The sequence below is a fragment of the Shewanella sp. 10B genome (assembly GCF_023475885.1).
Lineage (GTDB): Bacteria > Pseudomonadota > Gammaproteobacteria > Enterobacterales > Shewanellaceae > Shewanella > Shewanella mangrovisoli.
This window is the reverse complement of record NZ_JAMDJO010000001.1, coordinates 1441785-1557127: the sequence shown is the minus strand read 5'-3', so window position 1 is coordinate 1557127 and position 115343 is coordinate 1441785. Positions and strand designations below refer to the sequence as shown.

Annotated in this window: 100 protein-coding genes, 3 tRNA genes and 1 pseudogene (2 of these 104 cut by a window edge); 50 read left to right on the top strand and 54 right to left on the bottom strand. The window is 47.6% G+C overall.

Features of this window, described 5'->3' with window-relative positions; genetic code table 11:
- Positions 1–601, top strand: the end of a protein-coding gene (locus M0415_RS06635; protein ID WP_249554840.1) for an inosine/guanosine kinase. It extends 704 nt beyond the left edge of the window; the window shows 601 of its 1305 coding nt (coding positions 705–1305); its start codon lies off the left edge, out of view; it ends in the stop codon at positions 599–601.
- 210 nt (positions 602–811) lie between these two features.
- Positions 812–1642: an NAD(+) synthase gene (gene nadE / locus M0415_RS06630; RefSeq protein WP_249554842.1), complete on the top strand. Its 831-nt coding sequence runs from the start codon at positions 812–814 to the stop codon at positions 1640–1642.
- A gap of 126 nt (positions 1643–1768) precedes the next feature.
- Here the strand turns inward: nadE and M0415_RS06625 are convergent, their stop codons facing one another.
- Positions 1769–2290, bottom strand: coding sequence for a DUF6942 family protein (locus M0415_RS06625; protein WP_249554844.1), 522 nt, complete (start codon positions 2288–2290; stop codon positions 1769–1771).
- 164 nt (positions 2291–2454) lie between these two features.
- On the opposite strand from M0415_RS06625, the gene M0415_RS06620 reads away from it, so the two are divergent.
- Positions 2455–3921 carry an alpha/beta hydrolase gene (locus tag M0415_RS06620; RefSeq protein WP_249554846.1) on the top strand — a complete coding sequence of 489 codons (1467 nt, stop codon included), beginning with the start codon at positions 2455–2457 and terminating at the stop codon, positions 3919–3921.
- Here M0415_RS06620 and M0415_RS06615 read toward each other — a convergent pair.
- A complete protein-coding gene (locus tag M0415_RS06615) occupies positions 3918–6098 on the bottom strand; it encodes a sensor domain-containing diguanylate cyclase (protein WP_249554848.1) in 2181 nt (726 codons plus the stop codon). The genes M0415_RS06620 and M0415_RS06615 overlap by 4 nt on opposite strands.
- A 361-nt stretch (positions 6099–6459) precedes the next feature.
- On the opposite strand from M0415_RS06615, the gene M0415_RS06610 reads away from it, so the two are divergent.
- Positions 6460–6536: transfer RNA gene (locus M0415_RS06610), tRNA-Pro, on the top strand.
- 536 nt (positions 6537–7072) lie between these two features.
- Here the strand turns inward: M0415_RS06610 and M0415_RS06605 are convergent.
- From M0415_RS06605 to M0415_RS06570, 8 genes are all read right to left on the bottom strand, one after another.
- A complete protein-coding gene (locus M0415_RS06605; protein WP_249554850.1) occupies positions 7073–8137 on the bottom strand; it encodes a sulfate/molybdate ABC transporter ATP-binding protein in 1065 nt (354 codons plus the stop codon).
- 27 nt (positions 8138–8164) lie between these two features.
- Complete coding sequence (gene cysW / locus M0415_RS06600) at positions 8165–9016, bottom strand: sulfate ABC transporter permease subunit CysW (RefSeq protein WP_249554852.1); 852 nt, start codon at positions 9014–9016, stop codon at positions 8165–8167.
- Positions 9017–9020: 4 nt separating this feature from the next.
- Entirely contained in the window at positions 9021–9845 is an 825-nt protein-coding gene (cysT, locus tag M0415_RS06595; RefSeq protein WP_249554854.1) for a sulfate ABC transporter permease subunit CysT, read from the bottom strand.
- Positions 9846–9912: 67 nt separating this feature from the next.
- Positions 9913–10926 (bottom strand): sulfate ABC transporter substrate-binding protein, encoded by a 1014-nt coding sequence (locus M0415_RS06590; protein ID WP_249554856.1) that lies wholly within the window; start codon positions 10924–10926, stop codon positions 9913–9915.
- Positions 10927–11015: 89 nt separating this feature from the next.
- Positions 11016–11189 (bottom strand): YezD family protein, encoded by a 174-nt coding sequence (locus M0415_RS06585; RefSeq protein WP_249554857.1) that lies wholly within the window; start codon positions 11187–11189, stop codon positions 11016–11018.
- 84 nt (positions 11190–11273) lie between these two features.
- Positions 11274–11909, bottom strand: a complete 636-nt coding sequence (locus tag M0415_RS06580) for an alpha/beta hydrolase (RefSeq protein WP_249554859.1) — start codon at positions 11907–11909, stop codon at positions 11274–11276.
- A 501-nt stretch (positions 11910–12410) separates the two neighbouring features.
- A complete protein-coding gene (locus tag M0415_RS06575; RefSeq protein ID WP_041412662.1) occupies positions 12411–13361 on the bottom strand; it encodes a GGDEF domain-containing protein in 951 nt (316 codons plus the stop codon).
- A 196-nt stretch (positions 13362–13557) separates the two neighbouring features.
- The gene (locus M0415_RS06570) at positions 13558–14424 is read right to left on the bottom strand and encodes a LysR family transcriptional regulator (RefSeq protein WP_011717358.1); all 867 of its coding nucleotides are present in this window, start codon (positions 14422–14424) and stop codon (positions 13558–13560) included.
- Between the two features lie 100 nt (positions 14425–14524).
- On the opposite strand from M0415_RS06570, the gene M0415_RS06565 reads away from it, so the two are divergent.
- The gene (locus M0415_RS06565) at positions 14525–15637 is read left to right on the top strand and encodes an NADH:flavin oxidoreductase/NADH oxidase (RefSeq protein ID WP_011717357.1); all 1113 of its coding nucleotides are present in this window, start codon (positions 14525–14527) and stop codon (positions 15635–15637) included.
- Positions 15638–15775: 138 nt separating this feature from the next.
- Here M0415_RS06565 and M0415_RS06560 read toward each other — a convergent pair whose 3' ends face one another.
- The gene (locus M0415_RS06560) at positions 15776–17566 is read right to left on the bottom strand and encodes a DUF3413 domain-containing protein (protein WP_011717356.1); all 1791 of its coding nucleotides are present in this window, start codon (positions 17564–17566) and stop codon (positions 15776–15778) included.
- A gap of 66 nt (positions 17567–17632) precedes the next feature.
- Positions 17633–17851 carry a YejL family protein gene (locus M0415_RS06555; protein WP_011622981.1) on the bottom strand — a complete coding sequence of 73 codons (219 nt, stop codon included), beginning with the start codon at positions 17849–17851 and terminating at the stop codon, positions 17633–17635.
- A gap of 77 nt (positions 17852–17928) precedes the next feature.
- Between M0415_RS06555 and yejK the strand changes: the two genes are divergently transcribed.
- Positions 17929–18957, top strand: coding sequence for a nucleoid-associated protein YejK (gene yejK / locus M0415_RS06550; RefSeq protein WP_011622980.1), 1029 nt, complete (start codon positions 17929–17931; stop codon positions 18955–18957).
- Between the two features lie 138 nt (positions 18958–19095).
- Here yejK and M0415_RS06545 read toward each other — a convergent pair whose 3' ends face one another.
- Positions 19096–20097 carry a cytochrome-c peroxidase gene (locus M0415_RS06545; RefSeq protein ID WP_249554861.1) on the bottom strand — a complete coding sequence of 334 codons (1002 nt, stop codon included), beginning with the start codon at positions 20095–20097 and terminating at the stop codon, positions 19096–19098.
- Positions 20098–20679: 582 nt separating this feature from the next.
- On the opposite strand from M0415_RS06545, the gene M0415_RS06540 reads away from it, so the two are divergent.
- Together M0415_RS06540 and M0415_RS06535 are read left to right on the top strand one after the other, a co-directional pair.
- Positions 20680–21555 carry a 6-pyruvoyl trahydropterin synthase family protein gene (locus M0415_RS06540; protein ID WP_086904215.1) on the top strand — a complete coding sequence of 292 codons (876 nt, stop codon included), beginning with the start codon at positions 20680–20682 and terminating at the stop codon, positions 21553–21555.
- A gap of 68 nt (positions 21556–21623) precedes the next feature.
- The gene (locus tag M0415_RS06535) at positions 21624–22535 is read left to right on the top strand and encodes a M23 family metallopeptidase (RefSeq protein ID WP_249554863.1); all 912 of its coding nucleotides are present in this window, start codon (positions 21624–21626) and stop codon (positions 22533–22535) included.
- A gap of 70 nt (positions 22536–22605) precedes the next feature.
- Here M0415_RS06535 and M0415_RS06530 read toward each other — a convergent pair whose 3' ends face one another.
- From M0415_RS06530 to M0415_RS06520, 3 genes are all read right to left on the bottom strand, one after another.
- Positions 22606–22866: a DUF5062 family protein gene (locus M0415_RS06530; protein WP_011626406.1), complete on the bottom strand. Its 261-nt coding sequence runs from the start codon at positions 22864–22866 to the stop codon at positions 22606–22608.
- Positions 22867–23101: 235 nt separating this feature from the next.
- Entirely contained in the window at positions 23102–23710 is a 609-nt protein-coding gene (locus M0415_RS06525) for a VOC family protein (RefSeq protein WP_249554864.1), read from the bottom strand.
- A gap of 83 nt (positions 23711–23793) precedes the next feature.
- Complete coding sequence (locus M0415_RS06520; protein ID WP_086904218.1) at positions 23794–24309, bottom strand: L,D-transpeptidase family protein; 516 nt, start codon at positions 24307–24309, stop codon at positions 23794–23796.
- A 157-nt stretch (positions 24310–24466) separates the two neighbouring features.
- Here M0415_RS06520 and M0415_RS06515 point away from each other — a divergent pair, with 157 nt between their 5' ends.
- The gene (locus tag M0415_RS06515) at positions 24467–25336 is read left to right on the top strand and encodes an ion transporter (RefSeq protein ID WP_249554866.1); all 870 of its coding nucleotides are present in this window, start codon (positions 24467–24469) and stop codon (positions 25334–25336) included.
- A gap of 78 nt (positions 25337–25414) precedes the next feature.
- Here M0415_RS06515 and ppx read toward each other — a convergent pair whose 3' ends face one another.
- Positions 25415–26971: an exopolyphosphatase gene (gene ppx / locus M0415_RS06510; protein ID WP_249554868.1), complete on the bottom strand. Its 1557-nt coding sequence runs from the start codon at positions 26969–26971 to the stop codon at positions 25415–25417.
- Between the two features lie 42 nt (positions 26972–27013).
- The gene (ppk1, locus tag M0415_RS06505) at positions 27014–29176 is read right to left on the bottom strand and encodes a polyphosphate kinase 1 (protein WP_249554870.1); all 2163 of its coding nucleotides are present in this window, start codon (positions 29174–29176) and stop codon (positions 27014–27016) included.
- Between the two features lie 324 nt (positions 29177–29500).
- Between ppk1 and yegD the strand changes: the two genes are divergently transcribed.
- Together yegD and M0415_RS06495 are read left to right on the top strand one after the other, a co-directional pair.
- Entirely contained in the window at positions 29501–30955 is a 1455-nt protein-coding gene (gene yegD / locus M0415_RS06500) for a molecular chaperone (protein WP_249554872.1), read from the top strand.
- 27 nt (positions 30956–30982) lie between these two features.
- The gene (locus M0415_RS06495) at positions 30983–31480 is read left to right on the top strand and encodes a CreA family protein (RefSeq protein WP_083757983.1); all 498 of its coding nucleotides are present in this window, start codon (positions 30983–30985) and stop codon (positions 31478–31480) included.
- Between the two features lie 96 nt (positions 31481–31576).
- On the opposite strand, the gene M0415_RS06490 is transcribed toward M0415_RS06495, so the two are convergent.
- The 3 genes from M0415_RS06490 to pdsR all read right to left on the bottom strand — a co-directional run bounded on the left by M0415_RS06490 (position 31577) and on the right by pdsR (position 35780).
- Positions 31577–32776, bottom strand: a complete 1200-nt coding sequence (locus tag M0415_RS06490; RefSeq protein ID WP_249554874.1) for a cystathionine beta-lyase — start codon at positions 32774–32776, stop codon at positions 31577–31579.
- A 124-nt stretch (positions 32777–32900) separates the two neighbouring features.
- On the bottom strand, positions 32901–35060 hold the full coding sequence (pdsS, locus tag M0415_RS06485; protein WP_011717342.1) for a proteobacterial dedicated sortase system histidine kinase: 2160 nt from the start codon (positions 35058–35060) through the stop codon (positions 32901–32903).
- Positions 35061–35087: 27 nt separating this feature from the next.
- Positions 35088–35780, bottom strand: coding sequence for a proteobacterial dedicated sortase system response regulator (gene pdsR / locus M0415_RS06480; protein WP_011622965.1), 693 nt, complete (start codon positions 35778–35780; stop codon positions 35088–35090).
- 245 nt (positions 35781–36025) lie between these two features.
- Here pdsR and pdsO point away from each other — a divergent pair, with 245 nt between their 5' ends.
- From pdsO to M0415_RS06465, 3 genes are read left to right on the top strand one after another with little or no spacing between them, the layout of a single operon-like run.
- On the top strand, positions 36026–36820 hold the full coding sequence (gene pdsO, locus M0415_RS06475) for a sortase-associated OmpA-like protein PdsO (protein ID WP_249560451.1): 795 nt from the start codon (positions 36026–36028) through the stop codon (positions 36818–36820).
- Positions 36821–36865: 45 nt separating this feature from the next.
- Positions 36866–39133: a marine proteobacterial sortase target protein gene (locus tag M0415_RS06470; RefSeq protein WP_249554878.1), complete on the top strand. Its 2268-nt coding sequence runs from the start codon at positions 36866–36868 to the stop codon at positions 39131–39133.
- Between the two features lie 9 nt (positions 39134–39142).
- Positions 39143–39826 carry a class GN sortase gene (locus tag M0415_RS06465; protein WP_249554880.1) on the top strand — a complete coding sequence of 228 codons (684 nt, stop codon included), beginning with the start codon at positions 39143–39145 and terminating at the stop codon, positions 39824–39826.
- A gap of 67 nt (positions 39827–39893) precedes the next feature.
- Here the strand turns inward: M0415_RS06465 and M0415_RS06460 are convergent, their stop codons facing one another.
- Positions 39894–40919, bottom strand: coding sequence for a diguanylate cyclase domain-containing protein (locus M0415_RS06460; RefSeq protein WP_220055837.1), 1026 nt, complete (start codon positions 40917–40919; stop codon positions 39894–39896).
- Positions 40920–41079: 160 nt separating this feature from the next.
- Here M0415_RS06460 and M0415_RS06455 point away from each other — a divergent pair, with 160 nt between their 5' ends.
- The gene (locus M0415_RS06455; RefSeq protein WP_249554882.1) at positions 41080–42705 is read left to right on the top strand and encodes a M28 family metallopeptidase; all 1626 of its coding nucleotides are present in this window, start codon (positions 41080–41082) and stop codon (positions 42703–42705) included.
- A gap of 60 nt (positions 42706–42765) precedes the next feature.
- Here M0415_RS06455 and M0415_RS06450 read toward each other — a convergent pair whose 3' ends face one another.
- The 3 genes from M0415_RS06450 to M0415_RS06440 all read right to left on the bottom strand — a co-directional run bounded on the left by M0415_RS06450 (position 42766) and on the right by M0415_RS06440 (position 45418).
- Positions 42766–43629, bottom strand: coding sequence for a hypothetical protein (locus M0415_RS06450; protein ID WP_249556591.1), 864 nt, complete (start codon positions 43627–43629; stop codon positions 42766–42768).
- A 305-nt stretch (positions 43630–43934) separates the two neighbouring features.
- Positions 43935–44945, bottom strand: a complete 1011-nt coding sequence (locus M0415_RS06445; RefSeq protein WP_249554884.1) for an ATP-grasp domain-containing protein — start codon at positions 44943–44945, stop codon at positions 43935–43937.
- Positions 44946–44965: 20 nt separating this feature from the next.
- Positions 44966–45418: a MaoP family protein gene (locus M0415_RS06440; RefSeq protein WP_011717333.1), complete on the bottom strand. Its 453-nt coding sequence runs from the start codon at positions 45416–45418 to the stop codon at positions 44966–44968.
- A gap of 108 nt (positions 45419–45526) precedes the next feature.
- Between M0415_RS06440 and hdfR the strand changes: the two genes are divergently transcribed.
- Positions 45527–46384 carry an HTH-type transcriptional regulator HdfR gene (gene hdfR / locus M0415_RS06435; protein ID WP_220055834.1) on the top strand — a complete coding sequence of 286 codons (858 nt, stop codon included), beginning with the start codon at positions 45527–45529 and terminating at the stop codon, positions 46382–46384.
- 152 nt (positions 46385–46536) lie between these two features.
- Here hdfR and M0415_RS06430 read toward each other — a convergent pair whose 3' ends face one another.
- The gene (locus tag M0415_RS06430; protein WP_086904199.1) at positions 46537–46908 is read right to left on the bottom strand and encodes a diacylglycerol kinase; all 372 of its coding nucleotides are present in this window, start codon (positions 46906–46908) and stop codon (positions 46537–46539) included.
- Between the two features lie 252 nt (positions 46909–47160).
- On the opposite strand from M0415_RS06430, the gene M0415_RS06425 reads away from it, so the two are divergent.
- From M0415_RS06425 to M0415_RS06410, 4 genes are all read left to right on the top strand, one after another.
- Positions 47161–48075: a DNA ligase gene (locus tag M0415_RS06425; RefSeq protein ID WP_249554886.1), complete on the top strand. Its 915-nt coding sequence runs from the start codon at positions 47161–47163 to the stop codon at positions 48073–48075.
- 101 nt (positions 48076–48176) lie between these two features.
- On the top strand, positions 48177–49199 hold the full coding sequence (locus tag M0415_RS06420; protein WP_249554887.1) for a hypothetical protein: 1023 nt from the start codon (positions 48177–48179) through the stop codon (positions 49197–49199).
- A 71-nt stretch (positions 49200–49270) separates the two neighbouring features.
- A complete protein-coding gene (locus tag M0415_RS06415) occupies positions 49271–49735 on the top strand; it encodes a low molecular weight protein-tyrosine-phosphatase (protein ID WP_283771627.1) in 465 nt (154 codons plus the stop codon).
- 859 nt (positions 49736–50594) lie between these two features.
- Positions 50595–52613: a cation:proton antiporter gene (locus M0415_RS06410; RefSeq protein WP_249554889.1), complete on the top strand. Its 2019-nt coding sequence runs from the start codon at positions 50595–50597 to the stop codon at positions 52611–52613.
- A gap of 141 nt (positions 52614–52754) precedes the next feature.
- On the opposite strand, the gene fadE is transcribed toward M0415_RS06410, so the two are convergent.
- Positions 52755–55202, bottom strand: coding sequence for an acyl-CoA dehydrogenase FadE (gene fadE / locus M0415_RS06405; RefSeq protein ID WP_249554891.1), 2448 nt, complete (start codon positions 55200–55202; stop codon positions 52755–52757).
- 243 nt (positions 55203–55445) lie between these two features.
- On the opposite strand from fadE, the gene M0415_RS06400 reads away from it, so the two are divergent.
- Complete coding sequence (locus tag M0415_RS06400; RefSeq protein WP_249554893.1) at positions 55446–56225, top strand: class II glutamine amidotransferase; 780 nt, start codon at positions 55446–55448, stop codon at positions 56223–56225.
- 163 nt (positions 56226–56388) lie between these two features.
- Here M0415_RS06400 and M0415_RS06395 read toward each other — a convergent pair whose 3' ends face one another.
- Positions 56389–57186 carry a DUF3108 domain-containing protein gene (locus M0415_RS06395; RefSeq protein WP_249554895.1) on the bottom strand — a complete coding sequence of 266 codons (798 nt, stop codon included), beginning with the start codon at positions 57184–57186 and terminating at the stop codon, positions 56389–56391.
- Between the two features lie 129 nt (positions 57187–57315).
- Positions 57316–57756: an MGMT family protein gene (locus M0415_RS06390; RefSeq protein ID WP_249556593.1), complete on the bottom strand. Its 441-nt coding sequence runs from the start codon at positions 57754–57756 to the stop codon at positions 57316–57318.
- A 210-nt stretch (positions 57757–57966) separates the two neighbouring features.
- Between M0415_RS06390 and def the strand changes: the two genes are divergently transcribed.
- Positions 57967–58458 carry a peptide deformylase gene (def, locus tag M0415_RS06385; protein WP_249554897.1) on the top strand — a complete coding sequence of 164 codons (492 nt, stop codon included), beginning with the start codon at positions 57967–57969 and terminating at the stop codon, positions 58456–58458.
- A gap of 210 nt (positions 58459–58668) precedes the next feature.
- Entirely contained in the window at positions 58669–59517 is an 849-nt protein-coding gene (gene rhlP, locus M0415_RS06380) for a rhombotarget lipoprotein (RefSeq protein WP_249554899.1), read from the top strand.
- Between the two features lie 465 nt (positions 59518–59982).
- On the opposite strand, the gene M0415_RS06375 is transcribed toward rhlP, so the two are convergent.
- From M0415_RS06375 to M0415_RS06365, 3 genes are all read right to left on the bottom strand, one after another.
- Positions 59983–60624 (bottom strand): DMT family transporter, encoded by a 642-nt coding sequence (locus tag M0415_RS06375; RefSeq protein WP_249554901.1) that lies wholly within the window; start codon positions 60622–60624, stop codon positions 59983–59985.
- Between the two features lie 255 nt (positions 60625–60879).
- Positions 60880–61332, bottom strand: coding sequence for a GNAT family N-acetyltransferase (locus M0415_RS06370; protein WP_249554903.1), 453 nt, complete (start codon positions 61330–61332; stop codon positions 60880–60882).
- 114 nt (positions 61333–61446) lie between these two features.
- On the bottom strand, positions 61447–61860 hold the full coding sequence (locus M0415_RS06365) for a Crp/Fnr family transcriptional regulator (RefSeq protein ID WP_249554904.1): 414 nt from the start codon (positions 61858–61860) through the stop codon (positions 61447–61449).
- Between the two features lie 807 nt (positions 61861–62667).
- Between M0415_RS06365 and M0415_RS06360 the strand changes: the two genes are divergently transcribed.
- Positions 62668–63108: a hypothetical protein gene (locus M0415_RS06360; protein ID WP_249554906.1), complete on the top strand. Its 441-nt coding sequence runs from the start codon at positions 62668–62670 to the stop codon at positions 63106–63108.
- 293 nt (positions 63109–63401) lie between these two features.
- On the opposite strand, the gene ylqF is transcribed toward M0415_RS06360, so the two are convergent.
- Entirely contained in the window at positions 63402–64343 is a 942-nt protein-coding gene (gene ylqF / locus M0415_RS06355) for a ribosome biogenesis GTPase YlqF (protein ID WP_011622949.1), read from the bottom strand.
- A 147-nt stretch (positions 64344–64490) separates the two neighbouring features.
- The gene (locus tag M0415_RS06350) at positions 64491–65330 is read right to left on the bottom strand and encodes an isopenicillin N synthase family dioxygenase (RefSeq protein ID WP_089067651.1); all 840 of its coding nucleotides are present in this window, start codon (positions 65328–65330) and stop codon (positions 64491–64493) included.
- Between the two features lie 376 nt (positions 65331–65706).
- Between M0415_RS06350 and M0415_RS06345 the strand changes: the two genes are divergently transcribed.
- On the top strand, positions 65707–66612 hold the full coding sequence (locus tag M0415_RS06345; protein ID WP_249554908.1) for a bifunctional methionine sulfoxide reductase B/A protein: 906 nt from the start codon (positions 65707–65709) through the stop codon (positions 66610–66612).
- A 94-nt stretch (positions 66613–66706) separates the two neighbouring features.
- Here M0415_RS06345 and hemB read toward each other — a convergent pair whose 3' ends face one another.
- Positions 66707–67705, bottom strand: coding sequence for a porphobilinogen synthase (gene hemB, locus M0415_RS06340; RefSeq protein WP_249554910.1), 999 nt, complete (start codon positions 67703–67705; stop codon positions 66707–66709).
- A 389-nt stretch (positions 67706–68094) separates the two neighbouring features.
- Between hemB and tsaB the strand changes: the two genes are divergently transcribed.
- From tsaB to rnd, 7 genes are all read left to right on the top strand, one after another.
- Entirely contained in the window at positions 68095–68805 is a 711-nt protein-coding gene (gene tsaB, locus M0415_RS06335) for a tRNA (adenosine(37)-N6)-threonylcarbamoyltransferase complex dimerization subunit type 1 TsaB (RefSeq protein ID WP_249554912.1), read from the top strand.
- A gap of 143 nt (positions 68806–68948) precedes the next feature.
- Complete coding sequence (locus tag M0415_RS06330) at positions 68949–69257, top strand: hypothetical protein (protein ID WP_086904111.1); 309 nt, start codon at positions 68949–68951, stop codon at positions 69255–69257.
- Positions 69250–69957, top strand: coding sequence for a M50 family metallopeptidase (locus tag M0415_RS06325; protein ID WP_249554915.1), 708 nt, complete (start codon positions 69250–69252; stop codon positions 69955–69957). Before M0415_RS06330 ends, M0415_RS06325 begins: the two co-directional genes overlap by 8 nt.
- A gap of 130 nt (positions 69958–70087) precedes the next feature.
- Positions 70088–70900, top strand: a complete 813-nt coding sequence (locus tag M0415_RS06320) for a class I SAM-dependent methyltransferase (RefSeq protein ID WP_249554917.1) — start codon at positions 70088–70090, stop codon at positions 70898–70900.
- Positions 70901–70921: 21 nt separating this feature from the next.
- Positions 70922–71788 carry an alpha/beta hydrolase gene (locus tag M0415_RS06315; RefSeq protein WP_249554919.1) on the top strand — a complete coding sequence of 289 codons (867 nt, stop codon included), beginning with the start codon at positions 70922–70924 and terminating at the stop codon, positions 71786–71788.
- Between the two features lie 199 nt (positions 71789–71987).
- Positions 71988–73661, top strand: a complete 1674-nt coding sequence (fadD, locus tag M0415_RS06310) for a long-chain-fatty-acid--CoA ligase FadD (protein ID WP_249554921.1) — start codon at positions 71988–71990, stop codon at positions 73659–73661.
- 71 nt (positions 73662–73732) lie between these two features.
- Positions 73733–74842 (top strand): ribonuclease D, encoded by a 1110-nt coding sequence (gene rnd / locus M0415_RS06305; protein ID WP_249556594.1) that lies wholly within the window; start codon positions 73733–73735, stop codon positions 74840–74842.
- A 162-nt stretch (positions 74843–75004) separates the two neighbouring features.
- Here the strand turns inward: rnd and minE are convergent, their stop codons facing one another.
- From minE to minC, 3 genes are read right to left on the bottom strand one after another with little or no spacing between them, the layout of a single operon-like run.
- Complete coding sequence (gene minE / locus M0415_RS06300) at positions 75005–75262, bottom strand: cell division topological specificity factor MinE (protein ID WP_011622938.1); 258 nt, start codon at positions 75260–75262, stop codon at positions 75005–75007.
- Between the two features lie 2 nt (positions 75263–75264).
- Positions 75265–76074, bottom strand: a complete 810-nt coding sequence (gene minD, locus M0415_RS06295) for a septum site-determining protein MinD (protein ID WP_011717313.1) — start codon at positions 76072–76074, stop codon at positions 75265–75267.
- A gap of 27 nt (positions 76075–76101) precedes the next feature.
- Positions 76102–76767: a septum site-determining protein MinC gene (gene minC / locus M0415_RS06290; protein WP_011717312.1), complete on the bottom strand. Its 666-nt coding sequence runs from the start codon at positions 76765–76767 to the stop codon at positions 76102–76104.
- A gap of 123 nt (positions 76768–76890) precedes the next feature.
- Here minC and M0415_RS06285 point away from each other — a divergent pair, with 123 nt between their 5' ends.
- Genes M0415_RS06285 through M0415_RS06275 form a run of 3 tightly spaced genes read left to right on the top strand, consistent with a single transcriptional unit; the run spans position 76891 to position 78692 of the window.
- Positions 76891–77169 carry a YcgL domain-containing protein gene (locus M0415_RS06285; RefSeq protein WP_011717311.1) on the top strand — a complete coding sequence of 93 codons (279 nt, stop codon included), beginning with the start codon at positions 76891–76893 and terminating at the stop codon, positions 77167–77169.
- 24 nt (positions 77170–77193) lie between these two features.
- Positions 77194–78195, top strand: a complete 1002-nt coding sequence (locus M0415_RS06280; protein ID WP_249554923.1) for a lytic murein transglycosylase — start codon at positions 77194–77196, stop codon at positions 78193–78195.
- Positions 78196–78251: 56 nt separating this feature from the next.
- The gene (locus tag M0415_RS06275) at positions 78252–78692 is read left to right on the top strand and encodes a YcgN family cysteine cluster protein (protein WP_249556595.1); all 441 of its coding nucleotides are present in this window, start codon (positions 78252–78254) and stop codon (positions 78690–78692) included.
- Between the two features lie 245 nt (positions 78693–78937).
- Here M0415_RS06275 and M0415_RS06270 read toward each other — a convergent pair whose 3' ends face one another.
- Together M0415_RS06270 and M0415_RS06265 are read right to left on the bottom strand one after the other, a co-directional pair.
- Positions 78938–79438 (bottom strand): peptidylprolyl isomerase, encoded by a 501-nt coding sequence (locus tag M0415_RS06270; RefSeq protein WP_249554925.1) that lies wholly within the window; start codon positions 79436–79438, stop codon positions 78938–78940.
- Positions 79439–79483: 45 nt separating this feature from the next.
- Positions 79484–80959 carry a DEAD/DEAH box helicase gene (locus M0415_RS06265; RefSeq protein WP_249554927.1) on the bottom strand — a complete coding sequence of 492 codons (1476 nt, stop codon included), beginning with the start codon at positions 80957–80959 and terminating at the stop codon, positions 79484–79486.
- Positions 80960–81270: 311 nt separating this feature from the next.
- Between M0415_RS06265 and M0415_RS06260 the strand changes: the two genes are divergently transcribed.
- Positions 81271–83061, top strand: coding sequence for a DUF885 domain-containing protein (locus M0415_RS06260; RefSeq protein WP_249554929.1), 1791 nt, complete (start codon positions 81271–81273; stop codon positions 83059–83061).
- 205 nt (positions 83062–83266) lie between these two features.
- Here the strand turns inward: M0415_RS06260 and M0415_RS06255 are convergent, their stop codons facing one another.
- On the bottom strand, positions 83267–83587 hold the full coding sequence (locus M0415_RS06255; protein ID WP_011717305.1) for a hypothetical protein: 321 nt from the start codon (positions 83585–83587) through the stop codon (positions 83267–83269).
- 219 nt (positions 83588–83806) lie between these two features.
- Between M0415_RS06255 and M0415_RS06250 the strand changes: the two genes are divergently transcribed.
- Genes M0415_RS06250 through M0415_RS06240 form a run of 3 tightly spaced genes read left to right on the top strand, consistent with a single transcriptional unit; the run spans position 83807 to position 86824 of the window.
- Entirely contained in the window at positions 83807–84301 is a 495-nt protein-coding gene (locus tag M0415_RS06250) for a putative 4-hydroxy-4-methyl-2-oxoglutarate aldolase (RefSeq protein ID WP_086904121.1), read from the top strand.
- 40 nt (positions 84302–84341) lie between these two features.
- Positions 84342–86162 carry an AsmA family protein gene (locus M0415_RS06245; RefSeq protein WP_249554931.1) on the top strand — a complete coding sequence of 607 codons (1821 nt, stop codon included), beginning with the start codon at positions 84342–84344 and terminating at the stop codon, positions 86160–86162.
- A gap of 2 nt (positions 86163–86164) precedes the next feature.
- The gene (locus M0415_RS06240) at positions 86165–86824 is read left to right on the top strand and encodes a BsuPI-related putative proteinase inhibitor (protein ID WP_249554933.1); all 660 of its coding nucleotides are present in this window, start codon (positions 86165–86167) and stop codon (positions 86822–86824) included.
- 234 nt (positions 86825–87058) lie between these two features.
- On the opposite strand, the gene M0415_RS06235 is transcribed toward M0415_RS06240, so the two are convergent.
- On the bottom strand, positions 87059–88606 hold the full coding sequence (locus M0415_RS06235; RefSeq protein WP_249554935.1) for a lytic transglycosylase: 1548 nt from the start codon (positions 88604–88606) through the stop codon (positions 87059–87061).
- Positions 88607–88858: 252 nt separating this feature from the next.
- Positions 88859–89662: a hydroxyacylglutathione hydrolase gene (gene gloB / locus M0415_RS06230; protein WP_249554937.1), complete on the bottom strand. Its 804-nt coding sequence runs from the start codon at positions 89660–89662 to the stop codon at positions 88859–88861.
- 194 nt (positions 89663–89856) lie between these two features.
- Between gloB and M0415_RS06225 the strand changes: the two genes are divergently transcribed.
- Both M0415_RS06225 and M0415_RS06220 read left to right on the top strand, forming a co-directional pair.
- Positions 89857–90591 (top strand): class I SAM-dependent methyltransferase, encoded by a 735-nt coding sequence (locus M0415_RS06225; protein ID WP_249554939.1) that lies wholly within the window; start codon positions 89857–89859, stop codon positions 90589–90591.
- Positions 90592–90614: 23 nt separating this feature from the next.
- Complete coding sequence (locus tag M0415_RS06220) at positions 90615–91514, top strand: LysR substrate-binding domain-containing protein (protein WP_011717298.1); 900 nt, start codon at positions 90615–90617, stop codon at positions 91512–91514.
- A gap of 48 nt (positions 91515–91562) precedes the next feature.
- On the opposite strand, the gene rnhA is transcribed toward M0415_RS06220, so the two are convergent.
- A complete protein-coding gene (gene rnhA / locus M0415_RS06215; protein WP_249554941.1) occupies positions 91563–92039 on the bottom strand; it encodes a ribonuclease HI in 477 nt (158 codons plus the stop codon).
- A 70-nt stretch (positions 92040–92109) separates the two neighbouring features.
- Between rnhA and dnaQ the strand changes: the two genes are divergently transcribed.
- From dnaQ to M0415_RS06195, 4 genes are all read left to right on the top strand, one after another.
- On the top strand, positions 92110–92838 hold the full coding sequence (dnaQ, locus tag M0415_RS06210) for a DNA polymerase III subunit epsilon (protein WP_249554943.1): 729 nt from the start codon (positions 92110–92112) through the stop codon (positions 92836–92838).
- Positions 92839–92848: 10 nt separating this feature from the next.
- On the top strand, positions 92849–94381 hold the full coding sequence (locus M0415_RS06205; RefSeq protein ID WP_249556596.1) for a TIGR03503 family protein: 1533 nt from the start codon (positions 92849–92851) through the stop codon (positions 94379–94381).
- Between the two features lie 165 nt (positions 94382–94546).
- Positions 94547–94623: transfer RNA gene (locus M0415_RS06200), tRNA-Asp, on the top strand.
- A gap of 56 nt (positions 94624–94679) precedes the next feature.
- Positions 94680–94756, top strand: a tRNA-Asp gene (locus tag M0415_RS06195).
- 258 nt (positions 94757–95014) lie between these two features.
- Here M0415_RS06195 and M0415_RS06190 read toward each other — a convergent pair.
- From M0415_RS06190 to M0415_RS06165, 6 genes and pseudogenes are all read right to left on the bottom strand, one after another.
- Positions 95015–95427, bottom strand: a pseudogene (locus tag M0415_RS06190) (hypothetical protein); the annotation flags it as partial.
- Between the two features lie 161 nt (positions 95428–95588).
- Positions 95589–95798, bottom strand: coding sequence for a hypothetical protein (locus M0415_RS06185; RefSeq protein ID WP_088211287.1), 210 nt, complete (start codon positions 95796–95798; stop codon positions 95589–95591).
- A gap of 209 nt (positions 95799–96007) precedes the next feature.
- Entirely contained in the window at positions 96008–96391 is a 384-nt protein-coding gene (gene gloA2, locus M0415_RS06180; protein ID WP_055647128.1) for an SMU1112c/YaeR family gloxylase I-like metalloprotein, read from the bottom strand.
- Between the two features lie 114 nt (positions 96392–96505).
- On the bottom strand, positions 96506–98608 hold the full coding sequence (locus M0415_RS06175) for an alpha-amylase family protein (protein WP_249554945.1): 2103 nt from the start codon (positions 98606–98608) through the stop codon (positions 96506–96508).
- 87 nt (positions 98609–98695) lie between these two features.
- On the bottom strand, positions 98696–100693 hold the full coding sequence (locus M0415_RS06170) for a glycoside hydrolase family 13 protein (protein WP_249554947.1): 1998 nt from the start codon (positions 100691–100693) through the stop codon (positions 98696–98698).
- 129 nt (positions 100694–100822) lie between these two features.
- Positions 100823–103642 (bottom strand): TonB-dependent receptor, encoded by a 2820-nt coding sequence (locus M0415_RS06165; protein WP_011626344.1) that lies wholly within the window; start codon positions 103640–103642, stop codon positions 100823–100825.
- Between the two features lie 496 nt (positions 103643–104138).
- Here M0415_RS06165 and M0415_RS06160 point away from each other — a divergent pair, with 496 nt between their 5' ends.
- The 4 genes from M0415_RS06160 to M0415_RS06145 all read left to right on the top strand — a co-directional run bounded on the left by M0415_RS06160 (position 104139) and on the right by M0415_RS06145 (position 110936).
- Positions 104139–105761 carry an alpha-glucosidase gene (locus M0415_RS06160; RefSeq protein WP_249554949.1) on the top strand — a complete coding sequence of 541 codons (1623 nt, stop codon included), beginning with the start codon at positions 104139–104141 and terminating at the stop codon, positions 105759–105761.
- 125 nt (positions 105762–105886) lie between these two features.
- The gene (locus M0415_RS06155; protein ID WP_249554951.1) at positions 105887–107158 is read left to right on the top strand and encodes a sugar MFS transporter; all 1272 of its coding nucleotides are present in this window, start codon (positions 105887–105889) and stop codon (positions 107156–107158) included.
- Positions 107159–107310: 152 nt separating this feature from the next.
- Entirely contained in the window at positions 107311–108525 is a 1215-nt protein-coding gene (locus M0415_RS06150) for an RsmB/NOP family class I SAM-dependent RNA methyltransferase (RefSeq protein ID WP_249554953.1), read from the top strand.
- A 152-nt stretch (positions 108526–108677) separates the two neighbouring features.
- Entirely contained in the window at positions 108678–110936 is a 2259-nt protein-coding gene (locus tag M0415_RS06145) for a sensor domain-containing phosphodiesterase (protein ID WP_249554955.1), read from the top strand.
- 66 nt (positions 110937–111002) lie between these two features.
- Here the strand turns inward: M0415_RS06145 and M0415_RS06140 are convergent, their stop codons facing one another.
- Both M0415_RS06140 and asnS read right to left on the bottom strand, forming a co-directional pair.
- Positions 111003–112013: a D-alanine--D-alanine ligase gene (locus tag M0415_RS06140; protein WP_249554957.1), complete on the bottom strand. Its 1011-nt coding sequence runs from the start codon at positions 112011–112013 to the stop codon at positions 111003–111005.
- A gap of 263 nt (positions 112014–112276) precedes the next feature.
- Positions 112277–113677: an asparagine--tRNA ligase gene (gene asnS / locus M0415_RS06135; RefSeq protein WP_249554959.1), complete on the bottom strand. Its 1401-nt coding sequence runs from the start codon at positions 113675–113677 to the stop codon at positions 112277–112279.
- Between the two features lie 151 nt (positions 113678–113828).
- On the opposite strand from asnS, the gene M0415_RS06130 reads away from it, so the two are divergent.
- Entirely contained in the window at positions 113829–114164 is a 336-nt protein-coding gene (locus tag M0415_RS06130; RefSeq protein ID WP_088211276.1) for a hypothetical protein, read from the top strand.
- 24 nt (positions 114165–114188) lie between these two features.
- Here M0415_RS06130 and M0415_RS06125 read toward each other — a convergent pair whose 3' ends face one another.
- The gene (locus M0415_RS06125; RefSeq protein WP_089067674.1) at positions 114189–114776 is read right to left on the bottom strand and encodes a CoA pyrophosphatase; all 588 of its coding nucleotides are present in this window, start codon (positions 114774–114776) and stop codon (positions 114189–114191) included.
- A gap of 25 nt (positions 114777–114801) precedes the next feature.
- Positions 114802–115343: the final stretch of an aminodeoxychorismate synthase component I gene (gene pabB / locus M0415_RS06120; RefSeq protein ID WP_249554961.1), read on the bottom strand. The gene runs 862 nt beyond the window's last position; 542 of the gene's 1404 nt are visible here — the last part of the coding sequence; its start codon lies off the right edge, out of view — the gene reads right to left on this strand; it ends in the stop codon at positions 114802–114804.

The following is a 115343-nucleotide window of genomic DNA, read 5'->3' as shown; positions in this document are numbered from 1 at the left end:
AGATCCCGTTTGGTGGCAAAACTTTATCCAAGAGCATGTGACCATTTTGGCGATGAACGAAGATGAAGGTGAGGCCTTAACCGGATTTCGCGATCCGCTGCTTGCCAGTGAAAAAGCCCTCGAGTGGTGTGATATGGTGTTAACCACCGCAGGCCCCATCGGGCTTTATACTGCAGGTTATACCGATGATGCCGAAAAGCGTGAAACCAGCCATACACTGCTGCCCGGTGCTATCCCCGAATTTAACCGTTATGAGTTCTCGCGTCCGAAGCTGAAGCGTGACTGCGAAAACCCGATTAAAGTGTTTGCCCATATTTCGCCTTACATGGGCGGCCCAGAGAAAATCGGCAACACTAATGGTGCTGGTGATGGCGCGTTGTCGGCGTTGTTGCATGACTTGGCGGCCAATACCTTCCACAAGACCAATGTGCCAGGCTCAAGCAAGCACAAGCGTGATGGTCTGTGTTATTCGTCATTCTCGCAAATTTGTAAGTACGCAAACCGCGTGGCTTACGAGGTGTTGGCGCAGCATAGTCCGCGTCTCTCCCGCGGTTTACCTGAGCGTGAAGACAGCTTAGAAGAATCTTACTGGGAAAGATAAGTCAGTACTGGCTTGAGTAAATAAGGGCAATGGCGGCAAACCGTTATTGCCCTTGTTGTTTTTGGGGATAGACGAAAACTTGAGCCAATGACGTTTTCTCAACAATTAACCCTGTGGATGTTAATTTTTGCTACAGGCAGACCCGAATAAATGATAACGTTAGCCCAATCACTGCTCCCAATAACAGCGAATATTAAGGTGGAATTTTCGGTGAAAGCGCAGATCTTAACAGAAATGAAGGTACTCAAGACCATCGATCCTGAGTTCGAAGTGCAGCGCCGTGTGGCGTTTATTAAATCTAAACTGCAAGCTGCCCGCAGCAAAGCCTTGGTCCTTGGGATCAGCGGAGGTGTGGATTCTTCCACAGCGGGGCGTTTATGCCAGTTGGCCGTTGATAGCCTCAATAGCGAGCATCCTGACAGCGGTTATCAATTTATTGCGGTGCGCTTACCCTATCAAATTCAAAAAGATGAGCATGAAGCTCAGCAAGCTTGCCAGTTTATTCAGCCGACCAAATTAGTCACTATTAATGTGCACCAAGGAGTTGATGGCGTGCATCAGGCGACTTTAACTGCCTTTGTCGAAGCGGGATTGCATTCACCGGACGCGGCTAAAGTCGATTTTATTAAAGGTAACGTGAAAGCGCGCATGCGCATGATTGCCCAGTATGAGTTAGCCGGTTTAGTGGGCGGGCTTGTGGTGGGAACCGATCATAGCGCTGAGAATATCACTGGTTTTTATACCAAATGGGGCGATGGCGCCTGCGATCTTGCGCCTTTATTTGGCCTCAACAAACGCCAAGTGCGCCAGGTGGCGGCATATTTGGGCGCGCCAGAGTCATTAGTCTATAAAGCGCCAACCGCGGATTTGGAAGACAATCAACCGCTACTGGAAGATGAAGTCGCGCTTGGACTGACCTACGAGCAAATCGATGATTTCCTTGAAGGGAAAGAAGTCGGCAAGGATGTTGAAGAAAAACTTATCAATATCTACAAGGCCACGCAGCATAAGCGTCAACCTATCCCCACTATTTACGATTAATTAAGACGGTTATCGTTTGAACATTAACGAAAAGCACCCTAATGGGGTGCTTTTTTTTATGTGCGAAATTAATGCTATCTCGCCAAATTGAATTGAGCCTATTTGGATCAAGCTGAGTCCTATTCTTTAGCTTTGTTTCGCTTGGAGATGGTTACGCGTCAGGGCAATCAAAGCGTTTGAGTATTGGCGATAGTCTAAATAAGGCGTGAGCAGTACACAGCTTAAGTGTCGAGACTGCGACTGGAGCACTGCCGTGACGTCTTGCAGTTTAGCCTGTGAGTCTTGCATTAATTGCTGTTTGGTTGTTTGCAACGCGTCAGTAGCGATATGGCTCTCGGCTGCAATCCCCAATGCCGTGGCGGCAGCTTGCCCACAGACAATATGGATATTGGCATGTGGCGAGAGGGCATTGGCACCTATCAGCAGCATTTGCTGCTGTTTGAGTAATAAGTTGTCGCGATAATCGCGCCAATCCTCACTGGGAGCGCAAATTTTTGCCATAATTGTGAAGATCTTACGCCAGTGATTGCCATTTAAGGCAATGAGTTCTGCTATCGCGTTATCTTGCTCCCAATGCCAATCTTCAGGCATGAGTGGGGGATTGGGGAGATAAAACGCATAGGTCGCTGTGGCTGGGCCAATGTGCATAAGAGTCGAATATGGGAGTCAAAGTGGGGCGGATCTTACCCTAACTTAGGAATACGGCTGAAACTAAATTGTCGCGAGATCAAATCTTAAATATGAAAGTTGAGGTTTTTTTTTATCTAACCTTATAATCTGATTGCGCATTTTATGGGATCCAAGGGACGAGAATGAAAGCCATCATCATAGGCTCAACCAAGCATTTATTTTTCGCGGCATTTTATGCCTGTTTGGGGATTGCCGTCGCCCTGTTGGTGACAGGCATACATTTTCTCAATGCCAGACCCGATCTCTCCCTCTGGCACACCACTGAACTTAAAAACGAGTTTCGCTACAACACCAAATTAGACAAATTCAGTGATTACATCGCCTTAGAAGATAAGTTATTTGCCGAAGTGGAGAATAAAGTCCTTAAAAAAGTGTCGGCGACGGATGCTTCACCCGTGAATCGCTACGTTAAAAACAGTCTGTCGGATCCCGCCCGTTGGCCCCATAACTGGAATCGCACCTTCGAGTGGCCTAAGGCCGATGCGCCCTTTGGTGTACTGTTGCTCCATGGTATGTCCGATTCGCCCTATGCCATGTCCAATGTGGCGGCACATTTTAAGGGTAAAGCCCATGTACTTGGCTTAAGACTCCCTGGCCATGGCACCATTCCGAGTGGTTTGACGAGCCTCTACTGGCAGGACTTAGCCGCCGCGGTGAATTTAGCAACGGCACATATGAAACAAGAGCTTAAAGGTAAACCGCTGTTTGTGATTGGCTTTTCAACGGGCGCCGCAGTAGCGCTTAACCACGAGTTAGAGCTTATTAATCAGGAAAAAGATCCCGATTATGCGGGGATGATTTTTATGTCGCCCGCCATTGGGCTTGCACCGATTGCAGCGGCGGCCCGTTGGCAGAGTTGGATTGGCCGTTTACTCGATTTAGATAAATTGCAGTGGAACAGTATTCAGATGGAATACGATCCCTTTAAATACACCTCTTTTGCGGTAAACGCAGGCGATGTGGTTTATCAATTAGCGCTGCGTAATCAAAGTCTATTGAGTGGGCTAACGCCTGCACAACGTGAACATATTCCTGACATATTAACCTTTCAATCTGTCGCCGATGCGACGGTTTCAAGTGCCGCGGTAGTGAACCTGCTTTACCAAGTGCTACCCGAGAAAGGCCATGAGTTAGTGTTGTTTGATATGAACCGTACCGTGATCAACAGTAAATTGATGGCAAATGATCCGCTGCTCGCGTTATTACCAGCATCCTCCGATACTATCCATTACCGTGGCACCTTGATTGAAAATCAGGATAGCGAGACGACTCAGGTTCAAGCGCGAGAGTTTGGCATTATGCCTCAAGATAATAGTGTGCCAGCGCTGCAAAGCTTATCTTTGCATTGGCCTGCGGGGGTGTATTCTCTGTCCCATGTGGCCTTACCCTTTAATGAAGATGATGGATTATACGGCATTAAAACCAATGAGAAATTACACCGGATCCAAATTGGCGCTGCCTCATCCCGTGGCGAGCGTGGAGTGTATAGCGTGCCTGCCGCGGAAATGTTACGCCAAAAATGGAATCCGTTTTTCCCCTATATGCTGACGCGAATTGACCAATATCGCGCCGCGCATATGCCCGATTAAACTGTGACTAGGGTGCAAACCACGCAGTTGCGCCCTTGTTCCTTAGCCTTATACAGGTTCTCATCCGCCTGTTTTAACCAAACTTCAAGCGTTGAGCTGTAAGCGGCATCGGCAATGATGGCGCCTATGCTGACGGTGACACTAAAAGTGACATGATCGGCTGGGTTCGTAATGACCACGCTGGCGAGTTTTTCGCGGAAGGCATTAAGATGTTGCTCAACTTTCAAGGTATTACACATAGGTAATATCAAGACAAACTCTTCACCACCGTAACGGCAGAGCAAATCGACATCACGCTTAAAGTGACTCGTTAACACTTCTGCCATGACCCGTAGGCACTCATCACCCGCCAGATGGCCGTAGGTGTCATTCACTTTTTTAAAGAAGTCAAGGTCGAGTAATACTACGGCAATGGCATCTTGGCCCCGTTCACACAAGTCTTGAATTTTCAGGAATTGCTTCTCGGTATAACGTCGATTGTACAAATTGGTGAGGGAATCCCGCTCTGCCATATCTTTGAGTTTGCGGTTAGCGATTTCCAAATCCATAGTGCGCTGTGCCACTTTATCTTCTAACTCGAGTTGATGGCTAAGCAGCGCTTGCTGATTGGCTTCTAAGCTCTCGTACAGGCTATAGATTTCCTTTGGCGTACTGTTATCGAGTAGCTCGTGTTCAAACTTTTCCTCATTGATACTGCCGTCTTTCTTTTGGCTAAAATGTTGCGCCAGTAAGGCGAGGGGAGTAGTCGTTAAACGGCTGATTGCTTTGGCGATAATAATGGCGCCGACCATACTGAGTAACAGTAGCACTATGGTCTTAGTATATTGCTCTTGGGCTAAGGTAAGCAGAGGGATAAACGGCTCAACCACATACAAATACCAACCATTTTTGAGTTTATGGTGGGCGTAAATATATTCAGGCGTTTCGGTATCCTCCTGATTGATATTCATCAGCTGTAATCGCGTGCGATACTCAGTGCTGCCCGTGACATAGTTGAAAGGGGTTAAGGGTTGTAGACCGAGTCTTTCCGAGGCGTAAACAATATTTTTCTTCTCATCCAATAAGATAATGGATTGCGTCTCATGGTGTTGATTTTGCTTATCAATATTGGAGAAGTAACTTAAATCGAGACTGCCCTCAACAATGCCAATCGCAGTTTTAGACTCTTCTTTAAATATGGGGGCACTGATGGCGATGATGATGTCCTTGCCGAGCCCACGGCCAATAAATACCGGTGAGACAAAGGTGTTATGGTGAATAAAAGCTTGGATAAAGTAATCCCTATCCAGCACATTCACTTTTTGTGGTAACAGCTTAACTTGGTTAAGTTTCTCAAGCGGGCTGCCCGCCACTATGTCGCCATCTTCATTGGCGATAAACATAGTCGTAAAACTGGGGGTTAACCCTTGAACACTATCGAGGACGAGTTGCCATTGTTCGAATGGCAAACCCGATACGCTGATAAATTTACCTATGCTGGCAATAGTACGGGTGTTAGTGCTGATATAAGTTTCGGTGGCGTGGCCAAGGGAGATCCCTGTGTCATTGAGGTTTTGATTAATCAACACCTGTTGTTTATCCATAAAATAATGATTAAACACGAGGGATGAGGTCAGTAAGCTGATGGTGGTAATCAAAATAAACAGATAGCTAAGCTGCGCACTCATGGTTCGGCGAGTATGGTTTACCAGCTTATCTTTTAAGTGCCACAAACTGGGGAGTGCCACCACACAAAGCTCACCTAAGGTAGTGTAGAAAATGCCATTAAAAGCTTGTTTTACCGTGGTAAAGGGAATGTGGTAAGTCGGCATCCCCGTGATGAGCCACAGGTATAAGCCCATTAATGGCAAGCCTAATAACAGCCAATAACAAATGCTGGCGTAGAGTATGGGGAAGTCTCTGCGCCGCGCAAACCCTAACCACAGCGCCTCAAGCAAAAACACCAGATACACGTGGGCACTGGACCAAGCCAACATCAAACCCGTTGCCGTAAATAGGGCTGTAAACAGGGCATACCAAGGCCCGAGTAAGATGGCCACAATCACCACCGCCACGTTGCCTAAAATAAGCTGGACGTTGGCAAAAAGTGGAATAGGGTAGATGTTGAGCACTAAACCCAGTAGGCCGAGAAAGGTGGCTAACTTTAGATGGGCAATATTCAGAGCTGATACACGCAAAGATAAGTCCCTTTAGTCAAAATTATGCTTAAAAAGCAATCGATTGCACTGAAACTATAAATTATATCTAGCTTAGCAGAAGTTTCTTAATTTGATATTGAACAGGTGGCTTAAGTTTGGTCTTAGCTCACAGTCTGGCATTCATCATGGTTTTACCTGCTATAGGCTATATGGTTTCTGGCAAAAATTCGCCACACAGACCAGAAACTAAGCAGTTGATCAAACTCATCTCACTAAGCACTTGCACAGAGGCGAGGCAATTGCTAAAGTCTGGCTCACTTAAGGTGAACCCCACTCAATAGCATCTTAAGTAACAAGTGCTTAAGCTTATCTAAGATAATTTATTTAAGCACGACATTTTCGGTATGTAGCGCAGCCCGGTAGCGCACTGTCATGGGGTGTCAGGGGTCGGAGGTTCGAATCCTCTCATACCGACCAAATTCATAAACAATAAAGCCTGCAATCTTAATCAGTTGCGGGCTTTTTTGTGTCTGTGATTTGCATTGAAGTGGTGTATTTACGTTTTGTATATGGGGAATACAACCGAGTTATTAATAACTTAGGGAGTTTTCGTTGGTATGGCTTATGGCAATCAATGGTATGTCAAATAGCGAACGCTCGCCTCGCTAATCACCAAGGCTCACCTGTTTAGCATCGGTATACCCTGTAGGTTTAAAGAAATGCTAGGCAGTTTTGGGACAAACCTTGTTAGTCTTTTTACTCTAATTAATTGATTTCGGATTAATATTTTTAGAAAATAATTTAAAGTTAGTATCAAAACCTATAAAGAATCCATCTCTCTACTTTATAAGAATGATCTATTTGGTCAAAACTAGCAGCAGACTGAGCAGTTTAAAGCAGTAGAAGTACTCACCAATAAACAGCAGAAGCGCTCAATTGTACCTAGGTCACTAACTGGTGGTGCTGCACCTAATTTAGTGCCCAACTTTTCAATCGCATCCAAGTATTAATCGTTAAATGCCTTCGCCTAAAAAGACTTTGGTATAGCGTGGCTGGATCCAAGCGCTATCACCTTTGTTTATGCCAAGCTGTTTAAATTGCACTTTAGATAATTCAACATGGATCAATTGGTTATCTAGCTCAGTTAGAACTTCTAATCTCACTGCAGGGCCAACTATGGTCACTAAGTCTAAACTGACTTTAAGGGCGTTTTCAGTTGGTTGTGTCAGTACCTCGATTTCGTGTGGGCGTACATAGGCCAAGCCTTGTTGCTCTTCGCTAATTGTGTGCTCTGGTGAGGAAATGTTGATATTGCCTATAGTGCTATGCCCTTGTTTTACCCGGGCATGAAAGAGGTTCACATTACCAAGAAACTCATACACGAAAGGATTACTGGGATTGTCATAGACTTCTTCAGGCGTACCTTGCTGCTCAATACGACCTTGATTCATCACCACGATTTTGTCTGCGACTTCGAGTGCCTCTTCCTGATCATGGGTCACAAAAACAGTAGTGACATTAATTTCATCGTGTAAGCGTCTGAGCCAGCGGCGTAATTCGGCCCGAACTTTTGCATCGAGCGCGCCAAAGGGTTCGTCTAACAGTAGAACCTTAGGTTCGACCGCAAGCGCGCGGGCGAGAGCGATACGTTGTCTTTGACCGCCTGAAAGTTGTGATGGATAACGATTAGCGGTCCAATCTAATTGAACGAGTTTGAGTAATGAATGCACCTTATCTGCAATGTCTGCCTTAGTCGGACGTGTCTTTCGTGCTCTGACTGTGAGTCCATAGGCGACATTTTCGAATACAGTCATATGTTTAAATAGGGCGTAATGTTGGAATACAAAACCGACACCGCGTTCACTCACATGCTGTGTGGTGATGTCTTCGCCATTAAATCTGACTATGCCACTGTCGGCCTGTTCGAGTCCGGCAATAATCCTGAGTAAAGTTGTTTTGCCTGAGCCGGATGGACCTAAAAGGGCCGTCAGCTCTCCGGTTTTGATCTCTAAATTGACCGAGTCAACAGCAACAAAATCACTAAAACGCTTATTAACTTGTTGAATGTGTATACTCATAATGCTCTGTTCCCAAGGACGTTGCGTTTAGTTAATTTGATGTTTGCGCTCATCTTTCCACTCCACAAGGCTTTTCAGCACGATAGTGACCAGTGCTAAACCTGTGAGCAGGGATGACACGGCAAACGCGGCCGTAAACATGTATTCGTTATAAAGCACTTCTATGTGTAGCGGCATAGTATTGGTCTCACCGCGAATGCGCCCAGAGACCACAGCTACCGCACCAAACTCCCCCATAGCGCGTGCATTACACAGGATCACGCCGTAGAGTAAGCCCCACTTAATGTTCGGCAGTGTGACGAACCAAAAGGTCTTTAAACCACTGGCGCCTAAGGTGAGTGAGGCCTCTTCTTCATCTTTGCCCTGTTGCTGCATCAGTGGAATGAGTTCACGGGCAATAAAGGGTAAAGTGCCGAACATGATGACAATGACTATGCCCGGAACGGCAAAAATCACTTTTAAATCATGGGCAGCAAGCCAAGGCCCAAACCAACCTTGGGCACCGAAGAGGATCACAAAAATCAGCCCGACCACGACGGGTGAAATGGCGAAGGGCATATCGATTATCGAGATCAGTATGGTTTTGCCTCTAAACTCAAATTTAGCAATAGCCCAAGCAATGGCGACACCAAAAATAGCATTGGTCGGTACAACAATAATTAACACTAACAAGGTGAGGCGAATGGAAGCGAGCGCATCGGGATCGGTCACGGCTTGCCACCAGACCTGGAGACCTGCTTCGAAGGCGCCGTAGAGCACAACCGCTAATGGCAAAACCAGAAACAGTGCGAGAAAGCTTAATGCGATCCCGATTAAACTCCACTTAATCCAAGGTGCCTCAGTGGTAGCGTGATAATTTACAGTCGATATTTGGCCCATAGACCTAACCTCTTTTACTCGCCCACCACTGTAGGCTATTAATTAATAACAATAAGAGGAAAGCTGCTACGAGCATGACCACCCCGATAGCCGCTGCGCCGTTATAGTCATATTGCTCAGCTTTGGACACTATCAGTAGCGGAGTAATTTCAGTGCGATAGGGCAAATTGCCCGAGATAAAAATGACGGAACCATATTCGCCCACAGCACGTGCAAAGGCTAAGGCATAACCCGTTAATAATGCAGGTAATACCGCAGGTAGGATCACTCTTCTTATGGTGGTTAATCGATTAGCACCGAGGGATGCAGAGGCTTCTTCAAGTTCCTTTGAAAAGTCTGCTAAAACCGGTTGTACTGTTCGTACGACAAAGGGCAATCCAATGTAAGTTAAGGCAATCACAACGCCAATTTGACTGTAGGCGACTTTAATGCCCCATAAATGTAAATATTGACCTACCCACCCGGTAGTCGAATAAAGCGTTACGAGCGCGATACCTGCGACAGCCGTCGGTAAGGCAAAAGGCAGATCGACTAAAGCATCGACCACTTTTTTACCCAAAAATTGATAACGTACTAACACCCAAGCGACAAGAGTCCCAAAAATGGCATTAATGCTGGCGCCAATAAAAGACGCCGTAAATGACAGCTTGTATGAGGCTACAACCTGAGGATGACTAATTGCGACCCAAAAGTCAGCCCAACTCATTTGCAGCGTAAACAGAACTAATCCGGCTACAGGAATAAGAAACAGCAAACTTAAATATAAAACTGAGAAGCCTAAGGTAATACCAAATCCAGGTAGCACAGATTTTATGACAACCTTGCTCATATCATTATTCCGTAGCGAGATAAGTGAAACTCTGGGCGGTTTCGTATGAGTGAAACAGCGTAAAAGATTACTTGCTAATCTTGGTTAAAATAGAATCGAATTGACCACCATCATTAAAATGCGTTTTTTGTGCTTTGTTCCAGCCACCAAAAACCTCATCAATGGTAAAGAGCGTCAGTTGTGGAAACTTGTCTTTGTATTGCAACGCAATGTCTGGATTTGTCGGGCGATAAAAGTGTTTTGCGGCTAAGTGTTGTGCTTCATCAGTATAGAGATGTGCTAAGTAAGCTTCTGCTAACTTACGTGTCCCTTTGCGATCGACATTTTTATCTACCACTGTTACTGGTGGTTCAGCAAGAATGCTGACACTTGGAACAATAATTTCAAATTCACCTTTTCCTAACTGCTCAACTGATAATATGGCTTCATTTTCCCAAGCGATGAACACATCGCCAATGTTACGCTGTACAAAGGTATTGGTTGCGCCACGGGCGCCAGAGTCCAGCACTGGTACATTTTTATAAATCTGAGTGACAAACTCTAACGCTTTTTCTTCTGAGCCGTATTGCTTCAGTGCATAACCCCAAGCGGCTAGATAATTCCAGCGCGCCCCGCCTGAAGTCTTAGGATTTGGGGTAATGACTTCGACACCTTCACGAACTAAGTCATTCCAGTCATGGATATTTTTGGGATTCCCCTTGCGAACCAATAGCACAATGGTCGAGGTATAGGGCGAGCTATTGTGTGGCAGACGACTTTGCCAATTTTCTGGAATTAAATCCGCTTTTTGCCTTAATGCATCAACATCATAGGCCAGTGCAAGTGTGACAATATCTGCTTCTAATCCATCAATAACTGAGCGAGCTTGCGAGCCTGAACCACCGTGAGATTGACGTATGGTTGGGGCTTTATGGCCTTGTTTTTGCCAATATTGGCTGAAGATTTGGTTATATTCCCGATAAAATTCACGGGTTGGATCATAGGAAACATTCAATAGCGTATCTTCAGCGAGTGCGAGAAAACTAGCCGAGGCCAAAACTACGGTAAGTGTTGCTTTTTGTAGGTGAGATAAAATATTCATACCGAAATCCTCATATTACTTAATAAGGCTTCCGGTTGACCGGTCAGCGATGTGGTCTAACTGTGTTGATTGGGTGGTAAATTTCGTTTTTATTTCGACGGCGTAACTTGGTCTAAACGAATTTTTTCTTTCTTTTCTAATTGCACTAATTTCCCATGGTGAAAGGTTAATTCCACTGTCCCAAACTCAATTCTACCCAGTAGTTTTTCTAAACTATTGATGAGCGAGGGGATCACGGTTTGTAGATCTTCTTTGGTTGCCATATCAGTCCTTATGTAAGTAGTTTTTGACAACGTAATTGGAATTATAATCAAATATTGATAACTAAAAAGTTATATTTAGCGATTTTATATTCCTTTATGTGATAAGCATGCCTTTTGTGTGTTTGAGTTTGCGAGCTCGTTAGGTTGGATCTGAGCTGCGCTTTCTATTTGGTAGATAAGATTACCAATAAGTACATCAATGAGGGGCCACTGCCCATGTCCTGAATCGACATTAATGTGGCCACTCAAGCCTAAGTTGATTGTTGGAAATCCAAATTTTTTTGCCAGTTTTGCAGCTTGATTGAAGGGCATCCAAGGATCGTTTTCACTAGCAATGACAAGCCCTGTGACACCTAATGGCTGTGTTGGCAACAAGTGTTTGATTGTTTGAGTGCCATCGTGTTCAGGCAGAATGTGTCCATTCTCAGAAAATCGTGCTGGTGATGCTGGCGCGACTAAAATAGCTGCAGCTACCCGCTGCGGGTGGCGAGCAATTGCCAAGCTTGAGGCTAAGCAACCAAAGCTATGGGCAAGGATGAGAATTTCACCTTCGATTTGATCGATTGTGCAGCAAATTGCATTAGCCCAGATATGAATTTTAGGCTCCAATAGTGGTAAGTCATTGACCCATATCGTTGATTCATATTTCTGTGCAATCCAACTTTGCCAATGCAAGGGGCCGCTGCCACCAAACCCTGGCACAATTAATAAAGTTGCCATATTCCATCCTCCAAGATGTGAGTTTATTAAGGGAGCCAAATGACGACAGGGTGAAGCCAATGTGACTCGTACTCTGACTATAACTACAAATTTGGTTATTAAAATTTTTATATGTAGTTCATTTTGGAATATGAGATATATTTAGGATCTAAATTCAATGAAGGAAGGTCTCTAGTCAAATGGAAGGCCAAGAGCTAAATAACCACAAACTTGATTAGAGGCGCTAGCATGGTAGGACTTTGCCATGCTCAAGCACCTTGAGGTAGTAATGTGTATCCTTATGGGAGCCAATTAAAGAATATTTTTAACTTAACTCCGCATATTAGATAATCTAATGCTAAGTAGCTGTCTTGGTATGTATGAATTATCTTTATCTAACTCACTTAGGGGCAATAGGTATTTAGCTGCACGAATAGTTATACAGTCAGTTCGGATTGGCATTGTTGCTATCTCATCACAAGTCTTACACCAATCATAAATGGACTAACTTTATTTGTATTGTTAGACCGCATCACAGACTTGATTTCTACCTGCTCGCTTGGCTTGCATCATGGCCTGATCGGCATTATTGAATAGGGTTTCCAAGAGGGTTTGTGCCTCATCGGGATGATTGATTTGAGGCAAGACCAAGGATGATATGCCAAAGCTTGCTGTGCAGTGGATGCTGTGGCCGTTAAGCTGTAGTGGCTGCGTATCAAACCCGTGTCGAATTGACTCCGCCACTTGCCATGCTTGCTCATGGTGAGTGTTGGGTAAAATCAGCCCAAACTCTTCGCCGCCTAAACGAGCAAGAATATCATTTGTTCTCAGTTTGGTTTGCGTCAATCTTGCGATATGGATAAGCGCCGCATCACCCATCGCATGGCCCCAGCGGTCGTTAATCCGCTTAAAGTGATCAATATCGAACATGATAAAGGCCAGTGGTTGTGCTGTTTGTTGCGCAATTTGGCGACCGAGATTGAAAAAAGCCCGGCGATTATAGAGTTGGGTCAGTTCGTCAGTGTCGGCAAGGCGCTCGGCCGTGGATTTTGCCTCTATCAGCGCTTGCTCCATTTGTTTGCGTTCGGTGATATCGGTGGCGATTTCGATTCTAACTAATCGGCCATCGGTCCAATGAATGGCTTGATCGCGACATTGGTACCAACGGCCATTTTGGGTGTTTTGAAACTCCCACACATGAACGCCAGCAGGATTTCCCTTTTCATCCAATAGTTTAGGGTTAGTACAAAATTGACAAGGCGAGTGTTGTGCCGATTGCAGCACTTGATAGCACTTTTTACCTTTTGCCTCACCCCAAACCGATACACCGTAGTCATTGAGATAGAGTAAATCATAGGTATCTAAATCAGAGACATAAACCAGCGCATCGAGACTATTTAAAATAGTATCAATGGCTTGACTATGGTTGGTATCGGAACCCGTTTCGGCGTGTTGTGGGGCAATTTTTGTCATGGTTCGCAGCCGTGCAATTAAAGGGAGTACTAACAACATGGGGTACTATTTATAGATGCTAATATAACCTATAAATATAAATCTGTCCGATATTCAATTAATTATGTTGTTCTAAAATGGCTAGATTTCTATTACTAGGCATTCACTTTGCCTCTTTAACGCCTTTCGCCGTGACATTTCAACCTGTCGGTTTAAGTTAAATCTGACTTTTTAAGTAATCGATGGCCGTTTGTGCTCGGCGGGACAAAGGCCACTCGGCTCTGTGGATCAACCAAATGGTGTCCACGACTTGGCTGCCACACTCAACCACATAGATTTCCTCTTGCCGTTCAAAGGCCTTACGGGCATAACGTGGGATCACGGTAAAGCCGAGTCCCTTGGCGACGGGTTCCAAGATTAAGCTTATCTGATTGATAAAACCTTTACAGGGGATCTCTTGGATGCCAGGACTCCCTGGATATTTGCGGCTCAATAAACGGGTGGCCATGGCTTCGCCATCGGGGTGGGAGATAAATCCGAGGCGCTGCAAATCTTGCCAACTGGTAATTTTCTGCCCCGCAGGCACAACCAACTCGAGGGGCTCTTCGGTAAAATGGCTGCTGCAAATACTGGGATCCGACGGCTTAAACGTCACCATCCCCAGCTCATGTTGATTAGCGAGAATGGCGGAGAGGATTTCATTATCGGGGGCAAAACGATGATGAATTTTTAGCTGCGAAAACGCCGTTTGTAGCTGTAAAAGCAAGGGGTAGAGGGTTAAGCCAATACTGCCAGGGGTGATAAGGCTAATCTCGCCAATATGGGCATCGTCTTGAATGAGTTTTTGCTGTAATCGCTTCTTGGCGCAGTCTATATCGTTGACGTAACTCAACAAATGCTCACCAATGGGAGTGATTTCGAGTTGGCGGCTACGGCGCAAAAATAGGGTGCCGTACTCTTCCTCTAAGCGACTGATATGCTGGCTGACCGCGGCTTGGGTGATACCTATGGCTTCGGCCGTGCGGGTAAAGTTTCCCTTTTCCACTAACACTGCAAAGGTATTGAGCCATTGTGGATTTATCATAACGAAATCTTATAGAACCTATAATATGGTGATACTTTTAATTATGGCACGTTCGTTTTAGTCTGTCCTCATCTAGTTAACCCATGGTTAGGACTGTCAGATGACCCAGCTATTTTCTCCTTTCAGATTAAAAGATATCACGCTTAAAAACCGCATTGCCGTGGCACCTATGTGTCAGTATCAGGCTCACGACGGGCTGAGTAACGATTGGCATCAAGTACATTACACTAGTCTCGCTCGCGGCGGCGCAGGTTTAGTGGTGGTTGAGGCGACGGCCGTATCGCCTGAGGGACGGATCACCCCGCGCTGCTTAGGATTGTGGAACGAGGAACAAGCGGCAGGTTTGGCCAACATCGCCTCGGCGATTAAAGGTGCTGGCGCGGTGGCGGGGATCCAAATCGCCCATGCTGGTCGTAAAGCCAGTGCCAACATTCCTTGGGAAGGGGATGACCATATTGAAGGTGACGAAGGATGGCAAACGCTTTCGCCATCGGCCGTGGCATTTGGTGCTAACCTTGGCAAAGTACCAACAGCCATGACGATTGACGATATTCAACGTGTGAAAGCCGATTTCGTTGCAGCGGCCAAGCGGGCGCTCGAGGCAGGGTTTGAATGGTTAGAGTTGCACTTTGCCCACGGTTATTTAGCGCAAAGCTTCTTCTCGACCTATGCCAACCAACGTACCGATGAATACGGTGGTGATGCACAAGGGCGAGGCCGTTTTCTTATCGAGACGGTTGAGGCGGTGAGGGCGGTTTGGCCTGAACATTTACCGTTAACGGCGCGCTTTGGGGTGATTGAATTTGATGATAAAGACGAGCAAACCCTGAGTGAGTCCATCGCCTTGGTGAAGCAATTTAAGCGCGCTGGTCTCGATATGCTTAACGTCAGTATTTGTTTTTCAACACCTACGGCCAATATTCCATGGCGCCCGGCTTTTTTGGCGCCTATTGCCGAGCGAGTGCGTCGTGAAGTGGGTTTCCCGGTGGCAACGTCATGGGGCATGGATAATCCTCACCACGCAGAGCAAGCGATTCAAGATCAGCAAATGGATTTAGTCATGATAGGTAAAGCGTTCTTGGCTAACCCTCACTGGCCGTATCAAGCGGCACAAACCTTAAAGGTTTCGCGTCCATCTTGGGTGTTACCTTCATCCTACGCCCATTGGTTAGAGCGTTATTCCACCGTGAAGGCGGAATCATCCATAGATTGAGCTAGTTCTTAGCCAAATAAAAAGCCCCACGATGAAGTGGGGCTTTTTGTTTATTGTTTATTTTTTTCTCGTTTTAATCCAAGCTTTACTGGGAGCAATAACGACCTGTAACGATTGGCTCGCCTAGTAACTCTCTACTTAATGATTATAGAGGCGACGGCCTTCTCGCATCACTTGGATAAGCTCGGGCGCACTCATCTTCTTATGCAGTCTGTGCTCAAAGTTTTCATCGTAAATGCGGTATTTACCATGGCGGTCGATGACGGTGATTTCCGACTGTTGGTAAATGGCAAATATGCGACTGTCACCGATGTAAATCCAGGTCTCTTGGCTCGGTTGCAGTAGGCTACGGCCCGCGCTGTAGTCAGTGGTGTTATTGGTGCAACCTAAGATATGGGTCATCAAGGTTGGCACTACGCCATAGTGACTGGTGCGGTATTTAACCTTACTGGCGCCGACATTCGGCCAATGAATAACCATAGGCACTCTGACACTCTCGGGAGACAAATTGCGCTGGGCTTCATCGCTGTTGCTGGTGAATATCTTGCCGTTAACGCCAGTGATCACCACTAAGGTGTCGCTGGGCAACTCACTCACTATCGCTTGGATTTGTTTATCAATAAAATTCAACGATTGGCGATATTGGTTAAATAGCACCTTTTGTGCCGGTTTCAAATTCGCATCGGCCTTAACGGTTTCGATGCCAAGGAAGCCGACTGGGGTATCAAAATTCTCTGGCGCCTTCAGGTTAACGAGGGCGAACCATGGGCTCTGTTGCTCGCTTTGCCACTGCTTAAAATGGCCTACGCTGCGTAAATCCGCATCGGCACTGCCATTGGTTTCTTTGGCAATGACGGGGGTAAAGTCATTAAACATGGCCTGCGCCGAGCGCAAATTCAGATTGGTTTCGGGAATAAATAAGCCAAGTTGGTAACCCGCCTGTCTAAAGCTTTGGGTCATAATGGGGCTAGTGCTATTGAAGATACGCGCATCGCCATAGCTGCCTTGCAAGCCATAGAGCAGGGAGAACATGCCGGTTCTAAATTGATTGCCGCCACTGTAATGCTGAGTAAAGCTCTGATTCTGCTCAGTGTATTGATGCAAAAACGGCATGGTCTTAGCGTCCACCATGTCGGCACGTAAGCTGTCGATGGTCAGCATTAACACATTGGGTTTGCTGTCGGCCTGGCATTGTAGTGGCTGTGTGGGGTAGCTGAGCGTGCTGGTCGCATGATTGGCTTCATCATCCGATTGTGAAGAGCCATCAATCCCATGGCTTTCCATAAAGGAGCGCGCCGTGGCAGGGTACGACAGTGGATAAGTATCATCGAAACGGGTAATTTCGGTGATATCGGCCGCGTCGGCCCAAATGTGGATCAAATGGCTGCTGACAAAACACACCCCAATCAGGGTAATAACCTTATTGCCAAGATTTAGCTTTTGGATTTTCTCAATCCGTTTCCACAAGAAGTTGGCCGCCGTTAGCTCAATCACCAAAATGGCAATCGGCGTGACAATATAAGAGGTTCCGTGGAGCAGGGCATTTAAATCGGCCCAGGCTAAGTCGAAGGCGAAGGGGCTCAAGTGCATACCATAATCGGCATACACTATGGTGTCGTACAATAAGATACACAGGCTTAAGGTGGCGATAACTGCCGCTAAGCCCCTTAAAATCTTGGAATAAGGCAAGATTAAGGTCAGCGGGAATAGGCAGATCAAGTAGGCGATAAAAGCAAGAAAACTGAACTGGCCAATGGTACTGACGGCGAGGTAGCCCCAGCCAAACCAAGTTTCGGGATAACCCACACTGCTCAGATAGCGTGTGCCGACAATCATAGCCAACAGGCCATTAAAGAAGGCGAACCAATGTCCCCAGTTGATGAGTCGTGACACGCGATCGCGGCTCATTTGCTTTTTTCGCTCGACCATAGTGATCCGCTTATTCCTAAAAGACGTTGTATCTTATGTTGTTTTAACGATTGTTACTCGACTAACTTAATTGGATTTCACCGATTGTGCGAGTGCTTTCGCAAATTGTTCAGCTACCGCTTGGCGAGATTCGCTTGGCACTTTGCGCTCGAGCAGGTGAGTGACACAGTTGCCCAGCGCCATCAGGCTTAAGTCAGTAGGGGCTTTGTGCTTTTCGAGTACCGCTAAAATCTCGGCGATTAATGATTCAACTTGTGCGTTTGAGTATTTCGATTGGATTGCCATAATCAAAAAATGTTTCACTTTGGAATGGATTAGCGGCATATAATAGCGGATTTATTCCAGCATCACTATCAGGGTTTATGAGTATTAACATCGAACAAGCAATTATTCACGAGATTTCCCAGGACAGTCAGGGGCAATTACGCTGCCGTTTACGTCCTCAACCTCTGCTGAACAGTCAGGCTGTCGAGATGATGCTGGAAGAATTGCATCAGACTTATACCAGCAAATCCGGCAAAGGATTTGGTTATTTTGGTATCCATGGTGATGACGGTGAAGCCAATCCCGCCTTTTCCAATGCGTTGCAGGAATACCGTGCAGGGGATTTAGGCTTCGTCGAATTTACCGGCCAAGCCAGTAAGTTGTTGCAGGAAGAGTTGGCAAAATATGATTTTAGCCAAGGCGGATTCCTGTTAATGTCCTGCTATACCAGCATGGCGAGTGACTTTCTGTTTGTGGCGCTGCTGAGTGCCAAATCATCGATGACGGTTCTCGATGATATGGAACTGTCGCAAAACAACCACTTAGATTTAAGCAATATTCAATTAGCGGCGCGTATCGATCTTACCGAATGGCAGGCCGATAAGGACTCCCGCAAATACATCTCCTTTATCCGTGGTCGAGCAGGCCGTAAGGTGGCGGACTTTTTCCTCGACTTTATGGGCTGTGTCGAAGGCGTAAATACTAAGGCGCAAAATAAGACCCTAATGAACGCGGTGGAAGATTTTGTTGCCAGCAGCGATCTGACCAAAGAAGAGCGTCAGCAATGCCGTAACAAAGTGTTTGAGTATTGTTCCGAGCGTTTTGACGAAGGCGCTGACATTGAGATCAAAGATTTAGCCGATGAGCTCGCCGACCAAGGTATGGAGTCTTTCTATGATTTTGCCCGTGGCGGCAGTTATGAGCTGGATGAAGAATTTCCCGCCGATAAATCGACCTTAAGACAATTGAAGAAGTTTTCGGGTACCGGTGGCGGCGTCACCATTAGCTTCGATGGTGGCCATTTAGGTCAGCGAGTGATTTACGATCCGATTTCCGACACGCTCTTGATTAAAGGCGTGCCCGCTAACTTAAAAGATCAGCTAGACAGACGCCTTAAGGGCGAATAAGCCGCCTTGAATAATATCGCTTAAGCTTTAGGCGTCCGCTTTTTAAGCATCCAGCATTAAACACAAAGGCCGAGGATGAATCCTCGGCCTTTGTGTTTTGCGCGAAAGCGACTTATTTGAAGTGCCGTTTAGCTCGACCTATTTGGTCGCTGCCGCAAATGGCACAGGGCGCGGCGTCGCTTTATTCGATGGCGGCAGGATTGGCAGAGTGATCTGCGGCTGTTCACCTGAGAGTGAATTTAAAAACGACACCATTTCCTTGGTTTCTTTGTCGGTAAGCTTTTGTCCTAACTGAATATCCGCCATAGTATTGACCGCTTCTTCGAGCGTCCAAACACTGCCATCGTGGAAGTAGGGATAGGTGAGCTCGATATTGCGTAGCGTCGGTACTTTAAACACATATTTATCGGCTTCTTTGCCCGTCACGCCTTTACGCCCTTCGGCAGGATTATTGGTGTGGAACGGTTTGATTAAGCCCATCTTCATAAACATAGTGCCACCGACCGCAGGGCCGTTGTGGCAACTGACGCAGCCTTTGTCCTTAAACAGTTGGTAACCCGCTTTGGCTTCGCTGCTAATCGCATCCTGTTTACCTAATAGATATTGATCGAAGGGGCTGTTTGGCGTGACTAAGGTTTTTTCGAAGGCGGCAATGGCATCGGTTAAACGATCGATATCGACTTTTTCATCGCCATAAACCTTAGCGAAGCGGGCGCGGTATGCGGGCATTGAGGCAATGGTTTCGGTGGCGAGTTCATGGGTAAAGCCCATTTCCTTCGGATTGGCAATTGGGCCTGCGGCTTGTTCTTTTAAGTCGCTGGCACGGCCATCCCAGAATTGCGCCAGCATAAAGTCGGCGTTCAGCACTGTTGGGGAGTTAATCGGACCTTCTTGCCAATGGTGGCCAATCGATGTGGGCAAGGCATCCACGCCACCGGTAGAAAGATTGTGGCAAGAATTACAGGAGATAAAGCCTGATTTCGACAGTCTAGGCTCGAAAAACAGCATCTTACCCAGTTCGACTTTTTCTGGCTCAGTGATTTTAGCTGGCGTAATCACTTCAATCGGTTCGGCAGCAACGGCGTAGTGTCCGCCTAACATGGCCATAATACTGATCGCGATAGCGGTGAGTTTTATCATCTGGTCTCTCCCTTATTAACCTTGTTTTATGTATGGTTTATGGGGCGATACTAACGGCTTAATCGCCTTAGGGATAACGCCTTGTTTCGATTGGGTCTATCGCAGTTGTGGATTAGGTTTTTGTGAGCTAATTCGCTGTTTTTGTTTGATTATCTCGGTAGGGTGAATGGTGTTTCGTTTAGCAATTTATCTGCTAATCGCGAGTATCTATTAACCAGCTTGTATTTACGCTTGTCTATTCATCGCTATTAGCTCAGTGATGGCATCCTTGACGCCTTTATCGAGATTTTTCCGCGTTGTTGGGCGGGGCGAGTGACATAAGTGCATTTTGCGTTTTGCTCACTCAGTCATCGAATGAGCCTGCGAATTGGCTAACTCATGTGCGACGCTTGTGCATTTGTTGTGTCATCCAGATAAAAAGCGCCTAACAGCGGATTCATTTGTCGCGGGGCGAGGCAGAATTGATTAGAATCCTTATTTACTGTTTGGGTAAGCTTGGTTATGGCCAAGTGAGCGTGCTCGGCCATCGCTAAGTGGCGCAATCCCTATTAAGGCGGACTGTTTTTCTGCCGAGGAGAGTCAATGCAACTGTTTGTAAAAGATTTAACCGTGATCGATTTTTCCTATCTTTGCCCCAAGCGTGGCATGGTAGGGGAAAGCTGGATTGTCGATGTGGTATTAGAAGGCGGTTTAGACGAGCAAAATATGGTGCTCGATTTCGCTAAAGTGAAACGGACCATCAAGCAGACAATTGATGCGGTGGCCGATCATCGTTTATTGGTGCCGACCGCCTACAGTGGTGTACGTTGGCAGCAACAGGGCGATCGGGTATGGATGGATTTCGATAGCGCGCTCGGTGAGATCCACTTAGCTTGTCCTTCCCAAGCTTTTGCACTCGTTCCATCTGAGCAGATTGATATTCCAAGCGTTAACGCCTTTTTACAAAAAGCACTGCGGGAAACTCTGCCCGATAATGTTGAAGGTATTAGCCTCACTTTAAGGCATGAGATCCTCAATTCGCCTTACTATCATTACAGCCATGGTTTACGTAAACACGATGGCAATTGCCAGCGGATTGCCCATGGTCATCGCAGCCCGGTTCAAGTATTTGAAAACGGCATTCCGGCACCGAAATGGGATGAATATTGGGCCAAGCGTTGGCACGATATCTACCTCGGTAGCGAGGAGGATTTAGTGTCAGTGAAGACCCTTAACCTATCGCCACAAACGCGGATCAGTGATGACAGCCACTATGGCTTCCACTATCAAGCGCCGCAGGGGGATTTCCAACTGGCCATGCCCAAGGAATGTTGTGATTTGATCCCGCACGATACCACGGTCGAATTGCTGGCCGACTATATGGCGACCACTCTAGTGGCAAAAGTGCCATCGAGCCAATTTACTGTGATTGCCTACGAAGGTGTGGGTAAAGGTGCCATAGTGAGCAAAGGTAATTAAGCCAGTCGATTTTTTTATAACGCCCTAATCTTTAGGGCGTTATTGTTTGAATAAGGATTTTTGAGAAGATGCTAAACGCCGTACCCAATGCCCTGCCTAAGTTGTTTAAAACCTTGCCGAACACACCATCACTCAGTTGTAAGGCGGCAGTCGTGTCGCTCTTAACCCTGTTTAGCTTATCGACTCAGGCGCAGGTGAGTTTTGAAGGGCAATTTGAGCAGGGCGCGTTAATTCGTGGTAAAGCGCCGGCGGGCACGCAGATAAGTCTTAACGGTGAGGCATTAAAAGTGACGCCAGATGGCCATTTTGCCTTCGGTTTTGATAGGGATGCGCAGCTGAGTCAAGAACTACGCTTGGTCTATCCCGATGGCTTAACCGAAGTCAAACCGCTCAGTGTTACTAAGCGCGAATACAATATTCAAAGCGTTAAGGGCATCAGCAATAAGATCATGAAACCCGATCCTGTGGCACAGGAGCGAGCGGCCAAAGATACGGCGCAGGTGAAAGCGGCCCGTGGCACTTTTAGCGAGCAAACGGCATTTCTACAGTCGTTTATTTGGCCATTAACAGGCAGGATCTCGGGCGTCTATGGCAGTCAGCGTATTTACAACGATGTGCCTGGCAACCCACATTTTGGTGTGGATGTCGCTGCGAAAACCGGTACTGTGGTAGTGGCGCCAGCCGATGGCGTGATTAGTTTGTCGGTTCCCGATATGTTTTATTCGGGCGGCACTATGATCATCGACCATGGCTATGGCGTGAGTTCAAGCTTTTTGCACTTAAGCAAACTCTATGTCAATGCGGGCGAAACCGTTAAGCAGGGCCAAGCCGTAGCAGAAGTCGGCGCGACAGGGCGAGCGAATGGCCCGCATTTAGATTGGCGTGTGAACTGGTTTCAAATGCGCCTCGATCCGACAACCATAGTGCCATCTATGGCGACTGTGCTGGCGGCGGAAAAAGCGCAAAAAGTCGCGAAGTAACTCCCGCGACTATCTCTTATTTTCACACAGGGCGCCCAATTATTGGCGCCCTGTTTTTATGTTTGAGCGCTTATTGCAATAACGGGTGATCCGTCGGCAGATGGCGGATGATCCACAGTACCAGCTTATGCTTCATATTCGGGCCATCTTCCTTATCTTTGGCTAAGGGTTGGATCAAATTATCGGTCACTAAAAGCCGATAAATACATTCCACCTTATCCTTGGGCGACACACCTTTATCAAAGTCGTCAAAACCACGTTTTTTGGCGTAGCCGATACCAATCTCCAAAGCGAGTTTGAGTAGCTGTGCTTCATGCTTGTGGGGTTTCATGCGCTGCATCCTTATGGATATCACGGGAAGCCCGCTGGCATTCCCGTGGTCGATAACACAAAACTCGATAAAACCTAATGGTGAATCAAAGCGTTAATAGTCACAAACTAAACTATTTCCACCTTTATTGTTGCTGACTTTTTCTCAAACTGCCTGTTTTGTACAGGCGATTGTCAGTAATTGGTATGGGGCTCACACTCCCTGCGAGAAGGGCATAAATGGATTGCGGTTTCCTTTAGTCCTGTTCGCTGGCGATAACTGCTTTAATGCTGTGCGGATGGATTTTGATACAGACATCGGCTTGTTTAAAGGCAATGGTGGGGTTGGCTAAACGTTCTTTATCACCCTTGGGCGAGCTGAATTTCACTTTTATCGGCGCTGCGGTTAAGGATGCCGCTTGTCCTTGGAGTAAGTGCACAAGTGATGGGCTCAACTGAGCCAGCTCTTGGCTTAGGCCGTCGCAGTCCTGTGCCGTCGATGGCAGTACCAGTTCGATATGCTCCCAGCCTTCTTGTGGATAGAGGGTATCGCCTGGATAGGGCAGTTCGACGCAGTCAATGCTAAAGCTGCCTAATTTTAGGGGCTTATCCAGTTCGATGATAAGGATCGTACGGCCATTAATTTGATTATCCGAGATGATCCGCCCGCGTGCGCTAAAGGCCTGCTTGAGTGCATCGGCAGCTGCGATGCTGTTCACTCTCAGGGCAACATGATCGCAATGCAGCGCCTTGTCCGCTAAGCCTAATTTGCCAAGAAACGTGAGGATCTTCGCCTCAAACTCTGGCCATGTCTGTTCTAAGGTGGCGTAGCCGAATACCGTAGCCTCTGTCGTGATTGTTGACATAAAACATCCTTAAAGCGGGGAATACAAATAAAAACGCCCATTTGACTGGGCGTTGAGTCGCATAGGCTAATCAAGCTTAGCGCTTAGGGCCAAATCTCGATGGGCGTGCCTTCATCGACGGCTTTCCACACTTCATCCATCTCGGCGTTGGTAATGGCGATACAACCGTCGGTCCAGTTGTATTGCTGCGCCTGCTCGGGCGAGAGAGGTGAACGAGGGTTCTGGCCGTGGATCATGATCATGCCGCCCGGGCGGATCCCCAGCGCCTTGGCTCTTAACTTATCTTCTTCATTGGGATAAGAAATATGGATCGATTTGTAATAGGCGCTATCGGATTTTTTGTAGTCCAGAATATAACGGCCCTGCGGCGTACGTTGGTCGCCTTCAGTCAACTTGTGACCCGTTGGCAAGTCACCCATGGCAATACGATATTGCTTGAGGATTTTGCCGTCCCTTAACAGCGCCATATTGGACTCAGACTTAGTGATCACCACTAAATCGACTTTACCTATACCCGATGAGGCGAGCACTTGGGGTGAAATCAGTGCGGCGAGAGTCATGGCCACAGTAATTGTTTTAGTGAGTAGGGGTACGCGCATGTCTTCCTCTAAAAATGACGCAGATATAGGTTTTTCGCGCATCATACCGCAATTTTATGTCTATGTGAGTAGATAATTTTGAGCTAGTGGCAATTGCATGGCAGACTTTGGGGATTTGGAAAAGATAACGCTTTTTATCGCAAGGAAGTTTTCCCCTATGTCAGATCTGTCGCCTGAAAAACCAGACACCGAAAGTCCATTAAAACGCCAGCTACGCATCATTATTTTTGGCACTGATACGCCCGCAGGGCGCTACTTCGATATCGGCTTAATGGTCTGTATTGTGCTCAGTGTTGCGTTGGTGTTTCTTGACACAGTTGAAGCGTTTCATCGGGATTATGGGCACATTATTCGGGTGTTAGAGTGGGTGTTTACGCTAATTTTTACCGTTGAATACGGTTTGAGGCTTTATTGCGCGACCCATCCAGTACTGTATGCCCGCAGTTTTTATGGGTTAGTGGATTTATTGTCGGTACTGCCCAGTTATCTCGCGCTCTTTATTCCTGGAGCAAATTTTACCTTAGTGATTCGTGTGCTGCGACTTTTTCGGATTTTTAGGGTGCTTAAATTACTGCGCTACTTAAGCGAGGGTAATTTGCTGCTTAAGGCGATGATGCAATCTAGCCGTAAAGTGTTCCTATTTTTCTTTTCGGTGAGTTTAATCATCATGGTATTAAGTGCCGTGATGTATGTCGTTGAGGGGCCTGAGAATGGCTTTAGCTCTATTCCTAAGTCAGTATATTGGACTATTGTGACCATCACGACGGTAGGATACGGAGATATCACGCCGAAAACCGAACTAGGCCAAGCGATTGCCGCATTTACCATGTTGCTGGGTTACTCCATTATTGCGATCCCTACGGGCATTTTAACCGCGGAAATTTCCCAAGAAGCGGGACGGCATAGGGATCTGCGTACTTGTAATCAATGCCATAAAATGGGTCATGATTTAGATGCAACCTACTGTAATCGCTGTGGTTGTGAGCTTGATAAGCTCGAAGCGCCCCACGGGAAAGGGGATAAGTAATTGGAGAGTTTTGCATCCCTTAGTGCGTTAACGGCACTAAGGGATGAAGGGGCGGAGAGATGAGAAAGGACGAAGAGATTAGCTGGCGACGGCGTTCAGCGTGTCGTCTTTTACCTCGAGATTTTTATCCTGATTCAGCCCAAGGCTAGAGACTAAACGCAGCTGCATCCCTAAAGCCGCCATCTGTTTTTGTTCACGCTGCAAATCTTTCATAAACAAACTGATTTTACGTTTATGGCTGGGTAGCACTAGCATGAGCCCATCTGGAACCACTTGGATTTTCTCAAGCACTAGGGCTTTGGCTATTCGGCCTAAATGCACTAACACCGCCAAGCGCAGCAGACAGGCGAGACGAATGAGGGTGAGTTTGTGGCTAGGCTCTAATTCGGCCAGTAGCAATTCATTGGGTTTCTTACGATGGTTGGCAATCAGTCTGGCTAAATCCTGTTGCAGCGCCTCGCTAAAACCGGGTAAGTCGCTGTTGCTAATGATATAAGCGCCGTGTTTATGCAATGCCTTTGAGTTAATGTGCAGCCCTATCTCATGCAAGGTGGCGGCGTAGGACAGCAAACGTGCATGGGGTCTTAATCCCCATTCATCGGCGACTTGTTCAAACAGCGCCATGGCGGTGTCCCGCACTTTGGCCGCGTGGGGCATATCCACATGGTAAAGCTGGGCAATACTGTCGACCGTACGGTGGCGAATATCTTGATACTGACCGATTTTCGCTAATTCATAGAGTACGCCTTCGCGCAGGGCGCCAGGACTAAATTCCAATTGCTCAATGGGTAAGCGCCTAAAAAAGCTGATTAAAATGGCAAGGCCAGCGGGTACGAGCGGTGTGCGTTTATCATCGACATTAGCAAAGTGCACTTGGCTGATGTGTCCGCACTTAATCAGTTTCAGCTTTAATTGTTTGAGGCGGGCGAGGGTGACGATTTCATCGCCATGATCTTCCTGAATCGCTTCGCAAATGGCTTTGACTGTGCCTGAGCTGCCAAGCACTAAGTCCCAATCGCCGCTGAAATATTCTTTTGAGAGCGAGGCAAATTGTTTATCGGCGGCGCTTTGGGCTCCGCGAAATGAGGCTGGCGTGATTTGCCCATCGATAAAAAAGCGCTCGTTAAAACTCACGCAGCCACAGCGCAGGCTCGATAAATGGGTGGGGGTATTTTTTTGCCCGAGGACCACTTCGGTCGAGCCGCCACCAATGTCGATCACGATATTGCGTTTACCAAGCACTTGGCTTTGGGCAATGCCGTTATAGATGAGGCGCGCTTCCTCGTGGCCAGAAATCACCTCCACCGGATAGGGCATGATGCTGAGCGCCGCTTCAATAAACTGCTCACGGTTTTTGGCCACCCTTAGGGTGTGGGTAGCGACTAAACGCACCTGGGCTTGGTCAAGGTTGGAAAAACGCTGATTAAAGTCCCGCAGGCAATTGAGGCCGCGCTCGATAGCATCCACGCTGAGGATGTTCTGCGCATTGAGGCCCGTCGCTAACTGAACTTGTTGTTTTTCTTTGTGCAATATTTGCAAGCTGCCGTCTTGCTCACGGGCGATAACCAGATGAAAACTGTTTGAGCCCATGTCGATAGCGACAAAGTGTCGCGGTTGTGAATGTGTGGCAACCAATCGGATTATCCTTAGGCAATCGAGACGATGATAAAGCCAGCGTTAGCTGGCTTTGGCCTGTAATTCGGGATTGTGGGCAAGTTCCGCCGCGTGCTCTGCTTCAAGCTTTGCGGCTTCGCGCTGGGCGCTAAATTCTTGCTGCAACCGCTTCTCATAATTAATCAGATATTGATAAATGGCAATTTGAGAACGCACTTTACGTTTATTACCGCGGTTACGATAAGGATTGCTCTGTTCCTTATTGATGATGCGCGCCTTAGTGTTGTCATTGAACTGTAACGATAAAATATCCATCACCATTTGTTTTAGACGCAGATCATAAATAGGCACACTCACTTCGACGCGGTTATCTATGTTGCGGCTCATCCAATCGGCGGAGCTGATAAATAATTTATTCTCACCACCGGCATGGAACAGCATCACCCGTGAATGTTCTAAAAATCGGTCGACAATACTGTAAATCTCGATGTTGTCGCTGATCCCCGGAATTTGTGGAATCAGCGAGCACATACCGCGGATCAACAGTTTGATTTTGACCCCCGCAGCCGAGGCCTCGTAAAGTTTTTGGACTAAGGGCTCATCGAGCAGGTTATTCAATTTTAAGGTAATCGCTGCCTTAATATGGCTCTGGGCATTGACGATTTCGTTATCAATCAAATGGGTCAGTTTTTGTCTCGCATCATAGGGCGACACAATCAAATGCTGGAAGTTATCGCGGCGGTAAGGATGTTCAATCAGGTCAAACACTTGCTCCACTTCGCGGGCGATTTCCTGATTGGCGGTAAACAGCGATAAGTCGGTATAGACCCGCGCCGTGCCTTCGTTAAAGTTGCCTGAGCCTACGTGGCAATAGAGTTTCATCTCGCCTTGCTCTTCGCGGCCAATCAAACACAACTTTGAGTGTACTTTTAAGCTGGTGATCCCATGGTGGACTTTGACACCCGCCTCGGCGAGCACCCGTGTCCACTCAATATTAGATTGCTCGTCAAAGCGTGCCCGCAGCTCAATCACGGCGGTGACTTGTTTACCATTTTTCACCGCATCGATAAGCGATTGCATCACATGGGATTTTTTCGCAACACGGTAAAGGTTGATGCGAATAAAACGCACCGCAGGATCGTAGGCGGCCTGACGCACCATTTCGGTAAAGTGGGAAAACTTATGGTACGGGTAGTTGACCATAATATCGCCCATCTTGATCGCATCGAAACTGTTGGCGCTGCGGCCAAAGCCCGAGCTATTGAGCGCAGGCAATTTCTCATTTTCGAGGTAATCACGGCTAGGGTTAGGGAAGCCGATAAAGTCTTTGAAGCTGTGGTAGCGCCCGCCCGGGATCAAACACTCAGTCGAGCTGATGTTTAAATTTTCCTTCAGCATTTCAAGCATATGCTCGGGCATTTCTTTGTCGTACACCAAGCGCACGGGTTCGGCGGTCAGGCGTTTTTTCAAACCCTTGGTCATTTTTTCGAGCTGGGTCTGTTCAAGTTCGTCGGTAATATCGAACTCGGCGTCGCGGGTCAGCTTCATCGAATAGACTTCAATCGCATCGTACTCGAAGAAGGGACCAAAGAGATCGTCCACACAGTGGCGAATAATATTATCCAGCAGGATTAAGTATTTTTTCGCCTTCGATTTTTCGGCGGGTAACTCAATGAAACGTGGCACATTTTTGGTGGGCACTTCCACGAGGGCATATTGTCTGCGGGATTTAGTGAACAAACACACACACAGATAAGTGGCGTCGTCGTTGATATGCTTTACTAAATCGCGATTGTTGTTAACGATAAGCGGCGCGATATGGCGTTTAAAATGATCGCGAAAATGTTTTTTAAGCCAGTTACTGTGGAACTCGCTTAATTGTTTTTCGTTGATTAACAAAATATTGCGGCGGACTAACTCACGCATCAGCTCGACGTAAATGCTGTCGAAACGTTCCTGCAATGCCATCACTTTGGTCTGAATTTTGGCCATTAGATGGCGGCTATTGCTGCGACCTTCCTGCAGCGCAGAGAGCAGAATTGAGCGTCTGACCGCGGCAACCCGCACCCGAAAGAACTCATCCATATTATTGGAGAATATGCCTAAAAAGCGCACCCGCTCCACGATAGGCACATTGGGATCACAGGCCTCCTGCAGCACCCGCTCGTTGAATGACAACCAAGAGATTTCTTTATCGATCGACAGTTTATCGGTATTCGGGGACACTGCACAGCTCCTTTAAGCAAGCGTCATGGCGCAATATACAATAGCATTCATCCATCGGAGTGCAATCAGATTTGCTACTGAAAAATGAAGGGATTTACAGACTATTTCCCCTTCAGGCGAAAGTGATATGCGCTCAAAGATACGAGCTGAATATGTCAGATTGATGACAAGTGTGACAGAAATGTGACTTTAAAATGAACTTACATTTAGCCGCAAATTTACAAGGTAAAGCAAGGGAACTGTGCTGGGCTTCCTTTGGGATTGGGGCAAACTGTGTTACCTTGCTCGGCTTTTTGATTGTGGTTTGACTGTAGGGGTAAGCGGATGTTTGTCGGATTTGATTATGGCAGTGCCAACTGTGCCGTTGGGATCATGCAGGGAGATGACGTTTCACTGTTACCCTTATCGAGTGATTCAGCCTATTTACCTTCCACTGTGTATGCAATGGATAGGGAGCTTATCGCCGAAGCCGTTTACCGCGGCTTGCCGCAGGCATTGAAAGCGGATTATGCCAAGAAGCGCGCCGCGCAATTGAGCCGCGCCCGTATGGTGCGCCATGAATTAGATCTTGATGCCGAAACCCAAGCGGTGTTCGTGGGTGAGCAGGCCGTGGCCGCTTATCTTGAAATGCCGGAAGAAGGTTTTTATGTCCGTTCGCCAAAATCCTTTTTAGGGGCTACGGGCCTGAGACCCGAGCAAGTCGCCCTGTTTGAAGACATAGTCACCTTAATGATGCAGCATATTAAAGTACGTGCAGAAGCCGTACTCACTGAAAAGGGCGTCGCATCAGAGGGACAGACCAGCATTACCCATGCGGTGATTGGTCGCCCAGTGAACTTTCAAGGCATTGGTGGTGAAGAGAGCAACCGCCAAGCCGAGGCCATTTTAACCTTAGCCGCGAAACGAGCAGGGTTTATCGATGTGGCATTCCTATTCGAACCACTGGCTGCGGGGATGGACTATGAGGCGAGTCTCAGTGCAGACCAAACCGTGCTGGTGGTCGACGTGGGTGGCGGTACGACCGACTGCTCCGTGGTCAAAATGGGACCAAAGCATCAGGCGAGTTTCGACCGCAGTGCCGATTGCCTTGGCCACAGCGGCCAGCGGATTGGCGGGAATGATCTGGATATTGCGCTGGCGATGAATGCCTTTATGCCGCACTTTGGTTTAGGTTCGCTAATGAGCAACGGTAAGCCAATGCCGAGCAATCCCTTTTGGAATGCGGTCGCTGTCAACGATATTAGCGCGCAGCGCGAGTTTGCCACCCTAAGCACTCGCAAACTGATTGATGAACTCATTAAAGAGGCCGAGCAGCCGCAGCTGTTAAAAAGATTGCTCAAAGTGCAGCAACAACAGTTAAGCTACCAAATTGTACGACTCGCCGAACGCGCCAAAATTGCCCTGTCTGAGGCGCAAACGACGCAGAGTGCGCTGGACTTTATTGAAGCATCACTTCGAGCCGAAGTGAGCCGCACGGGCTTTGAAACGGCGATCGAGCCTTCGCTCACCAAGGTAGAGGCGCTGATGCACCAAGCGCTGACTCAGGCGGCAAAGAGTCTTGCGGGCAATGGTTTAGCGCCAGAGGAGCTGTCCGTGGATGCCGATAGTCTAGAGTGCAAACCCGATGTGATTTATGTGACGGGCGGCACCGCGCGCAGCCCAGCGATTTACGCTAAAATCACTAGCCTTTATCCCGAAACCCCAGTGGTCGTCGGTGACCACTTCGGTTCGGTGACGGCGGGATTAACGCGCTGGGCACAAAAGTGTTTTGCGCAATAGGGAAGGATGATGAATAAGGATAAACAGATGAAAAGAGTCAATAAGGCTTTGATGTCTTTGCTTGCCGTGACGCTGGCGGGGACGCTGCTCACGGGCTGCGGCGATGACGTTGGTAAAGTAAGCCTTGGATTATTTACCACAAAGGATGTGATTATCGATGCCAAGCAGGATCCAAAAATCCCAGGGGTCACTTGCCATATTAGCCGTATCGAAGCGAACCTCGATTTTGCCGATCCTTCGGATATGGGCATTAGTTGTCGTCAAACCGGGCCGATTTCCGCCGCCGATATCGCCAACATCGATAAGAGCAAACACGGCGAAGTGGTCTTTACCGAATCCTTAAGTATCTTATTTAAGAGCTTAAAAGTGCGCCGAATTTACGATGCGCCCAATCAAACCCTGCTGTATTTGTCCTATTCGACTAAAGAGACCAATGGTAGCCACAAACATGCCTTATCGACCGTGCCTTTATACGGTTCTCAGGCGTGGATTGACCCCGCAATAAGCGCAGCGCAGCCCAAATAGTAAAGGTGAATTGAAGCCGAAGTTATACGATGGTGGGGCAAAATGAAGGCGGGTAAGCTCCCGCCTTCGTTGTTTTACATATAATTTGTTTAAGCTTTATTTGGCCTTGGCGGCGAGTACGGCATTAAAGCGATCGAAGCCTGCGCTGAGATCGGCAATTAAATCATCGGGATCTTCTAGGCCAATATGTACACGGATCAACGGCTTGCTTGCATCCCATTGGGTAGCACTGCGGATTTTTTCAATCCCGAAAATTCCTAGGATCAGACTCTCATAACCGCCCCAAGAAAAGCCCATTTTAAAATGCTGCATATTTTCAACGAGGGCGGTGATCGCTTCTTGATCCCCTTGCTTTAACACGAAGGAGAACAGACCATTTGCGGCGCTAAAGTCGCGTTTAAAGAACTCATGTCCCGGGCAGGTATCAAAGGCGGGATGACGTAAATGGTCAACCTCGGGGCGCGTTTTCAACCAGTTAGCCACTTTAAGGGCATTTTTCTCATGCTGTGCCATGCGCACGCCTAGGGTGCGTAATCCGCGCGTAGCGAGATACACATCGTCGGGGGAGGTGGTTTGCCCCAATAAATAACTGCGCTCACGCAGCTGCGGCCAGTGCTTTTCGTTGGCGGTCGCGGTGCCTATCATCACATCAGAGTGACCGACGATATATTTAGTCGCGGCTTGAATCGACACATCGACACCCATCTCGAAGGGCTTGCTATTGATTGGCGAGGCCCAAGTGTTGTCGAGAATGGTCACTAATCCATGTTCATGGGCGATACGGCAGAGGGTCGGGACGTCCTGCACTTCCATGGTGATGGAGCCGGGAGACTCTAAAAACAGCACCTTAGTATTGGGGCGGATAAGCGCGCGAATACCTTCACCAATCAGCGGATCGTAATAGGTGGTCTCAATATTAAAGCCCGCCAGAATATGACTGCAAAGATCGCGGGTTGGCTCGTAAACACTGTCGACGATCAAGAGGTGATCGCCCGCCTGTAAAAACGATAACAAAGCCGCGCTAATTGCCGCCGCACCCGAGGGATAAAGCGCCGTACCTGCGCCACCTTCGAGCTCACTGATCGCCGCCTGAAACGCAAAATGGGTTGGGGTGCCGCGGCGACCATAAAACATTTCGCCATTGGTTTTGTTTTTGGCGGCGTGACGCATGTCTTCCATGGTGTCGAAGACGATAGTGGATGCGCGAAATACGGGCGGATTAATCACGCCCTTGGTCCATTTTTTATCTCGACCGACGCTGACGATTTGGGTGGCTAGCTGATGTTTATCTGTCATAGGGCTTACCTTGGCGAGTCAGTTTTTATGTTGTTATCCATTGTGATGGCCGTCATCTTAGCATCTGCCCGTGAAAATGGCAGGAGGCAAACAGATGAGTTTGCCTCAAGTTGCAGAGCGTGGGTTAGCTCAGCGGTAGGGTGACCAGTATATCGACCCCATCGTTTTCGCTGCGGTTGCGGGCCAAAATTTTACCCTGGTGGAACTCGGTCACAAGCCTCGCAATATACAAACCTAACCCGAGGTGAGGTTTGTCTTGGGCTTGATTGATCCGCACCGAAACCATGGAGTCGAAGATTTGCTCCGACATATCCACTGGCAATTGTGGTCCTAAGTTGCTGATAAGCAAAGTGGCTTGTTTGCCAACTTGGGTGAGGGTCACTTCGATCGCACTGCCTTGATGACAAAACTCGATGGCGTTGGCGATAAGTTTGTCCATCAATTGGGCGATGTATTCGGGCACGCCCTGCATCATTAAAGGTTGCTCGGGCACTTTGACGCTAAACTGCTGCTCAGGGTAGGTCATTTGATAGCCTTGCATACAGCCGCTCACCACTTGGGAAAGCGGAAACTTAGCCACATCGGCCTGAGTAAGGCTCTGCTCAAGGCGCGTCGCTTCACTCATATTGTTCAAAATCATGCTTAATCGGCTCACGCCTTCTTGGGCGCGGTCGACGTACTTTTGCGTGTCTTTATCTAATGTTTGCAGATTTAAGTGCTCTAACGAGGAGCGCACCACTGCCACCGGCGTGCGTAACTCATGGGACAGGCGCGACGACATATTCTCTAGATAATGGGTGTATTGGCCTAAACGGCCGACAATGCTGGCAAAACTGCGGGATAAGTCGCCAATCTCGTCCCGTGCTTTGGAGGGTTTTAAATGGTTACGCACACGACCTTGGCTGTCGATAGCATTTTCGGCTTCATCACGCAGTTTGCGGATACGATTCGAAATACTCGAGGCGAAGAAAAACAGCGCTAAGGTGCCCATGCTCATAATGGTCAGGATCACGTTAAACAGTTTTTCCAGCGCGCGGTTACGCAGGGTGCGAATACCGTGGGTGGTTTCTTCGGCCACCACGGCGCCCATCACATTGTTATCAATCCAAATGGGGCTGGCGGCCGCCAGCACCACAGCCTTATTGTCCGGAGTCAGTCGCCAGGTCGAGCTTTGTTGTCCTGCGAGCGCCTTTTGAATATGGCTGCCGTCGAGTTCGGTCGAGTCCTGCAGGGAATCGATAAAATCCTTCGGTGGTTTAGTAAGAATTTTATAGTAGAGCGGATGCAGGTAGTCACGCTGAAAACGTTGCCACATAGAGTTGCTGTTTTCATCATCGAGGGTGCGTGTCCAGACACTGTTGCTATCACGGATATCGCCGGACTTCGCGAGCACACGCCCGTGTTTATCGACCACCCAAATCCGTGAGCTGTAGTGGCTCATCCCTTTGATAATATTCTCAATTTCGGGTGATGGCACTAATACTGTGCCCAGTTTATCGACGGTATCTAAGGCGGAGGTGCCGACAACGGCAGTGATATCGCGGTATTTGCTGTCGTTGACATCGGAAATCGCAAATCCCAGTTTACTGCCCACCATGTCTAAGGGGATACGCAGCTCGATATTGTAGCCCACATCCGTGGTGGCCCATTGTCCTTGAATACGGACTTCGGGCGTCACAGGCACGGTTTGTTTAGGATTGGCGGGCAGCTCGAAGGCACTGATCCAGCCGGGCTGAGTCGTAGCAACGATATAGCGTTTAAATTTATTGTCGGGGGCAAGGGTCGCAATCGACAGGTGATCGTTTCTATCGACGCTTAAGGCATTTTTGCCACGAAACACCACATTGGGATCGACCACCTGAAAAAAGGCATACAGATAACCATCGTACTGACCCACCATATGGGTAAAACTCAAGGTGAGCGGCGTGCTGGGATCGGCACGCATGATAAGATTCGCCTCGCCGTACTGGATAAATCTGTGCTGATATTCCTGCCATTCATTGAGTTTACCATCGAGCAGGATCGCGCCTGCTAGGGGGTAAGCATAGAGATCGCGACTCTTTTCAACCTGCTTTAAAAAGCTGGCCTGACCGTCGAACAGTTTCGGCCGCTCGTGCAAGGCGGTCGCTAAGGCTTGGGTAGTGCCCTCTAAGGTGCGTTCCTGACCGTGGCGCAGGTATTTTTCCATCTCCCACACATATTGGTACCCCAGCCAAGGTAGGCAGAGTAAAAACAGGCTGAGGCCAATAACTTTAGTGCGAAGACCGAAGGGAAAACGTGTCATAGAATGCTGGCTAATCTGCTACATGGTTTAGGCTAGGCTGTCCCAGCGATAGCCCATGCCATAAACGGTATCGATACAATCAAATTCGGGCGCGGCAGCCATAAACTTCTTACGGATGCGCTTCACATGGGAGGTGATAGTGCTGTCATCGACAAAAATCTTTGCCTCCTGCATCAGCTCATGGCGACTACGGACGTGCCCCGGGTGCTTGGCTAGGGCGTGCACCATCCAAAATTCGGTTACGGTTAACTCAATTGGGATCTGATTCCAAGAAACCTGCATCCGATTGGCATCGATGGTGAGCGGTCCGCGCTCCAGTAAATTTTCCTGCGGTGTTTGACTGGTGGCTAACTCAGAGCGGCGAAACAGTGCGGCTAAGCGAGCGGTCAAATGGGGGAAACTCACTTCTTTGCTCAGGTAATCATCGGCGCCTAAACGCAGGCCGCACACAGTATCAAAGTCGCTATCCCGAGCGGTTAAGAAGATGATCGGCAGAGTGTTCGACATGGCGCGCAGGGACTGACACAGCATAAAACCGCCATCAATCTCATTGCCAAGGCCGATATCGATAATGGCTAAATCCGGCAGACGGGTATTAAACGCCAACATGGCCGATGGCCTGTCGGCATAGGTTTGCACACTGTAACCGTGTTGCTGCAACACATCCTTGTAATTTTCGCGAATGGCCGCTTCATCTTCCACAATGGCGATACGTTTCATTAGCCATCTTCCTATTGACTGCTGGGACTAAGTGTCTGGGGATAAGTTTTCGTGACTATACAGGAATTTATTTCTGAGAAAAGCTCCCAAATGCAATTGCCATTTTGTTGCCACAATTGATAGTCGCATTGCCATTTTCCATCCCCGCTTATGCCATGGCGCTTGTGTTTAATAAGCTCATTCCGTTTTACCCGCCGCGCTAATGACTTAGGCGGGTAAGCGCTGCACAAATCAAAAGGAATGAGATGATGAAAAAGACGCTGATTAATATCTTGGTACTGAGTGTATTCGCCGCGCCCATCGCTAGCGTATCGGCAAGGGTTTCCTTGCAAAATCAACCTGTGCTCTCAGAGCCACAGACTGAGATGCTTGAGCAAGATGAGGATGATGGTGAAGCGCTGATAGGTCTTGGCGGCGGAGCGTTACTTGGTGCCCTAGTGGGTGGCCCTGTTGGCGCCATTATCGGCGGATTTACCGGTACCTTAATCGGCCAATCGGTATCAGATACTGACACGGTTAAAATCCAGCAACAGCATATTGCGCTGCAGCGCCAGCAGTTGGCGAGCTTATCGGCTAAACAACAGGCCAGCGAGCAACGCGCCGCCGAATACGCCTTAACCCAAAAGCAACTCGATGAACTGCTCGCCGAGCAACAACAACTGTTAAGTGAGTTGGCGCTGGGCATGAATGTGCAGTTCCGTACGGGGTCGTCGGAGCTTGAAAGCCATTTTTTGCCCCAATTAGACAATGTCGCCAAGGTGATGAAGCGCTCGAGCGAGTCCAATCTCGAGCTGAAAGGTTATGCCGACCGTCGCGGTGATCTGGCCTACAACCAAGCGCTCTCGGAGCAACGTTTGTTAGAAGTGCGGGGATACTTAATTAAGCAAGGCGTAGCCCCCGAGCGGATCACCACCCAAGCCTTCGGCGCCAGAATGCCACTCAATGATCAGCAAGATAGTGAATCCGATGTGTTCGATCGCCGAGTCACTCTGACCATGCAGCCTAACCAAGGGCTGATGGCGAGCCGTGTGACCGAATAGTTCAACAATATCAATCGTATTCAACCAAGATCAGGAGCCTTTGTGATGATCACAGGGAAAAGGGTAAAAGAAGTTTGTCAAACACTGGCGATGCTAGTGATCGGCGCCTCCATTTGTTGGGGGCTACCATTTGCGGTGTTAGCCTCACCGAACAGTGTGGGCACCTTATCGGCGCCGCAAAATATTGCCGCGACCTTCGATGAACACACGGCGAGCACATTGCCCTCCTTCAGTTTCGACGATATCACCCAAGGGATGTTGGTGTATCAAACCGCCAGCGGTCGTTTAATGCCGTCCTTACCTGTGGACACGCAAGTGTCGATGCAGGTCTCGGGGCTAACCAATAGGGTGAGCGTAAAGCAGGTTTTCAGTAATCAAACGGGATTTGTCCTCAATGGCCGCTATCTGTTCCCTTTACCCAATGAGGCGGCGGTGGACTCACTGCGTTTACATATCGGTGAGCGGATCATCGAAGGTCAAATTCACCCAAAACAGCAAGCAAAACAGATTTTTGAGCAGGCTAAAGCCGAAGGTAGACGCGCCAGTCTAGTCAGCCAAGAACGGCCCAATATGTTCACGACCGAAGTCGCCAATCTGGCTCCCGATGAGCAGTTGGTGGTCGAAATCAGCTACCAAGAAACTGTTCATTATGAAGATGGTCTCTTTAGCCTACGTTTTCCGCTGGTGGTGGCACCGCGCTATATTCCAGGCCTAACACTCGGTGGGAACAATAGCGAGCGCGTGACCAGCAGCCAAGTCTTCGATGCCGACCGGATTATTGCCCCGATCCGCGACGCCAATAGTGAGGCAGACCCTGTGCTCAAGGCCGATATTAAGGTCAAGCTCGGTGAAGGTGTGGACAAATCAGCCGTCGTGAGTCCATATCATCCCATTACGATAGCGGAAAAACAGGGCCAACTGACGGCGGCCTTGGCCAATCGTGTGCCCGCCAACCGTGACTTTGTGCTGCAATGGCGTCTTAAGCAGGGCACGAGTCCCGTGGCTTGGGTATTCAACCAAGCGGGCAAAACCCATGCGACGCAGGACGACAATGCAAGTGCGGATACAGGTTCAGCTGGCAATAGTAGCAATACAGATAGCTACAGCTTAGTGATGGTCCTGCCGCCCAAAGTCGAGGCGAGTGAACAACTTAACTTGCCCCGTGAACTTATTTTAGTGATTGATACTTCGGGGTCGATGGCGGGGGATTCCATCATTCAGGCAAAAAATGCCCTGCGTTACGCGCTGCGCGGTTTAAGGCCACAGGACAGTTTTAACCTTATCGAATTTAACTACGATGTGTCTTTATTATCGTCAACACCACTGCCCGCGACCGCGACTAATCTGGCCATGGCTCGTCAGTTTGTGAATCGTTTACAGGCCGATGGCGGCACCGAAATGGCGCAGGCTTTAAATGCCGCACTGCCAAGACAGGCGTTTAACACGGCTTCGAGTGAGCAGAAGTCGTTAAGACAAGTGATCTTTATGACTGATGGTTCCGTCGGCAATGAGGCGGCGCTATTTGAGTTAATCCGCAATCAAATCGGCGACAACCGTCTTTTCACCGTAGGCATTGGCTCGGCGCCGAACTCGCATTTTATGCAGCGTGCGGCTGAACTTGGGCGTGGCACTTTTACTTACATTGGTGATGTGGATGAGGTGGAACAAAAGATCAGTCAATTGCTGGGCAAAATCCAGTATCCGGTACTCACCGATTTGCAGGTGCGCTTTGACGATGGCTCTGTGCCTGACTACTGGCCAGCACCTATTCCCGATCTTTACCGCGGTGAGCCGGTATTGATTAGCCTAAAGCGCCACCCTCGTGAGCCTCAGGAACTCGTGATCTCCGGTCGTCAGGGCCATAAAAACTGGCAACAGTCGTTATCTTTACAAGCCAATGACGCAAGCCATTCTGCAACTGATGTAGCGCAGCCAGCGGCCGGTCTCGATTTACTCTGGGCGCGCAAACAGATTGCGGCCTTAGAGCTGAGTAAAAACGGCGCTAACGATGACAAGGTCAAACAACAGGTCACGGCGCTGTCGATGAACTATCACTTAGTCAGCCCCTATACCAGCTTGGTTGCGGTGGATTTAACCCCCATCACCAGCAATGCCATAAGCCGCGATGCGGTGGTGCGCCAGCATTTACCTTTGGGTTGGCAGCCTATGGGCGTCCTGCCACAAACATCGACCTCGAGCCGTTTCGACATGCTCTTAGGTGGCGCAGTGTTGTTGCTTGCCTTGATGTTGGCGCTGTCGATTCGTCGCCAGCGGCGGCAGCAACGCGCGCTGGCATTAGCGCTGAATACTTGAGTCATGTCCATGAGCATGCGCATGACTCAACAGTTACAAATAGGGTTGCTGGTGGGATTGGTATTACTCGGCATCACGTTGTTTGGAAAAGGATTCTATATGCAAGCGAAAGCACACTTTGCCCAATATTTGATTGAACAAGCCTGGGCTAAAACCTTAATCGATGGTCAGTCCCATAAACCTTGGTCCTGGGCCGATACCTATCCCGTGGCTAAGCTCTCCATCGAGCAGGCTAAAAGACCGAATCACTTCGATGGTCCGGCATCCAACGACAGCTTATATGTGCTCGCGGGTGCTTCTGGCCGTAATTTGGCCTTCGGGCCAGCCTTAGTGCTGTCGAGTTCGCCCGCTGGCACGCAAGGCAACACTGTGATTGCAGGGCATAGGGATACGCATTTTGCGATGTTAAATGGCATCAGTGTTGGACGCCGTCTGGCGCTGCAAACCGCGACGGGCAAGGAGATTGTTTACCAAGTGGTGGCGACGGAGGTGGTGCATGAATCGCAAACTGAGTGGATGGCGCCAAGTGGGGATAATCGCTTAACCCTAATCACTTGCTATCCCTTCGATGCGTTGCAAGGGGGCGCCGAACTGCGTTTTGTGGTGCAGGCTATCCCGGTCGAGCCTGAGCCTGCTGGGGTGCAGTCCGCTGAAACGATAGTTACTCAGGCGAGGGTTCAAAAGGTTGCCTAGCGAGCAAGGATTTATTAAGGCGTGATAAACAAAAAGGCAGAACCTGAGTTCTGCCTTTTTATTCGGGCTAGTTGCTCATCGGCATCACCCGATTTCGACCTAAGCGTTTGGCTTCGTAAAGTAACATATCCGCTCTTTCAATCAGTTGGATCGCCACTTGTTTTTCCTGCCACTGGGCGACGCCGAAGGAGGCGGTAATATTTTCAATGCGTTGGTCTCTACGCCTATCCTTAAGACTGAGTTTTTCAAGCCCACGGCGCATGGCCTCGGCCAGTTGCCTTGTTATACGTAGTTGGCTCTTGGGCACCAAAATAGCAAACTCTTCACCGCCAAAACGGTACAGTTTACTGCCATCTCGGCAGGCTTCTTGTAGGCGCTTCGCAACAGCTTTTAATACTTGGTCGCCCAGCTGGTGGCCATAGTTGTCATTAAAGGCCTTAAAGTGATCGATATCGACCAAAATAAGACAGGTGCCCTCGGGGGCCTGCGCCAGCATGCCGGCGATATCGGCATCGAATGCGCGGCGATTTAAACAGCCAGTGAGTGCATCGTAAAGTACATCTTTTTCTGTTTTTTCAAGCTTTTGTTTTAACGCATCAATCTCTGTCTGCGCTTTTTGTAGCTGAGTAGTGAAATACTCAGTGCTCGAGCGAATATTTTCGGATTCCTTCACCAAATTACGCACTAAATCGAGCACTTGCTCAACACTGAGCGCACCTTCTTCGATGCCATTGAGTTTGGCAAAATTGTCGTTAATACAGGTTTGGAACTCTGTCGCATCGAGATTTGTATCCCGAATCGATTGCGACAGCTCGGTGGACATGGCCTCAAGGTTAAGTCGCATATCGCGCACATCCAACTCAATCGGATCGGCGACATACTGGCGGAACAACAACTCGCTGCTGACTGGCGGGCAAGTGTTGTAGTGGGCGATAACCGTATCGAGCTGGGCGTTTAACGCTGGGTTTTGTTCGCCCACGTAGGTATACCACAGGGCATAATTGATTGGCGTGGTGGGAATTTGATGCTTGAGCATTAAAGGCACCGCTTTTTTAAGATTCAAGGCTGCGGTTTGTAATAAATCTCGTGACATGGATACATCCCAATAAAAATAACTCGATAAACTTGGTATACCACATATGGGTAAACAGTTTTGCTCGTTAAATCCCGTTACAACTAATGCCCAAATGCAGGCTGAATTACCTGCCAAAAGCGTTGGGGGATATGATAGAGTTTATCGCTAAAATTAAATAATGATAATAACTTGGGAGAAAGTCTTGAAAAATTTCATCCTTGCCGGTGCCCTAGGTTCCTTACTGTCACTGCCTGCTATGGCCGAATCTTCCCTCAGTGACAGCCTGGATCTCGGCCAGTATCGCACCGACGTCAAAACCTTAGCCAGTGATGCCTTCGGCGGTCGCGCGCCCTTATCTGAAGGCGAGCAACTGACCATCGATTACCTTGAGAAAGCCTTTAAAGAGATGGGGCTTAAGCCGGGGTTTGGCGACAGCTACTTGCAGGCGGTACCGCTAGCAAAAATCACCGCCGATCAAAACATGCAACTCGATATCGGTGGACTTAAGTTTGCCAATGGCAGTGAATTTACCGCCAGAACCCAGAGAATTAGCGATAAAGTTAACCTAAATAATAGCGATGTGGTGTTTGTCGGTTATGGCATTAATGCGCCTGAATATGGTTGGAACGACTATCAAGGCCTCGATGTAAAAGGCAAAACTGTGATTGTGTTAGTCAATGATCCAGGTTTTGCAACTCAAGACCCCAAGGTCTTTAAAGGCAATGCCATGACCTACTATGGTCGCTGGACTTACAAATACGAAGAGGCCGCGCGTCAAGGCGCCGAAGCCGTATTTATTGTCCATGAGACGGCACCTGCCGCCTATGGCTGGGGAGTAGTGCAAAACTCCAATACAGGCACTAAATTCACCTTGGTCGATGCCAATAATAACCAAGGACAGGTGGGCGTGATGGGCTGGGTGCAACATGATGTCGCCAATAAGATTTTTGCTAAGGCAGGCATGGACTTCGATACCTTAAAGCAACAAGCCGCCAAGCCAAACTTTAAGGCCATTCCCTTAAAGCTAAAGGCCAATGTCAGTTTAAACAATACGATTGAACGCGCCGAATCCCACAATGTGGCGGCACTGTTGCCGGGCAAGAGCCGCCCCGAAGAAGTGGTGATGATGCACGCCCATTGGGATCATCTAGGTACAGTGATTGAAGATGGCAAGCCAGAGATCATCAATGGCGCCGTGGATAACGCCAGTGGTGTGGCGGGCGTGTTGGCGCTGGCGCGTTACTTTGCCAAACAAGCGCAAACCGCGCCGCTTGAGCGTTCAATTCTGTTTAGTGCCTTTACCGCGGAAGAAACTGGCTTGATTGGTGCCCAGCACTTTGCTCAGCATCCGAGTGTGCCGACTAAAAATATCGTCGCCTTTTTGAATATCGACGGCATGAATATGAACCAAAGTGTGGATTATATTCTGCGCTATGGTGAGGGCGTGTCTGAGTTAGAAACCTATTTGGATAAGGCCGCTAAGGCGCAGGGACGGGTGGTGAAGGGCGATCCAAGACCACAAAATGGTTTGATGTTTAGATCTGATCACTTCGCGCTGGCCCAACAAGGCGTGCCCGGCTTGTTATTTATGAGCCTTGGGGATACGGATCCTGACTATATTGCCCACAAATACCACAAGGGCGCCGATGATTATGATCCTAACTGGACCCTCGAAGGGGTGAAGCAGGATTTAGAGCTGATGGCCAGCATGCTAACCACCTTAGCCAATGGCACCGATTGGCCACATTGGTTAGAGGCATCAGACTTTAAGACCAAGCGTGAGCAAGACGGTCGTAAAAAGTAATCAAATTAAACAAAAGCAAAAAAGGACGCCTAGGCGTCCTTTTTTATGCGAATCAATCTGTTAGAAGGTATAACTGACCGAAAGCATCGGGCCGATAAAACTGTAGTAAATGTTGTAGTCGGCGATTTGGGTATCTTTATTCGGTGATTTTTGGGCGATATCCACATCGACCTTGTAGTAGTTATAGGCCACGCTCATGCGCCAGTTGTCGGTGATATTGGCATCGATGCCGAGTTTGACATCTACCAGCTCACCTTTTACATCATTGAGTTTAATGTAGAAATACTGGGCGTGAGTCGTCAGCTTCCAGCCAGGGATAAATTCATAGTTGGCATAAACGCCAAAATCCGGCAAAGGTGCGGTGACATTTTCATCGACGATGCGGGGAATGGCTTGGCTACCGCAGACATTGTTCAGTAGCTCAGAGGCATGACAGACACCGATAACGCCTTCAAACCCCGTTTTGATAAACATAGTGTGCAAACCGAGGGAGAAGCCCACATCGTAATCGCTACCCTGGATAGCATCGTAACCATAACCCATGCGCAGAATATCAATATTTAAGGTGGAGTTGAGTCGGCCACCGGCTTTGATATCGTAAATGGTGTCGTTGATTTCAATTTGAAAAGGTTTGGATAAGGCTTGCGTTTCGGCGTCGCGGTGCAGTTGTTTCCAGTCGAGGTAAATATTATGCCGCTCGTTAAAGTGATAATTGACTTCAATAAAGGGTAAAAACTCATTCTCGGCCAGTTGTAGATCGGATTCATAGTCTAAGGTGAAGTTATTGCCCGTGTTCGGGTTTGTCACCTCCATATTGGTATCAGACTGTGAATAAAATCCCCCTAGCTCAAGGCTCAATTCGCCCGCCAGCACAGGGCTGCTGCCGAGTAGGGCGATCACTAGGGGTGTTAGACGAGTGGAAATCAACGTTACTCCAGTATTCTTCTTATTATATCCAGCGATAACATCAGACTTTAGTGCCATAAGCTATGGACATTTGGAGTGTAACAGCAAATTTCAAAATGTGAATAAAATGTTTTAAAAATTGCGTTGTTTCGTGATTTAAAACAAAAGTAGTACGGCTATTTGGCTTGGTATGGCGAGCTTGTGGCAGGGATCACGGTAATTTGCATCTTGGTGATTTGTGAAGAAAATGTATAGTCCAGCCAAAAAAAGCGGCCCAGTAGAGACTAAGCCGCAGATAAGAGCTTAAGGATGGATATGCTGTACTAGTTAGTCGCAGATTTGGGCTCAGACGTACTGACGTTTGCCGCAGTGCTGACCTCGGATCCCAGCGCCTGAGCTGGCTGTGGCTCGCTAGCTTTATCGTCCTTGTTAAACATGCCTAAACGGATGCGGATAAAGTGCAGAATTTGCGCCGCAATATCCACGTTTAAGCAGGATTCCAAGCCTTCGAAACCGGGGGATGAGTTGGCTTCACAGATTTTGTAGTGGCCGTTATCGAATAACAAATCGATACCCGCCACATCTAAATCCAGAATATTGGCGGTTTGTGTCGCCAACCATTCGATTTCAGGTGTGATCTCGAAGGGGCGCGCCGAACCTCCCGCGCTAACATTGGCTTTAAAGCTGTCTTCTTGACCACGGCGCTCATAGCAGCCGGCCACGCGTCCACCAATGGTAAATACCCTTAGATCGCGGCCGTGACTGTTAGCGATAAACTCCTGCAGAATGATGTTGGCGTTTTTATTGGTCGCCTCGATTAATTGCATTAAGTCATCAAACTCACGGGCCTTATGGGACAAAAACACGCCGCTACCCTGTGAACCCGAGAGGGTTTTAATCACTACGGGAAAACCTAAATGGCGTTCAACCAGTTCGATATCGACGGGAAACTTCACCAGCATAGTTTTGGGCGTGGGCAAGTTCTTCTCGGCCAGTAATTGCTGGGAAAAGAGCTTATCTTTAACGATTTCAATGGCTTTAGATGGATTTAAGCAGTACACCCCTAAACGCTCTAAATGGCGAATGATCGCCAACGCAAAGTAAGTGGTGCCGGAGCCCATTCTCGGGATGATAAAATCTGGTAATTCAACGGGTTGACCGTTTAACAAAATACTCTTGTTGTCTTCTCTCGTCACGGTGAGATCGAACTCATCCGGAGCATACACTTCTAACTCAATATTGTCGGCCTTGGCAGCCGCCAATAGACGTTCAATTTCATACAATTCAGGTTTTAGCTGAGTCGCGGTTTCTTTATATAAAATCCACCCACGCATTTAATCGCAAACCTTCATTTTCATTCTTTATCCTCGGGTTCAGCTTCATCCTGAACATCATCGTCAATTTCGACATCCACATCGAATGCCGCTTCGGGCTCGGCCTCAGGCTTAGTGGGGGGCAAATGTACTGTGCCAACCACGGCATAAAAGGGTTTACCTAGGGCGAGTTTGCGGTACTTTAACCAGATCTGCTCTAACAAGCTACTGGGAGCGATGTTTCCTTTGATGACTTCGACAAATTGCGCTTCATCGGCGGTGACGGGGAGTGTCTTGCCTTCGTCGAGATTTTTCATGGCATGGCCATGTATTTCAAGCAGTTCGGCTTCTTTACTGGTGAAGTCGCCACTGCGCTTAAAACCTTTCGGGAAATTGGCATCGTCATAAAAACGTTTATGGGATACAAAGCTGGCAGCTGAGCCGTTCACCGTCTCAGAACCCTTGTTAGCGTTTGAAAAAGACTGTTCAGACATGGCTGTTACCTTCTAGTTTTTGATATACAAAGATTTGCAACTGGAGTATTGGCTAGTATTATTGATTTATAAATCAAAAAAATTTGCCAATGTTGGTCAAGAATTTTTATGGATACCGATTTACTTAAGACCTTTTTGGAAGTCTCCCGTACCCGTCATTTTGGTAAGGCCGCGGAAAATCTTTACCTTACCCGCAGCGCGGTAAGCTTTCGGGTAAAACAGCTTGAAAGCATTCTTGGTGTCGCCTTATTTGAGCGCCAACGCAACAATATTCAGCCCACTCCGGCGGGCGAACGTATGCTTGGACATGCTGAAGCGGTATTAACCGCTTGGGAGCGCGCCAAGCAGGATGTTTCCCTTAGTCAGTTACAATCTACTCAACTCGCCATTGGCGCGGGCCCCAATATTTGGGATGCCTATTTGCAAGGGCATTTACAGCATTTGCATGTGGGATTACCCGGTGTTGCCCTGCGGACCGAAGTGCTGCCATTAACTGTGATGACACGGCAATTGATGGACCGCACCCTCGATTTGGCGATTTCCTTCGACCCACCCAAACTGGACCAATTCGAACTGGTGCAATTAGGCCAAATTAATTTATTGCTGGTGTCCAAAACCATGGATGTGGCGGTGAATGCGGTGCAGGCAGGCCAATATGTCAAAGTGGATTGGGGCACGGCCTTTAATATCCTGCATGCCCAGGAATATGCTGCTTTACCCGTGCCGACCTTACACACTAGTTCGGCTCGTATCGCCTTGGATTTTATCTTGAATAACGGTGGCTGCGCGTTTTTACCCGAGCATTTGGTTCAGCCACTGCTGAACCGCGGCGAGCTGCATTTAGTTGCGGGAGCGAGCGCCATTTCGCGCAGTGTGTATGTTGCCTATTGGGCCGAGAATGACCGCTTAGAGCAAATCAAACAGGCGATTGGCTTTTTAGCCGATAAATCAGCTGATATACGCTAATCTGTAATTCCTACATATAAAAAAACGCCTTTGGGAGATATCTCAAAGGCGTTTTTTAGAGCAGAACAATCAGTTAAGAAGTAACACTTCGCTTTGCTAGATAAATGCGCTCGTTAAAGACGGCTAAATCAAGGCATTTAATCAATAGCGTATTAAATAAATAGCGGTAGCAGCACTACCAACCAGGTGATACCGCAGAGCGCTAGACTCATAAATACCGCGGCAGAGGCGATATCCTTTGCTTGACCACTGAGGTGATGGATTTCACTGCCAACACGGTCAACCACGGCTTCAATCGCCGAGTTCAATAACTCAACAATCAACACGATAAACAAGGTTAAGATCAACATCAGTCGTTCCATGGTGCTGATATCGACCAACAGGGCGATGGGTAGCATTACCACGGCTAGCATCAATTCCTGTCTAAAAGCGGCTTCGTGGATCCAAGCGGCTTTTAAGCCCTTCATCGAAAATCCCGTCGCTCTAAAGATGCGTTTAATACCGTGGTTGTTTGCTGGTTTCATAATAATTCCATCGACTTGGGCGATTGTTCGCGAAGCATTTACCCGTCCAAACCGCCTACGACTTGCGTGTTAACATTTGAACGAGCTTAAAAAAGAGGCCGCAGTATAGCCCGATAACTTAAGCGTATAAATAGCTAAACCGACAAATTCGCAGTCCTGCTAGGGTGTTACCGGACTGTGGTCGTATTCGCGGCGAATAAATCTTAAGACTAAGCTTGAAGCTCAATACCGCTTTAATGAAGAGGCAAAGGAATGACTCTTACAACTCGCTTACCTTTTTTAACATTTGCATTTGTGCTGCGTTTCGCTGTTTTCTTCAGTCTTTACTGCGTCATTTGCGGCTTATTCATGGCCGTGAGTGACGCCAATCCCCAAGCGCCGAATATTCAATTAGCGACTGAGTTCTCAAAGGAGAAGAGTGTCCACATCAAAGATTTTCTCGTCAGCGAAAAACTCGATGGTGTGCGCGGTTATTGGGATGGTAAACGCTTAGTGACTCGTCAGGGCAATCCCATCTTAGCGCCTAGTTGGTTTACTGCGGATTTTCCGACCACCCCGATGGACGGTGAATTATGGCTCGGGCGAGGGCGGTTTGAGGCGATATCGGGGCTGATTCGCCAAGCGTCAGCGAATGAGAGCGAGTGGCAGAATGTGCGTTTTATGGTGTTTGATTTACCCAAGGCGCAAGGGAGTTTTGCAGTGCGGTATCAGCAGATGCAAACCTTGCTTGCAGGTAAATCGGTTTACCTGCAAGTGATTGAGCAAGTGAGCGTAGAAAGTATCGAGGCGCTGTACCAGAAATTGGACACCTTAGTGGCTCAGGGCGGTGAAGGCTTAATCCTGCATCGACGCACGGCGTTATATACACCGGGTCGTAATCCCAACGTGATGAAGTTAAAGCCCTATTTAGATGCCGAGGCCAAAGTGATTGGGCATATAGCGGGTAAAGGACAGTTTGCTGGGCAACTGGGCGCATTGAGAGTACAAACAGCAGATGGCCGTGTCTTTAGTATTGGCACGGGTTTTAGCTTGGCCGAGCGTCAGCATCCGCCCGCGATTGGCACACTTATCACTTACAAATATCTTGGATTAACCGTCAATGGCTTACCGCGCTTTGCGAGCTTCTTGCGGGTAAGAAGTGACATGCCGCAAGAGGACAAAGAATAGGTTGCGAAATTGTTGAATTTTGATAAAGATCGAATGCTTAACAACAGTTTTGCCGAGTATCGTATTGATTATTAATGGGCAATCATATCAAGGAGTGAGATTTGGTCGACAGTCTGCATGGATTAACCCTTTGGAAGCAGCGTGTGCGGCAAGTCTTGACTGCGCCTCAATGGCTTAAACATCCATTCGTGACGCTTAAGCAATTTTGGCAGAGCTTAAATGTCGCCCAGCGTTGTTACCTGTTCGCGTTACTGGCGTTAATGGTATTCCAACCCGAAATTTGGATTGCCGCCATCATCACCGCTATTGCCTTGATTATTGAGTTTTGGCCCAAATTTGCCATGGCTTGGCATACGCTGGCGGGCAAAGCCATTTTCCTGCTGTTTTATGCGGTTATTGCTAACTTTGCCTTAGCTGCGAGCGGCAGTGTGGTGAACGAAATCACCGGTGTATCGGCCTCGCATTTGTCCTACACCCATAACTTTGCCATTCTGCTGTATCTGCCGATTTGGTTTGTGTGTATCTCCATCCTTGCCTTACTCCTGCTGCAATTGGTGATCCCTTGTTATTTGTTTTTCCATATCGGATTGCGGATTTTAGGACTTGAGGCAAATCCACTGGGCAGCAAAAAACGATTTGTGGTGACAACCGCGCTGGTGCGTATGATTCTGTCTGTGGTGTTGTTATTAAACTTGGTTGCGATTACCGATGGTGAAAACTGGGTTGGTGATTTAGCCAAGAAAACCCAAGCGTTAAAACATGATTCAATAGATAAAAGAGTGGTTAATGAAGGCGAAACCATTCTCAAAGCCGAGGATAGTATTGAACAAGCGGGAACTGAACTCACGCAGCAGCCTAATCAAACCGACACCACCGAAACACTTAAGGCCTTTGGCCATAGCTATTACAAAGGGATCCGCGATTTAATTGCCTTATTTGCCTATAAATTTGAAGCCGACGGTCGCAGTCGTTGTGATAAATTGGCCGATTCAGTGGTGATTGAGCTAAATGACTATGAAATATTGGAAATTACTGAGTCTGCTCATGAGCAGTATGGTTACCATTTTGAAGTCAAAAAATGTATTTCCCCCGCCTTTGGTCAGATGGCATCAACACCTAAGTAGCAACACGAGAGGATGTTAAGTTGTTAGAAGATAAAGCGTTAGCAAAAGAGCAGCATGTACGTCGCATTTTAATGGTCTGTATGGGTAATATTTGTCGTTCGCCCACTGCCGAGGCCGTTTGCCGCGCTAAAATTCGCGAGCGCCGTCTTAATATCGAAGTCGATTCGGCGGGCACTATTGGTTATCACCAAGGGGACAACCCCGACAGTCGCTCAATGGCGGCAGGCAAAAAACGCGGTTTGAATTTCGACGGCATGCGAGCGAGACAAGTGATTGATGCCGATTTTGAGCATTTCGATCTTATTTTAGCGGCAGATAATAGCAATCTCGCGGATTTGCGCCGCCGTTGTCCACCCGAATATCAATACAAATTAAAGTTGATGTTGTCCTATGGTGATTGCGACACAGATGAAGTGCCCGATCCCTATTACGGCGGCACGCAAGGATTCGAATTAGTCCTCGATCTACTCGAACAGAGTATGGACGCTTTATTAGAACAGTTGACCAGAAAAACAAATGGGAAGAATCACGATTAAGTGCGATTGGAATAAAGCGTTATTGCCCCAAAACGAGACACAATCTCTGCACTAAACAAACAGTATTGGGGGTTAAAAGTATCAAATTTTAGTTGACTGCTTGTTGCTTCCAGTTGAGCAATTTATCAGCAGGGTGTTAGTGCGGGTGATGGGTTATATAGAGGTGTTCTGTTCCTACAGCTTTATTTCAATGTTTCTATCGATTTCAGAGACAAAGTCATGAATACACTCCTCACTGCAGGATATGGAAAACTCATCCTTTTTTGCTGCTTTAAAACATTTTGGCTACAGAGTGTAATTTCGAGTGAGTACATATTTACTTTAAATATTGAAGTGAACACTATTTTTAGTTATAAAAATTGATCAAATGTTGATCGGTGAAAAGACCGGTTTTCGTGACCGTGACCACCACATTGTCGTTAATTGTCGTTAATGTTCAGTCCGATGGTCATGCAAATAATGCCAATTGAATCAATTGACAACAATTTAGACAAAATAGGTAACGCACTAAAATCCATATCTGCACGGCCTGTCACGCCGGGGGTCGCGGGTTCGAGTCCCGTCCGCTCCGCCAAATAGAATAAGCCTCATCGAAAGATGGGGCTTTTTCCTATCTATCTTTTCAGAGTATTTGCCTCTGTATTTCTGCTTAATACCTTACCTAATGCCTAAGGTATTGTTTCTTGTTACCCCTTTATTTCTACTGAAAGCTGAATATTCGCTGTCAATCGGCCTATTCGAGTTACAGGACTGCTTTTTTTGCTGCTATTGTTATCACCAATAGTTCATTTTTCTGTATGAAAAAAGCGTGTTAGGTTGGGGTAATTCTGACCACTCCATGCCAACTAAAGGAAGTTATATGGTTGAAAAAATCACTGGGATGTTAGCACTTATCGGGGTGCTGTCGTTATTTTGTCAATGGGTTGGTTGGAAGCTTAGGTTACCTGCAATTTTGCCCTTATTACTCTGTGGTTTGATGTTAGGCCCTGCATTTGGGGTGCTCAATCCCGATGAAATCTTTGGGGATTTACTGTTTCCTATCATTTCACTCGGTGTTGCCGTGATCCTGTTTGAGGGGGCATTGACCCTCAATTTTAAAGAGATTAAAGATCATGGCCGTATGGTGACTCACTTAGTGAGCATCGGCATGGTGATCACCTGGGGCTGTATCAGTGTTGCGACTTTTTACCTGCTCAATTTTAGCTGGGAGGTCGCACTGTTATTTGGCGCCCTCGTGGTGGTTACTGGCCCGACCGTGATAGTCCCTATGCTGCGCAGCGTACGGCCTAAGTCGCAACTGGCGAGTATTTTACGCTGGGAAGGGATTGTGATTGATCCAATTGGTGCGCTACTTGCTGTATTAGTGTTTGAATACATTACGGTATCTGGCGATCCCACTAGCCATATGCTCTATGCACTAGGCTCCATGCTCACGCTTGGCTTAGGCTTAGGTGCGGCGTCAGGTTACTTAATTGGCCAAGTGATCCGCCGTAATTTATTGCCGCATTATTTACGAAATACCGCAGTATTAACCCTTATGCTGGGGATTTTTGTCGGCTCCAACCTACTGCAGGAAGAGTCTGGATTACTCACTGTAACAGTGATGGGGATTTGGCTGGCGAATATGCGCGGTGTGGATATTGCTGAAATCCTCGAATTTAAAGAGACTCTGACGGTTCTCTTGATCTCGGCCTTATTTATCCTGTTAGCCGCCAGACTCGACTCGAATGCCATGATGGATTTAGGTTGGGGCGGTGTAGGCGTGCTCGCCGTGACTATGCTTGTTGCGCGGCCGCTCAGTATTTGGGTGTCAGGCATTGGGACGTCACTCTCAAAGGCTGATAAATGGTTCCTATGTTGGATTGCGCCGCGGGGGATTGTGGCGGCGGCGGTGTCTTCCTTATTCGCGATTAAGTTAGAGGCAACTAATGTGCAGGGCGCCGATGCCATTGTGCCCTTAGTGTTTTTAATCATTATCGGCACTGTCGTTATCCAAAGTTTAACCGCGGGCCGCTGGGCCAAATACCTTGGGGTGACGTCGGGTTCGGCGCAAGGATTATTAATTTTCGGCGCCTCCAAATTCTCCCGCGAGCTGGCAAAAATCTTAAAAAGCAAAGATATCAAAGTGCTGCTGGCCGACAGCAACTGGGATAACATTCGCCTCGCGCGGATGGACAATATTCCGGTCTATTTTGGTAATCCCGCTTCTGAACATGCTGAAACCTATATGGATTTAACCGGGATTGGCCGAGTGCTGATCATGTCGCCTTATAAGCAGTTAAACCCACTGGTGACCTTTTATTTTCAAGATGTTTTAGGCTCTAAAAAGGTCTTTGGCCTGAACAATGCCGAGCAGGGCAGCGCGCGCCATCAATTATCAGAGACTTACAAACAGCGATTATGTCTGTTTGGTGATGCGGTGTCCTACGCCAAAATTGCCAGTCAAATGGCGAAAGGGGCGCAGCTTAAAGTCACTAACTTAACTGAAAACTTCACCTTCGAGCATTTCCGCAAACGTTATGGCGAAACCGCATTGCCGTTAGTGTATCTGACCAAAGAGGGTAAAGTCGTGATTGTGTCAGGTAATGACACCCAATTCCCCAATGGCATAGAGTTAATCAGCCTATTGCCCGTTGAGGCGCTTGAAGAAGCGAAAATCCAACAGGCGATTGCCGAGCAAGAGGCGATAGCTGCTCAGGCCAAGGCGGCGGAAGAAGCGGCCCTTGCGAAAGCCAAGGCCGAGGAAGAGGCAGAAGCAGAAGCTGAGCGCCAACGACTTGAGCAGCAAGCGAAAACTAAGGCCGAAGAGCCATCACAACCTGAGGCTGACGTACAAGATAACATCAATACCTCGGATGAAACGCTAGCTAAGGGATAATGGACAAGGCCAAGGTTAACTCAGGATGAGCTTGGTATTCGCGAAGAGATAAGTCTGTTAAGTGAGGCGAAAATAAAAAAGGCACTACATAGGTAGTGCCTTTTGTCTAATTAGATGGGCTTAGCTAGTACAGCTTCGCTATTAAGCGGCGCGTTCCTGTGACGTCGTCGCGACGACTTCGGGGCGCAGCTCAGCTGGGTCAAAGTCATCCACATTGATAGACTTCATACGGCCGATTTCGGCACGTTCCAACAGTTGTACTTCGCTGTCGCTCAATACACCTAAGGCTTTACCTTCAGCGGCGACTTTATCTAACCACATAAAAGGTAAACGCTTGCCGCTGGCCTTACAGACTTTGTCGAATAAAGGTTCGGCGGCCAAAATATCCTTCAGCGTTTGCTCTTGGATACCCACAGCATTGTGCTCAGAGTTAGTCCAGAACTGACCTTTACCTAAACGATCACGGCTTTCACAAGGCGTTTGCATGATCTTAGCCACTTTATGGTCTAACATATCGCTTGGACGTTTCAGTGGACGGCCGAATGGGAACATGATGGCACGTAATACGCCGCCTAGACCCATAGGGAAGTTATCCAGTAAATCGTCTAATGAAGCCTGCAACTTGTACAGCGCATCTTCAACCGCCCATTGCACCAGTGGTAGATCGTCGGTTTGACGACCTTCATCTTGGTAACGTTTTAAGGTTGCAGAAGCGAGGTATAACTGGCTTAACAGATCGCCTAAGCGGGCAGAAATACGCTCTTTACGTTTTAAGTTACCGCCTAAGGTTGCCATTGCTAAGTCAGATAGCAGGGCTAAGTTGGCACTGAAACGGTTCATATGTTGATAATAACGCTTGGTTTTATCTGAATATGGCGCGTTAGAGAAACGGCTTGATGTCAGACCTAACCAGAAGCTACGGACAAAGTTACTGGTCGCAAAACCAATGTGACCGAAAATCGCCGCATCGAAGTTGGCTAAACCTTGGCCAGACTCAGTATCAAACGCTGACTCCATTTCAGCCAATACATAAGGATGACAACGGATAGCACCTTGACCATAGATGATCATCGAACGTGTCAGGATGTTTGCGCCTTCAACGGTAATCGCAATTGGAGCTGCTTGATAGCCACGGCCTAAGTAGTTGTTAGGGCCTAAGCACACACCTTTACCACCGTGTATATCCATGGCGTCGATAACGCATTTTTGCATACGATCGGTCAGGTGATATTTCACGATTGCCGAGATAACCGAAGGTTTTTCACCTAGGTCGATACCTGTGGTGGTTAATGACGTTACCGCATCCATCAAGTAAGCGTTACCACCGATGCGTGCCATTGGCTCTTCAATCCCTTCTAACTTACCAATCGGCAGTTTGAATTGACGACGAATACGCGCATACGCACCTGTTGCAAGCGCTGCGGTTTTCACGCCACCAGCAGAGTTTGATGGCAGCGTGATACCACGGCCAACAGATAAACACTCAACCAGCATGCGCCAGCCTTGGCCAGCCATTTTCGGACCACCGATGATAAAGCTTAATGGGACGAATACGTCTTTACCGCGAGTAGGACCGTTTTGGAACATACAGTTCAGCGGGAAGTGACGACGACCAGTCTCAACGCCTTCAACGTCAGTTGGGATCAGCGCGCAGGTAATGCCCAGCTCTTCTTTATCGCCTAACAGGTGATCAGGGTCACGCAGTTTAAACGCCAGACCTAATACAGTGGCAACTGGGGCAAGGGTAATATAACGCTTGTTCCAGGTTAAGCGCATACCTAAGACTTCTTCGCCTTCCCATTGACCTTTACACACGATACCAAAGTCAGGGATAGAACCCGCGTCGCTACCAGCCTCTGGGCTAGTTAACGCGAAACAAGGGACTTCTAAACCTTTGGCTAACCGTGGCAGGTAATGGTTTTGCTGCTCAGGCGTACCATAGTGTTGTAACAGTTCGCCAGGGCCTAAGGAGTTAGGTACACCTACAGTGGATGCCAGCTCGCTGCTTAAACCTGCAAGCTTTTGCAGCACGCGTGATTGGGCGTAGGCTGAATATTCTAAACCGCCGTATTTTTTCTTGATGATCATGGCGAAGAAGCCGTGATCTTTTAGGTATTGCCATACTTCAGCAGGCAAATCAGCCAGTTGGTGTGATACTTGGTGCTGATTCACCATGCGGCACACTTCTTCAACGGGGCCGTCTAAGAAGGCTTGCTCATCGGCACTTAAACGAGCGACAGGGTAGTTGTGGAGTTTTTTCCAGTTTGGGTTACCCGCAAACAGATCGGCTTCCCACCAAGTGGTACCGGCTTCAATCGCTTCTTTTTCGGTAGAAGACATTTCGGGCATGATGCCACGGTACATCTTCATCAGTGGGCGACTGATAACATTTTGTCTAAATGCACTGATATTGAGGGGAAGCGCGATCACCAGGAAGATAATCCAAGAGATAGGGCCGACAACATCGAGTGTCCATCCGGCTGTCATCACAACAGCGGCTGCAATAGTGGCAGTGAGCAAAGATACCCGAAGGTAAGCTAGGGCTCCTAGCACTAAGATCATGGCGATGATCCAAAGTAGGGTAGTCACTGTATTTCTCCTTAAGTATGACCGAGTGCCAATCACAGGTCATAACGAGTTTTGTTGATTGCGATCACAATTATAGTTTGTGGTCTGACCTGTGTCGCATAAAAGTTAAACCTAAGGCAGTTTTAATACAAGTATTTTTCAAACAATTGTTTAAATTTTTTGTCACCTTTGATCATTCCACAAATGTCATCAACTAGTTACAATGCAAAACCGTGGATATTTGGATTAAGAAAGGCGAGAAATATGTGTGAGTTACTGGCGATGAGCGCCAATGTGCCGACCGATATTGTGTTTAGTTTTACAGGGTTAGCACAGCGTGGTGGCGTCACTGGGCCCCATGTCGACGGTTGGGGGATCACTTTCTATGAGGGCCGTGGCAGCCGTACTTTTAAAGATGCCTGCCCGAGTAGTGAGTCGCACATTGCAAAGTTGATCAAATCTTATCCGATTAAAAGCGAGGTGGTGATAAGCCATATTCGCCAAGCTAATCGCGGCTGTGTTTCCCTTGAAAATACCCACCCATTTACCCGTGAGTTGTGGGGCCGTTATTGGACTTATGCCCACAATGGCCAGTTAAGCGACTATCAGGCGAAGTTTCTGGTGTCCCGTTATCAGAGTGTTGGTGATACCGACAGCGAACTGGCTTTCTGCTGGATACTGGAGCAAATTGCGGCCAAGTTTGGCGACCGTCGCCCAGAGGACATGCAAGCGGTGTTTCGCTTTGTAGCGACGCTTGCCGAACAAATCCGCGCCCTTGGGGTGTTTAATATGATCCTCAGCGATGGCGAGTATTTGATGAGCTATTGCAGTAATAATCTTTGCTACATCACCCGTAGGGCGCCGTTTGGTAAGGCAAAATTAATTGATACCGATGTGGTGATTGATTTTGATAAAGAAACCACACCGCACGATGTCGTGACTGTGATTGCCACTCGGCCGCTGACCGAAAACGAAGACTGGCAGGTGATGCAGCCCGGCAATTGGAAGTTGTTCCGACTCGGTGAGCTGCTTATCGATTTGTAATCGGGGCGCTGTCACTTTCGCTCTATTTGATGGAATTAATTAGAGACAAAAAGGCCAAACGGAGTCACTCACGTTTGGCATTTTGTGTGTTGTGCTGTGTTGTTAGTGCGTCTTAGAAACAGCATTCAATCTATCTGAAATCAGCGATAAATGTGTATCAGGCTTAATTAGCGCCGGTGCCTAAAAGCTTAGGCACTTTGTGCTCCGTCGGAACTTCTGTTTCAACGGCAGCGGGCGCGACTGCCACTGGCACATCATCGAAATGATAATTCAGCAGTTTGATATCCAGCTGCTTGCTGCCTTTTTCAAAGTGCGTTAGACGAACGGGGAGGTAGGCTAAATCCGGCGCCATCCAAAAGAAGGTTTGGCGTTTATGATTGTCCCGCACGACCTCAATTTTGACCGTATCGTAGCTGCCGCTCTCAATTGTCATCCGTTCCTTACCAATCACATGGAACTTATACTCATCGAGCTCGTTGGATTTAATCATCTTATAATCAAGCACTTCTTTACCAGCGCTAATATCGAGTCGAAACTGCAGCTGCACCATTAAAGGGTCGAAAATATCGCCTTCAAAGGGGAATTTGCCTTTTTCATCCTTATAACGGGTGTGGATCATCCCCTGAGCCTTGGCAAAGGCGGTTTGCTCGACAAAGTTTGGGCCAACACCTTTGCGCTCATGCAAATAGCGCATTGGTAATAATTGATTACCCTCTTGGCCAAATTCACTCAGCACATGACGCACATCGGTGAGTAATAACAGGCTAAGGTCGCTGTCGAAGCGATATTTATAAACGCCATCCTCGATCGCGGGCAGTTGATACTTGGCCTTACCCAACTCAATATCACCATAATTAACTTGATATTCAGCAGTTTGAGGCGTTAAAGGCGTTGGCGCCGCCATCGCAAATACGCTGTGGGTGAGCGCGAGACTCACGAATAACGTTGGAATTGTGCGCAAGTAATGCTCCTTTATATCGCAAACAGATTGCGGCTAACACTGTTTATCCTATTGGCTAAACTGCCAAGCTTCATTGTTTATAGCTGAGGCTATATCGGGTGTAAACAGTTTATAGATCAATATATTAAACTAGAAGGGGATTGACATCACTAAGGTTGCCATATCCGGTTGCCACTCAAACTCAGACAAGTCTACTTTGCCACAGTTCACTGTAACGCCTTCAATACGCAATAATTCCATCTGTTCCTGAAAGGGGACAGAATGCTTTTCGAAGGATATTTTCCCTTGGCTGTTGAGTACTCTATGCCAAGGAAGTGACAAATGTTCGGGGGCCGATTTGAGCGCCTTCGACACATAGCGGGCACGCCCGGGTAAACCAGCAAAATCGGCCACCTTGCCGTAACTGCTGACTTTGCCTGGCGGGATCATCGCGACAATATGCCAAATCTTCGCCATCGGCGAGAGCTTGTTTTGTGTCTCTTGTGTGCTGTTCGTTTCGTCTGGCGTGATGGCCTTATCTTGCTCTAAGTAGAGATAAAGTGGAGATTTATCTTTTGCAAACCGCATGATGATGCCAAATAAAACCATGAAAGAGGTGAGCCAGTGTAACGTTAATTACCGCCTAAGTGAAACCGCGAACGGTTGATACTGCTGTAATTTAAATCTAAAAAATCGATTGTAATGATTTTTATTAAACTATTTAGTTTTGAATATTGAGAAAACACAGGAATAGTTCATAATAGCGCCAAATTTTTTGACTCACTAAGAGATGAAACAGGCATGGCTGTACTCGATATTCTGACAATTCCCGATGAGCGTCTAAAGCGCAAAGCACAACCCGTAAAAGACATTGAAGCGATTCAGGGATTTATCGATGATTTAATCGAAACCATGTACCACACCGACGACGGTATCGGTCTGGCCTCGACCCAAGTGGGCAGCACAGACGCAGTGATTGTGATCGATTTATCCGAAAACCGTGACCAACCCTTAGTGCTAATTAATCCTGAGATTGTTGAAAAGTCAGGTGAATATGTGGGTGAAGAAGGCTGTCTTTCTATCCCCGGCTATCGCGCCAAGGTGAACCGTTTCGAAAAGGTCAAAGTCACCGCATTAGACAGACAGGGTAAAGCAATTGAAATTGAAACCGATGACTTTTTAGCCATTGTTTTACAACACGAAATCGACCATTTACACGGTAAAGTATTTATCGAACATCTTTCTACACTCAAGCAGCAAATCGCGTTGAAAAAAGTGCGTAAATACGCCTAAGTAGATGAATTTGCGCCACTAATTATCTTAATCATCTAAGCCAAAGCCGCATTCCGATGCGGCTTTGTTGTTTCTAAGCCTCTAAAAAGCCAAACAAAAGCGCGATATGTGAAGTTAACGGCTTGTTTTTACAGCAGTGACTCGTTAAGGTAGCGGCAATATGCACGGGTTGCATGGCCTGTGCGCTGTAAGGATACGGTAGGGAAACAGATGAAGACAAAATTCATAGCACTTGTGGGCGCGCTGGCATCGATTAACATTTTGCTTGGTGGTTGCAGTGCTTTTTTTAACGGTAACACCACCGAAAAAAACGTGGTTTCCAGCAGTCTGGTTGAATATCTTTATCCCGACGATAAACAACGCGAGGCGCAGCAACCCAGTATTCCTGTACTGCGTCTTCCCATCACGGTCGGCATCGCCTTTTTACCTTCCAGCCATTGGCAATCCGAAGTCCTCGATAGCAGCTCGCAAATCGCCTTGCTGGATAAAGTGAAACAATCTTTTGTTAAATATGACTTTATTGATCGTATCGAATTAATCCCCAGTACTTACCTTAAAAATGGCAAAGGTTTTAGTACCTTGCAGCAGGTCGCCCGTTTACACGATGTCGATGTGATGGCGCTGGTGTCTTACGATCAACTGTTACAAAGCAGCGAGAATAAGACTTCACTGCTGTATTGGACTATAGTCGGCATGTATATGGTGCCCGGTAATGAAAACGCGATCCAAACCTTTGTCGATACCGCCGTATTTGATATGCGCAGCCAAAAGATGTTGTTCAGAGCGCCCGGTATTAATCAACTTACCGACACGTCAACCGCGGTGAGCGTCACCAATGTGTTACGTGAAAAATCCACCGAAGGCTTTGAGCTAGCGGTAAACGATATGATCACTAATTTAGACGCCGAATTAGCCCGCTTTAAAACCCGCGTGAAAGAAGAACATATTGCAACCATTGAACATAAACAAGGTTATAGCGGTGGTGGCAGTTTATCCCTATTAATCCTTTCGCTACTGGGTATATTTGCGCTTCGCCGTTTAACTATCTGCAGAGAATAGTTGAGTTGATTGGTTTGAGCCTATTTAGTTGATAGGGAAGGTTAGTTAGGATGATATTTATACCGTTAAGAGCACTGCTTTATTGATGGCAATCTTAACGACTATTGAACTGTTCATCCGGGTAAAAGCTTTTTGCACCATTCGGTGTTAACGTAATTACTCAGTGGCAAATCAGTGCCACTGAAATCACCGTACTTTTGTTCATGGTTACTAGCAGAAAGGCCGTGACAGAAAACTCCCATTTACTTTCAAAAACGGGACTACTAATCAGAAATCATAGCTTGTATTGTTATGCATTTCAGTTGAAAGTTCTAACCTAGAACTGGATATTTCTAATTTAGCAGAGAAAAACAGATTCTAATCTTCAGCTAACATTCCTTATCCCAAATAGATTATCGAAACCAACAGATTTTTCAGAGAGGTGACAAGTCTGTTTTAAACTAACTAAAAGTGGTCAATTTGACATTACTCGATAATACTTTTCTGTCTCTCAGACGATTGATTTGAGCATAGCCTCAATTTAAGCAATGATTTCCAAGGCAATAAAGGCAGTATAATCATGAATATCCCTAATACGGTCAAGATGTCTGGCACTTCATCGAACCATATCACACCAAATAAAGTGACAAATACTAGCCCTGAGTTCTCTGCAACAGCAATAGAGCTAGCTGGTGCACGTTGATAAGCAGTTACAACCAACCCATTGTAAGTAAGAACCAAAGCTGCACTGGCTAAAATCAACAACAGGTGTATGGTCGAAATAGGTGTCCAGTAGAAAAAAGCTAGGCTAGCTGATACAGGTAGTGAAAGTAACGATGTCCAAAAGAGTGTGCTTACAACCGTTTGCTGCTCTGGTAATTTTCTTGCAGTGATATTGAATAGTGCTAGGGTTAGCGTGGTAGCGAGTGCGAAAATTGCTGCCCATTGAAATTCTGATGGTCTCAACACTACAATAACGCCAATAAATCCTAAGAGAGTTGATGCACTGCGTTGAATCGTCGGTTTTTCGCTGAGAAGTAAGATGGATAGCGGTAGCATAACCAGCGGCGCTGCGTAAAAAACCGCGTTAGCTGTCGCTAGAGTTAAGTGAGTTATCGCTACAACCATGCAACCGCTGCCTATAACAATCAAATGTGCTCTAATATAGATGGAGTTTAGGGCTATACAACTTTCGCTGCTGCTTAGACTGCTTCAACCATAAAGGACAAATAACCAAAGCGGAAAATAATTGGCGTATGAAAATGTACTGAAAGGTTGAGATTTCGCCATTAAGTAACTTTACAGCAACATCAGACAGTGAAGTAGCAAAGTTACCTATTATGAGAAGTAGTATCGCAACATTGGTTACAGAGAAAGGTATGGTTACTTTTCCAACTTCATATCGATATGTGGGATGTCATCTTCCAAATAGATAGCAGAAGTCGGTATAAATCCATGATGCTGATAGAATTCTGACAGGTACTCTTGTGCGCCAATCTCGATTGACTCGTCAGGCCACAACAGCTCACATGCACTTAAAGCCTCTTGTAACAGTTGATGACCAAAGCCACCTCCGCGATGATTTTTTGAAATAGTCACACGACCGATACTGGCAGATGGGTAACTAATCCCCTTTGGCAATAGGCGTGCGCAGGCTATTAGTTTGTCACCTTGATAGCTTAATAAGTGGTAAACATCTTGCTGGTGATCTTTGTTATCCAATTCTGGATAAGGGCAGTTTTGCTCAACAACAAACACCTCAACTCTGAGTTTAAGTAGTTGATATAGTTGTATTGTAGTTAGTTGAGAAAACGATTTGAGTTGCCAAGTAATCATTCTTTTCCTGCTTTGCTATTGATGAAGTCTGCAATGTAGCAAGGCAGGATTATTAAGGCATTAACAATAGTTAACTTTGATTACGCTTTTTGATATGACTTAGACTGATTGAGGTCATGCCAAGATAAGCGGCAATTTGATAATCGTTGAGACGTTTTCGCAAGTTGGGATAATGTTGGCAGAACATTCATAGCGCTCTTCAGGAGTATAGAGCAACATAAAGCGTTCTTTGTTTTCCTTATACATTAGTTGCGTTTCAAGCAGCTTAAGATAAATACTGTGCTTTTGCTCACGCCAAGTTATCAATGTTTCGATAGGCAGAGACAGAATAGAGCTCTGGGTAAGAGATTCTAGCTGGTATGGTGAAGGTTGTTGGTTGACTAAGCTTTCAAAACCAATGATCCAGTCATTTTCCCAATAAAACTGTTTGCTAAACTCTTTCCCCTTATCAGTCAGATAAGCGGCGCGACATATTCCCTCTAATAGAAAGAAAATCTCTTTTGCAACTTCACCCTGATGGAGCAACATATGCCGTGTCGGTAACTCAATTAGTTTTGCTGAGTGCGTTAATTGCTCTATCTCTTGCTGAGTAAAGTCATACTGTTGTATTGCTGGAAAGCGTCAAACATAGTGCGTGGTATCTAAGTTGTCTCTGTAGCTAATCGAACGGGATGTTGAAGCGTAATAACCAATTTGCCAGAAAAAATTAAGACGGACAACATCATGCTTGACGATGTTAACTTATAAACAATGGATACTGCTACTTCCATTCTCACCATACCAGCAAAATATACCCCACTCTTTCAAACTTATTTCCATCCTGATTACGCATGCAATACTGATTGCATGTCAATGTGAAAAATAAATATTTATACATACTATCTTTGTTCGAAATTGGGGATTTTTTCATCGATTCTCCGCTGCCAACCATGAGGAATGTATTGAGATCTCAGTGGCAAAATTTACCATTGAATAATGGCGTCAACTTAGAAAGGGGAGGGAGAGCTTCAGGGATTAGCCATGGGTTGCATATCCTACGAAAAATCATGCATAAAGTGAATCTGGCACTACAGATCAAGGATGAACGTTTATGTTCATTTTCTTGCATCTCAGGCACTGTGATCAGCGGTACTTGGTTGCGTTTGGGATACTAAAACTTATCGATTGGGTAGAAATCAGCCCGTCATCGTAAATTGGAAATGTCCCATTTCATGCTGATGGATTTATCTACAATGGGTGATCTGCTTTAGTGTTTTCATCCCAATGTGGTATTGGCGCCAATCGGATTTATCCGTATCTTGCTTTGGATATTTGGCTCATTTTAAGGGAGGTATTATGGCCGAAATTAATGCGATATCTGAGGACATTCAGAAAGAACTCGAACAGTTAGCTCAAAAAGGGCTTGCATTACTCAGCTTGTCGGAGCACACATCGCCGCAAGAGATTGTGGCAGCTATTACGGAACTGACGCGTGACTATCGGGCAAATCAACGAATGATGGATGATGATGTGCTCTACGCACTCGGGGCCTTGCTTGGCTGGCAATATGTAAAAGGGCTCAATTGGCACTGGGGCTCAGTCGTTTGGGACTTTGATGAAGCCAACGGCGCCATTGGGGTATTAAATCACGATAACTCCTTGTTCAATAATCCGATTGGCTGGATGGATAATATAATGGCCTCGGAGGGTGGAGTGCCCTTTATGTTGAGCTATAACATGATAGCCGCAGGCCAAGCCCCAGTGTTCGAGCCCAATAGTGCTTCTGGTTTGTACTGATAGAAAGCACCTAAGCATAAATGGGCTAAGGCATGCATTATTGCTCATAGATGACTGCCAGCTTCGCAGTAAATTTTGCTGTAGATTGAGGATTGCTTCGCTTACCATGAATACTTGGGGCAAATAAAAAGCCAGCGCTAAGGTGGCGCTGGCTGATGGGTCAAACTGAGGGCGATTGATGCATTCTGTTAAGCGATTTTTCAATCTAAATAATCAATTTAATTAATCACTTAAATTAGTCGCTTTAACGCCTCTTGCTCGGTTAGGCTTGTGCACAGTACTAAATACAGCGCTTAAACGTTATGTCGTTTCCCTGAGCGTTTTAGTTTTTCTGCTTCTAACTTAGCGGCTTTCTCGGCAGCCTTTTCAGCCAGAATGCGTTCCACTTCGGCTTTCTCGATTTCAGCCATCGCTGGGGTTTCGAGGGATAACAGGCCAATTCGACCTGAGCGGTAATCGTGTAACACGACTTCCGAGGCTTTATGCAGATCGATGCGACCACCGGGACGCAGTGCGCCACGTTTACGGCCGATTTCTTCGAGTAACGCCATATCATCCTTAGGTAATTCGCTGATGTTATAACGCTCGCAAATTTCCTTCGGGTACGCCTTTAAGAAATAACCAGCGGCAAACAGTGCCACATCTTCGTATTCCATGGCGGTATCTTTAATGGCACCTGTGACGGCGAGGCGATAGCTACTGGCTTCGTTATCGACTTTAGGCCATAAAATTCCTGGCGTGTCCGAGAGCACAATGCCGTTGCGTAGGTTAATACGCTGCTGGCTTTTGGTGACAGCGGGTTCGTTACCGGTTTTGGCGATAACACGACCGGCTAAGGTATTGATAATGGTGGATTTACCCACGTTAGGGATCCCCATGATCATAGTGCGAATGTCCTTTTCGGTCTTATCGCGACTCGGTACTAACTTACGACAAAGATCCGGTAGCATTTTCAACATACCCGGTTGTAGCGTGGTAATCGCAGTCGCTTTTACCCCTTGTTCACGCTCAAGGTATTCAATCCATTGGGCAGTGATATCAGGATCGGCTAAGTCGGATTTATTCAGTAGCTTGATACAAGGTTTGTCGCCGCGAAGCTTTGACACCATGGGGTTTTCACTACTGTAGGGAATACGGGCGTCCAGCACCTCAATCACCAGATCGACCTGAGGCATAGCCTCTTCGATCTCTTTGCGTGCCTTGTGCATGTGCCCCGGATACCATTGAATTGCCATGATAGCGCCTTGTTCTTAATGACCTAAAGACGACTATTCTACCTTGAAGGCGACGAATGTCATAAAAAAAGCGCCCGAAGGCGCTTAATTGCTTAATCTTGATGCGAATTTGAGCTTATCACTCATTTCGCTGACGCGTAGTTGACATTACAGGACGCCCAGCTCGCGCAATCTTTCCATTAAGTAGCTGTCGGCGGTGTAACGCTCAGACAGCACAACCGAAGGATTAGGGTGTAAGAATAAGGGCAGAGAAATACGCGACTTAGTCTTATCCGTGCCTTCTGGGTTAATCACGCGGTGTGAGGTCGATGGGAAGTAACCGCCAGAGGCCTCCTGCAACATATCACCAATGTTGATGATAATATTGCCAAAATCACTTGGCACATCTAACCAAGAGCCGTCTTTGGCTTTGACTTGCAGCCCTGGCTCGTTGGCCGCGGGTAGTACAGTGATGAGGTTAATATCTTCGTGGGCCGCAGCGCGGATAGCACCCATTTCTTCATCGCCCGTCATCGGCGGGTAATGCAGAATGCGCAGTAGGGTTTTGTGGCTGTCGGCAATCATTGCTGGCAGCGGAATTGAAAACTTGGCTTTAACCTCGTCTGGTGAGTAGGTTTCAATCCACTCTAACAGTTCAGAGGCCAGCGCATTGGCTTTTTCATAGTAAGCCAGAATATTGGTACGCAAAGAATCTGGAATACGACCCCAAGGGTATACGTGGTAATACTCTTTGATGTCTTTAACCGTGTGGCCTTTTGCGGTTTCAGAAATCGACGCGGGGAAGAAGCCATCGTGGGTTTCACGATTGAACATAAATTCGTTCTTAGCGTCAGAATTGAAAAAGGCTTGCCACTCAGCGTAAATACTTTCGACCAGCTCTTTATCGATAGGGTGGTTAGAGAGCACACCAAAGCCCGTTTCACGTAGGGATTCGACGAAGCGTTTGGCGCTATCGGCTGCGCGATAATCAATGGTTTCTAATTTCATATTGTTTCTACTTGTTATATATGGTTGTTAACCAAACACTTTCTAAGGATAAAGGTAAGGAGTCGTTGCCACTTATCTCATTATCGGTATGGTGCGCTAAGCCCTAGTGCAAAGCGGCCCAAATAGAAAGGATTTGGGTAGAGAATTGACCCGCAGCAAGTGTAGCTTTGCACTCTGTTTGGTGCAAACACTCAAGACGACGGACTGAGATTACTGCTGAATTTTCCTCCAGTTATTTAAGCAATGGCTCAATCAACAGGATTTTATCGACTAAAGCGGCTACTATGCCAAAAAGCAATTCAGGCCGAGGCGCAATAAACCTAAGGAATATACGGTCTTATGCAGGCGAAAACCTTAGGAGCTAAAGGAGACTTTTATGAACAAACTGACTGATTTTGAACGCTATGTCATAGAAGAAAAGGGCACTGAACGTCCCTTTAGCGGTGAGTATTATAAACATGACGCCAAAGGCGTGTATTTGTGCAAAAAATGCCATGCGCCTTTGTATCGCTCAGAAGATAAGTTTAATGCCCACTGTGGTTGGCCAGCCTTCGATGATGAAATTCCGGGCGCAGTGAGTCGTCATGTCGACGCCGATGGTCGCCGTACCGAAATCGTCTGTAGCCAGTGTGGCGGTCATTTAGGCCATGTGTTTGAAGGGGAATTTTTAACGCCGAAAAATATTCGTCACTGCGTTAACTCTGTCTCCATGCTGTTTCAAGCGGCCGATGAGGTGACAACATCGACGCATAAAACGGCCTTTGCGACCTTTGGTGCGGGCTGTTTTTGGTGTGTTGAAGCGATTTTTAAGAGCCTTAAGGGCGTGCTGAATGTCAGTTCAGGTTACTCGGGTGGCGAGGCGAGCGATGCCGATTATAAGTCGGTGTGTTCGGGATTAACCGGGCATGCTGAAGTGGTGCACATCGAATTTGACCCCGCGCAAATCAGCTTTACAACGCTGCTGCAGGTGTTATTTGAGAGTCACGATCCCACCACGCTTAATCGACAAGGCAATGATAAAGGGCCGCAGTATCGCTCGGTCGTCTTTGCCCATGATGCGGCGCAGATTGAAGAGACTAACGCCATGATTGCCAAATTAACCGAGGCAAAGGTATTTGATGCGCCGATAGTGACCCAAGTGGTGGCCTTTGAGTCATTTTATCCCGCTGAGGATTACCACAATGATTATTTCGCCCTGCATGGCGAGCAGCCCTATTGCCAAATTGTGGTAAGGCCAAAGGTTGAGAAGATCAGAGCCCTTTTTGCCGAGCTACAAGCATAAGCTTAATGTGCGAGCAAAATGACGGATAAAAAACGCCACCGATAGGGTGGCGTTTTCGTTAATTGCTTTCCTGATAGGCTGAAGACTTAGCGCATTAGCGGGATTGTGCTAACCACTCGGCATATTGTTTCGCGTAATAACTGACAATTAAATCGGCGCCGGCCCGCTTTAACCCGATAAAGGTTTCGGTGACGACTGCGCGCTCATCGAGGGCGCCAGCCAGTGCGGCAAACTTAATGCCGGCATATTCGCCACCGACTTGATAAGCCGCTAAGGGAAGGTGGGTTTCCTGTCTTAGGCGACTTAGCACATCCAAATAAGGCGTGCCGGGTTTCACCATCAAAATATCCGCGCCTTCCTCTTGATCGAGCAGTGCTTCGAGCAAGGCTTGGCGACCATTGGCGTAATCGAGCTGATAGCCTTTACGGTTTCCGCTAAGTTCACAATCCACCGCGGCCCTAAAAGGCCCATAGAAGGACGAGGCGAACTTGGCAGCGTGGGCCAAAATGGCAATGTGCTCAAAGCCTGCTTCATCCAGCCCTTGGCGAATGGCTTTAATTTGGCCGTCCATCATGGCCGATGGCGCCAGCATATCGGCTCCGGCTTTGGCGGCGCTAATGGATTGTTTGACTAAGTTAGCCACGGTTTCATCATTACAGACTTCGTCATGGTGCAATACGCCGCAGTGTCCGTGGTCGGTATATTCACAAAAACAAATATCGGGGATCACCATCATCTCTGGCGCGGCGGTTTTGATGGTGCGGATCATTCGTGCGAGCAAGCCATTGTCATCCCAAGTGTCGCTGCCCTGTGCATCTTTGGTGTGGGAAATACCAAAGGGCATCACATAACGGATCCCTAGGGCGTAAAGGCTTTGAATTTCATCGGCAAGCGCACTCTCGGGCAGACGGCTGATCCCCGGCAAGGTTGAAATGGGCACTGCTTGGCTGATGTGTTCTTCGATGAAGAGTGGGTGAACCAAGTCGCTTAGGGAAATCTGGGTTTCACGCACTAGGTCACGCATGGCTTCGGTGCGGCGCAGGCGTCTTAAACGGCGAAGGGGTTTAAGGGTATTTTCTTGTGTACTGCTCATTGAATTTCCTTATTAACGGTGTGAAAGCATCACGCGAAGCTTCGCGTAAGTGGGAGAGAGTAAAAACGATGCTTAGGACCTGCTTAGCAAGTGTTTTGCAGTTGCATAGAGGTGCTAAGTGAGGTGAGACAAAAGCTTCAACACTGTTTGCTCAGACCCAAAATGGAGGAAAAGTTTCCCAATATTTGGCCAAAGGCCGAAGAGGTTTTTGAGTTAGTGATGGCGATCACAAACCCAGCGCTAAGCTAATCGATCTATTAGCCGCCGCTTTTAAGCCTTTGCTTTCGATTATTTGATGTTATCATTTGCGCCAATTTACACTTGGTATAGTGCAGGACCTAATAAGTCACTTTTCGTCTGTCCAACTATACCCACAGCGCGGTTTTTATATGACAACACCCCAAGACTCTGTTTGTATTCTCGCCCTCGACACTTGTACCGAAGCTTGTTCGGCTGCCCTGTATTACCAAGGACAGGTTTTTGCTGAGTTAGCCGATGCACCACGGGAGCATAGTCAGCGTTTATTGCCTATGGTGGAAGCCGTATTAAAACAAGCCAATGTCGGCTTAGATAAACTGGATGCCATTGCCTACGGCCGTGGGCCAGGCAGTTTTACGGGGATCCGTATTTGCACTAGCATGACTCAAGGTTTAGCCCTAGGGTTAGACTTACCCGTTATCGGCATTTCCACCTTAGCGGCCATGGCACAAATGGCGATTGCTGAGCACGCTGCCGAGCAAGTGATCTGTTGTATCGATGCGCGCATGGGAGAAGTGTACTGGGGTCAATTCGTTGCCGTCGATGGCATTGCCACCTTAGTCGGTAAAGAGGTAGTGAGTGCGCCAGAGCAGGTTGAACTGGCATTCGATCTTAATAAAGCCATTGTCGGCTGTGGCACTGGGTTTGATGCTTATCCCGAGTTATTAGCGTTAGGCAGCGGCATTACCTCCTTAGCGGCGGTGAAGTATCCCGATGCCCGTGCCATGTTAGCGTTGGCCGAAGCGGGTATCAAAGCGGGATTAACCACCAGTGTCGATGAACTCGAACCTGTGTACCTACGTGATACTGTGACATGGAAAAAGTTACCGGGACGTGAATAAACTGTTCATTCTCGCCTATGATACGTTAGAATCTAAACTGTCTGCATGGATTCTCGATGCAGACATCAATTCTTAGTTAGGCATTTGTCACAACCGCCTAACAAGGTTAACCAAGGCTAATAGGATATAAACTGGGCATTTCGATGCAGGTAAATTCGCTTCAAACGAGTTTGACACAAGCGGTTGCGAGTAATCGCCCCGCAGTCATACAGGGAATGTCGCCCACGGAAGCGCCGCGCCCTGTGATTGAGCTCGATGCGGTTTCTGCCTTAGCCTTTGATGATACCGCGGAAGGATCATCACAAAACCTACAATCCAGACTCGGTGCCCAGCTCGAATACGAACAAAGCACTCGAGGTCATCAAGGGGCTATCGCCCAATACCTTCAAACGCAACATGCCGCCAAACGTGAAGAAATTCAGCAGATGGTCGGTGTGGATATTTATGCCTGATAGTACGCCCGTGTCTTCTCAATCCCGTTTTACTCCTCGTCTAACTGGCGGTCTTCCTAGCCGCGGTTTGTTTATCATCGAACTGATGCTGGCACTCATATTGACGCGCATTCCATATCTAAGCGTGCCTTTTAAGTGGTTAGAGAGCTATTTCCACGAGTTGTCCCATGGGATAGCGACAATACTCAGTGGCGGCATAGTGAGTCATATACAACTCTTTCCCAATGGCGCGGGTTTTTGCTTTAGCCAAGGTGGCTCGCCACTGGTGATTGGATTTGCGGGCTATTTTGGCGCAGCCTGTTGGGGATACCTTATTTATCTGTTGGCAACTTGGCCTAAGGGCATTCGCCTAAGCTTTGCGTTTTTAGGCGGTTTAGTGGTGTTAAGTGGCCTGCTGTGGGGGCGAGATTTACTGACTTTAGCCATTTTAGCAGTGCTGACGATAGTGTTATTACTGCCGCTAAAACTCAGCAAAAATAACCTCCTCACGCAATTTTTACGCATTATTGGCCTGATGATCATGCTCAATGCGCTGGCAAGCCCGACGGTGTTGCTCGGGCTCGAAGGGCAGGGCGATGCGGTACTGTTGGCCGAGCGTTCATGGATCCCGGCATGGATTTGGGTCGCCATTTGGCTATTTTGCAGTATCTGCGCCTTGTTTATGGCGTGGCGCCGGGTGGACTCAGCCCTCTCTCGCTAATCTATGGCGGCATCATGCCGCTATGACTTCACAAATATTTACAGCCTAAATAGTCAACTTGTGCGGCTAATTCTTGGATTTTTTTATATAGACTGCTAGCTTAAGTCTTCGGTATCCAAGGAGAATTATTATGAAAAAAGTCACACTCGTCGCCAGTATGCTGATTGCTGGTTTATGTTCAGGTATGGCCTATGCCGATGAAGGCTTGGATAAGGCCATTAAGAGCGAATTTCGCCAAGCGAAAAACGCCAGCCGCGATATTTATCGTCATCCCGCAGAAACCCTCACATTTTTTGGTATCACCCCGACACAAACCGTCATTGAACTCTGGCCAGGCAATGGCTGGTACACTGAAATCCTTGCTCCTTACCTTGCGCCTAAGGGGCAGTATATTGCCGCCAGTTTCGAAACTACCCCCAGCATGGACACTCCAGGTAATCGCTATCGCGCCAATGCGGGCGTGAAATTCGATACTTGGATGACGGCCAATAAAGCTTTATTTGGTAATGCAAAAATGGTGGTTCTCGACCCTCCGGCCAAGATGAATTTAGGTGCCGATGGCAGTGCGGACTTGGTATTAACCTTCCGTAACTTACATAACTGGGCCTCAAGCGACCAGCTCGAAAACGTGTTTGCCGCCTCCTATAAAGTGCTGAAAGATGGCGGCGTGTTTGGCGTGGTCGAACATAGAGCCAATAAAGGCATGAATATGAGCACGGGCTACATGGACCAAGACGAGATGATCGCGCTGGCCAAAAAAGTGGGTTTTACCTTAGCCGAAAGCTCAGAAATCAACGCCAATCCGAAAGACACTAAGGACTACGCCAAGGGCGTCTGGACGCTGCCACCTTCGTTTGCCTTAGGCGACACCGATAAGGAAAAATACCAAGCAATTGGTGAGAGCGATCGCATGACGCTCAAATTTATCAAAAAATCGCGCTAATCACCTGACATTAGAGGCAATATGTGGCAATCTTTCGCCCCCAAAAATCAAGTCGAGTTTGTGTTACCCCATATCAAGCTGAGTGGTCGATTGTGGGGAGCGAAAGATAAGCCGTTATTGCTCGCGTTGCATGGCTGGTTAGACAATGCGAACAGTTTTGAGCCTCTCGCTGAGTATTTGCCTCATTATCAAATACTTGCCATAGATTGGCCCGGTCATGGCTTTTCAGCGCATCGGCCGGGACATTATCCATTGCATTGGATTGACTATTTATACGATCTCGATGCGTTACTGGCGATGTTGCCGCAAAAGCCGTTGGCCATCATAGGGCATTCGTTAGGGGGCATTATTGCCTCGGCGTATACCTCAACCTTTCCAGAAAAGGTCAACAAACTGATTTTGATTGAGGCGTTAAGCCCATTGTTTGAGTCGGCGACTCAAGCGAAAACGCGGCTGCGAAAGAGTTTTTATCAGCACGAGAAGTTTTTAGCGCAAAAGCATAAACAGCTAAAAGTCTACGACAACATGGACACCGCAGTAAAAGCCAGAGTGCACTTAACGGGGCTGGCGGAGCCTTGGTGCCGCTTGTTACTCGAGCGCAATATGCAACCTACCACCGATGGTGTTGCGTGGCGCAGTGATCCAAGATTACGGCTCGATTCGCCCATGCGGCTGACCTTTGAGCAGGTCGATGCATTGATGCAGCATATTTCGGTCTCGACCTTATTAATCTGCGGTAAACAGGGCTTTAGCCAGTTGCAAGCGGCATTGCCTAAGGCGAGGAAATGGTTCACACACTTGTCGGAACATATGCTCGAGGGCGACCACCATGTGCACATGGATAACGCCAAAGGGGTTGCGCACTTGATCCAGCAGTTTGTCGAATAATCGCTTTTGCTTACGTAAAAAAGACGCTAGGTTTTTTGTTTTTTTTATGTGATGATGATCAAAATTAAAACGCCCGTATGATTTATGCGGGTCAATCAATAACAATAAAATGTAAGTCGGTATTTTAACTCGGTATTTGTCGAGTATTGACGGTAGTAGGGATACCGTGTCCGCAGTTGTGGGGATTTAGGAGAAAGTAGTGGATCAGCCTTGGATTAATCATTTGCCAAAAGATGTACCTGCTGAGATTAATGCGGATCAGTATTCATCGCTCGTCGATATGTTCGAGACGGCGGTGGCCAAATATGCAGATCAACCGGCATTTATCAACATGGGTGCCACGCTAACTTACCGTAAACTTGAAGAACGCAGCCGTGCGTTTGCCGCTTATCTGCAAAATGAATTAAAGCTACAAAAGGGTGACCGTGTCGCCCTGATGATGCCGAACCTGCTGCAATATCCCATTGCGCTGTTTGGTATTTTACGTGCGGGCATGGTGGTGGTGAACGTTAATCCGCTTTACACTCCCCGCGAATTAAAGCACCAATTAGTTGACTCTGGCGCTAAGGCCATTGTTGTCGTATCAAACTTTGCCCGTACCTTGGAAGAAGTTGTCGACCAGACGCCTGTTAAAAGCGTGATTATCACCGGGCTTGGGGATCTGCTGAGCGCGCCAAAACGCACCTTAGTTAACTTTGTGGTCAAGTACATCAAAAAACTGGTGCCTAAATACGATTTACCCCATGCACTTTCAATGCGCGAAACCCTCTCAAGAGGGCGCAGAATGCAGTATGTCAAACCCGTTATCACGGGCGATGACTTAGCCTTTTTGCAATACACAGGTGGAACGACTGGGGTGTCAAAGGGCGCCATGTTGACCCACAGAAACGTGGTCGCCAACGTATTACAGGCCAATGGTGCTTATTCACCGGCACTGCGCGATGGCAACGAATTTGTGGTAACAGCCTTGCCGCTTTACCATATTTTTGCTTTAACAGTGAACTGCTTACTGTTCTTACATAAGGGCAGTCAAAACCTGTTAATCACTAATCCTCGGGATATTCCTGGGTTTGTGGCCGAACTGAAAAAATATCCTTTTACCGCGCTGACAGGCGTCAACACCCTGTTCAATGCGTTAGTGAACAGCAGCGATTTTGCGGAACTGGATTTTTCTCGCCTAAAATTATCCATTGGTGGCGGGATGGCGGTGCAAAAAGCCGTGGCCGATAAATGGCAAAGCATCACGAAAACCCGTTTACTTGAAGGTTACGGTTTAACCGAAGCCTCGCCGCTACTCACTTGCTGCCCCTATAACTTAGACGGTTACAATGGTTCTATCGGTTTCCCTGCGCCATCGACCTTAATTCAAGTGCGTGATGATGCAGGTAATGTGTTGCCGCAAGGCGAGACGGGTGAACTGTTTGGTAAAGGTCCACAGATAATGAAAGGCTACTGGCAGCGCCCAGAGGAAACGGCCAAAGTGATCGATAAAGATGGTTGGCTTGCCACCGGCGATATCGGTTATATGGATGAACAAGGCTTCTTCTATATCGTCGACCGTAAGAAAGACATGATTTTAGTGTCGGGCTTCAACGTCTTCCCCAATGAAGTCGAAGAGGTGGTCGCGTTACACCCTAAAGTGATTGAAGTGGCTGCGGTTGGCGTGCCAAATGACGCCAGTGGCGAATTAGTGAAGGTGTTTGTGGTGGCAAAAGATAAATCTTTAACCGCTGACGACATCATTAAGCATTGCCGTGCGCATTTAACGGGATATAAAGTACCGAAGCTGGTAGAATTTAGGGACGAGTTACCTAAAACCAACGTGGGTAAGATCTTGCGACGAGAACTTCGAGACGAAGTGAAGCGCGCGTAAGATTGAAGCCGGCAATGAGCCGGCTTTTGTTTTTATGGACGGTGCTTAACCCACAGGAACTGGAGAAGAATTTGTCAGTGTTTCAGTATGTGAGCGACGAAGCGAGCCTCAATGCCCTCGTCGCTCAATATCAACAGAGTCCGCTGCTCGTGTTAGATACCGAGTTTGTGCGCACACGTACCTATTACGCTAAGCTTGGCCTCATTCAAGCCTATGATGGCAAAACCTTAGCCTTAATTGACCCAGTTGCGCTGCCAGATCTCAGTGCATTCTGGTCTTTGCTGGATAATCCCAACATCATCAAACTGGTGCATTCGTGCAGTGAGGACTTAGAAGTCTTCGCCCACTATGGTCAGCGTCAACCTACGCCTTTGTTCGATAGCCAAATCGCAGCCTCTTTATGTGGCATGGGCCATGGCCTAGGTTATGCCAAGTTAGTGGAAACCTGCTTAGGTGAAGTGATTGATAAAGGTGAGTCGCGCACCGACTGGATGCGTCGTCCCTTGACTGAGGCGCAGCTAAGCTACGCCGCCAACGATGTGTTGTATCTGTATCAACTCTATCCGCAACTCGCCGACAAGCTTAAGGCACAAGATCGCTTAGGCTGGTTGTATGAAGAAGGTGAGCGGATGACAGAAGGGCGCTTAGCGACGCCGGATATGGATACTGCGTACCTGAGAGTGAAGAATGCCTTTCAGCTTACTGAGCATCAGTTGGCCTACCTTAAAGTGTTGGCTAAGTGGCGCTTAGAAAAAGCCTTAGCGCGGGATTTAGCCTTGGGTTTTGTAATTAAAGATCACGGCCTGATCGCGCTAGCGAAAAAGCAGCCTAAGAGCATGGGCGATTTGCTCAAACTGAACGATTTGACCGAGCAAGAGAAACGCATTCACGGTAAAGATATTTTACGGGTGATGCAGACCGCGGATTTAAACAATCCACCAGAATTAGTGGATGTCTTAGCGCTAAAACCAGGTTATAAATCGGCCTTTAAAAACATTAAAACCTGCTTAACTGAACTGTGCGAGCAGCATGCCATCCCAATGGAGATGCTGGGCTCGAAACGTCATATTCATGAGTATTTACAATGGCGTTGGGATAAACAGCAGGGTGAGTTACCGACGGTCTTAAGTGGCTGGCGTGGACAAATCGCCGCCGAGTCGTTGGCAAAGCTTGAGGTCTAATTTGAGAGCTGATTAATACATCATCTGCAGTAACATAGAGGTCTTGGCGTGTTGTTAAGACCTTTATCGCGTATATCAAGGCTTAGCTTATTTCGCCTAAGACTCTACAAAAGCGCAGCAGAAAGCGTCATCCCCATGATGAGGATGACGCTAACGCTCGACTTATCTGTCAGGCAATGTGACGTTAAGTTCGAGTACCGACAGGTTATCGTCGTTCTGATCTAACTGCACAGAAACTTGATCATCAGAAATATGCACATATTTGCGGATAACGGCGATAATTTCTTGTTTCATCTGTGGAAAATAATCGGGAGTATCCCGTTGTCCACGTTGATGGGCCACAATAATTTGCAGTCGCTCTTTTGCCATTACCGCAGTGCTAGGCTTTTTCTTGCTTTTGAAATAGTCGAGTAAAGACATAATTAGCTACCAAATATCCGTTGTAAGAAACCTTTTTTCTCTTCCGTAATGAAGCGTACTGGCACATCTTCACCCAGTAAACGCGCGACCGTATCACTGTAAGCCGCACCTGCATCACTCTCTTGATCGATAATCACAGGCACACCCGAGTTAGAGGCCTTGAGTACAGATTGTGATTCAGGGATAACACCAAGTAATTCAATGGCAAGGATTTCTTTTACATCGTCAACACTTAACATTTCGCCCGATTTTACGCGACTCGGCGAATAACGAGTCAGCAGTAAGTACTCTTTTATCGGCTCTAAATTCAGTTCGGCGCGGCGTGATTTACTCTGCAGCATACCCAGAATACGGTCAGAGTCGCGAACCGAGCTCACTTCAGGGTTGGTGGTCACAATGGCGATATCAGCAAAGTACAGTGCCATCATCGCGCCTTGCTCAATCCCAGCAGGAGAGTCACAAATAATAAAATCAAATTCTTTGGCTAAATCATCGAGCACACGACCCACGCCTTCTTTGGTCAGTGCATCTTTATCGCGGGTTTGCGATGCAGGCAGTACAAACAGTTTTTCACAGCGTTTGTCTTTAATCAGTGCCTGATTTAAATTGGCTTCGCCGTTGATCACATTGACAAAGTCATAGACGACGCGGCGCTCGCAGCCCATGATCAAATCTAAGTTACGTAAGCCTATATCGAAATCGATAACAACAGTTTTATGCCCTTGTATTGCAAGTCCAGTTGCAATCGCCGCACTGGATGTGGTCTTACCAACACCACCTTTACCTGAAGTGACAACAATAATTTGTGCCATGTTTCTCTCTATCCTTTTTTATGCCATTTAGAGGGGCAATGATTCAACGATAAGCGACTCGCCATTTAAACGAATGCAGCCGCTTTTATCTGAGCTATGTTGTTGTAGATTTTCAGCGAGCCAATATTGCCCTGCTATTGAAACTAATTCGGCCTCGAGGGAATGGGCGATGATTACCGCGCTGCTGTCGCCGGCCGCGCCCGCCATGGCTTTTCCTCGTAATGCGCCATAAATATGAATGCTACCATCGGCAATGACTTCAGCGCCATTACCTACGGCACCAAATATGATTAAATCACCATTTTTTGCATAGACCTGCTGGCCTGAGCGGATATTTTGCTTCAAAACCTTAGTTTGACGCGGGGCAGGCGGGGGCGTCACGCTTTGTTTACCCGCTTTGACGATGGCAAGTCCCAGAGTCTTAGCTTGATTGCTGAGGGCGGTCGTTGCTCCGGTGATCCCCACGATAACGAGTTGGCGGGAAAGTAATAACTCTTTTAAGCCATGTAAATTGAAATCGTTATCTTGGATGGCGCTGAGATTGACGACTAAAGGGGCACCCAGAAAAAATTGAGGGGCTTGTGCCAATTTGCTATCTAATTCAGCCATGACAGCATTTAAGTCGCTGCTATTGATATGAAGCACTGAAAGAGTAAAAGAAGCGCCTTTTAACTCTAAGCTAGGTTTTGACATCCCGGCACTATTCTCCAGAAATCATCAGTCGGTTCGCTGATTTTACAATTAAATTACTAGGCGACCATGTTATAGTGTGCCCCATTGACTGGCAAGTTTGAACTATTGGATATTTATACTCTTATGCTATGTGCGGTTTATAAAAGTAGTCGAAAGGCTGACACTTACTTATTTGTGAACAAAAGGGACTGTTTTGATGATGTTCCCCAAGCGTTGTTGGAGATGTTTGGTGTGCCTCAGTTAGTGATGGTGTTCCCCATCGCTAAGCGTGAATCCCTCGGTATCGCCGATATTCAAAAGGTCAGAGCAGCACTCGAGGAAAAGGGTTTTTATTTACAAATTCCGCCACCGCAGGTTAATTTATTGGCCGAACACAGAGAAAGTCTTGGGATTAAAGACTAGCCCATAAACTGCGGACAAAGGTATATGCCAAAGACCCTCCTTCAACGCGTTGCAGCATGTACATTGATTTTCTTGCCCTTGGTAAGCCATAGCGCGCTAGGGCAAGACGCTTCCTTCAACGATTACCTCCTAAAGCTTAAGCAAGAGGCAAGTGCCCAAGGCATTAGCCAAGCGACGATCAACAACGCTTTCCCGCAGATAAAACGCTTTAAAAAAGCCAATGTGGCCGCAGCGCCAAGCCAATCCCAAACCCTTGAAACCTATCTGCCTGAGGTAGTGCCAGAATGGAAGGTGGATACGGCGCGCGTGCTCTTTAACGAGCATGAGGTGCTATTGAGCAATATTGCCGACAAGTATCAGGTGCAGCCGCGGTTTTTAGTGGCGCTCTGGGGCTTAGTCTCTAACTTTGGGGATGCGTCCGGGGATTATCCAGTGCTGTCTGTCATGGCGTCGTTAGCCTTTACTGGCGAAGATACGGCGCGTTACCAGCGGGAGTTTATGGCTGCGCTTTCCATCATGGATAAAGAGCACCTTAAGTTTGATGATCTTAAAAGCAATGACAAAGGCTTTATGGGGCAAACCCAATTGCTACCGAGTGAATATTTAACCTTCGGCCAAGATGGCGACGGTGATGGTAAAAAAGACATTTGGCACAATGTGGCCGATGCGTTTGCCTCTGCCGCGAACCTGCTTAAGCAGCAGGGCTGGAATGGTGAAGATACTTGGGGACGTCAGGTTCAAGCACCGGCGGATATTAAGACCGAGTTTATCGGACTCAATCAATCACAGACCCTAGCCAAGTGGCAACAGCTCGGTGTCAGGCGGTTCGATAATACGGATTTACCGAATCGTGAGGATATTCACGCTTCGCTTATCATGCCCGACGGTGTTAAGGGCCGAAAGTATCTGGTCTATGGCAATTACCGCGCCTTAATGCACTGGCAAGCGGTGAATTATTTAGGCGAGGGCGATTATTTTGGTATCTCTGTGGTGCATTTATCGGAGAGAATTAAGACTCCCCAGTAAATTGGTGTAAAATGGCCCGCATTAAGCGGGTTTTTTATATGAAGATAAGCGTAAACATGGCATTTTGGCAGAATAAAGCGTTAACCGAGTTGACGTCGCAGGAGTGGGAGTCCCTCTGCGATGGTTGTGGTAAGTGTTGTTTAAACAAGTTGATCGATGATGAAACCGAAGAGCTGTATTACACCAATGCGGCTTGCCTACTGCTCGATCATCAAAGTGCCAGCTGTAAGCATTATAGTGACCGTTTCAGCCATGTTCCCCAATGTACTGTGATCACTCCGCAAAACGTCCATGAACTGACGTGGTTACCCGATAGCTGCGCCTATCGTCGTTTAGCCGCTGGTCGAGACTTGCCAAGCTGGCATCCATTACTCACGGGCTCTAAAGAGGCCATGCACCTTGCGGGTATGTCGATTCAAGGCAAGGTGGTGGATGAGCGCAGGGTGAAAGATATTGAAGATCATATCGTGCTGTGGCCGTTGAAAGATCTGGATTAACGCCATTCCCGCAGCGTTTGTCTCTATTAACAGACGTTAATAAACAATCAGACGTTAACAAACAAAAAGGAGCAATTAATCATTGGGTTGATTGCTCCTTTTTCTATTTAGGGTTTAAAACCAAAGTCTTATCTATCAAGGAATGGATGTGTTATTGCTGTACCACAGCTAAGTAACGCCACTGTATTCATCGATTAGATAAAGTAACTTATTCAACCAGAATGACTATTTTTCAACGATAATCACTATTTTTCAACAATAGTCACTTTTTCGATAATAATCGGCTCACGAGGCACGTCCTCATGGCCTGCAACACGGGTAGTTTTTACGCCTTCAATTTGTAGCACGATCTCGAGTCCCGCGGTGACTTTACCAAATACCGCATAACCCCAACCGTTGTTCGTGGTTGCCGTGTGGTCGAGGAACTCATTGTTGGCCGTATTGATAAAAAACTGCGCGGTCGCCGAGTGCGGTGCATCGGTGCGGGCCATGGCAATTGTGGCAAACACATTCGATAGGCCTTTATTGGCTTCGTTAACAATCGGCTCGTGGGTGGGCTTTTCCTTCATTTTGGCGGTAAAACCACCGCCTTGGATCATAAAGCCTTTGATCACTCGATGGAAAATCGTGTGCTCATAAAAACCTTCCTGGCAGTAGCGGATAAAGTTTTTGGCGGTAACGGGCGCATGCTCCATATCGAGTTCGATACTGATATCACCGAGGTTGGTTGTAAAAATAATCGTCATAATTGCTTCTGCTCTCTTGAGTTAATTCGTTAATAAGCTGCTAATTCACTTAGTGCTTTTGTGCCAAGGATTTGCATGGGGTTCGCTATCGCCCTGTGGCTTGATGCTGTTTTGCCATGGATTACCTTGCAGTGGATTCGCAGGGCGGCTATTTGAGCGAGCACCTGAGTGAGTATCTGAGCGACTATCACTCCCTGCCTTTGGGGCTTTAGGCGCAGGAGTCGCCTTGGCACTGCGATGCTTCTTGGCTTGTGTTGCCTCAAAGGTGCCTGGCTTGCCACTTGAATAGGGGCGGGGTTGAGCACTTGTATCGGCGAGTTTATGGAGCTTACGCTCTGTTGAAGATGCTGATTTAGGCACAAAATCGAGTATGGAAATCGGCACGACTTTTTTCGGCTCAAAGCCAGCAATCTCCCTGCGCACGATAACATGACCCAAGCGACGCTCAATGGCGCATAGGTTTCTGAAATCATCCTTAGAGACAAAGGAAATCGCTTCCCCTTGGTTACCCGCACGTCCCGTACGGCCAATGCGGTGGATATAGTCGTCGGCTTCATCGGGTAAGTCGTAGTTAATCACCCGCGCTAAGGCATCGATATCAATACCGCGTGAGGCCACACCCGTGGCGACCAAGAAGGAGACTTTACCCGCTTTAAAATCGATAAGCAGTTGTTCGCGCACCGCTTGGCTTCGTCCACTGTGAAAAGCCTCAGCAATAATGCCACGCTTTTCTAACTGGCTAACTAATTTAGCGGCGCCGTGTTTGGTTTGGATAAAAATTAATGCCTGTGACCAGTTATGTTCTTGGATCAAATGACTCAATAGCGCCGACTTTTTATCTTTATCGACCGTGGTCAACCATTGGTCAATATGAGTTGACGCCGCGCTCTTACGGCTGATTTCAATCTCGATGGCGTCCGGAATAGCGGATTTCGCCAGCGCTTTCACCTGTTTCGATAAGGTGGCTGAAAATAAGAGGTTTTGTCGCTGCTCGGGCAGCTTTTCGATGATGCTATTAATATCTTCGATAAAGCCCATATCGAGCATGCGGTCGGCTTCGTCGAGCACCAATACTGAGACTTCATCGAAACGAATGGCCCTTTGGGTATACATGTCGAGCAAACGCCCAGGTGTGGCCACCAATAAATCCACGCCTTCAATCAGCCGTTTCTTTTGCGGCGCGGCGTCGACACCACCGTACATTGCCATGGCCGTTAAGGGTAAATACTTGGCGTATTGGTTGATATTTTCTTCGACCTGAAGCGCTAACTCACGTGTGGGGGTGAGTATGATGGCCCGCACTCGCTTAGGGCGGATCTTGGGCGCGTCAGCGAATCTGTGCAGCAGCGGCAGCACAAAACTGGCGGTTTTACCCGTGCCCGTTTGCGCCGCGGCAAGCACATTCTGGCCCGCTAAAATGCTGGGAATGGCCTTTGTCTGTATCGGCGTGGGGTTCGTGTAACCTAGTTCAGTCACTGCTTTGACAAGCGCGCTGTGTAATCCAAGTTGGGAGAATGGCATTGAGAGTCTCAACTAAATGATTTATTGGCAAACTGTAGGCCTGAGGCGAACAGCGAAGCAGGTCGCTATTATAGCAGTAGCGATAGTGAAATAGGGGATTATCTCACGCAGGTTGATAGTTGAGCGCTATCGGCACACGGGCATACAAATTTGTAACTGGGCATGTATTCACTCGTAACACAGCTGCAATTAGGCGGCTGATATGATTAACTTAAGTCCTTTTATTGGCGTCTGATGAGTTAAGTTTTAGACGCTTACGGTCGCCTCGAGGCACTGGAATTAACGCATAAATATAAAAAGGACGAAAAAGAATGAAGAAAACCGCCATCTCTCTTGCGATCTTGTTATCGCTCACAGGCCTTGCGGGTTGCCAATCGCAATCAACTCAAGCGTCAGCCGATACCGCCAAATCAAGCGCAGTCAGTGCTGATGTGAAGACCAGCGCCTTTGCACAATTTAGCCAGACCTTTATCGATGATCTGTGGCAATTAGCGCCAACTTGGGCACTCTACAGCGGCAAACACGTTAATGATGGCTATTTAGAAATCCCCAATGAAGCTAGCCGTGTTAAGACGCTCGACTTTGTGAAAGCCCAGCAGGCAAAACTGAAACAGTTTGAGCTTAAGTCACTGAGCTCTAACGAAACCATCGATTATCACCTGATTGATAATCTGCTAAACAGCATGGCGTGGGAAATCACCGACTTTAAATCATGGCAATGGGATCCCTCGAGCTATAACGTGGCGGGTGGCTTTGCACAAATCATCAATGAAAACTTTGCGCCACTGGATGACAGATTACGTTCCGTATTGGCCAGAATGGAAAATATCCCCGCTTATTACGCCGCGGCGCGCAGCAATATTCAGCAGCCAACCCTAGAACACACCGAATTGGCTGTGATGCAAAACCAAGGCGCGTTTTCGGTATTCTCCGATGATTTATTGAAGCAAGTAGCGGCTTCGGGTCTGTCGGATACGGAAAAATCGCTGTTTAAATCCCGTTTCGATACGGCAACCAAAGCGATTAATGAACATATTACTTGGTTAAATACCCAGGTCAGCCAGCTTAAAAAAGACGGCGCCCGCAGCTTTAGAATTGGCGAAGAATTATACGAGAAAAAGTTTGCCTTTGATATCCAAGCTGGCATGACAGCAAAACAGCTTTATCAAAAAGCCATGGCGGATAAAGAAAGAGTGCAAAGTGAAATGGCGAAGATCACCGACAAGCTGTGGCCAAAATATTTCACTACGCCAAAACCTGCCGACAATAAAATCGCGATTCGCCAATTGATTGATAAATTATCGACAGAGCACGTTAAGCGTGATGACTTTGTGAGCGAAGTGCGTAAACAAATTCCTGAGTTGATTGAATTTGTAAATCAAAAAGACTTAGTGACTTTAGATCCTAAAAAACCATTAGTCGTACGTGAAACCCCTGAGTATATGCGTGGTTATGCGGGAGCGTCGATTAGTGCCCCTGGTCCTTATGATAAATTAGGCAATACCTATTATAACGTCACACCACTCGATGGTATGAGTGATGAATCCGCTGAAAGCTATTTACGCGAATATAACCACTGGATATTACAGATTTTAAATATCCATGAGGCAATTCCTGGACACTACACCCAATTAGTTTATTCCAATGAGTCACCAAGCTTAGTGAAAAGCTTATTTGGTAATGGCGCTATGGTCGAAGGTTGGGCCGTTTATACCGAACGCATGATGCTTGAAGAAGGTTATGGAAATTTCGAGCCTGAAATGTGGTTAATGTATTACAAGTGGAATTTACGTGTTATCTGTAACACCATCTTAGACTACAGAATTCATGTTAAAGGCATGACTGAAGAGCAAGCCATTAGTCTGATGATGGATGAAGCGTTCCAGCAACGTGCTGAGGCGGAAGGCAAATGGCGCCGTGCCACCCTAAGCCAAGTGCAGCTGACGAGTTACTACTCGGGTTACCGTGAAATTTACGATTTCCGCGAAGAATATAAGCAACTTAAAGGCAAGGATTTTGACCTTAAAGCATTCCATGAGAAGTTCTTAAGTTATGGTAGTGCGCCGGTGAAATATATTCGCCAATTAATGTTAGAGCAGTAATCCATCATCCAGATATAAGGCGCTAACAGAGCGCCTTATATCTATTCGTTAAACGCCATTCGCTTAAAATCGATTCACATTGGTCATGAATGATTTTAAATGGCGTCCTTAAGACCGCCAAAATCACTCAAGCAACAATCCTGAGATGCCGTATTGAACCGAGATATTAGCGGAAAGGGTAAGATGCGTTGAATATCGAAGTGGGTTATTTCTTAGTGTCAGCATCTGCCATGATGGCTAAAACTTCTTCGTAGGAAAGGTTTAATTCGCGAGAGAGGTTAATGATTTTGGTTTTATAGGTTTGAATGTTTTCTTGTTGTGCAAGCTGATGTTTCTTTTCTTCTACTAATTCGTTAACAGTTTCTTGCAATATCAATAATCGACGTAAACTGTAGTCTAGGGATTTGATATATTTCCCCATTTGTTGTTTATTACGGGCTTGCTCAAGATCCGTTGAGGCTTTTTTCTCATATCCATATTCATCGAGCGCGGCAATAGCGCTTTGCAAATCAAGATCTGTTGTCATTTGGTGTTCACTTTATTACAAGAAGTTGAGAAGCGAAATAATGAATTAACGTACCCAAGCGGGTGTCATAGGAGGTTAACTATCGCAGATTATCATGTTTATGCCAATGCTCATAAACTATTTAAAGTGTAAACCTCATTAAAAAGTCGAGTTTCGCATTGGGCTTGTAGGGGTCTACAATAATGGTTAGTCTAAACTTTTCACTTCGCGGAGATCCAAATGCTTGATCTATTGCCTGATTTGTTCGATCACTACCCTACAAAACTGTCGCTGTTACCGCTCGATTTTCGCAGTTTTGGTGGTAAGCGTTTGTTTTGGGGTGAAGTTGTGACGGTCAAATGTTTTGAAGATAACTCCAAAGTGAAAGAAGTGCTGGCCCAGCCCGGTCATGGAAAAGTATTGGTCGTCGATGGTGGCGGTTCACCCCGGCGGGCGTTACTTGGGGATTTAATTGCGCAAAGTGCCCTCGATAACGGTTGGCAAGGTGTGGTGATTAATGGCTATGTCCGTGATGTGGCAAGGCTTTCTACTTTTAATCTCGGCGTCTATGCCCTAGGGGCTATGCCGATCAAGACCGAAAAATTAAACCAAGGTCAAATCGATGTGCCGATTGAGTTTGGCGCTGTGACAGTAAAACCCGGCATGATGCTTTATGCCGATGAGAATGGTATTGCCGTGAGCGAGGCGTCATTAAACTTTGCCTTTCTAAGTTAAGTGTTCAAAAATTCAAGATGTTATTGATAAGGATGTTTCTATGAAATTCATTAAGTGGCTTTTAGCTCTTCTGGTGACCTTAGTGGTTGCAGTCACCTTATATCTCACCGTGTTTTTCGACCCTAATGATTTTAAACCAGAAATTGTCAACGCCGTTAAAAAGCAGACAGGGCGTGAGCTTGTCATCGGCGATGATTTGTCGTGGACATTTTTTCCGACGGTTGGGATTAATCTAGGGGGGATTTCACTCTCCAACCCCGAGGGATTTACACCCAAAGCTATGCTTGAAGTGAATAAAGCTGTGGCAGAAGTCGAGCTTATGCCACTGTTTAGCAAGCAAATTGAAATCGCGCAGCTAAGCCTTGATGGTGCCAAAATCAATTTGGTCACCCGTAAAAATGGCAGTTCGAGCCTCGATGGCTTAACGGGCAAGAGCGCAGATAAACCCGCAACGCCTGCCGAGCCAAGCGCCAAAGCACAATTAACCAGCATTGATGTGGGCGGCGTTTCGATTACCAATACCGAAATCAATTTGATTGATGAAGCTAAGGGACAAACCCAAACCTTAACCTTGAAGCAATTTACGCTGGGGGCATTTTCACTCGATAAATTTGCGCCTATGGCCTACGAATTTGCCGCGACCCTGCCTGATATGACAGTGAGCAGCAAAGGCGAAGGGCAAATCAAGTTAAGCCATGATTTTAATCAACTGGTGATTGAGAAGCTGGATATTGCGACTCAAGTTGAAGGCGAGGGGATCCCCAATAAAAAACTGACCGCAGAGGTTAGTCTAAACAGTCAAATCGCATTAGATAAAAAGCAGTTGTCGGCGGACATCAGTAAATTAACGGCGATGGATATCAATGCAGCGGGCAAGTTGGCGGTGAATTACGGCGGTAAAGTGCCGCAAATTAACGCGGATTTGCAAGTGGGTGACATTGACCTCGATGCCTTATTGCCAAAATCGGATACGGCGGAAAAACAAGCCGCTGCCACGCCTTCACAGACTCAGGCGGTTGAGCCAGATCTTACCGCGCTCAATGGCTTAGATGCCAAACTGACATTGGCTGTGAAATCCATCAAGGTGGCGAACCTGTCAACGCAGAACTGGTTGATGGATTTAGGCATTAAGAATGGTGTGGTTGATCTTAAGCAACTGACGGCGGATCTTTACCAAGGTAAATTGATGCTCAATGCGCAGGTTGATGCCCGCTCAAAAGTTGCCAGTTACCAATTTGATAAGCAAATCTCGGGTGTACAAATTCGTCCATTACTTAAGGATGCCGCTGAGCTGGAAATCCTAGCAGGTACGGCTAATTTCAACGTTAAGGGTAAAGGTAAGAGTTTAATTCCAGAGCAGTTGAAGAAAAACCTACTTGCTAATGGCCGTTTTGATATTACCGACGGTGCCCTTTACGGGGTGAATATTCCACAAATGATCCGTAGTGCTCAAGCCAAGTTAAAAGGTGACATGTCTGCCGACACCAAAGAAGAGCGTAAAACCGACTTCTCGAGCCTGACGGGTAACTTCAGCCTGGAGAACGGTGTGGCGACAAATCCTGATCTTGCCATGTCATCACCGCTATTGCGGGTGGCGGGTAAAGGCAGTGCAAACCTGTTGACCGAAGGCTTGGATTACCGATTGACCACGACCTTAGTGAACTCCCTCAAAGGTCAGGGCGGTAGCGAGAAAGATGCATTGGCTGGAATTGATATTCCACTTGCGATCACCGGCACCTTCCAAAAACCTGAGTATGCCTTAGATACCCAAGCGCTGCTGAACAATCAGTTGAAGGAAGAAACGGATAAAGCCAAGGATAAATTAAAGGACTCACTACTGAAAAAACTCGGTGGTTTTTAGGCATGGGAAAACACATCGCTAAGCAAGTGTTAGGGCGCGAGCATCGACCTAAGCTGGCATTAACACGCATTGCGCGCCCACTTGGGATGGCATTGATGGCGGGGCAGCTGTTTGGCTGCTTTGCCCCGCAAGCCCAGCCTAATGCGCCAAAAACGGATATTCGTACCGAGGCGGCGAAACAACCTGAAGTGGTACAAACCGCCGATTTAGCGGCAAAACTACAGGGAGTTGAAGCAAAATCTAGCTTAAAAGTGGAACTGGTATCGAACAATCAGTCTCAGGCTTTACTCACTGGTACGCTTTCCCTCGATGCTTTTGTGGATTTTAAACAATCCCTTAAGGCGACATTAACGATTCGTAATCCCTCGACTCAGGCGGTAGCACTGCATTATCACTCGGGCATGACTGCCGATTTGCTACTGACCACTGTGCAAGGAAAGCGTCTTTGGGCTTGGTCTGACGATATGATGTTTACTCAAGCCCTGCGTGATACTCAGTTAGCCGCTGGTGAGGAGCTGGTGGTCAGGTTTGCGATCCCGGCAAAAGCCTTGGCAGGGATCCCAAATGAAGGGGCTCATCTTGAGGCGCAATTTGCCGCTAAGGCGCTGGAGAGCGAATTGCCAGCAATGGCGCCCGTGGTGTACTTGCTCACCCTTGAGTAGCGGCTGCTAAACATAGCGCCATTCTTGCAAACTGCTGTGTATTTAACATTGCAGATTGAAAGACAGCAGGCTCGAAGGGTAAGTCTTGGGGGGATTTCGGACGGATCTTGCGAATAAAAAAGGCAGTAACCAAGTGTTACTGCCTTTTGTTTGCCTTATTACAGCAGGCTTAAGTGTTTAATGCTTGCCGATCCTACACTTAACTCAATATCTAAGTCGTTTTCAAACTCTGTATTAGGCATTTAAATTGCTTTCATCCACTACCAGCTTTAACACTTGGCCGGGTTGAATGTATTGCGATGAGGTTAAGCTATTCCACTCGAGCAGCTCGGCAACCGTCACTTTAAACTTGCTGGCAATACGCGCTAAGGAGTCGCCAGATTTCACCTTGTAGCTGACGGTGCGAATCTGCTCCGCTTCCGCTTGGTTTGGCGGCGCAACGATGGTCAGTTTTTGGCCCATCTTCAATTTACTGTCTTTGTTTAAATGGTTCCAAGCGGTGAGCTGTTTCACCGATACCTTATGATTCTGCGCGATTTGCCATAGGGTATCGCCGGATTTCACTTGGTAAGTCAACTTATTGCCAGAGGTTGAAGTTGCCGCTTTTTTAGGTAACTTCTGGCTGGTTGACATGGCATACAGCTGTTTATCGTCGGCAGAGACCGGAATAATTAGGTGTCTACCCGCAACGATATTGTTATTTTTCATACCATTAGCCGCACGGATCGCATTGACTGTGGTATGGTGTTTCTTAGCAATGGCGCCGATACTGTCACCGGATTTAATGGTGTATCTGAGCCAACTTACACGGGCTTCACTCTCGGTTTCGGCCAGTGCTTTTTTAAACTCTTCTGACTTATCAATCGGCAATACCAGCGTATGGGGTCCCGTCGGTGCAGTGGCCCAGCGGTTGTATCCTGGATTGAGTTTTAATAGCTCATGGGTCGTCATATTGGCGAGCCCAGCCGCCATGGCCAAGTCAATTTGGCTATCGATATCAACCACTTCAATAGAAGGGCTGTTGTCAATTGGCGCTAGCGTAATGCCGTATTCGTCGGCATGTTTAATCACTTCGGCGAGGGCCAACAATTGTGGCACATAACGCTCAGTCTCTTTTGGCAGATCCAGTGACCAAAAATCGGTTTTAAGGCCTTTATCTTCATTGCGTTTAATCGCATTGAGGACGCGAGACTCGCCCGAGTTGTAAGCTGCAATCGCATAAAGCCAATTATTATTGGTTTTGTCATACAGGTATTCGAGCATGTCCAACGCGGCCACCGTGGAGGCGGGCACATCGCGACGGCCGTCGTACCACCAGTTCATCTCTAACCCAAAATGGCTGGCCATTGGGGTCGTAAATTGCCAAAGCCCGGAGGCGGCACTGGCTGAGGATGCGCTAGGATCGAAGGCGCTTTCGATAATCGGTAGCAACGCGATCTCAATGGGGAGATGGCGCTTTTCAAGCTCTTCGACGATCAAATACATGTAAGGCGCTGCACGCTCAGAAATCACTTCGAGGTGTTTGGGATTCTTGATGTACCAATCGCGATAATAGTTAACTAATTTTTTGTCAGGAACGGGGAGTTGCATTCCTTGACGAATTCGCTCCCACACATCAGTAATTTGCGCCGACTCAGGTTCGGTTGCGAGATAATACTGTGGGACGGTATTTTCGGTTGTGACGGTTTCAGCTTCAGGTTTGGTCACCTGATGGTTGTCTAAAGTCTGACAACCTGTGAGCAGGGCAAATCCCCCTGCTACAACATAAAGTGATACTCTCATGGAAAACGATAGTCCTCTGTTAGTGCATTGCCACTGCACAATCTCATCTAGCCTAAATAAGCTAACGAATTGATTATTATCTAAATAGCGGCAACACAGAGCGCAAAGTATTCACGCAAAAACGAGCCATTCTATGGGATCTTTTTGATCTTGTCCCTAAATTATCGTACATCTTGTAGGGTCACTTTTGATTTACATCATCAAAAGTGGAAAAAACTGTATAAATTTCAGCCATAAATAGATCGTTTTTTACTAAAAAATATCTTTCCACTGCCTGAGTAGGGTAAAACAGGTCAGTTCATCTGCTTTAGTCAGATCTTGATCACAAAACTGATTTTTTATGCTGTTGACTATGGTGGGCGACAAAGGGCGTAGGAAGGGATTAATGGCTCGCTCCAATCCGACCGTGGAGGGAATGGTGGCTTTGCCTTGGGCACGAAGGGTGCTTGCTTCCTCCACATAGGCGTTAAGCGCCTCATTATCAGTATCGACCGTTTGGGCAAACTTCAGATTTGATAAAGTGTATTCATGGGCGCAGTAGACTAGGGTTTCATCGGGCAGCGCTGCGAGCTGACTTAAGGATTGCCACATTTGGCTTGGTGTGCCCTCAAATAAGCGGCCGCAACCTGCGCTAAAGAGGGTATCACCGCAAAATAATGCGTCATCAACGAGATAGGCAATATGCCCAGCGGTATGCCCGGGTACGGACAGGATACGCACTGGCGCGTCAATAAAAGGCAGGGTGAGTGTATCATTCAGCGTTGGCTCAATTGGCTGATTGATGCCTTGAATATCTTCGCTTTGTGGGCCATAAACCGCTAAATCATGGCCTGTGGTCTGCTTTACATGGGCCGCGAGGGCGGCGATCCCACCCGTGTGATCCCTGTGGTGATGGGTGATCAAAATACCCGCTAGTGAGAGTCGCTGTGTGCGTAAATAGTCGAGCACGACATTGGCATCGCCCGGGTCAACCACATACACGGCTTGCTGGGAGTCTTGTCGCAACATCCAGATATAATTGTCATTAAAGGCATTAATCGCTGTTATAGTGAGCATAGCACCGCCGATCGCTGTATTTCGTTTTGAAGATAAGGTTATTATCCATAAGAGGGGCTCACTTGGCGACTATTGCGATTGCCCATGGCAATTGCTTATGGCAACGCTAGGGACAAACGCTAAGGCGGTAATGGACAAGATGGGTGATTTGTATTCAGCATTAAGCATATGGGTAACGGGAAGGGAGGAGACTTGTGTCGTATAACAGTTCTATGCGCAAACCCGAGCAATGGGACGATTTGCCCAATGGTCCTGCACTCCAACAAGCCGTTGCCGATAAGCTTGCCGATTGGTGGCCAAGGGTGTTTGGCTACCACTTACTCAAACTCGGTCCCTTAAGCGCCGATCTCTCGAGCATGGCATCCCCCGTTGCCCATCATTTCTCTTTATGCTCGGAACCCAGTGCATCGTTAATTGGCGATTTTTGCCACTTACCCCTACAGAATGGGGTGATCGATGCGGTGCTGATGAGTCTGTTGCTTGAATTTGAAGCCGATCCTTACCGTATCCTGCGGGAAACCGACAGGGTGCTGATCGCCGGCGGCTACTTATTTATCGTGGGCTTTAATCCCCTAAGCCCTGTGTTTCTCGGTAAGTTATGGCCAAAGTATCAGGATAATCTGCCCTGGTGTGGGCGTTTTTTTATGCCGTCTCGAGTGCGAGATTGGTTAGGGTTATTAGGCTATCAAGTCGTCAGCGATGAGCGTTTAGTCTATCACCCGTTAATTGGTGAGTTTAATGATGGCCGTTTTATGCAGCAAACTTTGGCCTCATGGCTACCCAGTGCGGGCAGCTTATATTTGATTGTGGCGCGTAAATTAGAGTCGCCCTTAACGCCCATCCGCGACAAACGCAAAGTGTTACAGCCGAATTGGACCACAGCCCCGAGCGCGGGTCGAACCGGGCATTTATCCGAACATACCAAATAATTTCATTCATTAATGAGTCTGTTATGCGAATAACCTTAAGGCAACTTGCGGTATTTGAAGCCGTTGCACGCAGTGGACAAGTGGCGAAAGCGGCGGAGCAAGTTAATCTGTCGCCGCCTGCGACCTCCATGGCCTTGGCCGAATTAGAAAAACAGCTCAACGCCCGTTTATTTGAGCGGATTGGCAATCGATTACAGCTCAACTCCCAAGGGAATTTGTTGTTGCCACTGGCGACGGACTTGTTGCATAGAGTTGAGCAAATCGAGCAGGCGTTCACGCGCCAAGACGGCGATTTAGTCGGGCATTTAAGCGTGAGCGCCAGTTCCACTATTGGTAACTATTTGTTAGCAAAAGCGGCGGTGGCCTTTTGTCAGCAACATACGCAAACCCATGTGGATGTGGCCATTACCAATACCCAAGAAGTGATCCAATCGGTCGCGCAATTTCGCGCCGAAATGGGGTTTATCGAAGGACATTGCACCGATAATCGCTTGAATATTGAGCCTTGGCATAAGGACAGGCTACTCGTCTTTTGCCATCCGGCGCATCCCCTCGCTGGGCAGACGGTTAAACCCGCGGCGGTCAAAGGCCAATCTTGGGTGCTAAGGGAGGAAGGCTCGGGCACGCGTGAATATTTTGTCAATGCAGCCAATGAGTTAGGCATGCAGCCCGAGGCGAAATTCTGCTTTACTACGCCCGATGCCATTAAGCTTGCAGTAAAACAAGGTGCTGGACTGGGCGTGCTCTCGGAGTTGGCACTGGATAAAGACATCAGCCGAAAAGAGCTGGCACTGGTAACCATCGAAGGTCTAGTGCTAGAGCGACAGTTTTATCGCATTACCCACAAGAGCCGCCAAGCCACGTCATTAGGTCTAGCCTTTGTGCAGTTTTGCGGTAATTTCTTCCATTTATCTCGGGAGTGATCGGCGCAACGTTAAGCGCCGAAATGAGCGCCGAAGTGAGGGCAGGTATTAGGACTCAGGCTGATAGCCTTCATCGACTTGGGTAGGGCTGGCTTCAGCGGCGGCGCGGGCGAGTTGATCGCAGCGCTCGTTTTCAGCGTGTCCGGCGTGGCCTTTCACCCAACGCCAATCAATTTGATGCAGCTGGGCGGCTTTGTCTAACCGTTTCCAGAGGTCAACATTTTTCACTGGCGTACGATTCGAGGTCATCCAGCCTTTTTTCTTCCAACCATGGATCCAGGTGGTGATCCCTTGGCGCATATATTGGCTATCGCTGGTTAAAATGACTTTGCAAGGCTCTTTTAACGCCTCGAGGGCGACGATGGGGGCTAATAATTCCATGCGATTATTGGTCGTCAAGACAAAACCATCGGACATCTCCTTTGTATGGCCCTTATAATTCATTACAATGCCATAGCCACCGGGGCCAGGGTTGCCTAAGCAAGAGCCATCGGTGAAGATGTGGATCAGTTTTAGTTCAGTCATCAAATGGTTATCCGCAGCGTAAATACCGGCCGAGTATAACCAAAAAATGTCATAAGAAGCGCATAAAAGTATGAATATTATCTCAAACGCAAGCCGTCAGGTTATTTTGGATACTGAAACCACGGGTATGAACCAAGGCAGTGGTGCAGTGTATTTAGGCCACAGAATTATTGAGATAGGGTGCGTTGAGGTGATCAACCGCCGTTTAACGGGCCGTTATTTCCATCAATATATCAATCCCGGCCAAGCGATTGACCCAGAAGCGATTGCGGTTCACGGCATTACCGATGAACGCGTCGCCAATGAGCCTAGGTTCCATCAGATAGCGCAAGAATTTATCGATTTTATCAGTGGTGCCGAAATTGTGGCCCATAACGCAAACTTCGACGTGAGCTTTATGGACCATGAGTTTTCGCTGCTGCGGCCATTAGGGCCAAAGACCAGTGAAATTTGTGAGATCTTAGACTCCCTCGATATCGCAAAATTTTTACACCCTGGGCAAAAGAACAACTTAGACGCCCTATGTAAGCGCTACGGTATCGATAACTCCCGCCGCCTATACCACGGGGCATTACTCGACGCCGAGATCTTAGCCGATGTGTATTTGGCCATGACAGGCGGGCAGACTAAGTTCAATCTCTCTAATGATGAAGTTGGTCAAGAGGCGGGGGGCATCCAACGCTTTGATCCCGCATCACTTAATCTTAAAGTGATCAGCGCATCGGCCGATGAACTCGTTATGCATGAAAAGCGTCTTGATTTAGTCGCAAAATCAGGAAAATGCCTCTGGAGAGGATAATTTATTGCCTATGACGATGTCGCTGCGAAAATCCCTACGAAATACCACATTAGTGCTCGGCGGCCTCTGCTTGAGCGCTTCTTTGCTTGCCGCCGATGCTGAGCCTACTGCGGCTAAAACTACTGAGCAGCCTGCCAATATGGCGCCAAAGGCCCAAGAAGCGCAGCCCAATGATGCGAAAGTCAAAGTGCCTAATGCGATTGCTGATAAACCTGCTGACGGGCAAGCGAGCGCCGAAAAGCCAGTTGATGCCAAGCCGAGTGAGGCCGCGCAAGCTAAGCCATCCAAACCAGCGACTCGAAAAGTGGTGCCCATCGATACCGCCTCTGAGCTTAAAAATCGCTTCCGGGTAGATCATATGGTCAGCAGCATGACGCTGTTGATCCAGCGGGAGTACGGTTCGGCGCCTGTGGTGATCGTATTGCCCGACGGCAGCAAGTGGTACGCCAACCGTCACCCTGAAACGGTGAAATGGATCGATGGTATTACTGGCGACATTATTTATATCGAATCGCCTCAGCCTGGCCCTTGGCAGCTGGTGGGTAAGGTGGTGCCGGGATCGCAACTTAAGCGAGTCTCTAAACTTGAAATTGAAGTGCAGCAACTGCCACAGCCGCTATTCCAAGGTGAAGAAACCAAAGTGGTTGCTCAATTGATGGGGGATGCGGAGCGGGTGCGCATGCCGGGGCTCGATTATCTTGTCGAATGGACCGCGCATTTTGTCAGTAAGCATCGTGCAGGGGATGAAAACTTTGCCGCCGGTGACATTATCGTCGGCTCTTACAAAGATAATGGCGAAAAGTTCGATGAAAGACCCGACGATGGCATGTTTACCAGTGATATCAATCTAAAACAGCCCTGGGGCGAGTACGACTTTGTGGTCCAAGCCCGTAATAACGTGTTTGAACGACAGGTTTCTTTTCCCTTTACCTTATCGCCACGCCCCGTGAATGCCGAGGTGAGCACCCCTGATGATCCGTTAACGGGGCGATGGAAAATCATGTTGCACGCCGATAGCAGTGTGCTGCAATTGGCTGAAACCCATTTTTCATTCGAGCTTGTTGGGCCAGCAGGTTTACAGCTTCCCCTTGTCGTTCATGGGCTTAAGGAGAGCGATACTGAACTGCCTATACCACCAGTGACCGAGTTTGGCAGTTACCGTATTAAAGGTACTGTGGCGACAACCACGGTCACAGGCCGTGAAATCCTGCTCGATTTGCCAGAACTCTTCTTTAACTTAGTGCAGCCACCCGAACCGCCACCGAGTGAAGAGGAGCTAGCCGCCGTTGCTGCGCAAAAGGCCGCCGAAGAAGAGGCCGTAGCAAAACAGGATGCGCTGTTTTGGATCATTACCATCAATGCCGTGCTAGTACTGCTTGGGGTCGCGGGGCTGATTTTCTGGCGTAAGCGTCAAAGTCTCGCACAGGCACTGGCCGCCGCAGAGCAACGGATGTTAGATGAGGCTGGGCAAAATAAGCCAGAGGCGCCATCCCTCGATGAGATTGATTTGACCATGCCGGATGAGCCGGATAATCGCCGATAAAAGCACAGAACTGTTTGGCTATTTCGACGTCAGCTTGCAGATATTTTGTCCATTTATCATGGGGTTTTGTTAAGTTTGGCGAAATTTTAACTAAACGATACAATTGAGTGAAAAAAACGGTTGACGCTTCGAACGCTCAACCGTATTATTCACCGCAACTTGAGTGGAGCGGTAGTTCAGTTGGTTAGAATACCGGCCTGTCACGCCGGGGGTCGCGGGTTCGAGTCCCGTCCGCTCCGCCAGTCAAGTTGTTGAAAGTTAAAATTATAATGCTCTAGTAGCGCTATAATAAAATTTTGGAGCGGTAGTTCAGTTGGTTAGAATACCGGCCTGTCACGCCGGGGGTCGCGGGTTCGAGTCCCGTCCGCTCCGCCAACATTCATGAAGCCCATGCGATTAAACAGCATGGGCTTTTGGATTTTATTTCCTTTACAATCCTATTCCACTCTTCGTGACCGTGACCATTTCGTGACAACAAATCAGTTCTAACCGAGGGTCATTCCTTAATACTTTGTCGGTTAACAACAGTATTCGTTATTTTACTATTTGGGAGACGAAAATTATTACTGAAGGTCGGTGTGGCCTTGTTTTTAAAATCGAATAACTGCACAAAATTCTTCTTAATGGTTTGAATATCAAATAATATATAGAAGGCATGTCTAGTCCCGTAAGTTTATTCAGCGCCTTGTGCATGGCGTAAGTTTCTACAACTTGAGCGTAGTCATTTCACATACTTAAACCGCCGCCACCCAGCTGTGCTTTATTTTGTACATAGCCGTTTTTAAGATTGAACGGCGGTGATGGCCATGGCGCTGTTTACATTTCTTATTTGAATAATAAATAAAGCGTCTGAAAACTCACTGCGAGTGGGTATCAACGGCGATATGCAGTTTGCACGAAACCCGGTGTTTACCATCTGTACCATGCTTCTTCACTTTCCACTAGACAATAGCGCTCTCATTGTTCCAGAAGGTAAGCGAACTGCGGTTTATCAAGGCTTGGTTGTATTGTTTCCAGTTAGTCGTTTTAATGCGAGGTTTTGGCATGCTTGAGGGAGTAGTTGATAGGCAATGTCGTTTTGAACAGTGGCTACCGATTTAGGAAACAAAGCCTTGTAGGGACCACATGTTTGCCCTTAACTAAACTATTTTATCTTTTCCCATCTTTAACACCTATTTCTGGTTTAGAGTGTTTCAACTACCCCAAATCATATTCTTACAAAATAGGGGAGTGCGATAAGGGCGATGCCGATGGCGATAAGTAGCGTGAGATTGGTGACAAAATAAGGATAAATCATCAGGGTGAGGCCGACGGCCAGTGGGATGGGGGCGGCTTGGCGCTTGCCGTAGGTGAAAAAGCCTAGACCAAAGAGGCCGAAGACTAAACTCCATAACAATATTGCTGGATTATCAAACACCTTGAGCTCCTCTGTGATTAGCGTTTAGTAAGCGCCGACCAGTTACTGCGCCATGTTGGTCAAACGATGAGCTAGTGCTGCGCCGCTTCATTGAGTCTACTGCTAAATATCCCTTGGCGTAATTAAGCTTTATTCATCTTATTCGTTGCGTGAGTACGCTATTTTAGTGCGTTGTTTTATTTACATTATTAATACATTGAGGATTCAGGTTATAGCTCATATAACTCTAAGGGTAAGCCGTCGGGATCGCTAAAGAAGCTGAACTTTTTGCCAGTGTATTCGTCAATGCGGACAGGTTCGACGGCGATATGATGGGCTGTAAGATGCTCGATAGCCGTTTCAATCGATGCGACGCGAAAGGCAAGGTGCCTAAGACCGCAGGCTTCGGGATAGCTAGGGCGCTTGGGAGGATTGTCGAAGGAAAACAACTCGATTTGACTCATATCCGGTAGTTGTAAATCGAGTTTGTAGGACTGGCGCGCCTCACGATAATGCTCTGCAAGTACGCTAAGGCCAAGAATTGTCACATAAAAGTGTTTAGATTTTTGATAGTCACTGCAAATAATCGCTGCATGGTGGATGCCGAGTAACATGGCTCGCCTCTTTACTGTTTAACTGATGTTTAGGCTAGTGTGTTTTAAAAAAGCCAGAGTCACAACGGTGTGTGACTCTGGTGCTAACCTAAGATTTTTATCTTACTTCGCTAGCTAATGGGCGAGTTCAAATATCGCAGAGGACAGAGGGGCAAGCTGCAGCTGAACTTGTCCTTCACCTTGTTCGACAATTAACTGCGCCGCATGGTCTTCCAGCAAATCCTTAAGCGGATAGGTTCCATCGGTTAACTGCCATTGCGCAATCAAAGATTTGGGCAGTTTAAGGGAAAATGACTTGGCTTGGGTTTGACTAAAGTTACTGACAATAATCAGCTTTTGACCTTGTTTATCGGCGGTATTAGCCTCAAAGCGGACAAAGGCAAAGGTTGCGTCATCATAACCCGTTGCGCTGCCATTGTTTGTCTTATTGCTAGCCTTTGCAGCCGATACCGCGCTGCGGTTAGCAGCATCTAGCGAGTAATATTGCCCTAAGAGTGCGGGCGCATTTTTCCCCGTGCTGAGGTTCAATAATTTTTGGTAATAGGCGCGCAGCGCGACTTCTGCCGTGGTTGATTGGCCGCCATCAAATTTACCTTGATTCATCCAGCGCTGATGGGCGGGAACACCCGCATAATCAAAAATACTGGTGCGTGAAGCATGGCCAAAGCCTAGGTTTTGCATCGCCGCTTCTCCCACTTCTTGACCGAAATAAATCAAGGTGGGTGAGGTACTTAAGGTTGCCGACATCACCATCGCGGGCAGGGCGTAGCGGGGATCAACCGCATCCGTTGAGGCATGACCACTTAAGCTACCTAAAAAGGCGGCATTAGCGATGCGCTGCTCGTCGTGGTTTTCTAAAAAATGCAGCATATGCGAGTCGATATCTTGCACTTTAGCCTGATCAGCGGCGATCTGCGCGGTACTTTTTTGTCCTGCCATAATGGCTTTGAGGGTGTCGTAAAGATCGACCTTGTCGTAGAGGTAGTCCATTTTGCCGAGCTGAATATAGTCGCGATACAGCGCGGGGTTGTAGACCTCAGCTAAGATAAAAGCTTCTGGATGGCTATGTTTTATATGACTATTTAAATAGCTCCAAAACTCGACGGGCACCATTTCGGCCATATCGTAACGAAATCCATCGACTCCCATCGCTAACCAATACTGGGCAATTTGATTGAACTTGATCCAAGAGTTAGGTAATTCACTCGTTCGTTGCTGCCAAAATGCGTAGTGCTGCTCGGCGCCGAGAGTGGCATAGTCTGGAGGCAGTGCGGGGAAATCATGGCTGCCATCGGGGCGGACACCGTAATTGATTTTAACGGTTTCATACCAGTCGTTCATATCTGGCTTGGCAAGGCGTGAGCCATTGCCCGTCCATTTGGCGGGGATCTCCTTAAATTGACCATCACTTAGGGGATGCGACTCGCCGCCTAACGGTTTGAGGCTATCAGGCAAATCGGGCACTTGAAAGCCTGAGGATTGGTTTTTATCAGTCACATAGTAAAAGTTATTATGCTTTGCATATTCAAGGGCTTGATTATCATCTTCACCAAAATCGCGCACACCCTCGAGCTTAGTGATGGAATGGTAATTACGCGCCACATGGTTAGGCACTATATCGATAATCACCTTTAAGCCTTGCTTGTGGGTGCGCTCGATAAGTGCCTGAAACTCCTGTAAACGCTTTGCGGGATCGACCGCTAAATCTGGGTTTACGTTGTAATAATCTTTAACCGCATAGGGCGAACCGGCGCGTCCCTTAACCACATCGGGATCATCGTGACTTACGCCAATCGCACTGTAATTGCCAATTAGAGCGTGGTGGGGCACACCCGTATACCACACATGGGTAACGCCTAAGTCTTTGATACTTTTGAGCGCAGTATCATCAATATCATTAAATTTACCCACACCGTTTTCGCTAATCGTGCCCCAAGGTTTATTGATAGTGTTTTTATTGCCATAGAGTCGAGTAAAAATTTGATAAACCACAGGTTTGTACTTGTTTGCTTGCTCGGCATTGTGATGGGCTGGCAGGATTTCGCCTTCGGCCACATTTGGATTGGCAGGCACAGTTTTAGCAGCCACTGCCTGTAACGCCGTTGCTTGAGCGGCCATGGCGTTAAAGGTGCTAATGCTGCTGAGTGCCAGTAGGGTTAATCCCTGATGCCAGCGATAAGCTCGACGTTTGCTGTTGTTAGATAATAGAAAATTCAACCTAGTTTCCTTTACTGACTTGGCGGCCAAACTGTAGTTTGGCCGCGCTGTTAGCTAAGTATGCTTAGCTGTTTGATTGAGTATGGGTTATTGGTGATTAAGCTCAAGCAGCATAACGCCAGCATGGGGCAGAGCAAGTGATTGATTCAGTTCGAACTTATCCTCCGAGAAGACAGAAATAGCAGAGCTATTGCCTGCCAATACCTTGCTAAAGCGGCTTAAATCCAGGGTTTGTGCTTGGTCATTCTTGTTGTAAATCACCATCACTTTATCCGCATCGGCTTGGTAGCAGGCATTGCCCGCTGCAGCCTGTTTGGCAACGCATCGAAATTGCACATAAATGCCGTTTTGCGGCACAAAGTGCAGTAAATCACCCGTTTGCAGCGCGGCTGAATGTTTACGGTAATTGAGTAGAGTACGCACAAACGCAAGCGCTTGCTGCTGTTTTGCGTTTAGCCCTTTACCGCTAAAACCGCTTACCTTGCTATTGGCAAACCCTCCCGGAAAATCGCTACGCACTACACCGTCGTGGCGGCCTTCGGTCGGGCTGGTCATTAGCACTTCGGTACCGTAAAACAGCTGTGGAATGCGTTTGGCCGTTAACACATAGGTGAGGGCCATTTGGTATAGCGGCAGGTTTTCTTTCAGCAGACTATAAATCCGATTGGTGTCGTGGTTGCCTTCAAAGAGGACTAACTGGCTTGGGTTAGCATACACCACATCATTCGCTAACATCTCGTAAAGCTTGATAAAACCTGTATCCCTGCCTTCTGGCTCGTTCAGGCTTTCAAGCAGCTTTTCATAGAGTGGAAAGTCCATCAGGCTCGGTAAATCCGAGCTATAGCCATCGGCATTGATTTTGCCTTTTTGCCAATAGGAGACAGTTATGGGATTGGCGGTCCACTCTTCGCCGACAATATTAAAATGCGGGTATTCGGCCATTAAGGCCTTAGTCCATTGGGCTAAAAAGGTTTTATCGGCGTAGGAGTAAGTGTCTTCGCGAATGCCCGAAAGCCCCGCATATTCCACCCACCAAATGCTGTTTTGAATAAGATAAGTCGCAAGCTTTGGGTTGCGCTGATTAAGATCGGGCATCGAATCGACAAACCAACCATCGACAAAATCACTTTTATCCTGCATGTCGGCGTAGGGATCTTGCACTGTGGTGCGTCTATGGCTGGTAAAGCCCAGGTTGGTAGAACTGAGGCTGGTAAAACTGGCAGCTTGAGCCGTTTTGGCGTTTGTTGCATTAGGCTGCTGCGGGACATTGAGCCAGTCACTGCTCGGTAAATCCTTTAACCACCAATGGTTTGAGCCAATATGGTTAAGCACGACGTCTTTAATCACCCCAAGACCATGCTGTTTGGCCTCTGTGACTAACTTTTGGTAATCCTGATTGCTGCCAAAACGCGGGTCGACCCGATAGAGATTGGTTATGGCATAACCATGGTAGGAGTATTGGGCTTGGTTATTTTCAAGCAGTGGGTTGATCCACAGCTGAGTGACACCCAGTTTAGCTAAGTAGTCTAAGTGCTGGCGTATACCTTCGATATCGCCGCCATGGCGACCATCGGAATTATCAGGCGCCGCATGTTCGAGCATATCGGTTTGGTTGTCATTGCTTGGGTTGCCATTGGCGAATCTGTCTGGAGTGATAAGGTAAATCACATCTTTATTACTAAAACCTTGGCGTTCGCGGCTGTCTTCTGCCCGTGCCGCTAAAGTGTAGGGCAGTTGCAAGAGCTGCTTGTCGCCATCGAGAATGCGGATATCAAAGGTCTGCGGCTTGGCTTGGCGCAAGTCTAAATTGATAAACAAATAATGGGGATTTTCCGTCTGCTCAATCCCTTCAAACACCAGATCTTTGCCAGCAATCTCAACCTTAAGCTGTGTTGCATCCGCAGGCAGGGCATCACTGTGGAGCATTAATTGCAGCTTAGGATTATGCATGCCCGCCCACCAAGAGAGCGGCTCGAGATGAAAAGATGCTGTACTGCTGACTGGGCTATGACTGGCCTGTGCTAGAGCACATAAGGGAGAAGAGGCGGTTAACGCAAGGGCGAAGAGTAGACTGTGACGTATCATACTATGGGCCTTTATCGGGTGAGGTGTTAAGTGTGACTTTAGAAATAAAGAGCGGCGTATCATCTCACTATTATTATGGGTAAAAAGAAAAGCCTGCTTCACAGTGAAGCAGGCTTTTACGATGACAGCTTACAGAGAGTAGGTTAAACCCAGGAAATATTGTCTACCGAAGTATTGAATTGTCCCGGTTTGATGCTCTTCACCAAAGTAAGTTTTATTAGGCTCATCGGTGAGGTTATTGATTTGGAACAGGAACTTAAGGCCGTTGTCCAGCGCATAAGAAGCCTGATAATCCACAATCGTTTCTGCATCAAAGAACGCCAGTTGAGATTCAACCGCAACTTGCTCTGACACATAACTACTACGGTATCTCATGCTCACACGGGTATCGAAACCATCCAAGGTGTAGAACAGGGTAGTGTTCAGCACGTTTTCTGACAGACCTGGTAATGGAATGGTCAGGTTAGAACCGCTTAAGTCTGTAGTGAATTCCACTTCACTGTCTGAATAGGAATAGCTACCAGTGAAACCTAAACCATCTAAAGGTGACGGCAGGAAATCAAACACTTGGGTATAGCCTAACTCGATACCACGGATATAACCGCCTTTATCGTTGTTGATGGCTGTTTGATATTGGCCTTCATCTTTAACAACTGGGAACTCAACTCCATTGTCGATAATGGTATCGGGCACGATAAAGCCATTCGCTTCAAAATCAAATGGTTGAATTGTGAAGTTGTTGATGAAAGATTTAATATCTTTATAGAACAAGGCCACAACGACCGCACCTTCAGACTCTTCAAAGTAGTGCTCGTAGGACAAGTCATATTGATCCGCATAGAAAGGATCTAATAATGGACTGGTGTTACCCCACGCATTGTACTTTTTGTATCCTGGCGTAGCAGAATCGTCATACCAAGAACCCATACCTGACTTTAACTTGTCGATTGGTGGGCGTGACATCACAGAGGCCGCAGCAAAACGCAGTTGATCGTTTTCAGTCAGGTGGAAGGTTAAGTTCAGCGACGGTAAGTAGTCGGTATAGGTTTTGCCGACCTTGTTACGGATATAATCCGTGCTTACGACGCCTTGTTCATCGGTAATGGCTTCACCTAAACCATAACCAACTTGTTGCAGACCCGTACTGCTTTGATCTGTGTGTACTACACGTACACCTAAGTTACCTGTGACTTTAACATCGCCGATATCGAAGTCTAAGTTTGCCTGCACGTAACCGGCTAATACATCTTCATTGACCGCGCCGCTTTGGATCATGGTCCAGTTATTTGACCAGTTCGCCGTTGGCGTGAAAGGTGATTGGCCAGTTGCCGCCAGTTGTGCGTTTACCAGTTCAATGGCTTTGTTAAAGTCAATGGCGAGGAAACTTGGGTAACCTGCTAATTCACCACCAAAATCAACCACTTTGGCCATATCGCCGTTCAGAGCTAGGACTGGTTGATTATCAGGGTTTTTACCAAACTCGAAACCGTAACCTGCCTGTGAACGCTGTGCGTTGAATTCACGTTCAGCATAACGCACACCAAAATCAACAGAAGAGACAAAGCTGGTGTCTAAGACATAGTTAAAATCGAGTTTGTAGGCAATCAGATCGTTTTGCTGATTATACGGCCACATACCCACTTCTTTCAGACCTAGGGTCGAGGTATTGGTGTAGTCGTTAGCAAAGCTGACATCCGCAGGACTTAAGCCATTCAGTTGATAAGTAACAGATTCAGCTGAGCGAACTTCATTGCCCAGATCATCGTATAACACGGCACGAGTACCGCCGTTAACGAATTCACCATCGGCTTTGGAATAGCTGACATCGGCCGCCACTGTCAGTGCGCCACCGTTATTCCATTCAAGGTTCAAAGAGCCTGAAGTCAGTTCTGAGTATTTTGAGTCGTTATCGTTGATCACGAAAACCGCAAAGTTATCCGTGCCATCAGTAGAGACTGTACCACCCGTCATAGAACCGTTTTCGACAACGGCATCACTGATAGTACCATTTTTCAATGACTTAACGCGGAAACCACGGGCAAAGTTTTCAGAGGTAAATTTAGAGTGGAACAGATCGCCCTTCACACTCAGGCTGTCACTCGGTTGCCAATGGATAGCAGCCATATAGCCATCACGGGTATCGTCGCCGCCTTTTTGTTGCAGTTCAAAACCTTCACTAATCGCTTCGGTTACACCGTCACCGTTAACGTCTTTTTTATCATCATTAAAACGTAACCCAATGAATTGGCTTGCAACATAAGGTTGATAAAGGTGAGCATAGCCCACTGCCACCCCTAAGGTGTCTTCGAGGAATTTACCTTGATAAGCGAGACTTAAACGATTGCCGTATTGCTCTGCATCGGAGATTTCATCGGCGCGATCGTTAAAACTGCCACGGGCATTGATATTGAATGATTGATCTTTGTCATTCTTCAGCGGATCGGCGGTTTTTAATTCAACCGTACCAGCCACGCCGCCTTCGATCAGTGAGGCTTTAGGTGTTTTGTAAACCGCTGCCTGACTAATTAATTCGGATGGATATTGGTCAAACTCAATGGCGCGTTTACCACCAGTGGTCACCTGTTCGTGGCCATTGAGGGTTGCAAACACGAAATCGCCATCCAGACCACGGATGTTCAAACCACTAGCTTGGCCGCCAGTACGCACAGCGGTGACGCCTGGTAAACGGGTTAACGCATCGGCGATAGATTGGTCGGGCAGGGCACCGAGATCGTCGGCAGAGATAGATTCAGATACGGTATCGCCAAAACGTTTTTCATTAAGCGATTTGATCACACTGGTTCTGAAGCCTTTAACTTGGATTACTTCAATTTCGGCATCTTTGGCTTTTAGGTCTTTTTCTTTTACATCATCTGCTGCGTAGGAGTGCATACTGGCGCCTGCAGCAACGAGTGCTAAGGTCAGCAAGCTGGGTTTAAATCGCATCATTTCTATCTTCCCCTTGAAGTCGCTTTTTACCGCTTATGTAGAGCGTTTTATCGTTATTACCGCATTGTTTTTGCGGCCTTTTTTGGTATTTCGGCGCTTAATTGACTGCATAAGTGCTGCGTTTATGACCAAATTGTTATGCAACGGTGAAGATACTACTCCCGAGAATCTTGGCGTCACAATATTGTGCATACGTATTCAATAGGTCATTGGCCTGCCAAAACCGGCATTTCGGCCAAAAAAACTCCGATTTTATCTCCGGCTATTTCAACGCAACCTTATGTTAGTAAAGGGTTAGTTTTATCTTTATCAGACAATTCTAATGATGGTCTGTTTTGCATACGTATGCAGGCGTATTGAACCTTATTTCCCTGTTCACGTATGCTCGTTGCCACTAATACAAGCCGTAGCGCCTTTACTCCGCAGTAACATGATTGTAACTGCTCATGTGAGAGTTTTTGGTTAGCGCGCTGAAGAATAAGGATAAAGGGGCAATATGAGTGAGTTAACTTGGTGGCGTGGAGCCGTGATCTATCAAATCTATCCACGTAGCCTTTTGGATACTAATGGTGATGGCGTTGGCGATCTGCGCGGTATTATCACCAAGTTGGACTATATTGCCAGCCTGAATGTGGATGCCATTTGGATTTCGCCGTTCTTTAAATCGCCCATGGACGATTTTGGTTACGATATCAGTGACTATCGTGAGGTCGATCCCTTATTTGGTTCAATGCAGGATTTCGATGAGCTGATTGAAAAAGCCCATCAACGCGGCATTAAAGTCATTATCGACCAAGTGCTAAGCCATACCTCAGATCAGCATGCTTGGTTTTGTGAGAGCCGCGAGAGCCGCACCAATCCAAAGGCCGATTGGTATGTGTGGGCCGATCCTAAAGAAGATGGAACGGCGCCAAACAACTGGTTAGCGATTTTCGGTGGTTGCGCCTGGGAGTGGGAACCGCGCAGACAACAATATTATCTGCACAACTTTTTACGCAGTCAGCCCGATATTAACTTCCATAATCCTGAAGTGCGTCAAGCCGTGTTAGATAATGTGGAGTTTTGGTTGAAGAAGGGCGTCGATGGTTTCCGCTTAGATGCCATTACCTTCTGTTATCACGATGAGCAGCTTCGGGATAATCCGGCCAAACCTAAGGATAAACGCCAAGGTCGCGGATTCAGTGAAGATAATCCCTATGCCTATCAGTACCATTACTACAATAATGATCGTCCGCAAACAATTCTATTTATTGAAGAATTGCGCCAGCTGATCAATCGCTATCCGGGCGCCGTGACTTTAGGCGAAGTCTCCGCTGAGGATTCTCTCGCCGTGATGGCTGCCTATACCAAGGGTGAAGACCGCTTACATATGGCCTACAGTTTCGAGCTGCTGACCGATGACTATAGCGCCGCTTATATTCGCCAAACCGTCGAGGCACTCGAAGCGAGTATTGGTGATGGTTGGCCTTGTTGGGCGATTGGTAACCACGATGTGCAGCGCGTCGCCAGCCGTTGGGGACGGGGCAAGCAAACCCACGACATGGTGAAAATGCTTAATGCCATGCTCAGCTCACTTCGCGGCAGTGTCTGTAGTTACCAAGGAGAAGAGCTTGGCTTAACCGAGGCGCCAATTGAATACCATGAATTGCAGGATCCCTTCGGTAAAACCTTCTGGCCAATGTTTAAGGGCCGTGATGGTTGCCGTACTCCGATGCCGTGGGAACAGCACGCCGATTTTAGCGGCTTTAGCCAGGTGACACCTTGGTTGCCTGTGGCGAATGCACACAGGGCATTGGCGGTCGATGTGCAGGAAGCCGATCCCGCTTCAATGTTGCAGGGCTATCGTCAGTTCCTCGCGTGGCGCAAAGGCTATCCTATTTTAATCGAAGGGGAGATTGAGTTCCTCGAAGCGCCAGAACCCTTATTGGTATTTGTGCGCACGCTCGGTGAGCAAAAGTTACTGGTGTGCTTCAATCTGTTAGATCAGGAAATTGAATGGTCACTGAAGGAGCTCAACCTACAGCAAGAAATTACCGGTCACGGGTTGAAAACTGCGCAAAGGGTCGCCGACACATTGACATTTTCGGCCTACGCCTGCTTTTATGCGTTGTTGAATTAGTTTCGACTCGGCATAGCACCACTTCGGATCGGCAGCACAAGTTGATTGTGGCTGCCTGTCGTAGTACGAAAACGCCTAAGGGACATTCCCTTTAGATAATAAAAACATGATTAGAGAGCACAACTATGGCGTCATCTATAAACACCAGCAGCCACACGAGCAGCGTGAGCGAGGCGGGAAACGGTAATTATCGTTTCGCGTTAGTCTCATTGACCTCACTGTTTTTTATGTGGGGCTTTATTACTTGTCTGAACGATATTCTGATCCCCCATCTTAAGGCGGTGTTTTCACTCAATTACACCCAAGCGATGTTGATCCAGTTTTGCTTCTTTGGGGCTTATTTTCTGGTGTCGATCCCGGCGGGACAGCTGGTAAAACGACTCGGTTATCAAAAAGGCATAGTCACAGGGTTAGTGATTGCGAGTATCGGCTGTGGTTTGTTCTATCCCGCAGCCTCCTTTGCCACCTACGGATTATTCCTCGGCGCACTGTTTGTCTTGGCCTCCGGGATCACTATTTTACAAGTGGCGGCTAACCCCTATGTTAACGCGCTTGGCAGCAGCGAGACCGCATCGAGCCGCTTGAACTTGACACAAGCCTTTAACGCGCTAGGGACCACAGTTGCGCCATTTTTTGGCTCGATTTTGATTTTGTCCGTTGCAGCCACGGCATCCTCTGAATTAGCGCAAGCCAATGCCGAGGCGGAAGTGGTTAAGCTGCCATATTTGCTGTTAGCGACTGCGCTTGCAGTACTGGCGGTGATTTTCGCTAAGCTCGATTTGCCAGTGATCCGTGAACACAGCGAAGCCGCTGCGGGCGAAGTACAAACCCATTTAGGCAAGACTAGCGCGCTGCAAAGCACCCATTTGGTGTTAGGTGCGGTGGGGATTTTTGTTTATGTGGGCGCAGAAGTCTCGATTGGTAGCTTCTTAGTTAACTTCCTTGGCGAAGCACACATCGTCGGCATGCCAGAAGAGCAAGCGGCCCATTACATCGCCTATTACTGGGGCGGCGCTATGGTCGGGCGCTTTATCGGCTCGGCGGTAATGCAAAAAATTCCTGCTGGCACAGTGCTGGCTTTCAATGCCTTGATGGCGGCATTGTTGGTGCTGGTGGCGATCACCAGCAGCGGCACGTTGGCGATGTGGGCGATTTTGGGCGTGGGATTATTTAACTCCATTATGTTCCCCACTATTTTCAGCTTAGCGCTGCGTGACCTCGGTCCGCACACGTCGCAGGGTAGCGGTATTCTCTGTTTAGCCATTGTGGGTGGTGCGATTGTGCCATTGTTACAAGGCGTATTAGCCGATAACTTAGGCATTCAATTGGCCTTTATTCTGCCAGTGGTGTGCTACGGTTTTATCCTGTTCTATGGAGCGAAAGGCTCTAAGATGTAACGGCATTGGCCATTTCGATAAAAGCGATCCCCATGGATCGCTTTTTTATTGGACTTTTTTGCCTCTAAAAGGCAACTGGGCATCTGTTTACTTGCGTATTAGTGCCTGACCTCCTATGATCCCCCGGTTTTATTACTCACGGTGACCTGTAAATGTTGAATTCTCCGCTTTCTGCCAGCTCGAATGAATTAGTGATCAGTATCTTAGCTATGGTACTGAGCGAAGGAAAACCCTTAGACCGGGCCTATTCTCAGCATTTTTCGGGGTTAAAGTTAGTACCCGCCGAACAGGCGCGTATTGCCACTGTGACGGGCGATATTCTGCGTCGGTTAAATCTATATTGTTTCTTAGCCGAAATTAAGCCAGAAGAAATGGAGCGCTTAGGCTCTAAACTGCTTAATGTCTGGCATTTATTCCACAAGCTAGAACTGCCTAAAATGCAGTATTCCTTGCCTGTAGATGCCGAGCGTTTAGCCGAGCGTATCGAGCAGGCGCAGCGCCACCCCGTACTTTGGGACGGTTGCCCTGAATGGCTAGATGCTATGGGTCAAGCCCAACTTGGTGCATCTTGGGAAAAAGAGCGCGCCGCCTTAAGCACTCCGCCTAAACGTTTCCTGCGGGTCAATGGTCTTAAAGTGAGTCGTGATGAGCTAGCGCAAAAACTGGCGGCCGAGTTTGTCACCACCCAAGCGGTGGAGGGCGTTGATTCAGCCCTTGAAGTGACCTCTGATTCTGCGCTGTTTCGCACGAACTGCTTTAAAGACGGTCTATTTGAGCAGCAAGATGCGGGCTCACAACGTGTGGCCGCCGCGCTCGATGCCAAACCGGGAATGCGAGTGATTGATGCCTGCGCGGGAGCGGGGGGCAAGACCCTACATATCGCCGCTCAGATGCAGGGCAAAGGCCGTTTATTGGCGATGGATGTGGAGCAATGGAAACTCGACAACCTCAAGGAACGCGCCCGCCGTAATGGTGCCCACAATATCGAAACCCGATTAATTGTCGGCTCAAAAACCATCAAACGCTTAAAACTTAGTGCCGATCGTGTGCTGCTCGATGTACCTTGCTCTGGCCTTGGGGTTTTAAAGCGCAATCCCGATGCCAAATGGCGTGATACCGCCGAGCGTTTGCCAGTACTGATGGAGCTGCAAAAACATATCTTAAGCAGCTATAGCCGCATGGTGAAGGTTGGTGGCATTGTGGTATACGCGACCTGCTCAATTTTCCCCTGTGAAAACCGTGGTCAAGTGGATGCTTTCTTAGCGGAAAACCCCAATTTCCGTTTACTCGGAGATGAAACCATCAGTCCAGCCGAAACGGGTTTCGATGGGTTTTATTTAGCAAAACTTGAGCGAATTCAAGAATAAACCCGCGTCTTATCTCGCCACTAAAGCACGTTTTCATCCATCATTGAAAAGTTGCTTTAGTGCGACTAAATACCTAAAATTCACCCCTGATTTACAAAGATTGTTCATCTTAGTAAGGTCGTTAACTTAAGCGCTAATTGACTAAGGGATGTATGGACGAAGGAATTGCGGTTACGGGCAGTATCGGCGAGATTAATGCTCAATTTAATCAAAGCGTTAGCTTAGAATGCTATAACGGCATCTTGTCTATGCTGCTCAATGGGGCACCATTAGCAGAAATCCTCCATGCTTTAGTCTTAAAAATTGAAGATCAGCGTTTAGGCACGCATGCCTCCGTATTGCTACTCAGCGAAGACGGCAAAAAGCTGCTCACGGGCGCCGCGCCGCATTTACCCGACAGTTATAACCACGCCATCCATGGGGTCGAAATTGGTCCTGGGGTTGGCTCCTGCGGTACCGCGGCGTTTACTGGTCAACGGGTGATTGTCGATGACATTGAACATCATCCCTATTGGGCACTGTATAAAGAGTTTGCATTAGCCCACGGGCTAAGGGCTTGTTGGTCTGAACCAATCAAAGATACTCAAGGCAAGGTCCTAGGTAGTTTTGCCATGTATTATGAGGAGGTTAAATCGCCGACTGCCGCGGATTTAACCTTGATAGCCGAGGCGGCGAGGCTGGCGAGTTTAGCGGTAGAGCGCAGTCGGTCACTCGAGTTTCAGCGCCTTGCGGTGAAAATATTTGATCGTTTACCTCTGTCGTTAGTCATCACGAATGCCAGCCATTCCGTGCTCTATGCAAACGATGCGTTTACCCAGATTGTTTATCCTGAAACCACTGATATTCATGATTTTTGCCCCGAACACTTTTTCTCTCCCTCTGAGCCCCACGAAATCGATTCCCTGTTTCAACATCTGTCTGAAGGTAAAATGTGGCAGGGCGAGTTGATTGGTCTGCGTAATAACGGTGAAACCTTTTACCTCGATTTAACCGTGACCGTGTTTCGCGAGCCCCATAGTAACGAGAATAGTTTTGCTTGGTTATTTTCCGATATCAGTGAGCGTAAAAAGGCAGCGCAGTTAATTAAGTATCAAGCCAACAATGATCCCCTCACTGGCTTGGCAAACCGTAATGCTTTGTTTAGACAAATCCAAGAGTTGATCTCCGCCGACAGCTTAACCCCAGGTTTTAGCTTTATGCTGATGGATTTAGATAACTTTAAACAAGTGAACGATACCTACGGCCACGATAAAGGGGATGCGCTGCTGGTGCAGGTCGTGGAGCAGATTAAGACCTGCTTGAACGAGCAAGCGGTATTTGCCCGCTTAGGGGGCGATGAGTTTGCGCTGCTGCTCCCTGGGATTGTGACACAAAGAGAATTGTCACAGCTTGCTGATAAGATTAATAAACGTGTGTATCAACGTTATGAATTGTCCCATGACAAGGGCGTATATAGCTCTGTGAGTATTGGGATCGCGCGCTTTCCCGAGGATGCGTTGGATCTGGAGCAGCTGTTAAACTGCGCCGATCAGGCCATGTATATCTCCAAGGCGGATGGCCGTAACCGTTACCATTTTTTCACCGAGCAAATGCAGCAAAATGCCGAGCGCATTGCGAATTTGCATACACTGCTGAAACAAGCCTTAGAACAAGAAGCCTTCGAGCTGTATTTTCAGCCGATTGTGTATGCGACAACAGGGCTTGTTCAGCGCGCCGAAGTGCTACTGCGTTGGCAGCACGAGGGGCAGTTTATTTCCCCCGATGAGTTTATTCCCATCGCAGAGAACAGCGGTTTAATCGTTAACATTGGTCGCTATGTACGCAAAGCCGTGATGCAAACCATCATCGACATGCAAGCTCTAGGCTGGCCAATCAATTTAGCGGTGAACGTGTCGACCTTTGAGTTTTGGTCCCATGAGTTGCAGGATGCGTTTTGCGACTCATTTGCCGATATTATCGAAGAGCTGGGGTTAATTGAGTTTCCCTACGAGCTTATCACCTTAGAAATCACCGAATCGCTGTTGATGAAACAGCATGTGCATTTAATCCAAGTGCTGAACGAGTTACGCGGCCGAGGCATTAAAATCTCCCTCGATGACTTTGGTACCGGTTATTCTTCCTTATCCTATTTGGCGAATTTTCCTATCGATCAAATCAAAATCGATAAGAGTTTTATCGATAGGTTAGATGAAGGGGAGCGCCATCTCGCATTGATAGAGGCGATTGTGCGCTTAAGTCATGCGCTGAATTTGAGTGTGACGGCAGAAGGGGTCGAAACCCAGGCGCAGCTTAAGGTGATGATGGAAAACCATATTCAAGAAATTCAAGGCTATATCTTTTATAAGCCCATGCCCAAGGCGGCATTTTTTGAGTTACTTGCCGAGCAGGCTGCGGCCCATCACCATTCATGATGAGTTCAAACAAACCTCAAAAAAGAAGCGCGCCATATAGGCGCGCTTTTCAGTTTACTTAGCTTATCACTTAGCCGCTAACTGGCCGTTAATCACTAAACTTAAGTATTCGGTAAAATCATGCCCATGGTTTTGCAACATCTTAGGGAACATCGAAATCGGCGTCGAACCCGGGAAGGTATTGATTTCGTTGAGCAGAATTTCATTATCTTGGGTTAAGAAAAAGTCGATGCGTGACAGATGGCGCAGCTTCATGCCCTTAAAGGCTTTAATCGCATAGGCGCGGATCTGCTCACTGATGTCTGTTGGCACATTTTGCGCGACCACATCGGTGCGTGCCTTACTGCTCTTGGCGTATTTCTCATCGAAGGTGTAGAAGGTATTGCTATCACAGATGATTTCGCCCGGCAGCGTCGCAACCACTTCGCCTTGGTATTCGTATACCGCGACTTCCAGCTCACGGGCCTTAATGGTCTTCTCAACAATCACATAGGGCGCGTAGCCAAAGGCATCTTTTAACACGTCAGCCACTTTGCTGCTGTCATCGACTTTATAGCAACCGACCGATGAGCCTTGGGATGCGGCTTTAACGAAAATCGAACCCCAGTTTTCGAGCGCCGCTTGGGTTTGGGCAATCGCTTCATCATCGTATTGATTTAAGAAGATATAAGGTGTGTTAGGAATGCCTAAGGCGCTAAACCACATCTTAGCGGTGATCTTGTTAAAGCAGTTGCTGCTGGCTTCGGATTCGCAACCAAAGTAGGGCAGTTGGATAAGATTAAAGTAAGACTGAATATCGCCTGTCTCGCCCGGATAGCCGTGAATACAAGGAATGACATAATCCACAGGCCAAGGCGACTTAGTTTCATCACGGAAGCGAATTTCGCGGTTATTGGTCAGCTCACAGTCATCGCCTGTGGCGGTTTGGTATTGGCCGAACTTGTCCAGTACCACGCGCAGTACATTAAACTGCTCGGATTTTGCTAATGAGGTTTCAAAATAATTAGCCGACAGTAGGGAAATATCGTGTTCCGCACTTCCACCGCCGCACAGCAAAAGTAAATTGATTTTTGACATTATGATTCCTCGATTGAGCAAAATGCTGTTGAGTTGCCTTTTGCAACTCGCTTACTAACGACAACGTCGTCACTTCCTGCAACAGGGCGGTTATCTGCGCTAAGCACATAAGTTAGCCGCAGCCATCTTAGATTTCTTGCCCCCTAAAGTGCAAGGACTCAGGCGAAGGAGTTTGACCGAGTGATGAATTTTAACGCATTTTTACGGGGTAATAAAAAACGCGCCGAGGCGCGTTTTAAAGGATTTGTCTGTTAACGGACAAATTAGAAGTTTGCGGTGCGTGGCGCGCGTGGGAATGGGATCACGTCACGGATGTTAGATACGCCCGTTACGTAAGACACTAAACGCTCGAAGCCCAGACCGAAACCTGAGTGTGGCACTGTGCCGTAACGACGCAGATCGCGGTACCACCAGTAATCTTCTTTGTTCAGATCCATTTCTTCTAAACGCATATCCAGCACGTCTAAACGCTCTTCACGTTGTGAACCACCGATGATTTCACCAATACCTGGGGCTAACACGTCCATCGCGGCAACGGTTTTACCGTCTTCGTTAAGGCGCATGTAGAAGGCTTTGATATCTTTTGGATAGTTCTTCACAACCACTGGGGCTTTGAAGTGCTCTTCCGCGAGGTAACGCTCGTGCTCAGAGGATAAGTCGATACCCCAAGACACTGGGAATTCGAACTCACGACCGCATTTTTGCAGGATCTCAACCGCATCGGTGTAATCCACTTGGGCGAAATCGCTCGATACGAAAGATTGCAGACGCTCAATCACGGTTTTATCCACGTGCTGGGCGAAGAACTCTAGATCGTCCATACGCTCGGCTAATACGGCGTTGAAGGCGTATTTCAGCATGCCTTCGGCCAGACTGGCGATATCGCTTAAGGTGGCGAAGGCGACTTCTGGCTCAACCATCCAGAATTCCGCTAAGTGGCGGCTGGTGTTTGAGTTTTCAGCGCGGAACGTCGGGCCAAAGGTGTAGATTTTTGACAGGGCGCATGCGTAGGTTTCGCCGTTCAGCTGACCTGATACGGTTAAGAACGCCTCTTTACCGAAGAAGTCTTTGTCATAGTCCACTTTGCCATCGTCGGTGCGTGGCAGGTTTTCCATATCCAGTGTGGATACTCGGAACATTTCACCCGCGCCTTCACAGTCTGATGCGGTGATCAGCGGTGTAGACACCCACACGAAACCGTTTTCGTGGTAGAAACGGTGAATAGCTTGAGACAAACAGTTACGTACGCGGGCAACGGCACCAATGATGTTGGTACGTGGACGTAAGTGAGCCAATTCGCGTAAATGCTCGATAGAGTGACGCTTAGCCGCCATTGGGTAAGTGTCTGGATCTTCAACCCAGCCAGTGACTTCAACGTGAGTAACTTGCAGCTCATAGGCTTGGCCAGCGCCAGGAGATTCCACAATCTCACCGGTTACGATCACAGAGCAGCCAGCTGTCAGCTTTAACACTTCGTTGTCGTAATTTTCTAAGCTATTTGGCACAACACCTTGAATAGGATTAAAGCAGGAGCCGTCATAGACAGCCAAAAAAGAGATGCCAGCTTTAGAGTCACGACGGGTTCTGACCCAGCCACGGACTGTGACTGTCGAACCAACTGCGTGCTCACCTTTAAATACAGAAGCGACCGATGCAATGCTCATTGTTGCTTAGTTCTCCAACGAAACGTTTTATATGAAAATTTTTGGAGGTTTATATTACCTTGCTGGTGGCTTTTCTCAAGCTGAAAAAGGTATCCTGAGGTTAATATTACTAATATTGAGTGATAGGGTGCCTTAAAACTTGGGAGGCGGTATGCGGAAAGTCAAAATATTTCAGATGATCCTCGCCACATTATCCATTCTGGGCTGGACCTTGGCGGTGTACGCGCTGATGGTGTTTGGCGAGGCTCGTCCCGAACGAGAGGTCGGATCCTACTTGAGTCGCGGTGAAACCTTCAGACATTATTGGGATCCAAGCGAAACCGAATTACTGCAATATATCATCTGGGGCTGCGGTGCGATAAGCCTGATAAGTCTGGCGTTTAATTACTATGTCGCTCACCACAGCAAACTCGGTTATTGGTTTAATATTCCCTTGCTGCTGCTCACCTCGCTGGCGGCGGGCCTATACGTGCATTTTGTGATTTGAATTATCCAAAAGGGGAATGCAGGTTTACAGCATCTCCTCGGGCAGACTCAAATGGCGGCAGAGGTGATCGATAATCGCTGCTGTCGCGCCCCAGATAAAACGTTGCTGGTACGGAATAAAATGCACGCTGTAATAACGCCCTTGGCGTAAAAACTGTTTGCGGTGGCGATTTTGCGGCTCGATAAAAAAGCTTAAAGGCACGGTAAAACAGTCGGCGACTTCGCCGGGATCGAGCCTTAAGGCAAAATCCTGCTTAATCATGCCTACGACTGGAGTGATTTCAAAACCAGTAAAAGTATTGTGTGCGGGGAAGGTACCAATCACCTCGACATTTTCCCGGCAAAGGCCAATTTCTTCTTCCGCTTCCCTAAGTGCGGCCGTAATGGCGCTGCTGTCACTGGGTTCAATCTTGCCGCCAGGAAAGCTAATTTGCCCAGGGTGCGCCCTAAGGTGCATAGGTCTTTGGGTTAAAATCAGATTGAGCTCGCCTTGGATTTCCTGCAAGGGAATGAGTACCGCGGCTTTACGCAACCCAAGGTGAGGGATAGCCGCCGGATCCTGCGTGGCTAAAGGATGCAGATTAAATCTGAGTCTAAATTCCGCTTGATCCATAGGCTTCCTATTCGTTTCCTGACGTTTATTGCGGGCTATCGAGTAAGGGTAAGATGCGGCTTATCTTATCGAAGCTTTCTTGGTACTCGGCATCGACATTCGAGTCGGCGACTATGCCGCCGCCCGCCCAGCAATAGAGTTTACCTTGCTCAGCCACGATAGTGCGGATGGTGATACTGGTATCCATTTGCCCATCTTGGCTGATATACCCCATGGATCCACAATACAGACTGCGGCGTGAGGGTTCCAGCTCTTCAATAATTTCCATTGCGCGGATTTTAGGCGCCCCGGTAATCGAACCGCCGGGAAAGGCTGCCCGCAACAAGTCACAGGCGTGGTATTGTGGGTCGAGTTTGGCAGTAACGGTACTGACTAAATGGTGCACCGCAGGAAAGCTTTCGACAGTAAACAAATGTGGCACTTGCACTGTGCCGGGTGCGGCAACTTTACCTATGTCATTACGCAGCAAATCCACAATCATCACGTTTTCGGCGCGATCCTTGGGTGAATGGGCAAGGGCTTGCGCCGCTTGCTTATCTAGCGCTGGGTCGGTATGGCGCGGCAGAG

Bases quoted from the DNA above. Each gene is read 5' to 3' on its own strand.
- M0415_RS06465 (WP_249554880.1), top strand. From the start codon at position 39,143: ATGAGCATGCGCATGACTCAACAGTTACAAATAGGGTTGCTGGTGGGA.
- M0415_RS06440 (WP_011717333.1), bottom strand. From the start codon at position 45,418: ATGTCTGAACAGTCTTTTTCAAACGCTAACAAGGGTTCTGAGACGGTG.
- M0415_RS06265 (WP_249554927.1), bottom strand. From the start codon at position 80,959: ATGCCATTCTCCCAACTTGGATTACACAGCGCGCTTGTCAAAGCAGTG.
- M0415_RS06460 (WP_220055837.1), bottom strand. From the start codon at position 40,919: ATGTCACGAGATTTATTACAAACCGCAGCCTTGAATCTTAAAAAAGCG.
- M0415_RS06315 (WP_249554919.1), top strand. From the start codon at position 70,922: ATGTGGCAATCTTTCGCCCCCAAAAATCAAGTCGAGTTTGTGTTACCC.
- M0415_RS06350 (WP_089067651.1), bottom strand. From the start codon at position 65,330: ATGAAATTAGAAACCATTGATTATCGCGCAGCCGATAGCGCCAAACGC.
- M0415_RS06410 (WP_249554889.1), top strand. From the start codon at position 50,595: ATGGTTGAAAAAATCACTGGGATGTTAGCACTTATCGGGGTGCTGTCG.
- M0415_RS06240 (WP_249554933.1), top strand. From the start codon at position 86,165: ATGGGAAAACACATCGCTAAGCAAGTGTTAGGGCGCGAGCATCGACCT.
- M0415_RS06245 (WP_249554931.1), top strand. From the start codon at position 84,342: ATGAAATTCATTAAGTGGCTTTTAGCTCTTCTGGTGACCTTAGTGGTT.
- M0415_RS06370 (WP_249554903.1), bottom strand. From the start codon at position 61,332: ATGATTACTTGGCAACTCAAATCGTTTTCTCAACTAACTACAATACAA.
- def (WP_249554897.1), top strand. From the start codon at position 57,967: ATGGCTGTACTCGATATTCTGACAATTCCCGATGAGCGTCTAAAGCGC.
- M0415_RS06605 (WP_249554850.1), bottom strand. From the start codon at position 8,137: ATGAGTATACACATTCAACAAGTTAATAAGCGTTTTAGTGATTTTGTT.
- M0415_RS06620 (WP_249554846.1), top strand. From the start codon at position 2,455: ATGAAAGCCATCATCATAGGCTCAACCAAGCATTTATTTTTCGCGGCA.
- M0415_RS06360 (WP_249554906.1), top strand. From the start codon at position 62,668: ATGGCCGAAATTAATGCGATATCTGAGGACATTCAGAAAGAACTCGAA.
- M0415_RS06520 (WP_086904218.1), bottom strand. From the start codon at position 24,309: ATGCGCGTACCCCTACTCACTAAAACAATTACTGTGGCCATGACTCTC.
- yegD (WP_249554872.1), top strand. From the start codon at position 29,501: ATGTTTGTCGGATTTGATTATGGCAGTGCCAACTGTGCCGTTGGGATC.
- M0415_RS06260 (WP_249554929.1), top strand. From the start codon at position 81,271: ATGAAGAAAACCGCCATCTCTCTTGCGATCTTGTTATCGCTCACAGGC.
- M0415_RS06130 (WP_088211276.1), top strand. From the start codon at position 113,829: ATGCGGAAAGTCAAAATATTTCAGATGATCCTCGCCACATTATCCATT.
- M0415_RS06525 (WP_249554864.1), bottom strand. From the start codon at position 23,710: ATGTCAACAATCACGACAGAGGCTACGGTATTCGGCTACGCCACCTTA.
- M0415_RS06255 (WP_011717305.1), bottom strand. From the start codon at position 83,587: ATGACAACAGATCTTGATTTGCAAAGCGCTATTGCCGCGCTCGATGAA.
- M0415_RS06155 (WP_249554951.1), top strand. From the start codon at position 105,887: ATGGCGTCATCTATAAACACCAGCAGCCACACGAGCAGCGTGAGCGAG.
- M0415_RS06455 (WP_249554882.1), top strand. From the start codon at position 41,080: ATGATAATAACTTGGGAGAAAGTCTTGAAAAATTTCATCCTTGCCGGT.
- M0415_RS06470 (WP_249554878.1), top strand. From the start codon at position 36,866: ATGATCACAGGGAAAAGGGTAAAAGAAGTTTGTCAAACACTGGCGATG.
- M0415_RS06400 (WP_249554893.1), top strand. From the start codon at position 55,446: ATGTGTGAGTTACTGGCGATGAGCGCCAATGTGCCGACCGATATTGTG.
- pdsS (WP_011717342.1), bottom strand. From the start codon at position 35,060: ATGACACGTTTTCCCTTCGGTCTTCGCACTAAAGTTATTGGCCTCAGC.
- M0415_RS06365 (WP_249554904.1), bottom strand. From the start codon at position 61,860: ATGTTGCTCCATCAGGGTGAAGTTGCAAAAGAGATTTTCTTTCTATTA.
- M0415_RS06325 (WP_249554915.1), top strand. From the start codon at position 69,250: ATGCCTGATAGTACGCCCGTGTCTTCTCAATCCCGTTTTACTCCTCGT.
- M0415_RS06560 (WP_011717356.1), bottom strand. From the start codon at position 17,566: ATGGTCGAGCGAAAAAAGCAAATGAGCCGCGATCGCGTGTCACGACTC.
- M0415_RS06220 (WP_011717298.1), top strand. From the start codon at position 90,615: ATGCGAATAACCTTAAGGCAACTTGCGGTATTTGAAGCCGTTGCACGC.
- asnS (WP_249554959.1), bottom strand. From the start codon at position 113,677: ATGAGCATTGCATCGGTCGCTTCTGTATTTAAAGGTGAGCACGCAGTT.
- M0415_RS06495 (WP_083757983.1), top strand. From the start codon at position 30,983: ATGAAAAGAGTCAATAAGGCTTTGATGTCTTTGCTTGCCGTGACGCTG.
- rnhA (WP_249554941.1), bottom strand. From the start codon at position 92,039: ATGACTGAACTAAAACTGATCCACATCTTCACCGATGGCTCTTGCTTA.
- M0415_RS06425 (WP_249554886.1), top strand. From the start codon at position 47,161: ATGACTCTTACAACTCGCTTACCTTTTTTAACATTTGCATTTGTGCTG.
- M0415_RS06575 (WP_041412662.1), bottom strand. From the start codon at position 13,361: ATGACAAAAATTGCCCCACAACACGCCGAAACGGGTTCCGATACCAAC.
- hdfR (WP_220055834.1), top strand. From the start codon at position 45,527: ATGGATACCGATTTACTTAAGACCTTTTTGGAAGTCTCCCGTACCCGT.
- M0415_RS06250 (WP_086904121.1), top strand. From the start codon at position 83,807: ATGCTTGATCTATTGCCTGATTTGTTCGATCACTACCCTACAAAACTG.
- M0415_RS06515 (WP_249554866.1), top strand. From the start codon at position 24,467: ATGTCAGATCTGTCGCCTGAAAAACCAGACACCGAAAGTCCATTAAAA.
- M0415_RS06160 (WP_249554949.1), top strand. From the start codon at position 104,139: ATGAGTGAGTTAACTTGGTGGCGTGGAGCCGTGATCTATCAAATCTAT.
- pdsR (WP_011622965.1), bottom strand. From the start codon at position 35,780: ATGAAACGTATCGCCATTGTGGAAGATGAAGCGGCCATTCGCGAAAAT.
- minD (WP_011717313.1), bottom strand. From the start codon at position 76,074: ATGGCACAAATTATTGTTGTCACTTCAGGTAAAGGTGGTGTTGGTAAG.
- ylqF (WP_011622949.1), bottom strand. From the start codon at position 64,343: ATGGCAATTCAATGGTATCCGGGGCACATGCACAAGGCACGCAAAGAG.
- M0415_RS06625 (WP_249554844.1), bottom strand. From the start codon at position 2,290: ATGCACATTGGCCCAGCCACAGCGACCTATGCGTTTTATCTCCCCAAT.
- M0415_RS06530 (WP_011626406.1), bottom strand. From the start codon at position 22,866: ATGAAACCCCACAAGCATGAAGCACAGCTACTCAAACTCGCTTTGGAG.
- M0415_RS06280 (WP_249554923.1), top strand. From the start codon at position 77,194: ATGCCAAAGACCCTCCTTCAACGCGTTGCAGCATGTACATTGATTTTC.
- M0415_RS06535 (WP_249554863.1), top strand. From the start codon at position 21,624: ATGCTAAACGCCGTACCCAATGCCCTGCCTAAGTTGTTTAAAACCTTG.
- M0415_RS06235 (WP_249554935.1), bottom strand. From the start codon at position 88,606: ATGAGAGTATCACTTTATGTTGTAGCAGGGGGATTTGCCCTGCTCACA.
- gloA2 (WP_055647128.1), bottom strand. From the start codon at position 96,391: ATGTTACTCGGCATCCACCATGCAGCGATTATTTGCAGTGACTATCAA.
- M0415_RS06570 (WP_011717358.1), bottom strand. From the start codon at position 14,424: ATGATAAATCCACAATGGCTCAATACCTTTGCAGTGTTAGTGGAAAAG.
- M0415_RS06170 (WP_249554947.1), bottom strand. From the start codon at position 100,693: ATGATACGTCACAGTCTACTCTTCGCCCTTGCGTTAACCGCCTCTTCT.
- M0415_RS06375 (WP_249554901.1), bottom strand. From the start codon at position 60,624: ATGGTTGTAGCGATAACTCACTTAACTCTAGCGACAGCTAACGCGGTT.
- cysW (WP_249554852.1), bottom strand. From the start codon at position 9,016: ATGGGCCAAATATCGACTGTAAATTATCACGCTACCACTGAGGCACCT.
- M0415_RS06490 (WP_249554874.1), bottom strand. From the start codon at position 32,776: ATGACAGATAAACATCAGCTAGCCACCCAAATCGTCAGCGTCGGTCGA.
- M0415_RS06415 (WP_283771627.1), top strand. From the start codon at position 49,271: ATGGTCTGTATGGGTAATATTTGTCGTTCGCCCACTGCCGAGGCCGTT.
- pdsO (WP_249560451.1), top strand. From the start codon at position 36,026: ATGATGAAAAAGACGCTGATTAATATCTTGGTACTGAGTGTATTCGCC.
- M0415_RS06585 (WP_249554857.1), bottom strand. From the start codon at position 11,189: ATGGCAACCAAAGAAGATCTACAAACCGTGATCCCCTCGCTCATCAAT.
- gloB (WP_249554937.1), bottom strand. From the start codon at position 89,662: ATGCTCACTATAACAGCGATTAATGCCTTTAATGACAATTATATCTGG.
- hemB (WP_249554910.1), bottom strand. From the start codon at position 67,705: ATGAGCAGTACACAAGAAAATACCCTTAAACCCCTTCGCCGTTTAAGA.
- M0415_RS06205 (WP_249556596.1), top strand. From the start codon at position 92,849: ATGACGATGTCGCTGCGAAAATCCCTACGAAATACCACATTAGTGCTC.
- M0415_RS06545 (WP_249554861.1), bottom strand. From the start codon at position 20,097: ATGATAAAACTCACCGCTATCGCGATCAGTATTATGGCCATGTTAGGC.
- minC (WP_011717312.1), bottom strand. From the start codon at position 76,767: ATGTCAAAACCTAGCTTAGAGTTAAAAGGCGCTTCTTTTACTCTTTCA.
- cysT (WP_249554854.1), bottom strand. From the start codon at position 9,845: ATGAGCAAGGTTGTCATAAAATCTGTGCTACCTGGATTTGGTATTACC.
- tsaB (WP_249554912.1), top strand. From the start codon at position 68,095: ATGACAACACCCCAAGACTCTGTTTGTATTCTCGCCCTCGACACTTGT.
- M0415_RS06580 (WP_249554859.1), bottom strand. From the start codon at position 11,909: ATGGCAACTTTATTAATTGTGCCAGGGTTTGGTGGCAGCGGCCCCTTG.
- M0415_RS06590 (WP_249554856.1), bottom strand. From the start codon at position 10,926: ATGAATATTTTATCTCACCTACAAAAAGCAACACTTACCGTAGTTTTG.
- M0415_RS06145 (WP_249554955.1), top strand. From the start codon at position 108,678: ATGGACGAAGGAATTGCGGTTACGGGCAGTATCGGCGAGATTAATGCT.
- M0415_RS06540 (WP_086904215.1), top strand. From the start codon at position 20,680: ATGCAACTGTTTGTAAAAGATTTAACCGTGATCGATTTTTCCTATCTT.
- M0415_RS06430 (WP_086904199.1), bottom strand. From the start codon at position 46,908: ATGAAACCAGCAAACAACCACGGTATTAAACGCATCTTTAGAGCGACG.
- rhlP (WP_249554899.1), top strand. From the start codon at position 58,669: ATGAAGACAAAATTCATAGCACTTGTGGGCGCGCTGGCATCGATTAAC.
- M0415_RS06445 (WP_249554884.1), bottom strand. From the start codon at position 44,945: ATGCGTGGGTGGATTTTATATAAAGAAACCGCGACTCAGCTAAAACCT.
- dnaQ (WP_249554943.1), top strand. From the start codon at position 92,110: ATGAATATTATCTCAAACGCAAGCCGTCAGGTTATTTTGGATACTGAA.
- M0415_RS06345 (WP_249554908.1), top strand. From the start codon at position 65,707: ATGAACAAACTGACTGATTTTGAACGCTATGTCATAGAAGAAAAGGGC.
- M0415_RS06330 (WP_086904111.1), top strand. From the start codon at position 68,949: ATGCAGGTAAATTCGCTTCAAACGAGTTTGACACAAGCGGTTGCGAGT.
- yejK (WP_011622980.1), top strand. From the start codon at position 17,929: ATGAGTATTAACATCGAACAAGCAATTATTCACGAGATTTCCCAGGAC.
- M0415_RS06150 (WP_249554953.1), top strand. From the start codon at position 107,311: ATGTTGAATTCTCCGCTTTCTGCCAGCTCGAATGAATTAGTGATCAGT.
- M0415_RS06125 (WP_089067674.1), bottom strand. From the start codon at position 114,776: ATGGATCAAGCGGAATTTAGACTCAGATTTAATCTGCATCCTTTAGCC.
- M0415_RS06275 (WP_249556595.1), top strand. From the start codon at position 78,252: ATGGCATTTTGGCAGAATAAAGCGTTAACCGAGTTGACGTCGCAGGAG.
- M0415_RS06320 (WP_249554917.1), top strand. From the start codon at position 70,088: ATGAAAAAAGTCACACTCGTCGCCAGTATGCTGATTGCTGGTTTATGT.
- M0415_RS06565 (WP_011717357.1), top strand. From the start codon at position 14,525: ATGACCCAGCTATTTTCTCCTTTCAGATTAAAAGATATCACGCTTAAA.
- M0415_RS06165 (WP_011626344.1), bottom strand. From the start codon at position 103,642: ATGATGCGATTTAAACCCAGCTTGCTGACCTTAGCACTCGTTGCTGCA.
- M0415_RS06285 (WP_011717311.1), top strand. From the start codon at position 76,891: ATGCTATGTGCGGTTTATAAAAGTAGTCGAAAGGCTGACACTTACTTA.
- minE (WP_011622938.1), bottom strand. From the start codon at position 75,262: ATGTCTTTACTCGACTATTTCAAAAGCAAGAAAAAGCCTAGCACTGCG.
- M0415_RS06140 (WP_249554957.1), bottom strand. From the start codon at position 112,013: ATGTCAAAAATCAATTTACTTTTGCTGTGCGGCGGTGGAAGTGCGGAA.
- M0415_RS06270 (WP_249554925.1), bottom strand. From the start codon at position 79,438: ATGACGATTATTTTTACAACCAACCTCGGTGATATCAGTATCGAACTC.
- M0415_RS06555 (WP_011622981.1), bottom strand. From the start codon at position 17,851: ATGGCAATCCAATCGAAATACTCAAACGCACAAGTTGAATCATTAATC.